Below are 97,944 nucleotides of genomic sequence, written 5' to 3'. Positions count from 1 at the left end.
CGTCAGCCTTCAGGCTATCGCCAGCTGACCAGCCCGGCTCTCGCCGGAGAACGCGGTAACCCGCCGCCAGCTACACCACGCCAGGGGACACGATCGTTTCTACAAATTCCGTCGTAGTAGCCGCCGGCGCCAGAGCAATGCTCGGGAGGTGGCACGGCAAAGCTTGCCAGGCCTGACGATGCATCCCCGGCGAAGCGCCTTTCACCGATGCGACGTCGATCTACCGATTCAGCCAGTCACGCTCGACCGGACGACAAGGTTCTGACCTCTTCGTCCGCACGCGTAGGGAGCTGTTGGAAACGGCTTTGCTGCACCGAGCTTTACGCCATCACCGAAGACGTGGCCTCCATGAGCCCATCTCCAGTAGGCCGCCGCCGAACGCAACTCTATTGCTGAGCACGTAAAGGCCAGGGAATGCGCGCCGATCACTCGGCTGGTCTTCGAAAAGCAAACCTGTCCGTGGACTGCGCCCATCGATCGCCAACGATGAACTCCGAGCCAGGGCCTGAGCCATTGCCCTGGTCCATCGAGAACCTCTTGCTTGTCATTTTACGAGCCAGCCTGTCCTTGGGACCGACCAACTTCGCCGCGATAAAGGCCGCTTCCGTCCGATTACGCGCACAGAGCGCGCGCAGGAGTGCCGCTGTGTGGATCTTGCTGGTGCCTTCCGCGATGCTCAGCTCGCGCGCGATCTCTTTGTTCGACATTCCCTGAGCCAGCAGCGGAAGAATTTCGCGTTGCCGGCGCGTCAATCGCAGAGCTTCCAAATCGAAGTTGACGGTCTGAGGGGGCTCTGGTCGGCTCACATCATCATCCGCCAACCATCGCGGAACATAAATGCGCCCAGACAGCAGATCACCGACTGCCGACAGCAATTCCTCATCCGCCTGAAGCTTGGGCAGGAATCCGTGAAAGCCGGCCGAAAGACATTTCAACACATCCGTGCGGCTGCTCGAAGCCGACATCACCGCGATACGCGTTGCGGGTCTCAAGTCGACGATTTCCGAGAGGACCGCGAGCGAACGTTGGTTGAGACTACCTAGATCGATCAGGATCAAATCGATGCTTGTCTCAAGCTCGCAATTCTCGAGCTGTGACGCGTCTACGACACGGGACTTCTTAAAACGGGCCTCGATCACGTCTCGGAGGCCACTGCGATAAACACTATGCTGATCAACAATCAGAATAACAGCCACTGCGCAATCTCCGAACAATCCCGTACTCTTACCCGGGACTCTCACATCGTTGGCAGTCTGAACCAATGAAACGGCAATATGACTTCGATACTCTGCTCGGTGTTCCTTCCCTTCTGCATTGCGGAAAATATTATGATTTGTTGGAAAAGAGTCAACTGATTATAAATATCGTTTACGGACGCTGCCGCGCCGATGGCCCCACATGGTTCCATCGGCATCGGCAAATGAGTGAACCTTTTCGGCGCAGAGGACACTAAGTGCGCGCAATCGCCGGAAGGAATTCGGGAATTGGCGTCCAGCGCAAGTGAGGATCCAACTGCTCGGTATGCTGCAGGTGGCGAAGCTCCGACAGGCGCGTAAACGGCGCGGCATTGAAGGTGGCTTCGTCCAATTGGATGCGCTCAAATACCCCCCTTAACTGTCGTGCACCACGTTGCGCATTCCACTGACAACGGAAACTCGGCATGTGGGCCTTGATCTTCGCAAAGGAGACCCGATAGCTGCGATTGTCTGGGCCACTCGGGCCGAAGGAAAGTTCGCAGCCGGTGAAAGTGTCGTTCACGATCTCCGCGATCTCTCGCACCGTATAGTTCTGACTTTCATCGCCGACATTGAACGCTTCGGCGCAAACCGCTTCGCGCGGCGCGTTCAGAGCGCACAGGATCGCCTGGCAGATGTCCTCGATGTGGACCAAGGGTCGACAGGGCGTGCCGTCGCTCATGACGCGAATCTTCCCCGTTGTGAACGCCCACCCTGCCAGGTTGTTCAGGACGAGATCGAAGCGCTGCCGGGGAGACGCTCCGAACGCGGTCGCGTTACGTAGAAACACGGGCGTGAACCGGGAGTCGGTCAGTTCGACGAGATCGCGCTCGACGAGCACTTTGCATCGCGCATAGGCCGTCTGAGGTTCGCAAGAGGACGTCTCTGATTTCACCTCGCTGCCGGCCGCTCCATAGATGCTGCATGAGGACGCATAGATGAATCGCCCGATGCCCGCCTGCTTGCATTTGCGGGCAAACTCGACGGAGCCACGATGGTTGATCTCCATCGTGATCGCAGGATCATTCTCCCCCAGCGGATCATTGGAGAGCTCCGCCAGGTGAACCACGGCGTCAAAGCCCTCCAAATCAGACGGCGACAGCTGCCGCGTGTCGCGCGACATGACCATTGGACGAGTCCTGCCGTCATCGAACAGCCAGCCGCGGCGGTAGAGACCCGTGTCGATCCCGACCGCATCGTAACCCTGATCAAGCAGTCTCGGGCCGAGCACCGCCCCGATATATCCGTCAGCTCCAGTGAAGAGAACGCGCATTTGATTCATCTCCTCAAAGGATCGCCCGATCCGGGATGGCGGGGTGTTGTACATTGGTGCTTCCGCTGGCGACGGCATCCTTATTCCAGACGCACCAGGGTGGATCTCCGCTATCCCAGAGATCCTGCAGAATGGCCTTGTCGCGCAGGGTATCCATATTCTGCCAGTAGCCGCGGTGCCTGTAGACAGCGAGTTGGTCCTGCTCGGTCAGACGGGCAAGAGGCTCGTTCTCCCAGCTCGTGCTATCGTCGTCGATGAGATCGAGGGCCTGAGGTTCGACGACGAAAAACCCGCCGTTGATGACCTGACCGTCGCTCGCAGACTTCTCGCGGAAGCCGGCCGCGCGGGGGCGGTCAGACGAGAGATTGATCGCGCCAAAGCGGCCGGGCAACTGGACCGCGGTGACCGTCGCCAGGGCCCCCTGTTGATGGTGGAATTTGATTAGCGCACGGATATCGACGTCGCCGACGCCATCGCCGTATGTCATGCAGAAGGTCGAATTCCCGAGATGCTCGCGCACTCGCTTGATGCGTCCCCCGGTCATCGTCTTCTCTCCGGTATCGACCAGCGTAACCTGCCAGGGCTCCGATCCGTTTCGATGCATTTCGACGCGGTTCCGCTGAAGGTCGATCGTGAAGTCTCCCTGATGGGACAAATAGCTCATGAAATAGTCTTTGATCACCGTACCCTTGTAGCCACAGCAAATGACGAACTCGTTCAGGCCGTGGTGGGAATACAGCTTCATGATATGCCACAGGATCGGACGACCACCGATTTCAACCAGCGGCTTCGGGACTACCGAAGTGTGCTCGCTCAATCTCGTACCGTAGCCACCGGCGAGAATAACAACCTTCATAGGGATCTCCTATCCTGGGTTCCCCACCGAACGTGCGCGAATGCATTTTCGGATGGCGCAGCCCGGACCGTAGTTGGCTGCGGCACGACCGAGTTGATGACCGTCAACTCGGCAAAGCAGCGCCGGTCGATACGGTCCCCCTTGTCATCACAAGCGTTCGCGCACAGGACGATCTGGCGTTCGTCAACTTGCCGATCCGAGCTGCCAATGTTCGAAGTTCGAGGCGAACGCTACTACCCTGGCGGGCACGCGACGACATCGATTGGTGACAAGTAGGAAGCCGGCGAAGGGACGACCCGCAGGATTCGAACTCCCTGCGCGTCTCATAGGCGGTCGCCGTCATCCTCTGTCACTCAGCGACAGTCAGTTGCTGTCCGCCCGCCGAACAATTGTTCTATGATGGCGTACCGAAGCCCGTTGTCCGGCTTGCCGTCCCCGCTTCCCTCAGCGGACTCCGTATGCTGGTTCTCGCCTTCCTGTGCGGAGTGGCGCTGTTGCCCAATCGAACCCGGATCGCTTTTTCGCACCGGCTGCTTCTGCTCAGCTTTGTCGGCTTCGTTGCTTCCGTGCTCGCCTCGAACCGCAACAGAGAGGATCTGGCCGCACTCTTCGTCAGCTATCTCACGGTGGATCTCGGACTGCTCAATTTCAATGTCGGACTTGTCGCTCGGCGGCCGATTGCGCATGGCATCTACCTTACGCATTTACCGTTCAGAGAGGGAGGCCATTCTTCTCACTTGGCTCCAACGTTTCCGATCGAGTTGACGATGCTCAATAGTGCGCGGCGCAATGGTAGCGGACGCGACAATCTCTCGTCGCACCGATTCTGGCCACCGCACTCCGATGCCCGAAGTCTCAAATGTCAGATGCGGCATGCGCCTCGCCGAGGCGGGACAATTAGACGCAACGCGCTCAATGTGCGACCCCCGCACAGTGCGCGAAAGACAAGAACGGCCGATATTTCCACGCGATAGCAGAGCTTGCGGTCCATCGGCTCCCGCTGCCTCGAGAGGTAAAGGCGGCCATATGACGGCAATGATAGGAGCGCGCCTCACTGACACCCCATTCGGCAACAAATCAATCACATTGACGACAGATTCTGTTGCAAGCGTGAAATCGCGAAATGCGCTGGAATACATTTGCAGGTCGTCTCTCTGAACGACCGGTTGCTCGAAATGAGTGCAGTCACAGAAGCTGCGAAGAGTTCGCCGCGACACAGTCGGTTGAACTTTTTCTGGCTTGGTTCATGCTTACGGGGAAGGCTCAGAGTGATTCGGTAAGTCCGATTCGGTGGTGCAAGAGATGGCCGCAGGGCGTCCGGCCCCAGCTCTTGCAATTCTCGAGTATCAGCAGAAGCAGCAGGCGAGCGGCGTGAGGTCGAGCATGCGTTCTGGCTGTCCGCCTTCGCGGTCGGCGTCGAACGTATGCCGTACAACACAGTCATCTCACATCACAAATTTGAACGACTAGGAAAGGTGAAATGGGGATTTCGTTATCAGAGCTGATCAAACAAAACACGCTTGGACAGAGCGAGGGATATCCAGCCGGTGTTCCGCACAGCTGGAATTGGTACAAGGGTTGGAATCCTGATGGACTTCTAACCCCGCCTGCCGACTTCACCGCGGTCGAAGGTTGGGGGCAAGTCTATACGGAGGAAGGGGCTCCCGCGTCCCCAAATTCGGACGTCGAAATCGCGAACGCAAAAACCTACGTCCACATCAAGGAGACCGGCCAGTGGTTGCTGGTTCAGGACCAGTCAAAGGTCGGGATCGGAGGCGGACATTTCGTCACGGATTTCAACGGTAACTCAGGTTACCCGATGAAAGTGACAACCCTGGCGAGCGGAGCGGTGAGCTTTGATGCGCCTCCGACCGGATACAACGATCATTTCTGGTATGGATCGCGTGGGACTTATGCGGCAGGTACGGTCGACGGCGTTTACGTCCAGATGGACATGAGGCAGACCGACCCCAACGCGAATCTGGTGGGAATGGTTGGCGTGGACTGGTGGCGCAACGCGTCAGCTCCGTATCTTCACGACCACAGCAACAATCCAGGTGTTGGTAGCAGCAACTGGGTTGAGCTATCGACGCAATGGAAGACGATCGGCTACTATTCCATGAGCACGGCGGCGTTCCAGGCAAACTTGCCTCCGCCTCTGCTTGGATCTACCCAACCGCCTCCAGTCGATTCTCCCGACACGCTAGCACCGGCATCGCCCAAGATAGTCGCAATCACGCCGGATGCGGGTACCGTCGGAGACCAGGTCACCAATGCCAAACAATTGACGTTGAGCGGAACGGCAGAAGCGGGCAGCACCATCAAGGTATTTGAGGGCTCGACCGTAGTTGGTACGGCCAAGGCCAATGCGAGCGGCACCTGGAGCCTGACCACCGCCCAGTTGCCAGATGGGAACCATGCCTTCACCGCGACCGCCACGGACGCTGCAGGCAACGTCAGTCCAAAATCGACTTCTCTTGCCATGCGGGTGGACACGCTCGCGCCGGTGGCACCCAGGATCACGGCATTCACACCGGATACCGGTACCGTCGGGGACAAGGTGACCAACGTCAGCCAATTGACGCTGACGGGCACAGCGGAAGCAGGCAGCACGGTCAAGGTCCTTGAGGGAACATCCGTCTTGGGCACAACTCAAGCTAACGCAGCCGGCGCCTGGAGCCTGACGACAGCCCAGTTGGCCGTCGGGAACCACGCGTTTACTGCGATGGCCACCGATGCTGCGGGCAACGTCAGCACGAAGTCTGGTGCCCTGAATGTGACGGTGAGCGAGCCCCTCATCTCACCGCCGGCAAACGGAAAGAACCTGCTGGTCAACGGGTCGTTCGAGACGACGGACTCGTCGCCCCTCGGTGAGGGCCGCTGGGGAGCTTACCAGTCGATTTCGGGCTGGACCGCGATCTCCGGCGGCACCATAGAGCTCTGGAACAATCTCAATGGAGTCAGGGCGAGCGATGGCGGCAATTTTGGCGAGCTCGACTATCTCGGTGCTCGAGATGGATTCTATCAGGACGTAAAGACCGTCGCGGGACAGGTTTATCAACTGTCCTTCGATGCACGCTCGCGCCCCGGTTTCACCGGTGCAACCTGCTCGATCGAGGTGTTGTGGAATAACGCGGTCATCGCGACCGTTCCACCCGGCAGCGACTGGACCAACTATGACTTCAAGGTCGTGGGCACTGGCAGCAACGATCGCCTGACCTTCCGCGAAGCAGCCAGCCAAGGTAGCGATGGCTTAGGTGCCCTCTATGACAATATCGAGCTCACCGCCGCCACAGCGGCGCCAACCACTCCGCTGCCGGAGATCGGGGATAAGAATCTCCTGACGAACGGGTCTTTCGAGTCATCTTCGCTGGCGCCCGGCGGCTGGGCGGGCTTCGATGCCATTCCCGGTTGGCAAGCCATTAGTGGCGGAACCATCGAGCTCTGGAATAATCTGAACGGCGTGACAGCAAGTGACGGCGGAAATTTCGGCGAACTGGACTATCTCGGAGCCCGTGATGGACTTTACCAGGATGTGAAAACGGTCGCCGGTCAGCAATATGCTCTTTCCTTCGACGCGCGCTCACGGCCGGGGTTCTCAGACTCGACATGTTCGATCGAAGTCCTCTGGAATGGCTCGGTCGTTGGGGTCGTTCCGCCAGACGCCGACTGGAAAAACTATGATTTCACGGTGACCGGGACAGGCGGACAAGACCGCGTGACATTCCGCGAGGTTGCGAACCAGGGTGGTGACGGGCTCGGTGCGCTCTATGACAATGTGTCCCTGGTTGCCAAGCCGGCAAACCCGGCCTCGGCGTCCCTGCTGAGCAGTGCAAGTCAGGCAGTCGCGCTGATGAACCAGTATACCGCAACCGATGCGATCACGACGGGTGCAGTGACGAGTGGGCCCCTTGCAACCGATACGACCAATTTACTCTCGCAGACGCTCTCGTTGCCGGCACAACACTAGTTTCCGGGCAACAGGCCAACCAGATCGCGGGGCGCCGTTTACGGCCCCCGCGTGTGGCGATGCGACCAAGAGGAAACGTCATCGCGCTTTAGGTGCTTGTTTAAGCGTGATCTTTTCGGAAAACCGCTGCGGACCGGATCATGCTTTGGCGGAATTGATAGCCGTCAACTCCGACATGCCTGTATCAGCCTAGATGATGCTGGGCGCGCTCAGAATATTGCCGTTCGCCGTCCATACGATATCGCACATGGAAGGAGCCGGCCATGCATTGCAGCAAGTCCACCTCCGATCGGAAGCCAAGAAACGCCGGGTCGAGCCGCTCGTGGCGGTTGCCGCGACGACAGTCCTGACAACCGAAATCCATGACACACTCGGGAAATATCATGGAGTGTTCTCCCGCGAGCTCTGCCAGTAGAGCCGTGAACAGTGCACTTTCGGCAAAGACCGACCAACCTTACGTAACGATTGCAATTCCGACATACAACAGGGCCGCGCTGTTGAGAGGATGCATCGCATCTGCCTTGGCGCAGACCTACCCTCATTTCGAGGTTCTCGTCTCGAACAACGCTTCGCCGGACGATACGGCACAGATCTTGGGCGAGTTTATCGACCCGCGATTGCGCGTCATCACCCAGGATACGAATATCGGCCTGCTCCCGAATTGGAATGCGTGTCTCGCGAATGCCCGAGGCGACTACATCATCTTCGTATCCGATGACGACAGGATCATGCCGGAGCTGCTCGAGCGATGCGTAACGCTCATTCGCCAACACCCGCAACTTCCGATCGTCATTACCCTGAGCAATCTTCACGCGGCCTCACTCGGTCAAACGCGCTCCCCGCGGGTCAGCCGGACTCTCGATACCGGCATTCGGGACGGCACTGCGATTCTGAATGCGTTCCTTACTGACCAGATCACCGTTAATATGTGCGGCGTGGTGATGCGCACCGCCCTTCTGCGCGAACGTGGCGGGATCCCGCTCGATCTGCCGCACACTGCCGACGTCGCTGCATGGGCGCCGCTGTTGCTTCTTGGCAAGGCCGGTCTCGTCAACGAGGCCTGCGCAACCTACACCTATCACGACGATTCCGAGACGGCTCGATTGGGGGTGGAACGGCTTCTGCACGACGGACGCAAGGTAGCCGACTTGATCGCGCACACTGCGGAGACCTGTGTTCAGGACACACAGCTGCGCAAGACCATCCAGCTCCAGGCTTGGCGTTGCTTCTCACGTCGCGGGTTGATCGCGCTGACAGACGTTCGCAAGAACGGAGCAAGCATGCTCGATATGTTGAGCATGGCCTGGCACTTCCGCCGCGATCTCCACGGTGTAAGCCTGCAAGCAGTCCTTCGCTTCGCTGTTGTCGCCCTTTGTCCGCCGCTTCTCGCCGCTCGCCTGCGCCGTCTGAGGCGCGGCACCCCGGAACAACTCGCTTAACGGCAATGGCACGAGTTATGATCCGTCTCCCCGCACACGATTCCGTTACCAAGTGCAAAACGGTCGGCCACAACTTATCGGATTGAACCGTTATTGATAGCCCTCAAATTCGTCCGGCTCTCGCACCCATAGGCTGACCCAGGATTCACTGGTTTTCCGATCAAGCGAACCGAACGCGAGATCAAGGCGATGGTGACGTTATGTCCAATTCACAGCCTGCATCATGAGCACACCAGCCCTGCCCAATTCACGCAGCCGCCTCCTCGTCGATCTCATGGTCATGGCCATGCGGGCGAGCGTCATGGGCTGCAAATTCGGCCTCGCCCTGTTCATTGCACGCTATCTCGACCTGTCGTCGCTGGGTTTCTACGGCCTCGCCGCCGGCGCGATCGTAGCTGTTCCGATCGTGGTCAACCTTGGCATGAACCACCTGCTGATGCGCGACGCCGTAACGGCCTCCACCGGCGAAATGATCGACAGCATGCGCCACTATTGGACCTTCGTGGCCTTTGCCTACGCGGTCCTTCTGACGATCACGACACTCTTCACCGTCCTCGTCGCCACCTCGCCTCTCTGGATCCTCATCGTAGCCGTGATCATGCTCGAGCACGTTGGCAATGATATTTTCTACCTCCTTTCCAGCTTGCAGCACCACGTCTGGGCAAACGCCATCGGCTTTATCCGCGGCGCGGCCTGGATCCTGATCTATATTCCGCTCGCTATTTGGGACCCCAGCTTCAGATCGCTTCCGTATCTGTTCGGCTTCTGGTTGGTGGGAGGTGTCGCCTCGGTGGGACTGTTCGCCTTCCTGAGCCGGTCATGGCCATGGCTGGCATCCTTCTCTCAGCCGTTCAGGCTTGGGGTGATCACCGACGCGATCCAGAAGTCCTTCCTCATGCTGCTGAGCGACCTCGGCTTTATTACGAGCCAGTATATCGACCGCTACCTGATCACATTGTTTCTCGGTTTGAAGGTCGCCGGCATTTACTTCCTCTTCTGGACGGTCGGCAATTCTGCAACCACATTCCTGGCTCTCGTCCTGCAACAAAAGCAACGACCATCGCTGATCAGCGCATATCGGACTGGCGGCTCCGCTGCGCATCGCCTGCTGGCCTGGCGCTTCCTGCAGACGACCGCGCTCGCGACTGCTGCACTTAGCACAGCGATCGGATTCACTTTCCAGGTGCTCCTGCCATGGGTCGCCCAACCCGGGCTTGTCGCCCAGTGGTCGGCATTCTGGTTGATCGTGGCTGGGCTGGCGGTGCGCTATATGGCCGATTTCGGAGCCTTGGGCCTGTTTACGGCGCATCTTGACCGTCTGACGACGGTCACGAACCTGGCCTCAGTAGGCATTTTGGTGTTAGCGCAATTGGTGCTTTTGCCGTTCGCCGGGCTCCATGGCGCCGGAGCAGCAGTCCTGTTGACATCGCTTATCATCGCACTATGGCGCTACTGGCTGCTGTTCGGCTTCCCGAGCTCGAACGCCTATTCTCGTCAAGTGGGCGCCTAATTGCAGATTCAGAGCGATCTCAGAAATGTCCAGAAACTGGTCGTAGCTAGAACCATCAGCGTGGTCAGTGCGCTTAGACAGGCACCGCGATGCGGGATGCCGGGCCGTGTTCTTGTTCACATTGATCGCGATGCCGCCATTGACATCTCCCCAATGCGATACTTCTTCTGCAACCCCGCCGTCTGATCGGTCTCGTACCTCTTGTCGAGCCTCTTGCACACAGCAAATAACAGGCTCGAAGGGAGACGATCCTCCCTGTATCTCCGGCGATCCGAGATCGTGGGCGAATTGGCTCCTGTTCGCGCCACATCCAAAGCAAACTCACGGAACGAGTTTGGAGGAACTCCGCCAGATTCGGATGATGACGATGATTTCCGGGCCCGTTGACTTCACCAACGGTTCCAGCCGGTCTTCACGATCATATCTCCGCTCCTCCTCTCAATCTCCAGTCCAGCTCGGCCAGGGCCGTTCGCCCTGCGCGCCGGTGGGCCAAATGGCTCACCGCTAGCCGAACTGACTTCGACGCCATCTCACGAGCGTTGACAGCATTGCTCTCCCCACCTCGGTCCGCCGCAGGCCGACCTTCACCAGGTCCAAGGCCGGAGATGGAAGTGGAGGCATCAGGTCATCGCGCGTGAGGAACATTCCATCGCCCCGATCAACGTCACATTCGACAGCCTCCCTCACGCGATCGCGCCAGGAGGCCAGCTCATGCACGGGCATCGGGTCCTTATCTATCCAGTCAGCCCGCCCACCTTTCGCGAGCGCTCGGTTCGCCTCGTGCTTGAACAGTCCCGGCTGCTGTTGGCGTATCGCCAGTCGCCTGGATATCTGCGCCGGCGAGCGATATGGGAAATGCTTCAAACGTATCCGCGATGGCAGTGTCCGCCCGCGGTTGTGCGGCCAGATCAGTCCACCCCAACGCAGATCACTCCGATGGCGAACGAAACGCGGCTCGCTCCAATTGTTTTGATAGTATCTGAGCCGTTCTTGCACGGGACGGGCGAGCCACGCCGCCGGATTCTCCTCGTAGTTCTTCAAATCGGCATCCGTGAAATAGAAGTTCATTGTTGCCGAAAAGACGAAGCCATAGCTTTGGGGCACGTTCCCAAGAAACTGTGCCGGGTCATCGATGAAGAACTCGTCAGCATCGAGCCTGCACCACCAGTCCCCCGGCGACGCTACGTGCCTTCGGGCCTCGAATATTTCTCCGCGGAGTTCATCGGTGAACGTGCGATCGTCGTGGCCAACGAGCTCGATCTTGGGATAGCGCTTCGCGAGGTCCTGAAGCGTCTCCCAGGTTCCATCGGTGCTTCCATTGTCGAAAACGAAGATCCGATCGCTCCATGCGAGAGCCGCTTTCAGCGTCTCGCCGACAATGTCGTTCTCGTCTCGAACACAACAAATGCTGAATATCTTCATGTCGGGATTGCCCTTGGTACCGGCGGTGGCTACCGACGTCTCACGCGGCGCACGCATGACATCACTGTTTTCAGCCCCGTAACGGAGGCATTCTGGATGATCGTGCATCACTCCCGACACCGCCTTCCTCGTAGTCGGCCCGCCCGGCAGCATGTAGCGACCTCACGCCATCTCCTCTTTGAGCAGCCATCAACAAGCTCTTGATAGGATCGTGATCTTCGGCGCCGGTGACCGAGTTCGACGCCGGATGCATGGTGGTCTTGGCAAGCGCGGGACCGAAGATGGCACCCAAGCCGAGCAGCACTCCGCCAGCGGCCGCCAACGCGATCAGATGTGAGACTTGCGGAAACACAGGCGCTGTTGGCGTTATGGCCTTCTGCACCACTCTAAGGCTGGAGAGTTGGCTCTTCTTGGCGACCTCGGAGCTTATCTGCTCCTCGAGAATACGAGCTGCATATTGTGCGGCGGCAGACGATGCGGTTGTGAGAACTCGTTTCAATCTTCCGTACTCCGCTTCCTTCGCGGAAAGCGAGGCCAGCTCCGCGTTCACCTTCTCGAGCTCCATGCCGAGTTGGTTCAGGAGCTCCGTCTGCCCATTGAGTTCGGCATTCAGCTTCATCAGCGTTGCCATGTTGTCCTGGTAAACCTTGATCAGGAGCAACGGCGGCTGCTCCTCGAAATGCTCAGGCGGCTTGGCGACCGGGTCAAGACTTTTACGGTTATCTTGCCCTCCGAGCGTGGTCACCATCCGACTTACGGCCTTGTTCTGGGCAACAGGCCGCAATATGGCCAACTGATCGGCGACCGACAGTTTCTGTCCCTTCTTGTCCTCGATCGCTCCTCGCGTCGTGGCAATCAGCGCAGACAGATCACTGGCGCGCTTGAGCAGCAGCTGCCGCTGGTCGTCGACGGCGTAGATTGAGGCTTCGACGGAGAAGCGCTTCAGATCCGCGGCAGCGATCTCGGCCTCCTCCTCCAACCGCTTCGTTTGTTGCTGGAAGAATTCCTGTGCACCCGGCATTTGCACGTCCAGACTTTGCACCGTGACCAACGCGCTCGCGAGCTCGTTAAGATAGCTCGCGGCGACCACCGGATTCTTGTGACGGAACGTAATCCTCAACAGATCGGAGCGCCCCTCTTGCTTCGCATTCACGCGGTCTCGCAAGCTGAGAATCCCTGCCTGGTTCCGCTCGATATCTTCTGCGGTCTCGTCAACGGGCTCCGACCGCGCCTTCGGCTCTGTAGATTCCTTGGAAAACACGTCCCGAAGATCGATCTCCTTACCCCAGGCCATAAACCTGGCCAGAAGCGTTGGATTTGCGTCGGACGACAGCCTCTCGTAGCCGACGTTCTTCGCCGCCTCCAAGATGACCAGATCGATCTTGGCGATGCGTGACAGGGATTCCATTCGACTTTGGAGGTCAACGCCTTCCCCGAATGGCGAGGCCGCGTTGCTCGAAGATCGTTCCTTGATCCCCTGCCCGGCACGAAGCAAGACGTAGGCCTCGTAACGGTCTCCAACCGCTGCGTAGTAGAGAAAGGCCGCGCCGGACGTCAGCAATAGGCACAGATATATGACCCATTGCCGCCGCCATAGCAGACCGAACGCTCTGGCGAATGCACTGCTCGTGTTACGTTCCACCGCCGGCTCCACTTCTTTTGACGGCTTAGGGTCTACCGAAGCGTTCGGGCAGGTATTGACGACCGTCAACTCAGACTTGGCAATTCCCGACAACTTGGGCCGACCGGTCGGTCCCTGGCAGGACGCTCCCGCTTGGAGTGGCGCCGCGGAACCGAACTCTTCAGAAGCGCGGAGTACGCCTGCCGTGAACGATCTGGCTCTGGGAAGAGAGGGTACACCGCACCTCGCTTCCGGTTCGATGACCATGCACGGTCGCTTCTTCATGGTGACCTGCTTCGGCCTTGTGTTCCTGAACTTCCTGACCTTTCTCTATCACTTCACGGGATCGACCATATTCAACGTCCTGAGCAATTCGACAAGCCTGCTTCTGATCCTGTGGTCCGCGCGCCACGTGTTGATCGCGAACGAGAGGAGCTACTTCTACAATCTTCTCTTGGCGCTCGCCTGCATCTTCACAGGCGCCAGCTACCTGGTGAACTTTGGCTCCTTTGAGCTGTCCGATGGGTTGAAGCTCATCTCTATCTATTCATTCTACGTCGCCGGGCGCGGCATGGCCGAGCCGATACAGCCAGCCGAAAAGCGTTGCATTTACGTGCTTGCGGCGCTGCCGCTCCTGTTCAAGGCGATCGGCCAGACTCAAGTCTACACCGGCATCGAATATCCCGACGTGTTCTCCTACTTTCCGAATACAAACACGGCAGCATTGTACTTCTCGGCCTTGCTGTTTGCCCTTTCTCCCTGGTTCGGAAACAGGGTCCTGATTGCCCAGTTCGTAAACGCCGCGATCATGAACCGTGTCGGGCCCGCCCTGGCGACCATCATCTCGATTGGCCTCTGGTCCTTTTTTCCCTTGCGACCACAGGTCTTCGTCGCGATCATCCTGTTGGCGTGCGCCAGCGTCGCCGCCTACGCCGTGGGCGCGCTCGATCGACTGATGACAGGTTTGAACGCAATCGCCGTCATCTGGAGCCTCGACCCCAGCACGGTCGCCAGAATGACGACGAAGCAATTGATCGATTTGACCGGAACGACGGACATGTCCGCGTTCTTCCGTATCAGCCATTGGACGAACATCTGGCAGATATACTCGTCGCTGGGGCTCGGCGGAATATTGTTTGGATATGGTGCGAGTCAGACCGGCATCCTTACCGTCTTGCCGCTACCGCCGCACAATGACTATCTGCGCGTCTTGGCAGAGTATGGACTTCTGAATTGCATTGTTTTCGTCATCTTCGTCTTCAGCATTGTGTTCTCACTGAAGGATCGGGCTGCCAAGACGATGTACACAGTGCTTCTCATCTACTTTCTCTCCGAAAACCTCATCGACAATTTCACGTCGATGGCGCTGTTCTTCTCTTACGCAGGCCGGTTTACGTCTCCGAAATGGCTGGAACGCGGCCCGTCCGGCGCGTGAGCAAGAGAGTAGAGTTGATGGACTTCTCACTTTCTGAACTCATCAAACAGAATACTCCCGGAAACAGCGAAGGCTTTCCGGTGGGCGTGCCGCCAAGCTACAATTGGTATCAAGGATGGAATGACGGCGGACTGTGGTCACCCCCCGAAGATTTCACCGCGGTTGAGGGCTGGGGACAAGTCTATGCGAAGGTGGGAGCACCGTCGTATTCAAGTCCGGGCGCCGCGGTCGAGGTCGCCAACGCCAAGACCTACGTTCGCATCAAGCAAGTCGGCGAATGGACGTTGGTCCAAGACCAATCGGGAACGCAGTTGACCGGGGGACATTTCGTCCCGGATTTTGTTGGCAATGTTGCCATTCCCATGAGAGCTACCCCTCTGGCCGGCGCGACGATCGCCTTTGATGTGCCTCCGGCTGGCTACAATAACCATTTTTGGTACAAGGCGCGCGGAACTTACGCGGCCGGCACTGTGGACGGCGTCTACGTTCAAATGGAAATGAGGGTTACAGATCCGAACCTCAGTCTCGTCGCCATGGTCGGCGCCGACTGGTGGCGCGACGCGCGAGCGCCCTACCTCGAAGATCACAGCAATAATCCGGGCGTGGGCAGCAGTAACTGGATCGAACTTTCGACCCAGTGGAAGACGATCGGATTCTATTCGATGAGCGCCGAGGACTTTCGCGCGAACCCGGCCCCGCCGCTGCGTGACTTGGTGAGGGAGATGCCGCCCAAACGCCCTCCCACACCAACGCGGAGCGGCGAGAATTTCATCCCGAATGAACCGGGTGGACCTGCCTCCACCTCAAGCGAGCAGAAACACACCACCGCAAACGGAACCGCGGAATTTCCACTCGCGGAAGAGATCTGGCCTCAGTCGATCAACTCCGGTTCACGCTCCATGCTTGCCTATCCCATCACAACAGTTCAAGCCTTGTCGACCGACTGCCTTTTGGCTTTCGCCCTGACCATGGGAGCACTGGCCAGGGTCCGCTGGAGCACCGTGCAGAGACGCAAACGTATGGACCGGGCGTGACGAGCATTGCGGCCCCGGCGCGCACCGATCTATCGGCACCCCAAATCGCATACCCATTCTTGACGTTCGTCAACTCTGCAGCGCCTCCAATGCCTACGATATGAAAAGACGATTAACTGGTTATGGGTCGGTCTATGTCTGGTACCTCCCATCTAATCCCGTCCGCTGCCATTGCGCGTATGATTCACGTCCTCGAGCGAACCGTTTCGGGTTGGCTCCTGCCGCTCGGTCTCATTGGAATTCTGGCCATCTCTCCGAAGATTGCCGATGCAGCCAGCGGGAGACCCGACGCCGTCACCCCCGTGGGTCACGCCTCGAGTGTCATCGAGCAAAACAGCATTGGTTACAGCCAGGCATATCCAGCAGGCGTCCCCAAGACTTCTTCCTGGTGTAACGGCGCCTCAAAGCCAGAGAACGGCGAACCTCCTGCGGACTTCACTGCCGTCACAGGAATGGCATCAATATTTCCAAAGTTCGGCGCGTCCCCTTCGAACAAGGACGGCAAGCTCCTCGTCGCCAACGGAAAGACCTATGTGCGCCTTCGCAGCACGAAGGAATGGATCCTGGTGCAGGATCAGGCCGAGAACGAGATCGTCGGAGCCCATTTTGACGCAATGATTCCCAAGAACGTCGCTGTCGAGATGAAGGCCGAGATTCAGACGGATGGAAGCACCCTTGTTGACGGTCCGCCTCCTGGGCGCAACGACTTGATGTGGCTCGTCAGACGCGGCAGCTTCGCTGCCGGAACCGTCGATTCTGTCTACGTGCAGATGGACATAAAAACGACGAACCCCGAAATGAAAGTGGTTGCCAACGTTGGGGCCGACTGGTGGCGTTCTGCGGACTCGCCGCCCAGCGGCGCCAATAATCGAGGGGCCGGCAACAGCAACTGGGTCGAGCTCTCCCCAGATTGGTCAACACTCTACTTCTTTTCGGGCAGCACAGCGCAGTTTGTCGCAGACCCACCCCCGCCCCTGGCCGAGTCTCCGCTTCCTGTTACAGCCACCAGCACGCGGCGCACTGCAGCCGGACCCTCGCCGTGTCTGCGGACCTTGGCGCCGCGGTAAGTACACTAGGCACAGTTGATTTTTGCAATCGCCGTCTTCGAAATGTCGCGAGGAGCTACACCGATATCATCGGACCTGTAACCTCTCGATCCAGGCTTTTTGAACGCACCCCTTGCTTGCTTCGGCCAATGCATTGCCACGTGACGTCTTTTTGGAATGAGGCATTTCATGTCATTAACCACATACGGTTCGAAGTCCTCATCCTCGATGTCGGTAAGACGCGGCGCCTCACTACAGAGACCGCTTCAATTTGCCATTATGGCAGGCGACTTCCTGCTCATTTTGCTCAGCTATGCCGCCGCCAACCTAGTTCACCGCAAGTTCATGACGACACTGGCCGAGCGAGAACTTTCCGTCGGCGTCGCGTTGCTTGTGGCGACCGCATTCGTGGCGATCGCCTTTTTCAGGGGATGCTACGATAACCACAACCTGGCCAATACGAACCGGCAGTTGCGGAAGGCCTCATCCGTCTGGCTTCTCTCGCTTGCGATTCTTGTATTCTCTGCTTTCCTACTGAGATCGACCGCCGAGCTGTCCCGTATCACCATCGTTCTGTTCGCGGTGATCGGCCTTGCTGGTCTCGGCGCGCATCGCGTGATCTGGCGATTCGCTCTGGCCTCATCTTTCGCGCGAAGACACTCCGTCAAACGAAGGGTCGTGTTGATCAGCGGAGAGCCGCTCGACTTTACCTCAGTCCGTTTCAAGGATTTGCGTAGGAACGGCTTTCAGGTGGTACGCCACTTCGTTCTGGACGCTACGTTGAAGTCCGACGACGCAGCAATGGAGCGCGAGTTGGCCACGATCATTCGAAATTCGCGCGGAGCAGGCGTCGACGAATTCCTTCTGGCGTTCAATTGGCGCGATCTGGCGCTGTTTCAGCGCCTCAGCCAATCTCTGCGCCAGGTACCAAATCCGGTCCGCCTCCTGCCAGATCTTGAGATCGCCGACCTTGTGTCGCGGCCGTTCACGCCCGTAGGCGACTCTGTGGTGATCGAAGTCCAGAGAGCGCCTCTCTCGGTCAGCGAACGAGCCTTGAAGCGCAGCGTCGATATCTGTCTTGCCTCGCTCGGCCTTCTATGCCTCGCACCTCTACTTGCCATGACGGCGCTCCTGGTCAGGCTCGATTCGCCAGGCAGCATCATTTTCCGTCAGACACGCCGAGGCTTCAACGGCGAGTTATTTGATATCTGGAAGTTCCGCAGCATGACGGTGTCGGAGAATGGCTCCGAGATCAAGCAGGCCAGCAAACAGGATGCGCGGGTTACCCGGGTCGGGCGGATCCTGCGCAAGACCAGCATCGACGAATTGCCTCAGCTGTGGAACGTGCTGCGCGGAGAAATGTCGCTGGTGGGTCCGCGGCCGCACGCTCTCGCGCATGATAACTACTACGATCAGCTGATTGGCAACTATGCCTGTCGTCGCCACGTCAAACCCGGCCTTACGGGCTGGGCTCAGGTGAACGGTCTCCGCGGCGAGACACCGACCATCGAGCTGATGAAGAAACGCGTCGAGTACGATGTCTGGTATGTCACCAATTGGAGCATTTGGTTGGACATTCGCATCATGATCCGGACCGTAGTAACGCTCTCGGGTCAGGACGTTTATTGAGCCACTGGTGACCGTAGGTTCGCCTACGCCAGCTCGATGTTTACCCTGCTCGAATGCTGGAGCCCAGTCGCACCGCATACGCTAGTCAGCGCCGGCTACCCGTTCTCGCCTTTGTTTTTCAACTTCAGAGCGGTCACGGCGTCGTTCGTTCTCATCGAGATGACCAGGCGCAGGTCCTTCCCGCCATTTTGGCGTAGGTTTACCAACGTACTGTCACGCGACAGGGGTTGGTTCGCGACGCGTGCGCTCGGCAGTCCCGTCGCGGATCTGCATCACGGTCATCGGCGGATGCGATTGTTCAGGTCGGCTGCGACAGGATTTTTTGCGGCGCGAGCGCCTGCTGCACCGCGAAACGACTTGCGCCGCAACATTCAAAAATGAGACTGCCGGTCAAACCGAACGAGACACCGATGCGTGCACCGCATTCGACTTCGGCTAGCCTCCCTCCAAAGCCGCGGCCTTCGAGAGCCACGAGCATCGCGCAGGTCGGCGCGGCAACAAAACGACGACACAGGGGAGGAGCACATGTCGAAATGCAGCATGGGACTGCTCGCGTTGAGCAGCCTGTTTCTTTCGGGCGCGGCAATCGCCCAGGAAAAGATCAAGGTGGGCGTGACCGCAACCCTCGAAGGCACTTACACCGTGCTTGGCGAAGACGGGATGCGCGGCCATCAGACGGCACTCAATGTGCTGGGCAAGAAGATCGGCGATAAGGAACTCGAATTCATCGTCGCCTCGACCGACGCAACGCCGGACTCAGCCGTGCGCGCTGTGCGCAAGCTGATCGAGCAGGACAAGGTCCAGATCCTGCTGTCGCCGCTCTCTGGCGACGAGGGCATCGCGGTGAAGAACTTTGCAAAGACCCATCCCGAGCTGACCTTCATCAATGCGGCCTCCGGCGCGCAGGAAACGACCTATGTCGACCCTGCCCCGAACTTCTTCCGCTACAACATGGACGGCGCCCAGTGGCAGGTCGGCCTCGGCAAATACGCCTATGAGGACAAGAAGTACCGCAAGATCGCAACCGTCGGCGAAGACTATTCCTTCATCTACACCCAGGTGTTCGGACTGGTGCTCGAGTTCTGCGGAATGGGCGGGCAAGTCACCAACCGACAATGGGTACCGCTGGGAACGAAGGACTTCGCCTCCGTCATCGCCGCCCTGCCTGACGACGTCGACGCCATCTATCTCGGGCTCGGCGGCGCGGACGCCGTCAACTTCCTCAACCAGTATCAGCAGGCCGGCGGCAAGGCGCATCTGATGGGCGGTTCCATCATGATCGACCAGACCATCCTGTCGTCAAAAGGGAATGCGAAGAACGCCCTCATCGGCACCATTGCGGCGAGCGGCCAGGCCGACACCTGGGACGATCCGGGCTGGCAGAAATTCGTGAAGGCCTATCAGGACGCCTTCCCGCCCAACAAGCGCTTCCCGAGCCCCTCGCTGCTGGCGACCAACTATTATGATTCAACCATGGCGCTGATCCTCGCGCTGCGTCAGGTCAACGGTGATCTCTCCAACAACCAGGCGAAATTCAAGGAAGCGCTGGCGAAGATCGAGCTCGATGCGCCGAACGGCAAGATCAAGCTCGACTCCAACCGCCAGGCGATTGGCACCAACTTTGTTACCGAGGTCGTCGACGACGGCAAGGGCGCGCTGTTCAGCAAGGTCGTGAAGGTGATTCCGAACGTGAACCAGACGCTCGGCTACGATCCGGCCGTGTTCGCCAAGATCGGGCTGCCGAGCCGCACCGTTCCGGAATGTAAGAAGTACTGACGCATTACCTCAGGAGTACGCAGACGGGGAGCGACTTGCTGACGCGGTCGCTCTCCGCTCTTGCAATCTCGCTAGTGTTGTTGAAGGCTAGCCGAAAAGATAAAAATATCCGGGAGGGGAAGGCATGAGCCGCGCGCTGGCCGTCTTCCATGGCCGCTTTGGCCGGGCGACGGTTTATCAGTTGAACCGCCCTTTCAATATCCACGCCCATCGCGAAGGTCATCTGATCTTCCATGTCGGCGGCATGCCGGCATGCATCGACGTGTCCGACGGACATTACGAGCTCACCGAGACCTCCGTCGTCGCCGTCAATCCTTGGGAGCCGCACAACTTCCTGCCGGCCGATCTCGACGGCGGCGCCATCTTCTTCGTGCTCTACGTCAATGCCGAATGGTTCGCACCGGATGCATCGGGCAGCGACCGACTGCGTTTCGGCCGCACCCAGTTCAAGCGCACGCCCGCGCTCGACAAGCACATCAGGCGGACCGCGGCGCTCGTGTGCGGCGCACCGTCACTCTCCAGCCTCGATTCCGAGCTGCGGCGGCTGATCGACATCTGCTACGACGAAAGCTGGCAGCAGGCCGAGATCGCGCGCGATCCGCGCGCATGCGGCGCAGTCACCGACTTTCGCGTGCGCAAATGCATCAAGATGATGTCGGAAAGCCCCGGCGCCGAAATCGAGCTCGACACCATCGCGCGCGAATCCGGCCTGTCGCGGCCGCATTTCTACCGGCTGTTCCGCGTGCAGACCGGCGTCACGCCGAACCTCTATCTCAATACGCTGATCATGGAACACGCGCTCGAAGCGTTGGTGGCGAGCGAGGCACCGATCGCCGATATCGGCTTCGACCTCGGCTTCTCCTCGCAAAGCGGTTTCACCCGTTTCTTCGCCGCCAATGTCGGGATGGCCCCGACCGATTATCGTCGCGCAGCCAAGGTTTTGCGCGCCTGACCGCGGGCCACGAAAAGATACTCACGATCAAACGTCGCCCTCATCCGCTGGCTAGGATGCCGGCAACGCGATCCCGCGAAGAGGATCGCGACGACGGGAGCGCACGTTCATGGCGAGGCGAGCAGCCGGTCCGCCTTCCCCCTCGCCCCGCTTGCGGGGAGAGGGTCGGGGTGAGGGGGAGTCTCCGCAAACGCGGTGGCAGTTCGACTCGCGGAGGCTCCCCCTCACCCGCAGGGCTATCGCATATGAACTAGACGGGGACTGTCTGCGGGCTTGCTCCGCCTCTCCCGCTTGCGGGAGAGGCGGACGCGCTCGCAGAGCGCGGCGGGTGAGGGCTCTCGCCGCACTGGGACGTCCTCAGTTAATTTCGACAATCCCAGCGCGGAGACACCCTCTCCCCAACCCTCCCCCGCAAGCGGGGGAGGGAGCCCACTGCCGATGCTGCCGCATCGTGCACACCATATGCGATAGCCCTGCCCTCACCCGCGCCTTCGGCGCGACCTCTCCCCGCAAGCGGGGCGAGGTGAAAACAGGGCGGCGCCCATGAGCCGCTTCGTCGAACGCCATCCGGCCTGGGCGCTGATCTCGATCATCGCCGTTGCGATCCTGCTCTGGCTGATCTTCGCGGTTTGGCCGCCGGGCCTGGAACAGGCGATCGGCCGCAAGCGCGTCTTCCTCAACGCCCTCTTCAACGGCATCACGCTTGGCGGCCTCTACTTCCTCGTCGCCAGCGGCTTCACGCTGATCTTCGGCCTGATGCGCAACGTCAACCTCGCCCATGGCTCGCTCTATCTCTTCGGCGGCTATGTCGGCTACGCCATCAGCGCCTCGACGGGGTCGTGGATCCTCAGCTTCATCGTCGCCTTCATCCTGACCGCCCTCGTCGGCGTGCTGCTCCAGGTTCTCGTCTTCCGCCGCATGGAAGGCCAGGATCTCAGGCAGACCATGGTGACGATCGGGCTGTCGATTGTGTTCGCCGACCTCATGCTCTGGGCCTGCGGCGGCGATTTCTACCAGATCCAGACCCCGAACTGGCTGATCGGCCCCGTCGAGCTGCCGCTGGTGACGGCGATCAAATCCTCGGGCGAGCCGGTCTATCTCAGATATCCCTCGGTGAGGCTCGTGATCTTCGCCGCGTCCGTGGTCATCGGCGTCGCGATGTGGCTCGCGCTCAATCGTACCCGGGTCGGCATGATCGTCCGCGCCGGCGTCGACGATCGCGATATGCTCGCCGCGACCGGCGTGCGCATCCAGCTCGTCTTCGTCGCCGTCTTCGCCTTCGGCGCGGGACTTGCGGGCATGGCCGGCGTCGTGGGCGGCACCTTCCAGTCGCTGTCGCCCGGCGAGGACATCCGCTTCCTGCTGGCTTCTCTCGTCGTCGTGATCGTCGGCGGCATGGGCTCGATCCCCGGCGCCGCACTCGGCGCGCTGATCATCGGGCTCGCCGAACAGCTCGGCTCGGTCTACATCCCCACCTACGCCATCGTCGTGACCTTCCTGATCATGGTGCTGGTGCTGGCGATCCGGCCGCAAGGCCTGTTGGCGAGGCGCTGAGATGTCGCTCGCCCACGATGCCCGCCTCGCCGTTCGCCCCGCCACATTGGCGCAGCGGACGGCACGGGCGTGGCCGGAGCTCAATCATCCCGCCGCCTGGATCGTCGCGATCATCCTGCTGATCATGCCGCTGATCGCCAGCGGCTTCTTCCTGATCGAGATCTTCGCCTCCACCCTGATCCTCGGCACCATCGCGCTGAGCCTGATGTTCCTCGCCGGGTACGGCGGCATGGTCAGTCTGATGCAGCTCACCATCGCGGGCTTCTCGGCCTACATGGTCGCGGTGTTCGGCGTCAGCGGCAACGCCAATATCAGCCTGGGCTGGCCCTGGTGGCTCGCGGTGCCCATGGCGCTGGCGTTGGCGACCGCCTTCGGCACCCTCGGCGGCGCGCTCGCGGTGCGCACCGAGGGCATCTACACCATCATGATCACGCTCGCGATCGGCGCGGCCTTCTATTACTTCACCAACCAGAACTGGGCGATCTTCAACGGCCATACCGGCATCAACACCGTGGCCACACCGCACTTCTGGGGCGTGAACTGGCGCGCCGACATTCCCTTCTATTACATCGTGCTCGCGGTCGCCGCGCTCTGCTATTTCGCCGTCGAATACCTCTCGCGCGCGCCGTTCGGCTTGGCCCTGCAGGGCGTTCGCGACAATCCCAGGCGCATGGCGGCGCTCGGCTTCAACGTCAATGCGCACCGCGTCGCGGCTTACGCTTTCGCCTCCTTCGTGGCCGCGCTGGCCGGCGTGCTCCAGGTCTGGAACTACCGCCAGATCTCGCCGGGCTCGGTCAGCGTCGGCGCCTGCATCGACGTGCTGATCATCGCCGTCGTTGGCGGCATCACGCGCCCGATCGGTCCCTTCATCGGCGCGCTGATCTTCGTGCTGCTGCGGACCTTCGCGCTCGACTTCTTGGTCCGGCTCGGTCTCGACGGCAACCGCTTCCGTCTCTTGATAGGGCTCGGCTTCCTCGCCATCGTGTTCTGGTCCTCGGACGGCGTGATCGGGCTGTGGCAGCGCTGGCGCCAGCGGCAGCGCCGCGACGCCGACTCAACCGGTGGAGGGCGCGGCCATGGATAGCGTCGCCCGCCGCCTTTCCGCCGTCGGCGCCGGCGCTGCGCTGGAACTGCGCGGCGTGACGCGCATGTTCGGCGCGCTGGCGGCGCTGACCGACGTCACCATCACCGTACGGCCCGGCGAGCGGCGCGCCGTGCTCGGCTCCAACGGTGCCGGCAAGACCACGCTGTTCAACTGCATCACCGGCGACTTCCCGCCCTCCTCCGGTACCATCCGCTTCTTCGGCGAGGACGTCACGCATTTCCCACCCTATGAGCGCATCCGGAGGGGGCTGCGCCGCACCTACCAGATCTCCGCGCTGTTCCCCGGCCTCACCGTGCAGGACAACGTCTATCTCGCCTGCCGCGGCGTCTCGCGCGGGCGCTTCTCGTTCCTGCGTCCGGGACAGAACGATGCCTTGATGCATGCGGCCGACAATCTGGTCCAGGCGGTGCATCTCTCCGCCGTCAGGGATCAGCGCGTCGCCGAGCTCGCGCACGGCCAGCAGCGCCAGCTCGAGATCGCGCTCGCGCTCGCCGGCGCGCCGCGCTTCGTCCTGTTCGACGAGCCGGCGGCGGGCCTGTCGCCGACCGAGCGCGCCGAGCTGATCGAGATCCTGACCTCGCTGCCGGCGCATATCGGCTACATCATCATCGAGCACGACATGGACGTGGCGCTGCGCGTCGTCGAGAGTGTCACGATGATGCACAACGGCCGCGTCTTCAAGGAAGGCCTGCCGCAGGAGATCCAGTCCGATCCTGAAGTGCAGGAGCTCTATCTCGGAGGCGGCCATGAATGAGGCCCGCCGCTCCAGCGCCGCGCTCGAGGTCCGCGGCCTCGACATCTACTATGGCCACTCGCACGCGCTACAGGGCGTCGACCTCACGCTGGAGAGCGGCGTGTTCTCCGTCGTCGGGCGCAACGGCATGGGCAAGACCACGCTGTGCAAGGCGATCATGGGACTGGTTGGCGTGAGCGGCGGCTCGATCCGGGTCCGCGGCGAGGACATCACCCGGCGGCCGCCGGCGCAGATCGCGCGGCTCGGCGTCGGCTACGTGCCACAGGGCCGCCGGCTCTGGCGCTCGCTCAGCGTCGACGAGCATTTGCGGCTCGCCGGCGGGCTGCGGCCGGGCGTCTGGACCGTCGAGCGCATCTACGACACGTTCCCGCGCCTCGCCGAGCGCAAGGGCCACGGTGGCGGCCAGCTCTCCGGCGGCGAGCAGCAGATGCTGGCGATCTCACGCGCGCTGCTCACCAATCCGCATCTGCTCATCATGGACGAGCCGACCGAAGGCCTCGCGCCCGTCATCGTGGCGCAGGTCGAGGACATGCTGCTGCGGCTCGGCGAGGACGGCGACATGGCCGTGCTCGTGATTGAGCAGAACATCGGCGTCGCCACCGCGATCTCGCGCAACGTCGCGATCATGGTCAACGGCCGCATCAACCGCATCATCGACTCCGCGCGCCTTGCCGCCGACCGCGAGCTCCAGCAGCGGCTGCTTGGTGTCGGGCTTCACGCCGAGCTCGAGCCCGATATCGACATCCCCGCGTCCGGCCCCGAGGCGAAGCCCGCGCCGGCACCCCGCCGCGACGGGCCGGTCCGCATCTACGTCTCCAACCCGACGCTGCCGACGCGATGGTCGCAGCCGGTGCCGATCGCCCGCATCGAGGCCGCGGCGCGGACGCTGTCGACGCAAGTCGCGCGGCTCGACGAGACGGCGCGGCGCAAGCGCGAGCCGGCGGCGGCACAGGCCTCCGGCCCGCCAGTGGTGCTGGTCGTCGGCACGCTCGACACCAAGGGCCAGGAGCTGCGCTACATCCGCAACATCATCGCCGAAAGCGGCCTGCGCACGCGGCTGGTCGACGTCTCGACCAGCGGCAGGCATTCGTCCTGCGACGTGTCCGCGCAGGAGATCGCCCTGAACCACGGCCGCGGCGGCTCCGCCGTGTTCGGCACCGATCGCGGAGTCGCCGTCACCGCAATGGCAGATGCGTTTGCCAATTGGCTGCGGCGCCAGGGCAATGTCGCCGGCGTGATCTCGGCCGGCGGCTCCGGCGCGGCCTCGCTGGTGGCCCCGGGCATGCGCGGGCTTCCCATCGGGGTGCCCAAGCTGATCATCTCCTCCGTCGCCTCCGGCGACGTCGGCCCCTATGTCGGTCCCGCCGACATCACCATGATGTACTCGGTCACCGACGTGCAGGGGCTGAACTCGATCTCGCGCGCGGTGCTGGCCAACGGCGCCAATGCGCTTACAGGCATGGTCAAGGCGCGACTCGAAGGGCATGAGGCAAAAGAGCGTGCCGCCGGCGCCGGGCTGCCTTCGGTCGGCATCACCATGTTCGGCGTCACCACGCCGGCGGTGCAGAGGATCGCGGCCGAGCTGCGCGATGATTTCGAGTGCCTGGTGTTCCACGCCACCGGCGTCGGCGGGCGCTCGATGGAGAAGCTCGTCGAATCCGGCCAGCTCGCCGGCGTGATCGACCTCACCACGACCGAGATCTGCGACCTCCTGATGGGCGGCGTGTTTCCCGCGACCGAAGACCGCCTCGGCGCGATCATCCGCAGCCGCCTGCCCTATGTCGGCTCGGTTGGCGCCCTCGACATGGTCAATTTCGGTGCGCCGGATACCATTCCCGAACGCTATCGTGGCCGCAAGTTCCACGTCCACAATCCGCAAGTGACGCTGATGCGGACGACGGTGGAAGAGAACGAGCGAATGGGCCGCTGGATCGCCGATCGGCTCAACCAGATGGACGGCCCCGTGCGCTTCTTCCTGCCGGAGGGCGGCGTCTCCGCGCTCGATGCGCGAGGCCAGCCGTTCTGGGACCCGGAGGCCGACGCTGCCCTGTTCCGTGCGCTAGAGCGCAACGTGCGGCAGACCGGCAACCGTCAGATCATTCGCGTGCCCAAGAACATCAACGATCCCGACTTCGCCGCCGCCATCGTCGGCGCGTTCCGAACCCTGTTCGGCCGCACCGGCGCGCGGCGGAGACTAGCGAGGTGACCGATGGCCAGATTTGAACGCGCAGCCCTCCTGAAGAAGTTTCGCGACATGGCGAGGCGAGGCGTACCGATCGTTGGTGGAGGTGCTGGCACCGGGCTGTCGGCCAAATGCGAGGAAGCTGGCGGCGTCGATCTCATCGTCATCTACAATTCCGGCCGTTATCGCATGGCTGGCCGTGGCTCGCTCGCCGGCCTGATGGCCTACGGCGACGCCAATGCCATCGTGCTGGAGATGGCCTGCGAGGTGCTCCCCGTGGTCGGCCAGACCCCGGTGCTTGCGGGCGTCAACGGCACCGATCCGTTCCGCGACATGGATGTATTCCTCGACCAGCTGAAGGCGCTCGGATTCGCGGGCGTGCAGAATTTTCCGACCGTCGGCCTGATCGACGGCACCTTCCGCGCCAATCTCGAAGAGACCGGCATGTCCTATGCGCTCGAGATCGACATGATCGCCAAGGCGCACGACAAGGACATGCTGACGACGCCCTACGTGTTCAGCGAGAAGGAAGCCGCCGCGATGGCGATCGCCGGCGCCGACATCATCGTCTGCCACATGGGCCTGACGACCGGCGGCACGATCGGTGCGCACACCGCGCCAAAGCTCGGGGACTGCCCCGCGCGTATCGACACCTGGGCTTCCGCAGCGCTCAGCGTCAATCCGGACATCCTGGTGCTCGCGCATGGCGGTCCGATCGCGGATCCCGCCGACGCCGATTTCATCATGAAGAACACCCGTCATTGCCACGGCTTCTACGGCGCATCCTCGATGGAGCGGCTGCCGGTGGAGCGGGCGCTGACGGAGCAGGTACGTCAGTTCAAGGCGATCGGCGCGCGATAACGCCGAAGGGACGAAGGAGGGAAAGATGTCGGGCAATCTGGTCGGTGAATTGATCCTCTGGCTGATCGTCGCGATCATCGTGATCGTGGTCGGCGTCTACATCGTGAACTGGCTCTATCATCGCTCCTCCAAGGAGACCTCGTTCGTCCGGACGGGCTTCCTCGGCGAACGCGTGGTGATCAACGGCGGCGCCTTCGTGCTGCCATTCATCCACGACTACACGCCGGTCAACATGAACGTGCTGCCCATGGGCATCGTGCGTTCGAAGCAGGACGCCGTGATCACCCGCGACCGCATGCGCGTCGACATCGAGGCCGACTTCTACGTCCGGGTGCAGCCGACCCGCGAAGCGGTCTCGATCGCCGCGGCGACGCTCGGACGCCGCACCATGGCGCCGGAGCAACTTCATGCGCTGCTCGCCGGCAAGTTCATCTCCGCGATCCGCTCGGTCGCCTCCGAAATGACCATGGAGGAGATGCACGAGCGGCGCGGCGACTATGTCGCGCGCGTCAAGACCGAAGCGGCGGAAGCCCTCGCCCAGAACGGCCTCGAACTGGAATCGGTCGCCATCACCGATCTCGACCAGACCGACCTGGAATTCTTCAACCCCTCGAACCGCTTCGATGCCGAAGGCCTGACCCAGCTGATGCAGGACATCGAGGCCAAGCGGAAGCTGCGCAACGACATCGAGCAGGACTCGATGATCAAGATCCGCGCCCGCAATCTGGAGGCCGAGCGGCAGGCGCTGGAGATCGAGCGCGAGAGCGAGACCGCGCGCCTGGAGCAGGAACGCGACATCGAGATGCGCCGCGCGCTCCAGCGCACCGAAGTCGCCCGCGAACGGGCGTTGCGCGAGACCGAGGCCGAGCAAGCGCAGATCTCGGCTCGCGAAGCCATCGAGCGCGCCCGCATCGCCAACGACCAGGCGATCGCGGAGGCCCGCATCGCCTCCGAGCGCGAAACCCGCCAGAGGGAGATCGAGCGGACCCGCACCATCGAGGAGAAGGAACTGCTGGCGCGCGAGGAGATCGAGAAGACGAGGATCGCAAACCAGCGCTCGATCGACACCACCCGCATCGCCTCGGAACGCGAGGTCCGCCAGCGCGAGATCGAGCGGATGCGCACCGTCGAGGAAGCCGAGATCGCCGCGCGGGAGGCCATCGAGAAGGCCCGGATCCAGCAGGACCGCGTGGTCACCGACGCCCGCCTCGCGAACGAGGAGGAAACGAGGCGCCGCGAGATCGAGCGCACGCGCGCCGTGGACGAGGCCGAGATTGCCGCGCGCGAGGCCACCGAAAAGGCCCGCATCGCGCAGACGCTGATCGTCAATGTCGAGCGCATCTCCTCCGACGAGCGCACGCGCGCGCTGGAGATCCAGCAGGTGCGGACCATCCAGGAGGCCGAGATCGAGGCACAGCGCGCGGTGGAAGCGGCCCGCATCGCCCGCGAGCGAACGCTCGCCGCCGAACGTATCGCCGCCGAGCAGAGCACGCGGCAGCTAGAGATCGAGCGCAACCAGACCCTTGATGTCGCCGGCATCGCCGCGCGCGAGACCACGGAAGCCTCGCGCATCGCGCAGGAGGAACGCGTGCGTTCGCTGGAGATCGCCCGCAACCGCGCCGTCGAGGAAGCCGACATCGCCTCGCGCGAGGCGATCGAGGCCGCCCGCATCGCCCAGGAGAAAGCGGTTGCGGCCGAGCGCATCCAGGCCGAACGCGAGACGCGCGCGCTCGAGATCGAGCGCACCGGCGTATTGGAGGCCGCCGAGCTGAAGCGGCGCGACGCCATCGAGCGGCAGCGCATCACGGTCGATCTGGCGCTGGAGGCCGAGCGCATCAATTCGTCCAAGAAGCGCGAAGTGCTCAACATCGAGCAGAAGAAGGCGATCGAGATTGCCGACGAAGACCGCGTCATCGCCCTCTCGACCAAGCGTTCCGAACGGATCGACGCCGACCGGCAGGTCAAGCAGGCCGAGATCGTCGCCCGCAAGGAGGTCGAGACCACCGACGTCTCGCGCGAGCAGGCGCTGGAAGCCGCCCGCATCGAGCGGCGCCGCGCCATCGAGCAGCTCGAGGTCGCCCGCGTGCAGTCGCTCCAGGAGGCCGAGATCGCCTCCCGCGAGGAGGTCGAGCGTGCCCGCATCGCTTCCGACCGCGGCCTCGACGAGGCCCGCATCGGCCGCGAGCGCGAGCTGCGCAAGCTCGAGGTCAATCGCGAGAAGGAAGTCGAGACCGTCCTGATGGAGAAGGCCATCGCGATCCACACGAAGTCCCTGGAAGAGTCAGCAGCCAAGGCCTCCGCCGAGGAAGCCCGGATGCGCGCGACGGAAGCCACCGAGCGCGTCGTCACCGCGCGGGAGAGCGAGATCGCCAAGCGGCGCAAGACCGTCGAAATCCTGCTCGCCGAGAAGCAGGCGGAGGAGACGCGCATCGCCGCCGAAGCCGAGCGTGTGCGCGCCGCCGTCGAGGCCGAGGCGCAGCGTATGCTCAACGAGGCGGAGAACGTGCTGACCGACCAGGCGCGCTACTCGCTGTTCCGCAGAAAGCTGCTCGACCGCATCGAGGGCATCGTGCGCGAGAGCGTCAAGCCGATGGAGAAGATCGAGGGCATCCGCATCCTCCAGGTCGACGGACTCAATGGCAACGGCCATGGCAACGGTAATGGCGGTCGCAGCGCCACCGACGAAGTGATCGACTCAGCCCTGCGCTACCGCGTCCAGGCGCCGCTGATCGACTCCATTCTCTCGGACATCGGGGTCGAGGGCGGCAGTCTCGCCAAGATGCCGGGCCTCATCCGCGAAGCCCGCGATATGCAGGGTATCAAGGAGGCCGCAAGAAAGAGCGGCGGAGGTGCCGGCAGCGGCGGTGGCGGCGGCGACAAGCAAGCAACCTCCCCGCCTGCGACCGAGGGCGGCGAGCCGCCGGCCGAGCGCGGGCCGCGGAAGAAGAGCTGAGGTCTGAACCATGGCCCGCGTCTACGTCTCCACCGTCGTCAATGCCCGCAACGACCGCGTCTGGGCGCGGGTGCGCGATTTCAACGGCCTGCCGAACTGGCATCCGGCCATCGCCGAAAGCCGGATCGAGGGCGGCGAACCTGCCGACAAGATCGGTTGTGTCAGGGATTTCCGCCTGCGCAACGGCGACCGCATCCGCGAGAAGCTGCTCGGCCTCTCCGACTACGACATGTTCTGCACCTACTCGATCCTGGAATCGCCGATGGGCGTCGAGAACTACGTCGCCACCCTGCGCCTGACGCCCGTCACCGACGGCGACCAGACCTTCGTGGAATGGACCGCGGAATTCGACTGCGCGCCGGAACGGGAGATCGAGCTCATCAGCAACATCGGCGGCGGCGTGTTCCAGGGCGGCTTCGATGCCCTGAAGCGCGTGTTCGGAGGCTGACCGTGCCGCATATCGTCAAGAGCACGATCCTGGACGCACCGACCGACTCCGTGTGGGACGTGCTGCGCGATTTCAACGGGCATGATCGCTGGCATCCTGCGGTCGCGACCTCCGCCATCGAACGCGCGCAATCCGCCGACAAGATCGGCTGCGTCAGGCGGTTCAAGCTCAAGGACGGCTCGGAACTGCGCGAGCAGCTGCTGGCCTTGTCCGATCTCGAACAGGCCTTCAGCTATTGCCTGCTCGATACGCCGGTGCCGATGTTCAACTACGTCGCTCACGTCCGCCTGCTCCCGGTCACCGATGGCGACCGCACTTTTTGGCACTGGGAATCGCGCTTCACCACCAAGCCCGAGGACAGGGACCGCATCACCCATATGGTCGCCGAAGACATCTATCAGGCAGGCTTCGAGGCGATCCGCCGACATCTGAAGGAGGCCGCATAGCATGGCCGTGACGGTGAAGACCTTTGCGAACGCGAGCGAGGCAGCCGGAGCGCTGTCCTCGGACCGGAGCGCGCGCTATCTCGGCGGCGGCACGCTGGTGATGCGCGCGCTGAACGAGGGCGACGTCTCGATCTCGACGATCGTCCGTGCGCAGGACCAGGCGCTCACCCGGATCGATGCGTCCGGTCCGCGCATCACACTGGGCGCCGGCGTCACCTTCGCGCGCGTTCTCGCCGAGCGCGACCTCGCCTTCCTGCATGCCCCGGCCCGCTCGATCGGCGGTCCCGCCGTCCGCAACATGGGTACGGTCGGCGGCAATCTGTTCGCGCCGAACCCTTACGGCGATTTCACCGTGGCGCTGCTGGCGCTCGACGCCACGATTGCTGTTCAAGGCGGCTTCGGCTCGCGCGATATTCCGATCGAGGAGTTCCTGCAGGGACGCGAGCGCCAGGCGGGAACTTTGGTGCTGTCGGTGTCCTGTACGCGGCCGGCCAGCAGCGAGGCGTTCCGTTATCGCAAGATCGCGCGCATCAAGCCGAAGGGCGGCTCGGTGATCACGCTCGCCGCGCATCTGCCGGTCAGCGGTGGGCGGATCGCGGGTGCGCGGATCGCGCTGGGCTCGATGGCCCCGACGCAAATCCGCGCCAGAGCGGCCGAACGCGCGCTGGAGGGACGCTCGCTGGATGCGGCGACGATTGCTGCCGCCGCCTCCGCGGCAAGCGAAGGAACATCACCGTCCGACAACGCGCTCGGCAGCGCCTGGTATCGCCGCGAGATCGTCGGCGTGCATCTGCGCCGCCTGCTCTCGGGACAGGAATAGACGCCATGTCCAAGATACCCCTGCAATTTCGTCACAACGGTCGCGAGGTCGCGATCTTCGTCGACGGCGGCACCAATCTGCTGGTCGCCTTGCGCGAGTTGATCGGCGACATGACGCCGAAATTCGGCTGCGGCCAGGGGGGCTGCGGCACCTGCAGCGTTCTTGTCGACGGCGAGCTCCACCTCTCCTGCCTGACGCTGGCCGAAACCGTGGCCGGCCGCTCGGTCGAGACGCTCGACGGAATGAAGCAAGGCCCGAACCTGCATCCGCTGCAGCGCGCCTTCGCCGACAATTTTGCCGCCCAATGCGGCTATTGCACGCCGGGCATGCTGATGGCTGCAAAGGCGCTGCTCGATCGCAACCCCGCCCCGAGCCGCGAGGAGGTGGTCGAAGCCATCTCGGGCAACATCTGCCGCTGCACCGGCTACGAGCCGATCATCAACGCCATCCTCGCCGCCGCCGGCGGCCGGGTCAGCGCCTAGAGGGACGCGACCATGCTGGAACTGCGCAAGGACATCTTCGCCGACGAGCGAGACGATAACCTGAAGGAGATCGGCAAGGGCACGCAGCGGCAGGACATGCTCGGCCACATCACGGGCACGTCCAGCTATTTCAACGACCACAAGCTCCAGGGCATGCTGCACCTGAAGGTGGTCCGCTCGACGCAGGCGCATGCAAGGCTGCGCCGCATCGACACCACAGAGGCCGAGCGCTCCGCCGGCGTGCGCCGGATCATTCGCGGCGCGGACGTGCCACGCAACCTCAATACGCTGCTCAGCCTGATCAACTTCGGCAAGGACGACGAGCCGTCGCTGGCCGTCGACAAGGTCCGCTATAAGGGCGAGCCGATCCTCGCCATCGTCGCCGACAGCGAGCGCGAAGCGTTCGAGGCGATCGCGAAGGTCAAGATCGACTACGAGCCGCTGCCCACCGTGTTCGACGTCGAGGACGCGCTCAAGCCCGGCGCGCCCGTGGTCAACGAGACCTATCCGAAGAACGCCTTCATCTATCACGACGTCTACGATCACCAGCGCCTGCGCTTTGGCGATGCTGATGCCGCGCTCGCGACCGCCGACCACGTGCTCGAACAACGCTACCAGATGTCGCCGATCGAGCACGCGCCGACCGAGACCAACGGCGCCATTGCCGCGCCCGACACCAACGGCCGCTACGTCGTCTACACCTCGACCCAGGCGCTGTTCTTCTCGGTCGACACCTGCGCCAAGATTCTGGACGTGCCCTCCAACATCTTCCACTTCATCGGCGGCACCGTCGGCGGCGGCTTCGGCGGCAAGGTGGATACGCTGACCGAGCCGCTTGCGATCCTCGGCGCGATGCTGACAGGGCGTCCCGTCCGCTACGTGTTCGGGCGCGAGGAGGAGATGCAATACGGCCCGCCGCGCGGCGCCGAACGCATCTACATCAAGGACGGCGTGATGCGCGACGGCCGCATCGTCGCGCGCAAGATCCGCGCTTTTTTCGACAGCGGCGCCTATACGCGGCTGTCCAGCTACGCGGCGGTGAAATGCGCGGCGCACCTGCCGGGCCCCTACACCATCCCGAACGTCTATGGCGACGTCTATTGCGTCTTCACCAACCGCACGCCTGCAACCGCGATGCGCGGCTTCGGCGTCACCGCGATGGATTTTGCCATCGAATGCCAGATGGACAAGCTCGCTCATCTTGTCGGCATGGATCCCATGGAGTTCCGGATCCTGAACGCCTATCGCGACGGCGACATGAAGGCGCACCGGCGCGAGGCCAAGAACACCGCTCTGATCGAATGCGTCCAGGTTGCCGCCGAGAAGGCCAAATGGCCCATTCGCGACGAGTTCAGGCGCGCTTCCTCCCGCAAGGACGGCGGTGGCAGCCGCGCGGCCATCCCGCCGACGCCGACGGATTCGCGCAGCCGGCCGGCTGCGCCGGCGCAGCAGCGCACGAGCTACGACCGCGCGCCGGTGACGGCGACAAGAGAGCCGCCGCGCGAACCACCGCCGCCGGCGCCGCCACCTCCCCCGCCTCGCCCGGCTGCGCCATCGCACGGCGCGACCCGCTTTTCCTCAGTGTTCGGCACCAGGAGGCGCTGAGATGACCCGGCATCGCGGACGCGGCATGGCGTCGATCAACTACCCCATCGGCATGAATCTCGGCGGTGATCCGAGCCAGGCGCTGGTGCATTCCAACCCGAGCGGGAAATTTACCGTGGCTTTGTCGTCGATCGACCTCGGCCAGGGCATGAAATCGGTGACGCGGCAGATCTGCGCCGAGACGCTCGGCGTGCCTGTCGAGGACGTCTATGTCGACACCGCGGATTCCGACACCGGGCCGCATTGCATGGGCTCGTTCGCCTCGCGCGGTACCCATCGCGTCGGCAATGCCGTGATGGCCGCGGCGCGCGAGGCGCGCGGCGTGATGATGGAGGCCGCCGCCGAGGAGCTCGAGGTCAACGCCGCCGATCTCGAAACCGACGGCCGCGGCAACATCCACGTCAAGGGCGCGCCGCACCGCTCGATCTCGACCAAGGACGTCGCGATCGCCGCGCAGTTCAAGCAGGGCAAGACCATCTCCGGACGCGGCATCTTCCTGGTGCCGCTGTCGAACGTCGACCCTGAAACGGGCGAGATGTCCCCTGCGACCTGCTATGCCCATGCCTGCCTCGTCGCCGAGGTCGAGGTCGATGACGAGACCGGCGAGGTCGCGATGGTCCGGATGGACTCAGCCTACGAGCTCGGCCGCGCTCTCAACCCGCGCCTAGTCGAGCAACAGCTGGTCGGCGGCGCCTGGATGGGCATCAGCCACGCGCTCTACGAGACGCCGGAGCCGTATTATCCCGATCCCGTTCACGGCCCGCGCGATTTCGTCGAGTATCTGATGCCGGGCCCCGGCGACATCTGCCCGCACGACATCGCGGTGCTGGAACGACCTGCGCCTGATGGTCCGTTCGGAGGAAAAGGCCCCGGCGAGATGTGCGCCAATCCGGTACTGCCGGCCGTGGCCAATGCGATCTTCAACGCGGTGGGCGTGCGCATCGACGACCTTCCAATCACTCCGGAAAAGGTGCTGCGGGCGATCAAGGCCCAAGGCGGCGCGCGGCCGCAGGCGCGGCGCTGAGGCGGGCTCATGGCGGTTCGCAGCAACATCGTCGGCATCGACAGCCCGGAGGCGCTGGAGAAGGCGTTGCGGGCGGCCTATTACCTCGCCGACGAGGGACTGGCGACCGCTGCCTATCTCGGCCTCGCGCTGGGCAAGCCCTTGCTGCTGGAGGGCGCGCCAGGGGTCGGCAAGACGGAGGCGGCGAAGGCCATCGCCGCCGTGCTCGGCCGCCGTCTCATCCGCCTGCAATGCTACGAGGGCATCGACGCGGCCGCCGCGCTCTATGAGTGGAACTATCCGCGCCAGATGCTCGCGATCCGCCAGGCCGGTGACGAGAGCATCGACATCTATGGCGAGACCTTCCTGATCGAGCGTCCCATGCTGGCCGCGCTTCGCGCGCCGGATTCCACGGTGCTGCTGATCGACGAGATCGACCGCGCCGACCAGGAGTTCGAGGCCTTCCTGCTCGAATTCCTGTCCGACTTCCAGATCTCCATTCCCGAGCGCGGCACGGTGCGCGCCGCCGAGCGCCCCGTGGTGGTGCTGACGTCGAACCGGACGCGCGATTTGCACGAAGCCCTGCGCCGCCGCTGCGTCTACCACTGGATCGATTACCCAACTGCGGAGCGCGAGGCCCGCATCATCATGATGCGCGCCTCCAGCGTCGCCGAAACCACGGCCCGCGCCGTCGTCGCGGCGGTCGAGCGGCTGCGCCGCGAGCCGCTGAGCAAGGCGCCCGGCATCGCCGAGGCAGTCGACTGGGCGGAGGCGGCGACACTTCTCAACAAGGGCGGCGCGCGCTGGCCGGACGCCTTCAAGCGCTCGATCGGCGTGGCGCTGAAGGACGAAGAGGATCTGCACTTCATCGCGCCCCGGCTCGATGCCATGCTCGCGGAGGCCACCGCATGAGCCCCGAGCTGCAGCTCCCGCGCGCTGCCCGCATCTTCGTCTCCTTCGTGACGCTGTTGCGCGCCAACGGCTTCGCCGTGGCGCCGGAACAGACCACCGCATTCCTCACTGCCATCACGCTGCTCGGCCCGCGCGACCTCGGCGACATCAGGCAGTCCGCGCTCGCCACCCTCGCCCCGCCGCCGGAGCGCCGCACCACCTTCGACCGGCTGTTCGACCTGCATTTCCGCGGCAGCGAGGCCATCGAGCATGCCGCAGAGGGCGAGGACGACGAGACCGTCCGGCTGCAGGAGGAAGGTCGCGGCGACGAGGAGCCCCTGCTCTCCGACGACGCCAACGAGTCCGGCTTGACTGCATCGCGCAGCGAAGCGCTGGTCGAGCGCCGCTTCGCGCAGCTCTCCACCACCGACGCGCTCCGGCGCCTGGAGCGCGAGGCGCCGCGACGGCTGCCGCGGCGGCGCGGGCATCGCCGCATGCGGGCGCGCCGTGGGCCGTTCGCCGATCTCCGCCGCACCTTGCGCGACAGCGTCCGCAGCGACGGCGAGATCCTCCGGCTCGGCCACATGAAGCGGCGGAAGCGCCCGCGCAAGATCCTGCTGCTGATCGACGTCTCCGGCTCGATGAAGAGCCGCACCGAGGAGAACATGAAGCTTGCGCATGCGCTGGTGCAAGCCGCTCCGAATGTCGAGGTCTTCACCTTCGGCACGCGGCTGACCCGTGTCACACGCGCGCTTCGCCTGAGACGGCGCGAGCAGGCGCTGAGTGCCGCGGCACACCTGGTCAGCGACTGGGACGGCGGCACCCGCATCGGCGATGCGCTGCAGGCGTTCCTCGCGGTGCCCCGGTTCGGCGGCTACGCCCGCGGCGCCGCCGTCGTCATCGTGTCGGACGGACTCGAGCGCGGCGAGCCCCACGCGCTTCGCGATGCCGTCGCGAAACTGTCGCGGCGGGCCTGGCGCCTGAGCTGGCTGACGCCGCTGGCAACGAGCCCTGCGTTCCGCCCGCAAACCGAAGCGCTCGTCGCGATCGAGCGCTTCGTCGACGATCTCGTGGACGGCGGATCGAGCGCCTCGATCGTCGCCCACATCCTGGCACTGGGAAGGAGAGCTGCGTGAACGACATTGTCGACGGCCATCATCACATCTGGCGGCAGGCCGATCTGCCCTGGCTGACCGGCCCGATGCAGCCGCGCATCTTCGGTCCCTACGAGCCTATCCGGCGCGACTATCCGATCCAGGAATATCTCGACGATCTCAGGGACAGCGGCGTCACCCGCTCCGTCTATGTGCAGACCAATTGGGCGCCCGAGCATTTCGAGGAGGAGGCAGGCTGGGTGCAGCGCACAGCCGACGAACACGGCTGGCCGCACGCCATCGTCGCCTATGCCAATTTCGCGGCCGACGATGTCCGCCCGCAGCTCGACCGCCTCAAGCGCTATCCGCTACTGCGCGGGGTGCGCATGCAGCTGCATTGGCACGAGAACCCGCTGTATCGCTTCGCGGCGCGCCCGGATCTCTGCGCCGATCCCGTGATCCGTCGCAACGTCGCGAGTCTTTCCGAGTACGGTTGGAGCTTCGACCTGCAGGTCTTTACGCCGCAGATGCCAAATGCGGCGCAGCTCGCCGAATCCTGTCCCGGCGTGACCTTCATCCTTCAGCACGCCGGCATGCTCGAGGATCTCTCCCCGGCGGGACGGGCGGCTTGGCGCGCCGGGATGGCTCGGCTCGCGACCTGCCCGAATGTGGTCTCCAAACTGTCCGGGCTCGGCACCTTCATCCATCGCAACGATCCCGCGCATATCGCCGCCGTGCTCACGGATACCGTCGCGATCTTCGGCGCCGAGCGCTGCCTGTTCGGCTCTAATTTTCCGATCGAGAAATTGTGGACCAGTTATCGCGAGCTCGTCGCAGCCTTTCGCGCAGCCGCCGCCCCGTTCAGCGCGGCGCAGCAGGATGCGATCTTCAGGGCGACGGCGAGCCGCGTCTATCGGCTTTGACGGACAAGAAACGAGACGGGAGGGACACGAATGGCGCTGGAGATCAAGATCCTGGACTACGGCGATATCGAGCTGGAATCGAGCTTCCTGGTACTCGGCCGCGACTGCGGCCGCACCCGGCGCGTCCTCACGCTCGGCTTTTTGATCCTCGGCGGGAAATATCCGGTCGTGGTCGACACCGGTTATCGCTCCAACCAGATCATGGAGACCCTGGGCATGCGGGGTCTCCAGTATCATGAGAACATGATCGAAAACCAGCTCGCGCGCCACGGCGTGCGCATGGGCGACGTCCGCTTCGTCTGCCACACGCATCTGCACATCGACCATGCCGGCAAGGACGACCTGTTCCCGATGAACACGACCGTCGTGCTCAACCGCAAGGAGCTCGAATATTCCGTCTCCGGGCTGATGCATCCGCAATATCCCGCGCCGGACATCAAGCACCTGATCGACCGCCTCCATACCAAGAGCGCGCTGCGCTTCCTCGACCTCGAGATCACGGGCCCGATCGAGCTGATGCCCGGCGTCTACTGCGACGCCGCCAACGCCCACACCGAGGGCTCGATGAACATCATCGTCGAGACGGCCGACGGCATCGCCACCATCTGCGGCGACGTGATCTACGACTTCAACGATCAGATCGTCACGCCTTTCCATGAGATCCACGATTGGGAGCCGCGCACCACCGGCAACCACGGCACCAGCAAGCGCGCGGAAAAAGCCGCGATCAAGAAGCTGCTGAGCAGCTCGCGCTATTTGCTCCCGGTCCACGACCGTCCCGCCAAGATCGAAGGCGGCAATGTCGTGGGACGTCTGCACGATCAGGTCCCCGGACCGATCGTCCAGTCGCTGCCCGAGCGCAACTGGTTCCCGGCTTGATGTGTCGAGGTTTGGCCAATGACGCATGTGACGTTGCGAAGCGAGTTCGAGACCCTGATCGACCCCTATGCGCCGGTCGCACAGATCGGCACCGGCTTCGACTTCACGGAAGGGCCGATCTGGCATCCGGTCGATCATTATCTGCTGTTCTCGGACATGCCGGCCGACGTGCGCAGGCGCTGGGATTCGCGGCGCGGCGTCGTCGAGGTCAAACGCCCATCGAACAAATGCAACGGGATGACCTACGACGCCGAGCTCAACCTGATCGTCTGCGAGCACGCGACCTCGTCGCTGGTGCGCGAACGCACCGACGGACGGCGCGAGGTGCTGGCTTCGCATGTCGGCGGCCAGGAGCTCAACAGCCCGAACGACGTCTGCGTGCACTCATCGGGCGCGATCTATTTCTCCGATCCCTGGTATGGCCGCATGCCGGTCTATGGCGTCGAGCGGCCGCGCCAGCTCGGCTTCCAGGGCGTCTATAGGGTCGAGCCCGGCAGCGAACCGAAGCTCGTGGTCGATCGCAATCTGTTCGACCAGCCGAACGGGCTGTGTTTCTCGCCGGACGAGAAGCTGCTCTACGTCAACGACACCGTGCAAGCCCTGATCCGCTTGTTCGACGTCAACAGCGACGGCTCGCTGTCCAATGCACGCGTGTTTGCGAGTGGAATCAAGTCCGAGCTCGAACCCGGTCTGCCCGATGGCATGAAGTGCGACCAGCACGGCAATGTCTGGGTCACCGCACCCGGCGGCGTCTGGGTCTATTCGCCGCGCGGCGAACTGCTCGGCAAGGTCCGCGTGCCGGAGCTCGTCGCCAACCTCACCTGGGGTGGGCCGGACTTCCGCACGCTCTATCTCACCTCGACCTATTCGGTATACGCGATTCCAACCAAGGTCGGCCCGCGGCATGAGCCCTATATGAGCGGCAGGCGCGCTGGTGGCGGAACAAGCCCGAGCTCATCGCCAGCCTCACCTGTTCTGACCGAGGGCGAGATGCGGCTCGATCCGCAGCGCTGCGCCATGATCATCCAGGACCTCCAGAACGACGTCATCATGGACGGCGGGGCTTTCGCCGAGTCCGGCGCGCCCGGTCACGCCAAGCAGCAGCATGTCGTGGAGAATGTGCGACGTCTGGCGGAAGCCGCACGCGGGCGCGGTGTCGCCATCATCCATGTCTGGTTCGTCGTCGAGCCCGGCGCCCCCGGCGTCACGCTGAATGCACCATTGTTCGAGGGCCTCGTCGATAGCAAGGCGATGGTGCGCGGAAGCTGGGGCGCCGCGCCCGTGTCCGGCCTCGAGCCGCGGCCCGGCGATTTCGTGGTCGAGAAGATGCGCATGAGCGCCTGGGAAGGTACGCGGCTGGAGACGATTCTCAAGGCCACCGGCCGCGACATGATCATCAATACCGGCGCGTGGACCAACATGTCGGTCGAGCACACCGCTCGCACCGGTGCTGACAAGGGCTATTTCATGATCGTGCCCGAGGACTGCTGCTCGACGATGAATTCCGACTGGCACAATGCCTCGATCAATTTTGCCATGCAGAACGTCGCGGTCGTGACCAGGGCCGATACCGTCATCAGAGCGCTGGGATGAACAGTGGCGAAGTTGCTGCACCTGACCTGCTCGCCGCGCGCCGAGTCCGAATCGACGGCCGGCGCGCGCGTCTTTCTCGACGGCTTCCGTCAGGCTCGGCCGGATTGGGACATCGATGTCGTGGACATCTGGCGTGATCGGATGCCCGAGTTCGCCGGTCCGATCGTCGAGGCCAAATACGCGCGCATGAAGGCTCAGGGCTTCACCGATGCGCAGCGCGACAGCTTTGCCGAGGCGGAGCGAATGGCGCTGCGCTTCTCACTTGCCGATCGCGTGCTGATCTCGACCCCGATGTGGAACTTCGGTATTCCCTACAAGCTCAAGCAGTGGTTCGACATCATCGTCCAGCCCGGGCTCACCTTTCGGTTCGATCCGACGCAAGGATATCTCCCGCTGCTGCAGGATCGGCCGACGCTGGTGATCCTCGCCAGCGGCAGCGATTTTGCCACAGGCATGAACCGTGGTCGCACCGATATGGCAACGCCCTACCTGCGGGAAATCCTTCGCTTCATCGGAATCAGCAATGTTCGTTTCGTGCTGATCGGCCCAACCACTGGACCGCAGCAGCCAATCGATGCCGCCCGTGAAAGGGCCCATCGGCGCCTCGCTGCAATGGCTACGGCCTTCTAGAACTTCGCCTTGACGGCGCATCGAGCTGGATCAGATCAGGCTCGACTTGCCCCGGCTCAGCACATTGCCTGCCCCCTTGGCGCCGACGATCCGACCCTGGTGATAGACCACTTGGCCGCGGGCGATTGTCGTCACCGGCCATCCCGTGACCTCGAAGCCTTCCCATGGCGTGTAATCTGAGCCGTGATGCAGATCGGCCTGCCGGATGGGCTTCTTCAATTTGGGATCCCAGAGAACGATGTCCGCATCAAAGCCGACGCCGATCGAGCCCTTGCGCGGATAGAGACCATAGATCCGCGCGTGGTTGGTGGCGGTCAGCTCAACGAACTTTTGCAGGGTGATGCGTCCCTTCGAGACGCCTTCGGAGAACAGGATCGGAAGCCGCGTCTCTACCCCGGGGATGCCGTTCGGCACCCAGCGGAACGAGGTGCGCGCATTCGGCGTCAGCTTGCCTTTGGGATCGTCGTAACGGAACGGGCAATGATCGGACGAGAAGGTCTGGAACACGCCAGTCGTGATGCCTTCCCATATCGCATGCTGGCTCTCGACATCGCGCGGCGGCGGCGAGCAGACATATTTCGCGCCTGATATGTCCATGTTCAGGCCCTTCATGTCGTCGGCCGTCAGCGTGATGTATTGCGGGCAGGTTTCCGCATGCACCGGCAAGCCGCGCTGCTGGGCCCAGCGCACCTGCTCCATCGCCTCTCGGCCCGAGACGTGCACGATCATGATGGGAACGCCGATCACCTCGGCATGGCTGATGGCACGATGCGTCGCCTCGCGCTCGACGGCCTGGGGCCGCGAGGTGCCGTGATAATAGGGCGCGATATGGCCTTCACGTTCGAGCTTGCTGGTAAGGAAGCGGATGGCGTCGTAGCCCTCGCAATGGACCATGACCAGCGCCTCCTCACGGCGCGCCACCTCGAACACCTCGAGCAGCTGCTTGTCGCTGAGCACGAGGTCGTCATAGGTCATGAACACCTTGAACGAGGTGTAGCCGTCCTTGACGAGAGCCGGCAGCTCCTGGCCGAGCACGACCGCGGTCGGATCGGAAATGATGAGATGGAACGCCGTGTCGATATAGCACTCGCCCTCGGCAAGCTTACGGTAGTTCTCGACGCAGGTCCGCAGGGAGGTGCCCTTCTCCTGGAGCGCGAAGGGCAGCACCATGGTGTTGCCGCCGGCAGCGGCCGCGCGCGTCGCCGAGGCAAAGTCGTCGGCCATCACCACATCGGGGCCCGACGGCTGGGAGATGTGGACGTGGCTGTCGATGCCGCCCGGCAGCGCGAGCAATCCCGTCGCATCGATCTCGCGTGCCGCGCCCTCGATGCTGTCTGCAATGCTGACGATACGGCCGTCGCGAATGCCGATATCGGCGCGAAACTCGTCGCTGGCCGTCACGATGGTGCCGCCGCGAATGGCGAGATCGAGCTGCGTCACTGAGGCCTCCGTCACTTGATGGCTGGCATTGTCTGGAAGATCCGGCCCCATTGCGCAAGGGTCCTGACGTCGCCGCCGGCGAGGCCGAGGGATCGCCAAAGCGTCACCGCAACTGAGTCGAGCACGGCGATGTCCAGCTCCCGCTCCAGCGTGGCCGCCAGCGCGGCGCCGTCGAGATTGGTGCAGAGGATGACGATCGCGTCGGCACCCTCCGCCGCCACGGCCCGGATCATCTCGGCGATCGTCGCAGGCGCGACCTCGCCAAAGGAGAAATTGTCACGCAGCCCGAGATGCCGCTCGGCATGCGGAGCGACTCCCTCCCCGGCCCAGACCTCCGCGATACGTTGCTGCACGTCATCGGTATAGGGCGAGACCAATCCGACATGTCTGGCGCCGAGCGCGCGAGCGGCGTCAATGCAGGCCAGCGTGGACGTTGTCGCCGGGATACCCGTGCGCGCCGCGATCGCTTCGCACAGGCTTCTGTCGCGGCCGATCCCGAGCCAGCTTGCGGACGTACCGTTCCAAGCGATGGCGTCAACCTTGGCATCCGCCAGCAGGTCCGCGGCCGGAAGCATCGCGGAGGCATCGAACTGGTTCAGCGCGGCGGCGTCGAGCGCAATCTCGGTGACGCGGAAGCGCGAGAAATGCGCAGTGACGCCGGGAGCGTCGGCCAGCATGGCGCTGGTGACGGGCTCGAGCACAGAGTTGGAGGACGGCGTGATCATGCCAAGACGCTTGCGCATGTCGAAACTTTACGACGCCTGCGCCAGGCGCGTCGACTCCTCGCGGATCAGGGACAGGATGCGGCGCTTTGCGTCGTTGAACTCGGGGCCGGTGATGTCGCGCGGGCGCGGCAGGTCGAAATTGACCGCCTCCCGGATCCTGCCCGGCCGCCTGGTCATCACCACGATCTTGTTGCCGAGCACCAGCGCCTCGTCGACGCTGTGGGTGACGAATACGATGGTGCAGCGGCGCTTCTGCCAGATCGCGACCAGCTCCTCCTGCATTTCGAGCTTGGTCTGGGCATCCAGCGCCGCGAACGGCTCGTCCATCAGGATGACGCTCGGGTTCATCAACAGTGCGCGGGCGATGCCCACGCGCTGATTCATGCCGCCCGACATTTCGGAGGGATGATGATGCTCGAAACCGCGCAGGCCGACGAGGTCGATGAACTCCATGGCGCGCTGGTGCCGCTCGGCCTTGGCAACGCCCTTGAGCTTGAGATGGAAGGCGATGTTGTCGATCGCTGTCAGCCACGGCATCAGGGTCGGCTGCTGGAACACCACGCCGCGGTCCGAGCCCGGATGCTCCACCTGCTTGCCATCCACCAGCGTGCGGCCGGACGTCGCTTGCTCGAAACCGGCGATGATGTTGAGCAAGGTCGACTTGCCGCAGCCGGAAGGGCCGAGCAGGCAGACGAAATCATTCGCCTCGATGTCGAGATTGATGTTGTCCAGCGTCAAGAGGTCACGGCCGCGCCGCTTGTCGGAGAACACCTTGACGATGTTGCGAAGCTCGATTGCCGCCATCAGCCCGCCCTGCCTTGCACGGTGGTTGTCTGCTGCCAGCGCAGCGTGCGCGCCATGATCGCCTTGAGGCCGAGGTCGGAGAGATAGCCGAGCAGCCCGATCGATATCATCGCCGCGAGCACGATGTCGTAGCGCAGGAAGTAGTAGGAATCCCAGAGCACGTAGCCGAGGCCGCTCTTCACCGCGACCATCTCGGCCGTGACCGTCAGCATCCAGGCCGAACCGACCGCAATGCGCAGGCCGGCGAAGATCGATGGCAGCGCCGCCGGCAGCACGATGTCGGTCAGCATCTGCCGACCGTTGGCGCCCATCATCGCGCCGGCACGCACGAGATTGTGGTCCACGGTCTTGACGCCATGGATGCTGTTCATCAGCACCGGAAAGAATGCGCCGAGGAAGACCAGGAAGATCGCCGGCTTGTCGGCGATCCCGAACCAGATGATCGCGAGCGGAATCCAGGACACCGGCGGGATCGGGCGCAACATCTGCAGCGTCGGCTCCAGCGTCTTCTCGAACAGCCGGGACCAGCCGATCGCGACCCCGGCGAGGATGCCGAGCAGGCTGGCCAATGCAAAGCCGCCAAAGACGCGAAGGGCGCTGGCGAGCGCATCACGCAGCCAGTGCCCGGAATAGGTCTGCGTGGTCTCGTCGAAGCCGAACACCCAGTCGCCGAGCGCATGCAGTACCGCACTCGGCGCCGGCAGCAGCGCGGGCGGCAGCATGCCACTGCGGGCAAACGCCTCCCAGCCCGCAATCAGCAGCGCGGGGACGGCGAGGCGTTCGAGCCCCTGGAACGCCCGCGTCAACCGGAACGTCGGCCGCGCGGGCGAGACGTCAGTAACCGAGGTCATTCTTGGCCTTTCCCGTGGCCTTTTCCAGGAACGAATAGTCCATGTTCTTCTCCGCTTCCGCGGAGACGTCCTTGGAGATGTATTTGAGGTCGCGCATCATCGCCGCGATCGCCAGCGTCTGCGACCGATGGATCGCAGGATCGGGCGAGGCATTTTTCAGCGCCTCCGTCGCGACCGTCTTGTCGAGACCGGTGAGCTTGTTGATGACCTCGATCCACGGCCCCTTGTCGGCGATCAGCTTGTTGTCGAGTTCGACCACGGCGGCGACCACGCCCTGGACGCCGGCGCGCTGACCGGCGATCACATCGGAGCGGGTGACGATCAAGTTGGTCAAATTGCCTGCGGCCTGTTCATACGGCAGCACGAAGTGCTTGCCGGCACCGGCGAGCCGGATCTGCGATGCAAACGGCTCGACCGAACAGATCATGTCGACCTCGCCGCGCTGGAGTGCAGCGAGATGGTCGGACGGATTGGGAATGTTGATGAACTGGATGTCCTTGTTGGGGTCGACACCCTGCTTGAGGAACGCGCCGCGCATGTGGATGTCCTGCGCGTTACCGCGGGACGCCGCGACCTTGAGCGGCTGACCGTCGCTCTTTGCCTTCGCCACGGTTGCGTTGAACGCGGCCCAGTCCTCGGCCGGCAGGTTCAGCTTCGCGGAGGAGAGACATTCCGAGCCGCCGTTGATCTGGCCCGATACGGCGACGACGTCGAATCCTTTGTCGAGCGCGGTGATGTAGTGGAGATAGGTGACCTGCGCGACGTCGATGCTCTTCGATATCAAGGCGGTGAGAACGTCGTTCCCCGAGTTGAAGCCGGTGGCATCGACCTCGACGCCCTTGGCCATGCCTGGGATCAGCGACATCGGCAGGCAGTGCGCGCATTTGGCGTAGCCGAGCTTGATCTTCGCCGTCTGCGCCGAGGCGAGATCGCCTCCGCCAAGCATTGCCGCCATTGCCACTAGACCCAGTCGCAAACTCATCCGCATCGCTTACTCCGCTCCGAAGGCGCGATATCCGCGCATTGCGCAGGATCATCCGTCGCCCTTCGTCGCAACGCAATCCACTTTCTGCATGCTGCATACAATTTGCGCGCTATGCCATTGTTTTCAGCGAGATACGTCGATATTTTGAGCAAGCTAAGGAGCTGGAAACGGCTAAGATCAACGTGAGAAGCGAGGCACGCGTGCAGCCAAAACCGGAAGCGCCAAAGGGACGAAAGTCGCCCAAACTCAAGCGGATGGGCCTGCATGAGCGTGCCGCGGCGCGGATGCGGACGATGATCATTCGCGGCGAACTGCCACCGGGTTCGCAGACCCAGGAGACCTGGCTATCGAAGGAGCTCGGCGTCTCGCGCACCCCCTTGCGCGAGGCGATGAAAGTGCTTGCCGCGGAGGGGTTGATCGAGCTTCGTCCCAACCGCAGCCCGCGCATTGCCGGTATCGCGGCGGACGGCATCTCGGAATTATTCGAGGCGCTCGCCGGTATCGAGCGGCTCGCCGCCGAACTCGCCGCGGAGCGCGCGACCGAGCGCGACCTCGCCCGCCTGCGCACGCTTCAGGCCCGCATGGAGGGTCATCACCGCAGCGGCAAGCTGGACGACTATTTCGCCATCAACGGCGAGATCCACAGCGCCATCGTCCGCATGGCCCGCAACACGCCGCTGCGGGAAGCCCACGAAACGCTGATCTCCCGGGCCGAGCGCGCGCGATATCTCGCCCTCGGCGCCGACCGCCGCTGGAGCAATTCGGTCGACGAGCACGCCGATATCCTGGCCGCGCTCGAAGCGCGCGACGGCGAGGCGGCCGGCCGCCTGCTCGGCGCGCATGTCGCGCGTACCGGCACGGCCCTGCTCGAAGTCCTCGCCGCCTCTCAGGCTAAGCAGACGGCGGCCTGAACCATGAAGCTGCTGTTGCTCAACCCGAACACCAGCGCCGAGGTCACGCACCTGATGATGGGTGTCGGGCAGCGGGCGGTCTCGCCCGGGACGGAGCTGATCCCCTGCACCGCGACCCGCGGCGTACCCTATATCGCGACACGTACCGAGGCGCAGATCGGCGGCGCCATTGCTCTGGAGATGCTGGCCGAGCAGCACAGGAGGGTCGACGCCGCGATCATCGCGGCCTTCGGCGATCCCGGCCTGTTCGCCGCGCGCGAGACCTTCGACATTCCCGTGATCGGCATGGCGGAAGCGGCGATGCTGACCGCCTGCATGGCCGGGCGCCGCTTCGCTATCGTCACCTTCGCCCAGGCGCTCGGGCCCTGGTACGAGGAATGCGTTCGCGCGCATGGATTGTGGGAGCGTTGCGCCGGCATCCGGATGCTCGATACGCCTTTTCAGGCCATCTCCGAGGTCGGCACCGAGAAGGAGGACGTGCTGGTCGAACTCGCCCACCGCGCCATCGTCGAGGACAAGGCCGATGTGCTGATCTTTGCCGGGGCACCGCTCTCCGGCCTCGCCGAGCGCGTCGCCGACCGGATTCCCGTTCCCGTGGTCGATCAGGTCATCGCCTCAGTGAAGCAGGCCGAAGCGCTGGTTGCCTTGCATCTGCGCAAGGCAGCGGCGGGAACGTTCCGCCGGCCCGCCGCCAAACCGACCCTCGATCTCGCCGCTGCGCTCGCCGCGCGGATCGAGCATCGCGACAGCTGATCAGAAAGGCGGCCGGCGATGCGAAAAGCCCAATTCGTTCTCGAGAACACGGCCAAAGGCAAACAAGCGGGATTCGCCGCCCGGCGGCGCGATGATCTGAATGCCGAAGGGCAGTTCGCTCGCGTCTCGTCGTACCGGCATGGTCAGGACCGGAAAGCCGACCAGCGACACGATGAAGGTGACCGCGAGATAGTCGATCGGCGTCTCCAATGCCGCCCCGTCAATTGCGGTGACATCGCTGATCTCGTTCGGCCAGGGCAAGACGGCCGCGGCCGGCGCAATCAGGAAATCGGTACCGATGAACAGCTCGCGAAAGCTGCGGTAGATGGCCGTGCGACGCCGTTCGGCGTCGAGGTAGTCCTGCGCGGACAGTTTCGCGCCGGCCTCGATGTTCCAGATCACCGTCGGAGTGAGCTCCGCACGCCGGATCCGCAGCAACTCGCCATAGCTGTCGGCGATGTGCGCAGCGCGCAGCACGCGGAAGGTTTCGACCGCGCCGCTACAATCGGGCGAGGACGGCACGATTTCGGCGACCCGGGCCAGCGCCGCACACGCGGTGGCGAAGCGGGCACGAACGTCGCGTGCGACCAGTGCAACGCCGAAATCGGGCGTGACGGCGATCCTCGGACGTTCCACGTTCGTCCAATCGTCGCTGCCGAGGCCGATCGACACGGGGTCGCGCCCATCGCCTCCCTCGCACAGCGACAGTGCAAGCGCGAGGTCATCGACACCGCGGGCCAGGAAACCGTGGGTGGCGAGCATGTCCCAGCCGAGCGGCCGGCGCGGCGACGGAATGCGGCCGGGCGTCGGCCGGATCGAGGCGACGTCGCAGAAGCTTGCGGGCGTACGCACCGAGCCGCCGAAATCGGTGCCATGCGCCAGCGGCACCATGCCCGCGGCGACCGCGACGGCAGAGCCGCCGGACGATCCGCCGGAGGTCAGCGCGGGATCGTAGGGATTGCGCGTCGGCCCGCACAATCGGTTGGTGCAGACCGCGCCGAAACCGAACTCCGGCGTGTTGGTCTTGCCCAGAATGATCGCACCGGCGCGGCGCAGCCGCGCGACCACCAGATCGTCCTCGGCCGGAACGTGATCGCGAAACAACATCGATCCATAGGTCGTCTTAAGCCCGCCGGTGTCGGTGAGGTCCTTGATCCCGGTAGGCACACCGTGCAGCGGACCGATCGGCTCCGATGCCGCATCGCAAATCTGCGCGGCGCGGCGAGCACCGTCCGCATCGACAGTCACGAACGCCGCCAACTGACCGTCGAGACTCGCAATCCGCGCAAGATGCGCTTCAACGGCATCACGCGAGGACAGTTCGCGCCTCGCAATCGCGCGGGCAAGCTCCGTGGTTGTCAGGTCGCAAACCGATCGATCCGATGTCATCGGGCCACCATGCCTGAGCGCGCGCCGAAAAGCGACAGGCGCGGGCATGAGACTTGCTTTCTCCTCTGGGATAACGGGAGGCAACACCATGGCTGAAACGCAAGGCGGCCGATCGCTCGTCGTCGATGCAGTCACCCACCGATACCCGAGTGGCGCGCTTGCAGTCGAGAACATCAATCTCGACATCAAGGGTGGCGAGATCATCGCCCTGCTCGGCCCGTCCGGCTGCGGCAAGACAACGCTCTTGCGTATCATCGCCGGCTTCATCGCGCAGACGCAAGGACGGATCATCATCGGCGACGACATCGTCGACACGCTGCCGCCGAACCGCCGCGCCGTCGGCATCGTCTTCCAGAACTACGCACTGTTTCCGCACTTGTCGATCAGCGAGAATGTCGCCTACGGCCTCGCCGCCCGCGGCATCGACAAGGCGACTCGCCAGCGCGAGGCGCAGCGCCTGCTGGAGCTGGTGCAGCTGCCGACAATGTCCGAGCGGCTGCCGCGGCAGCTCTCGGGCGGCCAGCAGCAGCGCGTGGCGCTGGCCCGGGCGCTCGCGATCAAGCCGTCGATCCTGCTGCTCGACGAGCCCTTTGCCGCGCTCGACAAGAATCTGCGGCTCGACATGCAGATCGAGGTCAAGCGGCTGCAACGCGTCTCCGGCATCACCACGCTCATCGTCACTCACGACCAGGAAGAGGCGCTGTCGATGGCGGACCGCGTCGCCGTGCTGAGCCACGGCAAGCTCGAGCAGTTCGGCACACCGTCCGACGTCTACGACCGGCCGCAGACATTATTCGTCAACACTTTCGTCGGTTCGACCAACCGCATGCCCGGCGTGGTGGTTTCGGCGGACCGTACCGCCGCCAAGGTGCGGCTCGACGCCGGCGCGGAGATCATCGCACGGCCCGCCGGAGGAGCGCTCAGTGAGGGTGGTCGCGTCACCGTCTGTATCCGTCCCGAGCATCTGCAATTCGTCGGCGACGAGACCGGCTTTGCCGGTGTGGTCGGCATGTCGCTGCCGCTGGGAGCCACCGTCGTGCACGAAGTCGCAACTGCCGACGGCTCCGGCGTCAAGGTCTCCCAGGCGCGCATCGGCGAGACGCGCGCGCTGCAGAACGGTGCTGCGGTGCGCCTCGCGCCGCTCGCCCCATCGCTCGCCAACGCCTTTCCCGCAACGCTTTAATTCCAGTCTTTGTCCAGAGGGGAGTTTGATATGATCATGAACCGCAGAAGCCTGCTGACCACGGCGCTCACGCTCGGGGCCATGAAGGCGTTTCCAGGCTTGAGCTACGCCCAGGCGCGCCCGCTGGTGTTTGCGACCTTCACCGGAAGCTGGGAGGAAGCTCACAAGGCCGTGCTGGTACCGGCATTTCGGAAGGCCAACGCGAACGCCGCGATTGTGCTCGATCCCATGCTCTCGGTCGACCAGATCGCCAAGGTCAACGCTGCGAAAGCCAATCCGCCGATCGACGTCATGCTGCATGATCCCGGCCCCGCACTCGTCGCCATCGGCCAGGACCTGGTCGAGCCCTATCCGGTCGAGAAAAGCGCGCATTACAAGGACCTGATCGCCGAGGCGCAGGAGCCGATGGGCCCCGCCCCGTTCTTTCAGGTCGTCGGCCTCACCTACAATCCGGAAGCCGTCAAGACGCCGCCGACGTCATGGGCGGATCTCTGGAAGCCCGAGTTCAAGGGCCGCGTCGGCATCACCAACCTCAACTCGACGCTCGGCACCGGATGGCTGGTCGAGATCGCGAAGATGCGCGGCGGCTCGGAAGCCAATGTCGATCCGGCCTTCAAGGCGCTGGAGGAGCTGAAGCCCAATCTCGCCGCGGTCGCCGCCAATCCCGGCGCACTCGCGACCCTGTTCCAGCAGGGCCAGATCGACATCTCGCCCGGCAACTTCAACGCCATCCAGATCCTGAAAGCGCGCGGCGTGCCTGTCGAGTTCGTGGCGCCCAAGGAAGGCGCCATCGCCTTCAAGACCACGATCCACATCGTCAAGAACTCGCCGAACCGCGAGCTCGCCTTCAAGCTGATCGAGGCGGCGCTGACGCCGGAGGTGCAGACCACGCTGATGAACCCGCCCTATCTGATCGTACCGACCAATTCCAAGGTCACGATGGGCGGTGAGATCGCGCGCGTGCTGGCCAAGGACACGGCCGAGCTGAAGAAGAAGTTCGTGTTCCAGGACTGGAAGAAGATCAACGAGCAGCGCTCGGCCTGGATCGAACGCTTCAACCGCGAAATCAAGATCTAAGACCTTGAAGGTTTGAATCATGGGTGCAGCACCGGCATCACGCGATGTGACGTCCTACGGGATGGGATTGGCAGCGCCGCTGGCGCTGTTCTTCCTCCTCTTCTTCGTCGCGCCGCTGCTGCAATTGTTCTGGCTCTCGCTACACAACGACACGGCCGGGCTCCACTGGGGGCTCGGCCAGTACCTGCACTTTCTCACCGATCCATTCAGCCTGGGCGTGCTCGGCTCGACACTGCTGCTGGGCGCCGAGGTAACCGCCGTCTGTCTCGTGCTCGGCTTTCCCATCGCCTGGCTCTATCAACGAGTCGGACCAAAGCTTCAGACCATCATCATCCTGATCGTGTTGCTGCCGCTTCTGACCAGCGTAGTCGTCCGCACCTTCGCCTGGATCGTCATCCTGGGCCGCCAGGGCATCATCAATGCGACACTGCAATCGCTCGGGATCATCGATACCCCATTGAAACTGCTCTATACACAGTTCGGCGTGGTGATCGCGCTGGCGCAGGTGCAGATGCCGCTGATGACGCTGCCGCTGATCACCGCGCTCGGCCGCATCGACCCCAATCTCGACGATGCCTCCTGCTCGCTCGGCGCCGGAAGCTGGCGAACCTTCTTCCGCATCGTGCTGCCGCTGTCGCTCCCCGGCGTGATCGCCGGCTGCACGCTGACCTATGCCGCCGCGATCACCGCCTTCATCACCCAGTCGCTGGTCGGCGGCGGTCAGATGCTGTTCATGCCGATGTATCTCTATCAGCAAGCCTCCACGCTCCAGAACTGGCCGTTTGCGGCGGCGATCTCCATCATCTTCCTGCTCGCCGTGCTCGCGGTCGTCTCGGTCTTCACCACGCTCGGCCGCCTGTCGCGCGGCTATGGAGGCACGTGATGAGCGGCCGCAGGCGCACCCTGGAAGCCCTGAGCTTCGAGCTGGTCATGACCGTGACCGCGGTGATCGCGCTGATCATCATCATCGCGCCGTCGCTTGTCGTTCTGATCGTCTCCTTCACCAGCGGCTTCTCGCTGCGCTTCCCGCCGCCGGGCTATTCGCTGCGTTGGTACGCCGAATTGTGGAATGCCTGGCAGCTGCATTTCGCGGCGAAAAACAGCCTGATCGTGGCGTTGTGGGCGACGGGCCTCTCCGTCGTGCTCGGCGTCGCGGCGGCGCTCGCAATCTCGCGGTCGCGGACGCTGTCCGCGCGGCTGCTCGATTCCCTCTTCATGTCGCCTCTGGTCTTGCCGGCGCTCGCCTTCGGCCTTGCCGCCCTGATGCTGTTCTCGCTGGTCGGCCTGCCGGTGTCGCCGCTGACGCTGGTGATCGGGCACACCGTGGTCTGCGTTCCCTATGTCGTGCGCAACACGATTGCCGCGCTCGCCCAGCTCGAGCCGACCCTGCTCGAAAGCTCGGCCGTCCTGGGGGCAAGCCGTCTCTACACGTTCCGCCGCATCGTGCTGCCGCTGATCCGGCCCGGCATCATCGCGGGCGCCTTCATCGCCTTCATGTCGTCCTTCGACAACGTGCCGGTGTCGCTGTTCCTGCGCGATGCCGCGACCGACATGCTGCCGATCCGGATGTGGCAGGATCTCGAAGGCAAGCTCGACGTTACCATCGCCGCGCTCTCCGGCGTGCTGATCATCGCCACCGTCGCGCTGGTCGCGGTCATGGAGCGTGTCACCGGCCTGTCGCGGCGGCTGACCAACTGATCAGGCACCGCGAAACAGCGAGTAGCCCCAGCGCGTGAATTTCAGCGGCAGATGAAAATGCTCGTCAACGTTCTTGATGCGGAACCGGAACGGCGTCACGGTCAGGAAGCCGTCGCTGTCGCCAAAGAACTCGCCGAGATGAAACAGCACCTCGTACTCACCGGCCATCACGCCAGCGCCTTGCGCGACGGGATGATCGAGCACGCCGTTGGCGCCGAGCCGCCCGTCGGCGATGCGCGAGGAGTCCGGATCGATCCGCCAGATCTCGACGCGCAGCCCCTGTGCCGGGCGCCCGCTCGCCACATCGACTGCGTGAATGGAAATGCCGCCTGCCACGTTGTTCCTCCCATGAGCAAGCCGCCATGGTAGACGGAAACGCGGCAGTTCGGCCAGCACCCGCATTGCTGCCGGCCCTTGGCGCGATGACCTTGCTGCAGGCCCTCGTTGCGTTTGCCTTGTTCGCGCCTGGCGTGGTCGCGCCGCGCGCCCATATCGAGGTCTGGCAGCTCTCGATGTTCTCCTGCGCTGTGTTCGCCGTCGGCATCCCGGCCTCGTTCTGGGGCGGCGGCTTCATCGCGCGGGTCGGCTCGCTGCGGATCGCGAGCCTGTGCGCGGCGGCCATCGTCGTCGCCATGGCGCTGGCCGCGCTCGGATCGACCGCCGCCCTGCTGGCCGCGGGCATCTGCCTTGGCCTTGCGATGGGACCCGAGACACCGGCGAGCGCGGCGCTGCTGGCGCGGCTCGTAACCGCCGAGCGGCGCACCTTCGTGTTCTCGGTGCGCCAGACCGGCAACCAGATTGGCGCCGTCTGCGGCTCGCTGGCCCTGCCCGCGATCGCCATCGCGTTCGGGCCGGCCTGGTGCTATGCGGTGGTGGGCCTCTGCGCGCTGCTGGCGATCGTTCTGTTTGAATCGTTGCGACCGGCTTACGCCGTCAAGCTCGTCCCGCCTCCAAAGCTCGATCTCCGCGCGCGGCTGGCGCTGATGACAGCAGACCGGCGCATCGCGATGCTGGCGTTGGCCTCGATGCCGTTCAGCGCGATGCAGGTGTCACTCAACACTGTGTTCGTCATGCTCGGCACCCGCGAACTCGGCCTCAGCCATATCGAGGCCGGCATGGCGCTCGCCTGCGCGCAAGCCGGCGGCCTCGTCGGCCGGCTCGGTTGGGGATTTGTGGCGATGCGGCTCGATGCTCCGCGCATGGTGCTCATCGTCATCGGTCTCGGCATGGCCTTCTGCGCCGCGCTGCTCGGCCTCGACGGCGGATCGCTCAGTCGCAGCTGGCAGTTCGCAATTGCTGCGCTGTTCGGCTTGACGGCCTCGGGCTGGAATGGCGTCTTCATCGCCGAGATCGCCCGCCTCGCCCCGCAAGATCGGATCGGCGAAACCACCGGCGCGGTGCTGACCGCATCCTATGCCGGCCTGCTGGTGGCGCCCGCGCTGGTATCAATCCTTGATGGTGTGGCCGGCCTCGGCGCGGCATTCTTTGCCTTGGCGTGCCTGGCCCTCTGCGGCACGGTGGCGCTGATCTGGGGAGGCCGTGACAATGCCAGCGCATAGTGCCCGCGAGATCGCGGCCGATGTCGCAGCCGGGCGGACGAGCGCCGTCGAAACCGCAAAGGCCGCGCTCGCGCGGATCGAGGCCGCCAAGGCGTTGAACGCGGTCGTCGCGATCGATCCCGCACGCACGCTGGCCGACGCTGCGGCGGTCGACGATCGGCTGCGTGCCGGCGAGGCGATGCTGCTCGCCGGCGTCCCCGTCATCGTCAAGGACAACATCTGGGTCGGCGGCTGGCGTGTGACGCAGGGCTCGCGCCTGTTTCGCGATTTCATCGCACCGTGCGATGCCATCGCGATCGAGCGCCTGCGCAAGGCCGGAGCGATCGTCGTCGGCATCGGCGCAACATCCGAGTTCGCCTGCAAGGGCGTCACCACCTCGCCGCTGTATGGGCCGACGCGGCACCCCCTCGATCCCGCGCTGACGCCCGGCGGCTCATCGGGAGGCCCGGCCGCGGCCGTCGCCGCCGGCCTCGTGCCGCTCGCGATCGGCACCGATGCGGGTGGCTCGAGCCGCAGGCCGCCAGCCCATGTCGGGGTCGCCGGCTTCAAGCCGTCCTATGGCGCGATCCCCTATGGGCCGGGCTTCGCCGAGCCCTTTTTCGGCCTCTCCGTCATCGCGCCGATCGCAGCCGATGCGACCGATATTGCGCTGGCGTTCGAAGCCATGGTCGGCGCTGATCCGCGCGATCCGGATTCTGCCGTCGTTGGAGGGCGGACCGAAGACGTTGGCGGTCAGCGCATCGCGTTCTCGCCGCGCCTTGGCCTCGATGTCGCGATTGATGACGTCGTCGCGAAGGGGCTCGCTTCCGCCATCGACCGCCTTTCCGCGGCAGGCTTGTACATCACGCAACGCGATCCCGTCTGGCCGGCAGGCGCCACGGAAGACGCCATCATGCCGCTTCAGCATGCGGGTCTCGCGGCACTCTATGGTGATGCCTTCCGCAAGGATCCGACCGTCTTCGATCCCGACATCGCCAGGCAGATCGAGCGAGGTCTCTCCTGGTCGGGTGCTGAGGTTGCCGGAGCGCTACTCGCGAGCGCCGCAATCGCCAATGCCTTCGCGGCTTTCTTTACCGAAGTTGACCTGCTTCTGACGCCGACGGTGCCATGCGTCGCGTGGCCGCTGACGCAGCTCGGCCCGGACATGATCGGCGGAAAAGCCGTGAGCCCGCGAGCCCACGCGGTGTTCACGCCCTTTGTCAATCATGCCCGCCTGCCGGCCATTTCGATTCCGTGCGGAACGGATCGGTGCGGCCTTCCATTCGGCCTTCAGATCATCGGAGCCCGTGGGCAGGACCGCTCGCTGCTTAGAGCAGCGCAAAAGATCGAGGCCGTCCTGCGAGTGTAAATCCTGCCGTGACTGAGTGGCACATCGACCTCGAACACCTGCTCGCCTGCGTATCTCAGATCGCTCGGCCATGATGGCCTGTCCAGCCGACTGCGAAACCGCTCGTATCGGTCCAATGCCTTCTGTTTCAAGCCTGCGGGACCAACTCCTCGATCGACCGGTCCATCAATGCATCGTGTGCGATGCCTCCGACAATAGTCCTGAAGAAGTTCAGAGTGAAGCGACCGTAAAGAGCGCCTAACCCGGATCCCGAGGTTGCAAAGCGATAGGAGGCACCGAGAACACGCGCGATCTCGAACAATCCCATGAGCTCGTGGTACACCAGCGCCGACTGAATGCCGAGCAGGGGCAACAACAGGGACTGCAAACCGACGCTGGTCATGACGCCCTCGCTTCGGGGCGCGGCAACGGCAGGAATTGCGCAAGGTGAGCACTCCTCCACTGATATGGCGTATTGCCGGCGAAGCGCTTGAAGACTGTCGTGAAATGAGCCTGGGTCTGGAACCCGACGGTCAAGGCGATGTCTACGAGCGAGATGTCCGACCGCTGCAGCAATTCCTGAGCACGCTCGATCCGCCGCTTCAGCAAATATTCGTGCGGCCGCATGCCGACGGCCGCACGGAACTGCGCGGCGAAGTGCATACGGCTGAGGCCAGCAACCGCGGCCAGATGCTGCAAGGTGACCTTCGCGTCCAGATTGTCGTCGATGTACTGCATGACGCGCTTGAGGCGCCACTTTTGCAACGACCGCACCGCCCGGCAGGCGTGCCCTCCGCGGTCGCTCTCGGCCGGCTCGGACTGGCCTCGTCCGGCCGTTGTCCCACCGCTGGCCTTGCGGGTCAGAATGGCCAGGCGCAATGCGTCGACGAGAATGGCGGAATGGGGATTGTGCATGGCTTTGGTGGCCGCGAGGGCATCCGAGAGGCGGCGCATCACCGGGTCCGCGGCCCCCTCCGCACCCGTCTCCCGATCGGACTCCGCGGACGCGTGCGCAAGACGTTTCGCGGACACCCTGAAGCTCGGCCTGCCGCTGGCAGATCCCTGCACGCCCGGTGCTGGTGGCTCGATGGCCAGCGCAACATCCAGATGCACGAGAGAGAGCATCACCGCCTCGTCGCCGGAGCGCGACGAATGTTTCGATGACCGCAGCTGCGCGCCGTCGATGGGAGAGACGTCCATCGTGGCGGCGACATGATCCTTGGCATTTTGCGGGTATGATATCTGCAGCGACATCGTCGAACCTCCTTGTCCCAATTCGCACCAACAATGCCTGGCCGGCTTGTCCGAATGCTATGCGAGCAGAGTAGTTCGGCGATCCGCGCGCTCCATTCTACGCGCGGGTGCATGGATAAGGTCTGGGGTTAACCGAGTCATACGTAGGTATGACCCGGAGCGAGAGGGCGAACGGAACACTCCGCCCCACGCTCGAGCCCTGAAGCTCCCCCTGCCTGCGGTAAGTTGACGCGTCTGCGATCGGCAAAATCACCGATAAGCCTTGTTCCACTGGGGAATTTCCGTGTCGCCGCCGTCGCTGAACTGGGCTATCCACGGGGTCTTCCAAGAGGGCACGAAAATCAGCTTGCGGGATATTGTGGACGCCATCAAATCGCGGCATCAACGCGGCTGCAATGCGAAGAAACCCCACCTGAGACGATGACGAACTTTGATCGGCCCACGGGCTCGTCCATGAGCCGCGCCGGCCTGCGGTTCTGGTCCGCCGTCCTCGCCTTCGCGGTGTTCATGGTCGACGTGCTGACGCCGCTCGAAGGCGCGGTCGCGGTTCTCTACGTCGTTGCGATTCTGCTCGCGGCGAGGACGAACCGGCGCAACGACATCATCGTCGCCGCGATCGGCTGTGCCGCCCTGACGATCACAGCGTATCTGTTATCGCATGACCACGAGCCCATCGGCTCACCGGCCCTTCGTGCCCTGGTGAGCCTCGCGGCCATCGCAATCACAACACTGCTCGCGCTCCAGAATCATGCCGCAACCAATCGCCTGGCGGCGCAGGCGCGCCTGCTCAACCTGTCGCATGACATGATCTTCGTCCGCGATCGCGCCGGCGTGATCAATTTCTGGAACAAGGCCGCCGAACAGACTTACGGCTGGACCACCGACGAGGCGCTCGGGCAGATCGCCGACAAGCTTCTGCGAACCAGCTATCCCGACCGGAGGGAGGTCATCGAGGCCACCCTGCTTGATACCGGGCGATGGGAAGGCAGGGTTGAGCAGCGCACGAAGGCCGGTGCCATACTCGCGGTCGATGCGCGCTGGGCCCTGCAACACGACCATCTCGGCAAGCCCGTCGGGGTGCTCGAAACGCACACCGACGTCACGGACCACGTGGCGGCGCACAGTGCGCTCGTGCAGAGCGAGCAACGATACCGCCGAATGTTCGACGCAAGCCGGATCGGCGTCGTAGAGGAAGACTGGAGCGGACTACGGACCGCGCTGCATTCGTTACCGTCCCGAGGGGCGGACCTGCGCGACTATCTGGCACGACATCCCGATTTCGTCCGCCATGCCCGCGGACTTGCCAGAATTACCGACGTCAATCCTGCCCTGCAGAAGATGGCAGGGGCGAGCAGCTCTGCGGCCTTCATCGAGAACGTGGACAAGCTGCTGGGCGAGAACGATCGCAGTTTCCTCGACGCGCTGGTGGCATTCGCGGAAGGAGAGCAGTTCCACGAAGGGGAGAGCGAGCTCGTGCGCCTCGACGGGCACAAGGTCCCCGTGCTGTTCACGATCACCTTTCCGCCTCAATCCGACGAAGATCACAATGTGCTCATCTTCGTCGTCGACATTACCGAGCGTCGGCAGGCGCAGGATGCGCTGCTCGCGGCGCAAGCCGAGCTCGCTCATGCTGCGCGCGTTGCAACCCTCGGCGAGCTCAGCGCGTCGATTGCGCATGAGGTGAACCAGCCGCTCGCGGCGATCGTCACCAGCGGCGAGGCCGGCTTGCGGTGGCTGCGGCGCGACGTCCCCGACCTCAAGGAGGTCACGACGTCGATCGGCCACGTCGTCGCTCAGGGGCGCCGCGCCAGCGAGATCGTGACCCGCATCCGCACCTTCCTGAAGAAGGCCCCGCCCCAGCGGGATATGCTGCAAATCGGCGAGATCATCGAGGAGGCGACCGCGCTGGTCGCGCGCGAACTCGCCAAGGACCAGGTCACCCTCACCGTCGAGTCGCAGCACGATCTGCCACCGATTCGCGGCGACCGGGTCCAGCTGCAACAGGTCCTGGTCAACCTTCTGATCAATGCGGGCCAGGCGATGTCAGGCCAGCCCGGTTCCCGCACCATCACGCTGCGGGCCGGCAACGAGGACAGCGAAACCCTCGCCATCATGGTACAGGATAGCGGCCCGGGCATCCAAGCTGAGGACCTGCCGCGCCTGTTCGATCCGTTCTTCACGACGAAGGATGGCGGAATGGGCATGGGACTTGCGATCTGCCGAACCACGGTGGAAGCTCACGGCGGCCGGTTGTCGGTGGCGAGCACTCCGGGCTCGGGAACGACCTTCCACCTGACATTACCATTTAGCCAAGAACACGCCTTGCCATGACCCGACCCAACCAGGCGCAGCCGCCCGCCCAACCATCCAGTGCATTGGTGATCGTCGTCGATGACGACGAAGGTATCCGCGCCTCGCTCGACAGCCTGTTCCGATCCGTCGGCCTGCAAACGCGCCTGTACGGCTCGCCCGCCGAATTGCTTGCCGGTTCGCTGCCCGACGGTCCCGGCTGCATCGTGCTGGACGTCCGCCTCCCGGGCGTGAGCGGGCTCGATCTGCAGAGCCAGTTCGTCCGGCAGGGCATCAGCTATCCGATCATCTTCATGACCGGCCACGGGGACATTCCGATGTCGGTACGTGCCATGAAGGCCGGTGCCGTCGACTTCCTTTCAAAGCCGTTTCGCGACCAGGACATGCTGGATGCCGTGACCGCAGCGCTCGAGCGCGACGCGCAGCACCGTGCCGAAGCCGCAGCCAAGGAGGACATCCGCGCCCAGTACGAGACCCTGACGGCGCGCGAACGCGAGGTGATGGGCCATGTCACCGCCGGCCTGATGAACAAGCAGGTGGCGGCCCTGATCGGCCTCAGCGAGATCACGGTTAAAATCCACCGCGGGAACGTCATGCGCAAGATGGGGGTTAGGTCATTGGCCGACCTCGTTCGCAAGGCCGAGGCGCTCGGAGTTTCCCAGACCCGCAGGACTACGGACCAAACCTGAGTATAATTTCGGCGGTCCGGGCCCCGGGTGCATAAGGCGTTATCGGCCGCGCAACGGGAGATATCCTCCTTGCCTTGCGGAACACCGCGGTCAGGATTGTGCGCAAATGGCCAAGACCCCTGTGATTGCGATTGTGGACGACGATGAAGGCGTTCGCACTTCGCTTGCGAGCCTGGTGCGTTCGCTCGGCTACGAGGCCGATGCCTACGAGTCCGGCCTGGACTTCCTGCGGCATGCGCCGGGAGACGATCCGGCATGCATGATCGCCGACGTGCAGATGCCGGTCATCACGGGCGATGAGCTGCAGGCCCAATTGATCGCCGCCGGCCGCCGCTTCCCGATCATCTTCATGACGGCATTTCCAAGCGAATCCGTGCGCCAGCGCGTCATGGCCGCAGGCGCGCATTGCTTTCTCGGCAAACCCTCCAGCGGCGATGAGATCATCCGCTGCCTCGAAGAGGCTCTGGCAGGCCACGCGCCGTAGCCCGCTTATTCGTCCCTCGCGCAACGGCCCTCCTCCCCAACCAGACGTGCATTCCGGCAACCGGGTTGGCGGACCGGAAATACCGGCGGGAGCTGCAAACCTCATAATCGTCGTCGACTTTTTCGACTTCGGCCGGGCGGCACGCTCTGCCGAAAAACGGATGAGGCACGATGCCCGTGAACGCCACCAGTGCTGCCGCGCCGTCCCCGTTGGTCTTCGCCGGCTTCCCGGCAAGCTCCTGGACCTTCGCACTGCGGGTATGGCTGGCGATGATGCTCGCACTCTATGCGAGCTTCTGGCTCGAACTCGAATCCCCCTCGTCGGCGGCCTTGACCGTGGCGATCCTGGCTTTGCCGACACGCGGTCAGGGCATGGAAAAAGCCGGTTACCGGCTGCTCGCGACGGCGATTGGGGTCATGGCATCGATTGCGATCGCCGGCGTGTTTTCTCAAACCGACGGCCTCCTGCTCGCCGTGCTCGGCATCTGGGTCGGGCTCTGCGTCTATGTCGCCGCCATGCTGGACGGCAATCGTGCCTATGCGGCGGCGCTCGGCTGCATCACCGTTGCCCTGATCGCCATCCAGCAGATCGACACGCCGCTCCAGGTGTTTCCGACCGGCATTGCGCGCGGTGCCGCCATCGGCATCGGGGTGCTTGCGGTGGCGCTGGTCAACGAGGTGCTGGCCGCGCCGGACTATCATCCGGTACTGGCAGGCCGCATCGAGGCGCTGTACGACCGGGTCAAGGCCCACACGCACGGTACCGACCGTGACTCCGCGGTGGCTGCAGCGAGCCTGTTGCACGACATCGCTGCGATACGTCCGGAGATCGCTAGCCTTACCACGGAATCGAGCATCGGCACGGCTCGGACCGCAGCCGCGCGTTCCGCGCTGGTCGACCTCGTCAGCCTCCTCTCCCTTGGGCGCATGCTCGCGGCGCTCCCGGTCACGTCCGCCTCAGCGCAGAGTGCGAACGGCCCGGACCAGAAGGCGGCCAGGCTGACGGCCATTTCCCGATCCTGGCTCCGCAGCGAGATCAGCCATAAGCTTGCCCAGGTCCGCAGCAGCCTCGATGCGCTGCACCAAGGGGTACGTCCGTATCATGCATGGCGCGCGCCGCTCTACCGCTCGCGCCGCATTGCGGCGGAAACCGGCGCAAGGGCCGCGATCTCGTTCGCACTGATCGGGCTCTTCTTCGTGTTGACGGGATGGCCGACCACCGAACTCTGCCTCTCGCTCGTCGCGGTGATCCTCGGCCTCGGCTCGACGGCGCCCGCGCCACGCACCTTCACGAAGGTCACGGTGATGGCGATGCCGATCGCCTGCGCGCTGGCCGGCATCCTGAAATATTTCGTCTTCAACGGCGTGTCCGACTTTCAACTGCTGGCGATCGGTCTCGCGCCTGTCGTCATCGGCTTCGCGCTGCTGATCTCGTCGCCGAACCCGCTGCCGTCTTCCCTCGGCCGGCTCACCCTGGTGTTCACGATCGCCGTACTCGCACCGACCAACCCGCAGAACTACGACCCCGAGGTGTTTCTCGTGACGAGCTTCTTTGCCTGCCTGTCGTCCCTGCTCGTGCTCGCAGCGCAGACGCTGCTTCCTCCATTGTCGGGCGACCAGCGAGTTCGCCTGCTGTTGCGAGAGGCTACGAGCGAGCTGGGCCAGCTCGACCGCTGGCGAGTTCGAGACCTCGCGCCAGAGGAAGCCGCGTTTCGCGACGCGGGGCGAGTCGAACAGATTTTGAGCGCAAACGGCGCCTCGGCTCTCAATGGTCAGATCGCGGCGAAGGCGATGCGCTGTTTCGACCAGGCTGAGAGCTTGCGACGCTGCCGCGCCGAACTGGAGCGGCTGACCCAAGGTCCGCTCGCCCGAGTGGTGCAGGACGCTCGAGACGCCCTTGCCCAGCGCAACGGTGCCGCGATCCTTGCCGCTGCCGAGGCGCTGAGCAAGGCGGCATCGCAAAACAACCTGTCCGCCAATTCGGCCATCGCCGCGCTGATTCCGGCAAGTACCATACTTGCACCATCGCAGTCTCCAACAGACCCCAGCCAAGGCAAGCAGCCATGACAACTACATATCGGGAGCTCGTCATCGGTGGCGTGCTCATTGCGCCCATCGTCTCCTATGCCGCAATCGCGCTGCTTGCGTTCCTGATGCTTCGCCCGCTGCTGCGCATCGTCGGTTTCGCGAGAGTCTTCAGCAACCCGTCGCTGGCCGAGCTTTGCCTCTACGTGGCGATGTTCGGCACGCTCGCGCTGTTCTTCTAGGGAGAAGTGCCATGGAAGCCACCCTGCCTCGGGACGTCACGCCGCTTCATCGCGAGCCCTCAGCCGAAGCACCAGTCGATGCCGCAGACGCCGTGGACGGTTCAAACGCGCCGCAGACCGTGGCGCGCGACACCAGCGATCGGGCACCGGACAGCATCAGACCCTCCGCATGGGCAACGCCCGCCACGAGGCCACTGCGCCAAGCGGTCGGCCGCTTCATGCGCGGTGCCGGCAGGCACCTTGCGACTGTCGGCATCGCACTGGTCGCAATTCTCATAGCGGCTTCAACCTGGCAGCACTACGTCACCGCGCCCTGGACGCGGAACGGCACCGTCCGCGTCCAGGTCGCGAACGTGGCGCCGCAAGTGGCGGGCAAGATCGTGGAGCTTCGGGTGGCCGATAACCAGTTCGTCCACAAGGGCGACGTCCTCTACGTGATTGATCCGTTCGACTTCGAGGTTGCCGTTCGGGTCGGCAAGGCTCTGGTCGACCAGCGGGCGGCGGACCTCGTGGTGAAGCAGGCCGAGTTCGACCGCCGGCAGCACCTGTCAGATCTTGCGACAACGCCCGAAGAACAGCAAATCTATGCGGGCAACGCGGCGCAGGCGAAGGCTGCCTACGAGGCTGCGGCGCACCAGCTCGCACAGGCGGAGCTGAACCTGAAGCGCACGAGCGTGGTCAGTCCCGTCGATGGTTACGTCACCAACCTCCTGTTGCGCGCGGGAGACTATGCCGTCACCGGCGTCAGCAACGTCTCCGTGATCGATTCCAACAGTTTCTGGATCGACGGCTATTTCGAGGAAACCAAGATGGCGCGGGTCTGCATCGGCGATCGCGCCGAAGCCCAACTGATCGGCTATCCCAAGCCGATATTGGGACATGTGAAGACCGTGACGCGCGGCGTCAGCGTGTCGAACGCCGCCGCGGGCACACAGGGCCTGCCCAACGTGGACCCGATCTACACCTGGGTGCGGCTCGCGCAGCGCGTACCGGTTCGCCTCGCCATCGACACCGTGCCACCCGATGTGCCGCTCGTCTCCGGCATGACAGCGACGGTAACGATCCGGCAGCCCTCCGCGAGCGAGGGCCAAACCTGGCTCGACCGGTTCCGCGCGAACTTCGTCGATCCCGTCTCCGATCTGTTCGGCGCAGGCCGCCCGCCTCGTCCGGACTGCCTGCAGGCGACATCGCAGCAACGCCCCGAGGTGGACGTCCTTCCCTATACGCGCGAGCCCGCGGCGGTTCCCCCGGCAGAGAAGATCGCACCCGGCCTGACGCCCGGCATCGACGCCTCGCCACGCCTGCCCTGAAACAGGCCAGGACGCCTGACCTGGACGAGACGCACCATGTGTCTCGTCCCCTCCCGCACGCACCAGCGCAGCAGCCAGCACGCTAGTTCCGTGCGGCGGCCTGACCTCGACACCACAAAGGCCCGGTCTCACGTGCTGCGTACGGGCCTCGCGTGGATCATGCGAAATGAGAAACGGCGGGGGTTCATGAAATACTCTGGCTACGGGATCGGCGATGGTGTGCGTGTTAAGTGACTGAGACCCCCAAGTCACGGCTCGAGCCTCCCTCCTCCCTAGGCATCCGAGCACTTTTAGGGGCCGTCCTCCCCAAGGGACGGCCCCTTTTTTGACGGCACAATGCGCGATCGAGGCCATCGTCCCGTTCGGGATTTTCCGGCGCTAGAGGTCGACGTGACGCGTGAGCCAGGTGCGGACGCCCTGAAGGCTCCTGAAATCATCCAGCGCGTGCGCCGGAACTCCGTGTGCGGCTTCCGCCGCCATGCCGCTCAGCGCGTGTCCCGGCCCGAGCTCGAGAAACCCTGTCGCACCCGCTTCGACACAGGCTTGCAGGCAATCGGCCCATTGCACGGTCCGCGAGATCTGCGCGGCGAGTTTGTCGAGACCCGTCTCGGGGGAGACGACCGGAGCGGCATCGATTCCGCTCAGAATGCGCGCACCGGTCCGCGGCGGGAATATCACCGATGCCTCGTGCAAGGTCTGACGAAAGACGGCGGACGCCGCGGCGAGGCGTTCGGTGTGGGAGGCGACCTCGACCGGCAACGCAACGATCCTAGCGTGCATCGCCCGCGCGTCTCGGGCAAACTCGCTTAGCGCCTCACGACCGCCGCCGACGACAAAAGCATCACCCGGATTGACGATGGCGACCGCCGTGCCGTGTCGCTCGCAAAGGCGATCGACCTCGTCCCGGGAAGGACCGCGGACGAAGATCAGTCCGTCACCGGCGCGCGTGGCCGCATCCATCGCCTCCGCGCGACGCGCCACCAGATCGAGCGTTGCGGTCGCGTCAAACAGCCCGCCGACACCCCAGGCCGCGACCTCGCCGACACTGTAGCCGGCAATGATGGCGTCAGGCGGAATGGCATCTCCGAGCGCGGCCGCGGCGGCGAGGGCTTGCAAGGTGCACAGAACCTGGCCAGCACGATTGCGATGCAGGGCATCGTCGGATTCGGCGTGCACAAAATCGCGCGGATCTCTGCCGCCCAGCAATGTCGCCGCATGCGCGAACAGGGGCGCGGCCTCCGGCGCATCGCCCGTGAGGGCGAACATGTCGCGATGCTGCCCGCCCTGCCCCGAACAAAGGATTGCCAATGTCATGGTCGCGCCCTAATGCGGAAAGAGCAGCGCAATCACAGTCGCCAGCGTCGGGACGCTGAATGCGGTGCTGGCGATAACCATGGACCCCACCCTTGCGGAATCCAGCCGGTAGTTGACCGCGAACAAAATCCCGAAGAAACCCGAGGGAACGGCGGCGAGCAGAATGGCCGTCTTCGCTGTATCCTGCGCGATCGGAAGGACGAGAATGACCGCGACAGCCAACAACGGGCGGACGATGTCCGAGGCCACCGTTGCAGCGCTGATCTTCCAATCCAGCCGGAACGATTGCGCCGACAGAATGGCTCCGGTGAGGAACAGGGCGACGCCGGCAGCCGAGCTTCCGATCAGGGCGAGGCTCGCGTGAGCCACCGCGCCGAGGCTCACGTCCGACAACGAGAACACGATGCCGAGCGCGGGCGCCAGCACCACCGGCTTGGTGATCGCACGGCGGACCGCCGTCAAGATCTGCCGCGCCGCCATTTCTTCGCCACGAGCCTTGGCGACACCCATTTCCGCTACGATCAGGGTCAATGGGCTGATGAGGATCGAGCCCGCCGCCAATGCGACGGCAACCGGAACGGCGCCGGTTGGACCCACGACTGAGGTCATGATCGGAAGACCCACCCCGGCGAGATTCGGGAAGCCGATCGTCAACGCCTGCAGGGACGCCTCGGACCGGGAGAGCTTGGAGAGCCGGCGTGCGGCAAGATACCAGGCAAGATAGAGCAGCAGCATCGTGATGCCGAGCACAAGGAAGAGCGGGACCTGGTCGATCATCTCACGGCGCGACGCCGAGGCGGTCGCGGCGAACAGTGAAGCGGGCAACGCAAAATCCATCACGAGCGCGTTGAGAGCGTCGACATGGAGATTGTCGACGACATGAAGTTTGCCGGCGGCGTATCCCAACAAGAGAACGAAGAAGATCGGCACGAGCGCCATCAGGATTGCATTTGACATCATCGGCATGGGCTCTCATGGGCATCGACAAAGAGCGTCATCGCGAGCAGATCGGCCGATCCACCCGGGCTGAGACGACGGGCGACGAAGCTGTCATGGATCGATTGCGCACGCGCACGCCAACCGGGCACGCTGACGCCGCCGGCATCGATGAAGCAGCGCGCCGCATCATGCGCAAAACGAAGGCCGTCGAACCCACCGCGATGCAGGAGGTTGGTGTCTTCGACCGAGGCGATCAGGGCAAAGCATGCCTCGACCCGGGCGGCTTCGGTATCTTCCGACACGGTATGCGCCACCCTGCGCAGCGCCGGCAATCCGATCCGATAGACGCAGGGAAATCCGTTCGCGGCCTCGGTACGCGCACCGCCGGCGCGAAAACGGCGTCGGGCCGCGCTGCCGTGGCTATGCAACAGCACCGGACCGTCGAGAATGCCGTCGCCCCACAGGCGCCTCACGACCTCGCCAAGCGAAAGCTCGGGATCGACCAACCCGCCGGCCCTCGCACCGGCCGCCGCGCACAACAGGCCGAGCCCGAAGATCGCGCCGCGATGCGTGTTGACGCCAGAGGTCGCTGCAAACATCGCCCGCTCGGCCTCGAGGCCGATGATCCGCAGCCGCCCCATGCCGCAGCCGCGCGCGCCTGCATCGGCCAGGTGCTGAAGATGGGGCTCGATCGCCGCGGCACTGCGACGGAACGTGCCGGCATCCATATCATTGTGACTGCCATTGTCGATATGACTCACGAGCCCCGGCTTCGGCCAGGTTTCCAGCTCCTCGACGAGGCAGCGGGTGGCGATGGCGCCGATGGCGGAAACGTCGGGCGAGATGCGCGGCCGACGCTGAACCGACCTTTCCAAACCTCGCATGGCCGCGGTGATCATGATCCCCTCGCTCCGGAAATGAATCGATTCCTGCCGAGCAGGATCACGCTCTCGATGCTCTTCACCAGGAGCTCGCTCCCGCCGCCATGGAGCTCGCGCCAGTTCGCGGCAGCACCATCTGCGCGCATCAGTTCGCCATCGATCCGCATCGGAGCTTCATTCTCGATCGCAGCCACATCGGCAACGAAACGATCGACGTCAGTTTCACCGCGAAACTCGAACAGCACATCGAGGTCCGATCGGTCCGTCACGTAGTCGAGCCCGGTGAGCGATTGCCAGGCCAGGCTGCCGAAGACGCGCGCGTCCACCGAGTGACGAAGCTCCAACCGGTCGAGCCGGTCGAGCGTCGGCCACCAGTTGCGCGGCGCGTAAGCCCGCACCTGCCGCAGTGACGGCGGCCTCGCTACCGAGACGACGTGGTCGATATCAACCAGGAGGGAGATCCGCTTCTTGCCGGCCGAGGGCGGTAATGGCAGGCCCAGTGCAAGACCGGCTTCCTCGTATGGCAGAGCACGCCGCCTGATCGCCGGCCAGCCCATTTTGGACCAACGTGCGACCAACGCATCGGCAGCGAGATCGCCGCGCGCTTCCAGCATCGCGCGCCATCCTGCCGGGCTGACGAAGACGAGGTCATGACGACCCGGTGAACGTTCACCTTGCTTGCAGGGCCAGGTCACGAACCCGCTCCGCAATATCAGCGGCCTTCAGCCGGCCTCCACGCGCCTTACCAAGCGCATCCCGCTGGTCTCGCGCGGCCGGCATGTCGGCCAGCAGCGCCTCCAATTGATCGGCGAGCGAGACGTCGTTGCCCCATGTCATGTGAACCGCGCCCATCTGCACGAGATTGGACAGCCCCGGCGCGAACACCGGCGTCGACTTCGCCTTCTCCTCGAGCGCTTCCATCGATAGCTTGGTGACCTTCGCCATCGACGGCAGGTCCATCACTGCAGGGTGTGCGCCGGGCAATCCGATCAGCACGCGGGTTGCAAGTCCCGTCGCGAGCAGAGCGCCCGCCGCCGAGTGACCGTAGAGAAGGCCGATGGTCGGGCGGCCGTTCATGTCCGCGTGGATCAACACTTTCGCCAGATGCGCAAGGAATTCGTTCAGCCCGAGCAACTCGTCGCGCTTGCTCATGCGCTGGCTGTCGCTATCGACGAGCACCAGGATCGGGCCAGAGTCCCGGCCGATCGACGCCAGGATATGGCCGGACAATCTGATCGCCTCGTCGACGCCCAGTGCGGTTCGATCCGCGACACCGAGGACGAGCATTTTGTCGCCGCGTCGCAGCGTCGCCGAGCCGAGAAGGACGCCTTTGTCGTTCCTGATTTCATGGCCCTTTGGGAACAGCGAGGCGAGAATGTCATCGAGCGTCACGGCTGGTCCTCCCGATCCTGTCGGCGAGCGTAATGAACTGATCGGCCGGCAGCTCCGGAACCGTTTCAGCATGCGCGATGCCCTGCGCCGTCCAGATATCGACCGCATCCAGGCAGGCGCCGTAGCGGCTTAGCCGGTCGGCAAGCCGCTCCTGCTCTGCCTTCAAGCTGTCGAGGCCGAAAGGTCCGATCTGGTCCAGCAGTTCGAGCGCGGCTTCGCGGAAATCCTGCACGTTATCATCGGCAAAGACATCCGCGGCGCCGAGCAGCCGGCGATGCTTGCCGCCCATGGTTCGCCAGACCAGCGCGCGGTCGCGGGAGTCGAACTCCTCGACGCCGCGATTGGTCTCGATGACCTCGGGGCCCGACACCGCGATGCGCCCGGGCTCCGAGACGGCGAGAGCCGAGCAGCAGCCTGCGATCAACCCACCGCCGCCATAGCATCCGGACCGGCCGCCGATCAGGCCGACCACCTTCACGCCGGCGCTGCGCGCCTCCATCACCGCCCGCATGATCTCGGCGATGGCGAGCTCGCCCGCATTGGCTTCCTGCAACCGGACGCCGCCGGTGTCGAACAGGATCAGGACGGGGATCGATGCGATCTGGCGCGCCGCGCGGAGTAACCCGATCAGCTTGGCGCCATGCACCTCGCCGAAGGCGCCGCCCATGAAACGGCCCTCCTGTGCGGCAACGAACACCGGCGCGTCATCGAGGCGGCCATGGCCGACGACGATGCCGTCGTCGAACTGCTCGGGCAGATCAAAAATCTTCAGATGTGGACTGACCTCGCGCTGCTCGGGACCGATGAACTCGACGAAGCTGCCGACGTCAAGCAGCAGCTCCAGCCGCGTGCGGGCCGACGCTTCGTAGAAGCTGGTGCTGCGGGCGCGCTCGGCCGGTGTGACGTCCCTGAGTGGTGTGGTCATTGGCCGTTCTCCGTGATCAATCGCACTGCCTGCGCCAACCGAAGCGAGACCGTATCGGGGCGCGCGCCGCCGTCATTGATCGAGAATCTCAGCCCGCCGGGCGAATAGCGTTCGACGAAATCGCCGATTACGGCGGTCCAGACCTCGCCGAAGCCAACCGCCGCGGTCCTGATCTCGATGGTGCATTCCGCATCCGGGAGGACGCGTTCCACCAGCACCTCCAGATTGCCCGAGGCGACAACGCCGACGATCGCGCTCTGCCTGGCGCCGCCGGCTCTGGTGCGAACGCTGTGCTGAAACCTAAGATCTTCCATGGCCCGTCCTCACCAGTTCCTGAACTTCGACGGCGGCGCGTAGAGTCCGCCGGACCAGCGCACGAGGTCCTTGATCGAGCGCGCCGCGAGCAGGCTACGATCCGCATCGAGCGGATTGATGCCGAGGTCCTCCGGGCGGCGGATCACCCCGCGTTCGCGCAAGTGCGCGACCATGCCGTGATCCCGCCGACGGCCGACATCGGTGTAGCCGGCAACGCCGCGGATGGCCTGCTCACGCTCCTGCGCGCTATGGCACAGCAGCAGATTGGCGACGCCCTCCTCGGTGACGATGTGCGTGACGTCGTCGCCATAGATCATGATCGGCGCGAGCTCGAGCTCCAGCTTCTCCGCGAGTTCGATGGCATCGAGCTTCTCGACGAACAGCGGCACGTTCTTGTCGCCGAACGTCTCGCCGATCTGCACCACCAGCTTGCGGCCGCGGCGCATCAGGGGAGAGCCGTCGGGGTCGGACTCCGCCCCGGCCTTCAGCCAGGGCTCGCTCGGATGACGCCGGCCGCGCGCATCCGCTCCCATGTTCGGCGCGCCGCCGAACCCGGCGATGCGGGAGGTGGTGACGGTCGACGAATTTCCCTGCAGATCGATCTGCAACGTCGAGCCGATGAACATGTCGCAGGCATAGAGCCCGGCGGTCTGGCAAAAGGCGCGGTTCGAGCGCAGCGAGCCGTCGGGGCCGGTGAAGTAGACGTCGGATCGGGCGCGGATGTAGTCGTCCATGCCGACTTCCGAACCGAACGAGTGGATTTGCCGGACCCAGCCGGATTCGATCGCGGGAATGAGTGCGGGATGCGGGTTCAGAGCAAAATGGGTTGCGATCTTGCCCTTGAGGCCGAGCCGCTCGCCGAAGGTCGGCAGCAGGAGCTCGATCGCGGCCGTGCTGAAGCCGATGCCGTGATTGAGCCGCTGCACGCCATAGGGAGCATAGATGCCCTTGATCGCGAGCATCGCGGTCAGGATCTGTCCCTCGGTGATCGCGGCCGGATCGCGCGTGAACAGCGGCTCGACGAAGAACGGCTTGTCGGACTTGACCACGAAGTGGACGCGATCCGCCGGGATGTCGACCCGCGGAACCTGCTCGACGATCTCGTTGACCTGGGCGATCACGATGCCGTCCTTGAAGGCCGTTGCCTCCACCACGGTCGGCGTGTCCTCGGTGTTCGGACCGGTGTAGAGATTTCCGTCATGGTCGGCGCTGACGGCAGCAATCAGCGCAACGTGCGGCGTCAAGTCGATGAAGTAGCGTGCGAACAGTTCGAGATAGGTGTGGACCGCGCCCAGCTCGATCTTGCCGCCGAACAGCATGCGCGCGATGCGGGCCGACTGCGGCCCGGAATAGGCATAGTCCAATCGCTTCGCGACGCCGCGGTCGAACAGATCAAGATGCTCGGGAAGAACGACGCCCGACTGCACCATGTGCAAGTCGTTGACCCTGGAGAGGTCGACCGCGAGCAGCGCGCGACTGAGCAGATCGGCCTGCTTCTGGTTGTCGCCTTCCAGGCAGATCCGATCGCCCGGCCGGATCACGGCTTCGAGCAGGCGCGTGGCATTGCCCGCTTCCACGACTTTGCCGCGGGCAAGTCCGCCGCCTGCGGCGATGCGGGCATCACGCGTGGCGCGGTTGTTCTGCCAGCTCGTCATGGCCTTTGCTCCTTGACGCGCGTCAGGTCACGAACCGGTCCTCGACTTGCGCTGGTCTTCTCGATCACGCTCATGGAATTCTCCGGGGGTGGGCAGTCAGGCCGGCGGGAGTGCTGCCTCTCCCGCCGGCCCTCCGTTCACCGGCCGTGCGTCAGGACCGGCAAAAAAGCGGCGTCAGCGAGTGACCGGTTGATCGATGCTGCGCGCTGCGCGCGTGATGACGGCCGCCACTTCCTTGGGATGTGACTCGTAGACCGAGTGGCTCGCGCCCGGGATCACTGTGGTGTGGCTCTTGGCACGCTCGTAGTACCAGCGCTCCAGATCGGGATTGATGATCTGGTCGCCGCCGGCAACGATGCCCCAGCTCGGCTTGGTCTTCCACGCAGCCGCCGTCAGTGGGGTGCTGAACACCTGTGCCGCGGCCAGGACCTGGGAGCGTGCCACGAACTCGGCGCGCTCACGCGGCAGATCGGGCGCGAACAGTTTCGGGAATTGCACCGGATCGAGATAGGTGAACTTGTCCGGCGTGACCTTGATGACGCCCTCGGTCTTTCCAAGCACGCTCGGTGTCTTCTTGCCGAGCGCCGACTCATCCTCGCCGACGTCGGGGGCGTGCGCGGCGACGTAGACGAGGCCGGCGACTTTGGGATGGACGCCGGCCTCGGTGATGATCGAGCCGCCATAGCTGTGGCCGACGAGGAGTGTCGGACCATCCTGGAGATCGAGAATCCGCTTCGCTGCCGTGACGTCGTCGGCGAACGACGTTTCCGGCTCCTGCACCATGGTCACGCGGAAGCCTTCCTTGCTCAGGATTTCGTAGACCGGCTTCCAGCCGGACGCATCCACCCAGGCGCCGTGCACCAGGACGATATTCTTAACGGGTTCCGCACGCGCCGGGGCGACGCTCGCGAACAGGGAAAGGGCTGCAGCAAAGGCGAGACCTGCGTTGAGATGCTTCATGTCGGGATCACTCCGGGTTGGAACGATGCGACACTACGTTGGCCGCTTGCCCGCGTATTTCGGCAAACAACGGCCCTTGCCACTTCGCACGCCGGGAATTATCGGCCGCAGCTCTGATCCAGCTCACGCTCCGGTTTCTCTGATGGCACGATCTCGTGCGCATGCAAAGCAGCCGACGTTCGCAAGCGAAAGACGGCGCGTATCGGTGCTGTCATTCGAGACAGACGTTCGCTAGCGACACGAGAGGATCGACAATGACATCGAATTCACTCATCCGGATTGCAGCTGCCACTATAATGCTGCTGCAGGCGGCATCCCCGGCCCGCGCTGCGTCCTGCGAAAATTCGATCGGGCGTGTCCAGGCACAGCTGGACGCCGCGATCGAGAAGAATGCCGGCGCACATGGCTGGAGCCCGGAAAGCCTCGATGCACTGCGCAGTCATCAGCCCACGCCACGATCGCTGGCGCAAGCGGAAGGCGCGAGCGGATTGTACCTTCGACACGCGCTCGATGCCCTCGACCGCGCACGCGCCGCGGACAGCTCCAGCGACATCGCCACGTGCCGCCGGGAGCTGTCCGAGGCAAAGCGACTGCTTCGGAAGGGGCCCCAATGATCCCGGGGGTGGATGGCTTTCGATCGTGCGGCCAGACAGCGGGACGTGCATTCAGGGAATACCGGCACGCCGGCCGCTCCCTATCGTTCCGTACACATGAAAGAATCCGGAGCAGCCCATGCGAGAACAGCTCTCATTGAACAGGTTCGGATGCCGCCGATCTGCATCGATGCATCTCGGCGTGGCGCTCGCAACCAGCCTGATTTGGCTGATCCCGGCCGCGGCGAATGCGCAGATGACGCTGCCGACGACGCTGCCCCCTGTCGGCATGTCTGCAACCTCGCCGCTCAACCTGGGCTCCACGCGGCCAGAAGGCATTCCGCTGGGCTCGACCGAAATCGCCACTCCTGGCGTATCCCCGATCAATCCTTCGCAAGCAATGACGAACTGCCCCCCATCAGGGAATACCGGATCGTCGGGGGCCTTGTTTGACGGCGGCGGCCTCTCCGGAAGCCCGCCACTCGGCTGCCCCGACGGCACGACGACCCAGGCGGCCTTGCCACCCTCGACATCGACGGTCGGACGCGTCGGGATTCCGCTCGGATCCACCGAGCTCGGCGGCGCCGGAATCAGTCCGTCCCTGCCGGTGCCCGGCCCTGCCCCGATGGGCAGCACGAGCTCAATCGAGGGTTCCGGCAATCCCTGAGATCAAGAAGGACCATCACCGTGAAACGGAAGCTCACCCTTGCACTGGTTGCTCTGGCCGCGATCCTGATCGGCGCAAGCCTCTGGTTCTACGGCAGCGACCACAGGCCGGCCGTGGCGGCCGCGCCGGTGCCAGCTGCCGTGCCGGTCGTCGCAGCCACCGTCACCGGCAAGAACGTCCCGATCTACCTGCGCGGCATCGGCACCGTGATCGCCTACAACACCGACGTCGTGCGCAGCCAGATTCAGGGGCAGATCGTCAAGATCGCCTTCACCGAGGGACAGACCGTCAAGGCCGGCGACCTGCTCGCCCAGATTGATCCGCGTCCCTACGAGGCGCAGATCGAGCAACTGACGGCCAACCGCGACAGGGACCAGGCGCAACTCGTGAACGCCGAGGCCAATCTCGCACGCTACAATCAGCTCGGCGACAAGGGCTACGCGACTCCGCAACTGATCGAGACGCAGACGGCGCAAGTGGCGCAGCTCAAGGCCGCCGTGAAGGCCGACCAGGCGTTGATCGATCAGGCCAACGTCCAGCTGAGCTACACGCGCCTGACCTCGGCCATTCCCGGCATCACGGGCGTTCGCCAGATCGATGTCGGCAACGTGATCCATCCGACCGATCCCAATGGTCTCGTCGTCGTCACCCAGATCGAACCGATCTCGCTGCTGTTCACCCTGCCGCAGACCGACCTGCCCTTGATCCAGGAGTACGCTGCGAAGGGATCGCTGAAGGTCATTGCCTACAGCCAGGACAACAAGATGAAGCTCGACGAGGGCACGCTGCTGCTGGTCAACAACGAAATCGCAGGGACGACCGGCACCGTCCAGCTCAAGGCAGTGTTCCCGAATCGTGAGCACCGGCTGTGGCCGGGCCAGTTGGTGAATGCGCGCCTATTGCTCGAGGTCCAGAAGGATGCACTCACTGTCGCGGGCTCGGCCGTGCAGCAGGGACCGAACGGCAGCTATGTCTACGTCGTGACCAAGGACCAGACGGCCGCCTTGCGCCCCGTTCACGTCGCACAGATCAGTGATGGCCAGGCACTGATCGACCAGGGGCTGAAGTCAGGTGACGTGGTCGTGGTCGACGGCCAGTATCGGCTGACGGAAGGCAGCCGCGTCCGGGAACTGCATGGCAAAGCTGCGCAGGAAGCCGACCTGCAAAGTGCCGTGCAGGACGCGATCCCATGAACCTCTCGGCGCCCTTCATCCTGCGGCCGATTGCAACCGCGCTACTGATGGCCGGCTTGCTGCTGTGCGGCCTTGCGGCCTATCCACTGCTGCCGGTCGGTGCGCTGCCGAACGTCAATTACCCGACGATCCAGATCTCGGCGCAGTTGCCCGGCGCCGATCCGGGCACCATTGCCTCGTCGCTCGCCACGCCGCTCGAGCAGCAGCTCAGCCAGATCCCCGGCATCACCCAGCTCACCTCGTCCAGTGCACTCGGCGTGGTCCAGCTCACGGTGCAATTCGAGCTGTCGCGGACGGTGGATAGCGCGGCGGTGGACGTGCTGGCCGCGATCAATGCCGCCAGCCCCTTCCTGCCGCCGAACATCCCCTATCCGCCGACGATCAGAAAGGTGAATCCGGCGGAGACGCCGATCATGCTGATCGCGCTGACGTCGGACTCGCTGCCGCTGACCACGGTCGATGCCTATGCGGAAAATATCCTGTTGCCGAAGATTTCGCAGGTACCGGGCGTGGGCCTGGTCGGCATCGGCGGCCAGCAGAAGCCGGCGATCCGTGTTCGCGTCAATCCGCAAGCGCTTGCCGCCCGGGGGATCGGCCTCGAAGACGTCCGCAACGTCATCGCCGGTGCCAATGTCGATCTGCCGAAGGGCACGCTCAACAGCCCGCGCGTCACCTACACGCTGAATACCAACGACCAGCTGCTGAAGCCCTCCGCCTATGAAGACCTCATCATCGCGTATCGCAACGGCTCGCCGGTGCGAATCCGCGATATCGGCACGGCGATCGAGGCGCCGGAAAACGATCTCCTGGCCGGCTGGTACGGCAAAGAGCGCGCTATTATTCTGGCGGTCCAGCGCGTGCCCGGCGCCAATGTGATCGAAACGGTCGACCGGATCAAGAAGCTGCTGCCGCAGCTTCAGGCTTCCGTTCCGCCGGCGATCAAGGTGACGATCGCCGCCGATCGCACCGCCACCATTCGCGCAGCGGTTTCCGACGTCCAATTCACATTGCTCCTGACCGTCGCCCTGGTGGTGATGGTCATATTCCTATTCCTGCGGAATTTCTGGGCCACCGTCATTCCGGCGATCACCGTTCCCCTGGCGCTGATCGGGACGTTCGCGGTGCTCTATGTGCTCGGCTACAGCCTGGACAACCTCTCGCTGATGGCACTGTCGATCGCGGTCGGCTTCGTGGTGGACGATGCGGTCGTGGTCATCGAGAACATCGTGCGCCATCTCGAACAGGGCATGACGCCGCTGGAGGCCGCACTCAAGGGCTCCGCCGAGATCGGCTTCACGATCGTCTCCATCACGCTGTCGCTGATCGCAGTGTTCATCCCGCTCTTCCTGATGGGCGGCTACGTCGGCAAGCTGTTCCAGGAATTCGCCGTCACCATCACCGCCTCGCTGCTGCTGTCGCTGGTCATCTCGCTCACCCTGACGCCCATGATGTGCGCGCGCCTTCTGAAGGACGATTCGCGAAGGAAGCACGGCCGGGTCTATCTCCTGTTCGAGCGCGGCTTCGATGCCCTGCTTGCGCTTTACGCGCGGGGCTTGCGCGTGGTGCTGCGGCATCGCTTCGCGACGCTGCTCGTCATGCTCTCGACTGTCGCGTTGACCGGCTACCTCTACGTGATCATCCCGAAGGGATTCTTCCCGCAACAGGACACCGGGCAGATTGTCGGTATCACCGAGGCCGCCCAGGACATCTCCTTCCCCGCCATGTCCGAACGCCAGCAGGCGATCGTGAGCATCCTCTCAAAGGATCCGGCGATCCAGTCGGTGGCGAGCTATATTGGTCCGGGCGGCCCGACCGCGACGCTCAACCAGGGGCGCATCTTCATCGTGCTGAAGCCGAAGCCGGAGCGCAAGGCGAGCGCCGACCAGATCATCGATCGGCTGCGCCCGCGGCTTGCCCATATCCAGGGCATCACGCTCTATATGCAGGCGGCGCAAGACATCACGATCGGCGCGCGCCTGTCGAAGACACAGTATCAGTACACCCTGACGGACGCCGATTCCAACGAGCTCACCCACTGGTCGGCGATCTTCCTGGAGAAGCTCCGCGCGCTCGACGTCATCAGCGACGTCGCAAGCGACCAGGCCAACGCCGGCCCACGGCTGGAGGTCACCGTCAATCGCGAGGTCGCCTCCAGCTTCGGCATCCTGCCGACGACGATCGACAATGCGCTCGACGACGCCTTCGGCCAGCGCATCGTCTCCACCATGTTCACCTCGCTGAACCAGTACCACGTCGTGATGGAGGTCGATCCCAAGTTCCAGTACGGGCCCGAAGCGCTCAAGGACATCTACCTGAACTCGGCCAGCGGCCAGCAGGTCCCGCTCAGCACGCTGGTCCATGCCGTCATCAAGCCTGCGCCCATCCTGATCAACCACCAGAGCCTGTTTCCCTCGGTGACGATCTCATTCAACCTGCGTCCGGGCGTCGCGCTGGGCGATGCGGTGACGGCAATCCAGAAGATCGAGAAGGAGACCGGCAAGCCCGCCTCGCTGTCGACCTCGTTCCAGGGCAACGCCCAGGCGTTTCAGTCCTCCCTGTCCGGCACGCCGCTGCTGATCGGAGCCGCGTTGATCGTGATCTACATCATTCTCGGCGTTCTCTATGAGAGCCTGATCCATCCGATCACGATCCTGTCGACGCTGCCTTCGGCGGGTATCGGCGCGCTGCTGCTGCTGCTGGCTGTCCACATGGACCTCAGCGTCATCGCCATCATCGGCATCATCCTGTTGATCGGCATCGTCAAGAAGAACGGCATCATGCTGGTCGACTTCGCGCTCGAAGTGGAGCGCCGGCACGGGCTCAGCCCTGAAGAGGCGATCTACCAGGCCTGCACGCTGCGCTTCCGCCCGATCCTGATGACGACGATGGCCGCACTGCTTGGCGGCGTGCCGCTGATGATCGGCTCCGGCACCGGCGCGGAGCTGCGCCAGCCGCTCGGCTACACGATCGTCGGTGGCCTGATGCTGTCGCAGATCCTGACGCTCTACACCACGCCCGTCGTCTATCTCTATCTCGATCGGCTCGGCAACTGGCTCACCGCGCGCAAGCCGCAGGCCGCCAAGACATCCACCCCATCCACGACCGAGGCACAGACGGAATTGAGCCATGAATCCGCTTGAGAAAGTGACGACCGGCATGACCGCCGAAAAACTGGTGACCGTCACGCCCGAGATGACAGTCGGCCATGTGGTGCCGGGCATGCCTGAAGTCTACGGCACGCCGATGATGATCCTGCACATGGAAATGGCTGCCGGATCGGCGGTTCAGCCGTTCCTTCCCGCAGGTCATGTCAGCGTCGGGATGATGGTCAATATCCGCCATCTGGCCGCGACGCCGGTCGGCCGCACGGTGCGGGCGACGGCACGAATCGTCGCGATCGACGCCAGAAGCGTCCTGTTCGAGGTCGAGGCCTGGGAGGGCGACCGCAAGATCGGCGACGGCACCCACCGCCGTGGCGTCGTCAATGTCGCCGAGTTCGAGCAGCGATTCGGCGTCACGAGGCCAACCGCCGAGATGGCCCAGGATCGCATCCAGCAAGCCCGATCGCAGTTTCGTGCGTTTTGACAAGACGCCTGCGAAAACGCAAAAGACCTCCCGTCGGCGGCGCGCTAGACCTTCCGCATGATGCTCGAACGCCTGGATGGCTCACCCCCCGTAAAGCCCCAGCGATGGTGGCGGCGTCTGCTGCCGATCCGGACGATACAGGATCGGATTCTGCTGTGGGCTTGGGGTAGCCTTGTTCTGACCCTGCTGTCCTTCGCCTGTTCACTGCTTGGAGACAATTTTACGGCGATCGCTTTCGCTGCTTTTCTAGCCGCTTCGCTGACGCTCGTCGGCGCGATCATGGATATCACGGCCTTGAAGAAGACCAATGCCGAGCTGGAGCGGAGCGAGCAGCGATACCGCCAGCTGTTCAGCCGCATGCCTATCGCGTTCCGGCAGCTCGACGCCAGCAGGCTCGTCGCACTGTTCCGAAAATTGCGCGCCGAGGGCGTCAAGGATCTCGGCGCCTATTTCGACAGCCATCCCGAATTCCTTCGCACCTGCATGGATGCGCTCACGTTTCAGGAGGCCAACGAGCGAGCCATCCAGATGTTCGGGGGAGGCGTCGAAGGCTTCGTCGGACGTTCCATGGCGGACACCTGGAGGGAACGGCCCGATACGTTCCGCCGGGCGATGGAGTCCCGCTATCGCGGCGAGACGAATTTCGAGGAAGAGACCAAGATGGTCACGTGGGACGGTCGCATCGTCGACGTTCTCTTCACGACCGCGCGCGTCGGCCCTATCAATGATCTCGAAATAAGCCTGGTCGGCACGATCGACATCTCACAGCGTCTTCGCGCCCAGCAGAAGCTCCAGCAGGTACAGGCCGAGTTCGCGCATGCCGCCCGGGTCTCGATGCTCGGCGAGCTCACCGCATCGATCGCCCACGAAGTCAATCAGCCCCTCGCAGCCATCGCCACCAATGGCGCCGCCGGGCTGCGATGGCTGAACAGGCCCACTCCCGATATCGTCGAGATCCGCAAGACCATCGAAAACATCGTCGTAGATGCGCAGCGGGCGGCGAACATCGTGGCGCGCGTTCACGGAATGGCTTCGCGGAGGCCCCCCGAACAAGCATCCCTTTCGTTTGACGAAGTCATTCGCGAAGCGCTTCTCTTCCTCCGGCATGAGCTCGAATCGCGCGCGGTGACGATCGTGCACCGGCCCGACCCGAGTGCGCCGCAGGTGCACGGTGACCGCACCCAGCTCCAGCAAGTGATCGTCAATCTGGCCATCAACGCGATGCAGGCGATGACCCATGCCGGATATGACGATCGCCGGATCGTCATCAGCACGGTCACGTCCGACGCGTCGACGTTGTGCTGCTCCGTTGAGGACAACGGTCCCGGCATCGCCGCCGAACATGTCGATCGACTCTTCGACAGCTTCTTCACGACCAAGGAGACCGGGATGGGCATGGGACTGTCCATCTGCCGGTCGATCGTCGAAGCGCATGGAGGCCGGATCGGCGCGGAAGGCAATGGCGCGCATGGCGGAGCCCGTTTCTGGTTCACGCTGCCGGTCTCCGTCCGGGCGGATGCGCCGTGCTGCGATGCGTGACCGCAACGCGCCTGTCGCTGGCTCTATTCCCGGGCCGCAGCCGAGCGCACAAGGCGAATCGGAACACCCTTGTATGACGGCGTGAAGCTGAGGGGATCCCGGGCATAGAGCGGGACCAGCGGATTGGTTTCCGGATAGTACGCGGCGCAGCAGCCGGTCGGGAACGAATAGGCCACGACGCGGAAGTTGCGCACGATCCGCTCGGCGCCATCGGTCGATGCGGTTATCAGGTCGACGCGGTCGCCGTCGACCAATCCCCGCTTCTTCAGCTCATACTCGTTGAGGAAGACCACGTCGCGCTGGCCGAACACACCGCGGTAGCGGTCGGACATCGAGTAGAGCGTGGTGTTGTACTGGTCGTGGCTGCGTATGGTGGTGAGCCAGAGGAAATCGGCATCGCTCTGCGGGTCTTCGCCACACCCCGGAAACACCAGGAAGTTCGCCTTGCCCGACGGCGTCGCCCATATCCGCTCGCGCGCCGTCGAGGTGAGGTGGAAGCCGCCGGGAATGCGAATACGGGCATTGTAGCCCTGGAAGATCGGGAACACCGCCTCGATCGCATCGCGGATTCGGTCGTAGTCGGCAACGAAGCCGTCCCAATCGACCACCGTGCGTTCGCCCAGTGTCGCCTTGGCGACGCCGGCAATGATCGCAACCTCGCTACGGAGATGCTCCGATGCAGGCTTGTTGCGGCCGCCGGACGCATGCACCATCGACATGGAGTCCTCCACCGTGATCGATTGCGGCCCTGACGCCTGGATATCGATCTCGGTGCGTCCGAGGCATGGCAGGATCAGGGCGGCGCGGCCATGGATCAGGTGGCTGCGGTTGAGCTTGGTCGAGACGTGGACGGTGAGATCGAGCTTGCCGAGTGCCGCCTGCGTCGCCTGCCAGTCCGGAATGGCTGCGGCGAAATTGCCGCCCATCGCGAAGAAGGCTTTCACCTCGCCCCGGATCATGGCCTCCAGCGCGGTCACGACGTTGTGTCCCGGCGCGGCCGGCGGCTTGAAGCCGAAGCGCTGCTCGAGGCGCTCGAGGAAGTCCGCCTTGGGAACCTCTGTGATCCCCACGGTGCGATCGCCCTGCACGTTGGAATGGCCTCGAACCGGGCAGACGCCGGCGCCCTCGCGTCCGACATTGCCGCGCAACAGCGCGAGATTGGCGATCTGCTGCACGTTGTGCGCGCCGCGCCAGTGCTGGGTGATGCCCATGCCGTAGACGATGATGGCACGCTCGGCCTTCCTGTACGCGCCCGCGGCATATTCCATGTCCTCGCGCGTCAGGCCGGACTGACGTTCGATGTCGGGCCATTGCGTGCGCTTGAGATCGTCGATCAACGCCTCAACACCGACGGTGTGGCCGCGAATAAAGTCCCAGTCCAGGATCTCCGGCTGCTCGGCGGCGCGGGCGGCCTCGTCCGCCTCGACCAGGATCTTCATGATCCCTTTGAGGACAGCGACGTCGCCGCCGACCCGCACCTGGAAGAGCTTCGAGCTGATCGTCGTCGAGCTCAGCGTGATCATCTCGATCGGGCTCTGCGGCGCCTGAAAGCGCTCCAGCGCACGTTCGCGAAACGGGTTGAACGAGATGATCGATGCGCCGCGGCGCGCCGCATTGCGCAGGCTGGTCATCATCCGCGGGCTGTTGGTGCCCGGATTCTGACCGAAGATGAAGATGCAATCGGCCTTGTCGAAGTCCTCCAGCAGCACGGTGCCCTTGCCGACCCCGAGCGAGTACGGCAGGCCGACGCTGGTCGCCTCATGGCACATGTTCGAGCAGTCGGGGAAATTGTTGGTACCATATTCGCGCACGAAGAGCTGGTAGAGGAAAGCTGCTTCGTTCGAGGTCCGTCCGGAGGTGTAGAACTCCGCCATGTTCGGATCCGGCAGTGCCCTGAGCTCCCGTCCGATCATGTCGAACGCATCGCTCCATTCCACCGGGACATAGCGGTCGGATGCGGCATCATAGGCCATCGGATGCGTGAGCCGCCCGACCATTTCGAGATCATAATCATTCCAGCTGGCGAGCTCGGTGACGGTGTGCTCGGCGAAGAACTCTGGCGTGCAGCGCTTTGACGTTGCCTCCCAGGCGATCGCCTTGCCGCCGTTCTCGCAGAATTCGAACGACGACGTGTGCTTCGGATCGGGCCATGCGCAGCCGGGACAATCAAAGCCCTGCGGCTGATTCATCCGGCTCAGCGTCGCCGCGCCCTTCAGCGGCACCCGCTGCACCAGAAGCGCCTCGCTGAGCGCCTTGAGTGCGCCCCAGCCGCCGGCAGGCTCACGGTAGGGACGAACCGATTTCTTGGTCATCTCGATGTCTCTCGATCTTGCGCTTCTCCGGGTCAGTTAACGATCACGCGGGCAGAGCCGTCTTTTCAAAACGAAGCCGAATTTCTCAATTGCACACGGCCGAGCCCGGCCGGCTTGCCGCAACAGCCCGTGCATTCCGGCAAGAAGAGCGCCGTTCGCGGAAGCTGAAGCGGCAAGTGGAAACTAAACTGGACGGTTGGAGCCCCGTCGAAACAGAGGGCTTTGGACAATCCTCAGGAGCGACCCAACATGTTCTCACGACGTGATTTGCTGGCCATGTCCGCGGCAGGCGCCGCCATGGTCGGCACAAGTGCGCAGGCCGCAAGCTTCGGAAATCCGGACGAGCCACCGCAAGGGGCCGTGAACGCCAGGAGTCCGGGAAGCCTGACCGATCCCGGTCCGCAGAATCCCGCGTTGGCCAGGCAATTCCCATCGGTGCAGAGCCCACCCGCGACCGATGTCGGCGGCCTGCCGATGGATTGGGCCTCCTTCAATAATGCGCCGAAGCGCATCCAGAATGGCGGCTGGGCCCGTCAGGTCACCGTTGCGGATTTCGCCATCTCCAAGGAGATATCCGGCGTCAACATGCGGCTGTCCGCCGGCGGCATCCGCGAGCTGCATTGGCATCAGGCCGCCGAATGGGCGATCATGACCTACGGCACCTGCCGCATCACGGTGCTCGACACCCAGGGACGCCCCTATGTCGCCGACGTCAAAGCCGGCGACCTCTGGTATTTCCCGTCGGGCGCGCCTCATTCGCTGCAGGGATTGGGGCCCGACGGCTGCGAGTTCGTGATCTGCTTTGACGACGGCCACGCCAATGAGTTCAACACGCTGCTGGTGACGGATTGGCTCGCCCATACCCCGCCCGAGGTCCTGGCGAAGAATTTCGGCGTCCCGGCCGAGGCCTTCGCGAAGATCCCGCTGCACAATCTCTGGATCTTCCAGGGGACGGTGCCCGGCGATCTCGCCGCCGATCGCGCCGCAGTCGCCAGACACGCCGAAGCGCCGCCCTACCCCTTCGTCCACACGCTCGGCAGCTCGACCCCGGTCAAGGAGAGCTCTGCCGGAAGCATCCGCGTTGCCGACAGCAGCAACTTCAAGGTTTCCACGACCGTCGCCGCGGCACTGGTGACGATGCCGCCGGGAGCGGTCCGGGAAATGCACTGGCACCCGAACGCCGACGAGTGGCAGTACTACATCAAGGGCAAGGCGCGGATGACGGTGTTCGACACCGGTCCGAACGCGCTGACGACGGATTTCGCGGCCGGCGACATCGGCTATGTCCGGCGCAACCTGGGCCACTATGTCGAAAATGTCGGCGACACCGAGCTGCAGTTCGTCGGCGTGTTCCGTGCGCCGCGCTACGAGGAGGTCTCACTCACCAACTGGCTGACGCACACACCGCCCAAGCTCGTCGCCCAGCACTTCAACATTGACGAGAAGCTGATCGCGAAATGGCCGGACAACAGTCCCGGCGTCATGCCCAAGTCCTGAAGGAAGCCGTTCAACGAGAGCTCCTCAACGCGAAAGGCGCCGGCAACGGCGCCTTTCTTCTTGTCCGCTGTAGTTCCGCGGCAAGTTCGAGCCGTCTGGCCCTCAGTAGTGGTCGACGGCCTGGACAGACTTGCCGCGGAAGACGCGGTAGCCGACCGCGGCATAGAGCAGCATCAGCGGAAAGACGAACAGGCCGGCACCCCAGAACATGAACGCGAGACTTGCATGAGGCGCCGCAGCCTCGTCGATCGTCAGGACGAACGGGATCATATAGGGCCAGAAAGACAGGGCGAGCGTGCCGAACGCCGCCGCGAAGATCAGCGCGACCATGTGAAATGGCCAGTAATCGTCGTGGCGCAGGACACTCGTGGCGAGTACGGCAGCGGCACCGACCCCGATGAGCGGAAACAGGAACAGATAGGGCCGGTCGGTCCAACGCTGCAAAATCGGCAGATGTTCGGCAAGCGCATAGGCGAATACGACGATCAGGAACATCAGGACCCCGATCGCCAGCGGCGGGATCTGGCGCCGCGCGGCGTCCCGAACGAGACCATCGCACTTCCGCACCAGCCAGCAGGCGCCGAGCAGCGAATATCCGAAGCAGAGTCCAATCCCGCACAGGGCGGAAAAGGCGGTGAGCCAGCCGAACGTACCCCCGACGTAGTCGCCGTTGGAGAATTGAAGTCCTTCGACGAGGGCGCCCACCATCGCGCCCTGCATGAAGCTGGCAGCGAACGAGCCCGCGACGAAGCTGACGTCCCAAATCCAGCGCGAACGGAGCGCCTTGCTGCGAAACTCGAACGCAACGCCGCGGAGGATCAATCCGAGCAGCATCACGATGACAGGGATATAGAAGGCTGACATCACCGTGGCATATGCCAGCGGAAACGCGCCCCACATGATCACGCCGGCGACGACCAGCCAGGTCTCGTTGCCATCCCAGACCGGAGCAACCGTGTGCAGCATCGTCTCCCGCTTCGCCTCGCTACGTGCGAGGCCGCACAGCATCCCAACCCCGAGGTCGAAGCCATCCAGGAGGAGATAGATCAGGATGCTGGTGGCAAGAAGCGCAACCCAGAACGTAACCATGGCTATTCTCCCGCCTCGACGATTGTCGGCATTTTGTCGGCGAGCGACATCGGCCGGTTTGGCACGGGAACGTCCAGCGGTTTGCCACCGAGTCCCGCCGGTCCGGCGCGCAAGAGCCGATAGATGTAATAGGTTCCGAACGAGAAGATGAAGGCATAGACCGCGACGAAGAGGATCAGCGAAGCCGTGGCAGCCGACGCGGTCAGGAACGGCGTCCCGGCATCTGCCGTACGTAGCACGCCATAGACCGTCCATGGCTGGCGGCCGACCTCCGCTGTGTACCAGCCCGTGAGGATGGCGATCCAGGGCAATGGAAAGCTGAGGAAGATGCCCCACAGCAGCAAGCGGCTGCGCTCGAGCCGATGCTTGAGCCCGAGCCAGGTCCCGAGCCAGGCAAGCCCCAGCATCACGAAGCCACAGCCGACCATGATGCGAAAGGCAAAGAACGGGATTGCCACCGGCGGGCGGTCCTGCGGCGCGAAGCTGCTCAGGCCGATCTCCTTCGAGCTCAGGCTCATGCTCGCGATGATGCTGCCGAGCACCGGGATCGAGATCGCATATCTGTTCGATTCGGTGCTGGAGTCCGGGATCGCGATCAGCACCTCCGAAGCCGGTTGCTCGTCATGCCAGCGCGCTTCGATCGCGGCGAACTTGGCCGGCTGGTAATCGTGAACGTAGTCGCCGACGAGATGCCCGATGAACAGCTGGACTGGAAGCAACACGGCCGCGAGCGCGAGGCCCATGCGCAACATGACATGTGCCTCGGGCCGATAGGTCCGCCGCAGCACGTACCACGCGCCGGTCGCCGCCACGCAGAACGCGCCCGTCAGATAGGAGGCGAGCAACATGTGGGGAAACCTGACCCAGACCACCCGGTTGAAGATGATCTGCGCCCAATCATCTGGCACGAACTGGCCGTTCTGCAGGACATAGCCGGTCGGCACCTGCATCCAGCTGTTGTTGACCATGATCCAGAACGCCGACAGCGTGGTTCCGAGGGCGACCATCGCGGTCGAGAACAGATAGAACCAGGGCGGCACCCGAGGCCGTCCGAAGATGAGGATACCGAAGAAACCCGCCTCCAGCATGAAGGCGGTGAACGTCTCGTAGGCCAGCAGCGGGCCCTGGATCGGCCCCGACATCTTGGACAGCACGCTCCAGTTCGTTCCGAACTGGAACGCCATCACGACGCCGGACACGACGCCCATGCCGAAGGCGACGCCGAATATCTTGAGCCAGAACTCGAACAACGTCCGGTACACTGGCCTGCCGCTGTACTGGTGCATCGCTTCGAGCACGGTCAGCCAGGCGGCAAGCCCGATCGTGAACGCCGGGAAGATAATGTGGAACGAGATGGTGAAGGCAAACTGCAGCCTGGACAGGAGAAGCGCCGTCGGATCCATTGGGAAGCCTCCTCTCCAATCATGCCCGTGCCGGGGGCGCCGCCGCCTGCGCGGCCGGCAGCGGGATGTTGTCGACCTTGAGCACCTCCGCCGTCGCGGCACGAATCTGGCGACAGAAATCCGCGTCATCGATCAGCGATACGCCATAGGACGGGATGATCTGCTTCAGCTTCGGCAGCCAGGCGCTTGCCGTCAGCTCGCCGGCGAAGCATTTCTCCAGCACGCTGATGGCGATGAAGGCCGCGGTGGAGGCGCCCGGCGAGGCGCCGAGAAGGGCGACCAGCGAATGATCGTCCGCGCCGACGAGCTCAGTGCCGAATTCGAGCAGTCCGCCGCGCGTGACATCGGGCTTGATGATCTGGACGCGCTGGCCCGCCACCTGCAACCTCCAGTCCTTCGGGTCTGCCTTCGGGAAATACTCGTCGAGCGCCGCCAGACGGTGGCTCTCGGACTGCAGCACCTGTCCGACCAGGTACTCGGTCAGATCGAAATTGTCGCGCGCCACCGAAAGCAGCGGCTTGACGTTCGCGGGACGGATGGACTCGAAGAGGTCGAGCAGCGAGCCATGTTTGAGGAACTTGCTCGAGAAGCCGGCATAGGGGCCGAACAACAACGAGCGCTGGCCACCGATCACGCGCGTGTCGAGATGCGGCACCGACATCGGCGGCGAGCCGACCGCGGCCTTGCCGTAGACCTTGGCATGATGACGCCGGTTGATCTCCGGATCATCGCAGCGCAGCCAGATCCCGCTGACCGGGAAACCGCCATAACCGCGTCCTTCCGGAATCCCGGACTTCTCGAGCAGCGGCAGCGCACCGCCACCGGCACCGATGAAGACGAACTTCGCGCGGACGGACCGCGTCTCGCCGCTGTCGGCGTCGCGCACCTCGATGCGCCAGCGACCGTCCTGCTCGCGAGCGAGATCGGTGACACAGCTCTTGTAGTGCACGGCGCAGCCCGGCTGTCCGACGAGATGACGGACCAGAAGATGCGTCAGTGAGCCGTAGTCGACGTCGGTCCCCGTGATGATACGCGTTGCCGCCACGGGATCACCGCCGGTGCGGCCACCCATTACCAACGGCGCCCACTCGGCGATTTTCGTCGGATCCTCGCTGTATTCCATGCCCTCATAGCAATGATGGGCGGCCATCGCCTTGAATCTCTTCCTGAGGAAGGCGACGTTGTCGGCACCGTGCACGAAGCTCATATGCGGCACGGGATGAATGAAGGATCGCGGATCGGCGATCGCGCCACGCCCAACGAGATAGGACCAGAACTGTCGCGACAGGTCGAACTCGACATTGACTTGGAGCGCCTTCGAGATATCGACGCTGCCGTCGGGCCTCTCCGGCGTGTAGTTCATCTCGCAATTGGCCGCATGCCCGGTGCCCGCGTTGTTCCACGCGTCCGAGCTTTCGAGCGCACAATCCTCGAGGGCCTCGAGCATTTGGATCGTGAGGGAGGGCTCCAACTCCTTGAGAAGAACCCCAAGGGTCGCGCTCATGATGCCTGCGCCGATGAGGACGACGTCGCATTCGTGGTCGGAAGTTGCCTGCATGGCGCCTCTCTTCGTTCAGTTGGTGTTCGATGTTGTGCTCTGGATGGCCGATCAGGCCCGCTCGGGCTGCGGCGCCTTGGCACGGAACGGCACTTCTGCTCCCGGCCGCAGCACCACGTAGGCGCGGCGCCAGGACGAATCGTCCGTCAACTTCCAGCTGTGGCCCGATCCTGCGGTGTCTTCGGCCAGCAGGACATTGCCGGGATGAATGAGGAAGTGATGGCCATCACGCGTCTGGAAATCGAGCGTTCCACTCAACGTGATCACGAGTTGGCGGATCGGCGCGGTGTGCCAGGAGAAGGCGCCGCCCGACTCGGTCTCCTGGAAGGAGACGCTGACGGCATCGATCTTTCCGCTCAGGAAGTCGCCGCGCTGGCCGGGCTCCAGCTCGATGAAACCCTCCTCGAAATGCGAATTGGCGTCCTGTCCAGTCCACAGACGTACACAGCGGATCATTACTTCTCTCCCTTCAACCAGCCTTCGTACCAATCTTGATCTCGGCGACATAGGGTCTGACCATCTTCACGGGATCCACGATACGGTCAAATTCCGCCTCGGTGACGAAGCCGAGTTTCAGCGCTGCCGATTTCAGCGTGAGATCGTTCTCCATTGCGTAGTGCGCGATCTGTGACGCCCTGTCGTAACCGATGACTGGCGCCAGTGCAGTCACCAGCATCAAGGATCTCTCGACATATTCCTGGATCTTCTTGCGATTGGGCTGGGTGCCTTCGACCAGGAACGTGCGGAAGTTCGTGCAACCGTCGGCCAGGATAGTGATGGACTGCGCGATGTTGTGGATGATCAGTGGCTTGTAGACGTTCATTTCGAGATAGCCGCCGGCGCCGCCGAACCCGACGGCGACGTCGTTCGCCATCACCTGCACGGCGATCATCGTCAGCGCTTCCGCCTGTGTCGGATTGACCTTGCCCGGCATGATAGAGGAGCCGGGTTCGTTCTCGGGGATCAGCAATTCGGCAAACCCCGCACGCGGACCGCATGACATCAGGCGGATGTCGTTCGCGATCTTGTAGAGCGAGCCGGCCAGCGTCCGCAGCGTGCCGGACAGCTGCACCAGCGCGTCGTGCGCGCCCTGCACCGCGAACTTGTTCGGCGCGCTGACGAACGGCAGGCCCGTCAACTGTGCGATCTCGGCCGCAACGGCCTCCGCGAAGCCGGGCGCCGCGTTGATCCCGGTACCAACGGCCGTGCCACCGAGCGCAAGCCGGAAGACGCCCTTGAGCGCGTCGCCGATGCGCGTCAGATCGTCTGCGAGCATGCCGGCGTAACCGGACCACTCCTGCCCGAGCGTCAGCGGGGTGGCATCCTGCATGTGGGTGCGGCCAATCTTGACGATGCCGTCCCACTGGCTCGACTTTGCCGCGATCGCGTCATGCAGCGCTTCGACAGCAGGAACCAGGCGTTCCGTCACGTTCGTCGCCGCCGCGATGTACATGGCCGACGGGAAGCTGTCATTCGACGACTGCGACATGTTGACGTGATCGTTCGGATGAACCGGCAGCTTGCTGCCGAGCGGCGTGCCCGCGATCTGGCAGCACCGGTTCGAGATCACCTCGTTCACGTTCATGTTGAATTGCGTTCCGCTACCGGTCATCCAGACATGAAGCGGAAACATGTCGTGGTGCTGACCCGCGAGAATCTCGTCGCAGACGTGGATGATCAGCTCGTGAAGCTTGCCATCGAGACGACCGCCAGCGTAGTTGGCGTTCGCGGCCGCCTTCTTCAGGATCGCATAGGACTGGATCATCTCGCGCGGCATGAGGTCTCTGCCGATGCTGAAATGTTCGAGCGAACGTTGCGTCTGCGCGCCCCAGAGCTTGTCCGCGGGAACGGATACTTCGCCGAGGCTGTCTGTCTCTTTGCGGAGGTCGTTCATCCCTGGCCTCGTGGCGGTTGATCTCGTGAAGCGCCAGCCGGCGCGCTTAAATGATACGTTCCGCCCGGCAAGCCTGCTTTCGCGAACGAACGCCCCTTTGCCGATTGGCATGGCATAACGGAACACTCGCTCAACCGGAATCGCGGCGGATCCGGCTCTGCAAGCAGAGCAGCAAAGCGCATGCCGACAATGCGATCGGCACCGCAATACTGGCCGCTCCGAGCCGCGTCGTCGCATAGCCGCCGAGGGCTGCGCCACAAAGGAACGTCAGGCAGAGCACGAACATGGCCGCGCCACCACGCAAGGTGTCGCGATCCGAGGTCGAGACGAACTGATCGATAGCCCGCAACATGTTGCCGGTCACGGTGACGGAGAGATAGCTCCAGCGATCGACGCGCCTAAAGCTAGCAGACTGCAGCGCGATGCCAAAGGAGATAATGAGGATGGCGATCGGATCTGGGACCCGGTGCAACAGCAACATCGCTGCCGCGAGGCAGACGATATGCGCAGCGAGACAACGCAGCGGCGCCTGCATGCGGATCGCCACCCAGGCACCGAGAAGAAAGCCGACGATCGGCAGCAGATGGTGCGCCGCTTGCTGCCATCGCCCGGACAGGGCATCGATGCCAAGGAAGACGACATTGCCGGTCTGCGAGCTCGCGAACACACCGCCGAGCGAGAGCCAGGTGAAAGCGTCGAGGAATCCGCCGGACATGGTCAGCATGGATGCAACCAGGAGCGATCGCTCCGGCGCATGGGCTGTGACGCGTGGCTCCGCCCCCGGCGCCGCAGATGCGGCCTGCGTCGTCATATTGGTCGGCCCGCGAGGTCAACACCCGAGGCGCGGCGCGGCCTCGTCAGGCAGCAAAACGCGTCGCGGGTGTGTGAACACGCCGTATCCGTCATCGCGGGCAATCGCCACGAGCGTGATGCCCGCTTCCTTCGCAGTCTGGATGGCGAGCGCGGTCGGAGCGGATACGGCCACGACGACCGGCACGCCCATCATCGCCGCCTTCTGCACCATCTCGACCGAGACGCGGCTCGTCAGGAGCACGGCGCCCTCGCCGGCCGAATCGCCGTCGCGGAGGACCGCACCCGCGAGCTTGTCGAGGGCATTGTGCCGCCCAACGTCCTCCCTGACGGGACCGACGCCGGTGCGCGGCGTCCAGAAGGCCGCCGCATGAACGGATCGCGTGTGCTGATTCAATGTCTGGAGCGGAGACAGGGCCTGCATCGCGTACAGCAGATCCCGCGCGCGAAAGACCATGTTCTGCTCTTTCACCCGTGAGGGCGCACGTCGCGCCTGTTCAAGGCTTTCGATACCGCATAGCCCACACCCAACCGGACCGCTGATGGCACGGCGGCGCGCAGCCAGGGACGCCGAGCAGTCGCCATCGAGCCACATCCGCACCTCGACGCCCAGCTCGTTCGGAATCAGATCGATGCTCCTGATTTCGCCTCTTCGTCTCACGATGCCTTCGGTGAGGCTGAAGCCGATGCCGAAGTCCTCGAGATCGGCGGGCGTTCCCATCATCACGGCATGGGTCGAGCCGTTATAGGTGAGCGCGATGGCCGTCTCCTCGGCGATCAGCCGAGAGGTCGACTGCGTCTGGCCGCCCCGCCAGGCAATTTCCGAGTGCCGCGTGAAAGTCGATCCCGTCATCATGGCTCACACCGTCGCCGGCTGGGCCGAGTGGCGGGACGCCCGGCTCCTGAGCGCCAGCCCGAATGCAATGAAACCCCAGCCCTGGAAGATCAGGTCGACCACCAGCATCGCACCGAGCAGCCACAGGCCGATCGCGGGCCAAGCCGCCACCAGCATGACGCCGACACAGAACGTCAGAACACCGGCGGCGACGATCCAGCGCCAACCCGCAGCCGGTCGCATATGAAAACCTGCCCAGATCCGCATCACACCGGCGACGACGAGGAAGGCACACACCGCGAGAGACAGCGTGAACGAGGCTAGGGCCGGATCATAGAGGATGATGATCCCGGCCGCGCCGTAAACAATGCCCGCGAGCAGCCAGAACAGGAATCCCCGCATAGCGCGCACAGAGAAAGCATGCACAATCTGGAAGACGCCGGCGACAGTCATGGTGGCGCCAATGACCAGCACGGAGGCGAGACTGGCGGCCATCAGGTTTGCGGACGCAATGCCACCGAGGACCAATTCGCCTGCGCCCAGAGCAACGAACCAGCCCCATTTTCCGCTGATCGCGTGGATGGCTCTTCCAAGCGACGCCTTCGAGTTCGAGATATCTGCCATGGCTTGACCCTTGCACGCATGACCGCTCAATCGGTCATGAATGGGAGAAAGCGTACAAGCAGGCCCGCGCTCCATCTTTCGCAAAAACGGCGATATTGTTGATCTGCACGACGCGGAGCGTTGGCGCGGTGAGCTTGCGGAGCACGAACGGGAAGCTTCCCGTCGCCGCGCGTCGAGACCGCGCTAGGCCCGACGCGGGATCTCGACGACGGCTCTGGCCCCGTCGGGTCCGAAGCGGATATCCATCGTTCCATTCAGACGCGCAACGAGCATATCGACGATGGAACGGTCGAGCCCGGGACGGCCTTCGGCGGTTGTCCCATTGTCGATGATACAGCACATGACCGAATTTGCCGTTCCCCAGACTTCGAGCCGGATGGCGCCGGCTCCATCGAGGGAGAGGTGACGCGCCGAGGCGGTGATCAGTTCGAAGACGATCATGCCCAGCAGCCAGCAACGCTCGGAGCTTACCTTGAGCGGCTGGAGCAGGAGCGAAAGCGCGATGCCCTCATACTCGAGCCGTGAGCGGCTGATCGACCTGCACAGTTGCTGGAGATAGGAGGCCAGATCGATGGTCGTGGCGAACTGGGGCATCTGCAATGCGTGGTGGAGGCACACATGGCTTTCCAGTCGATCCTGCACGGAAGCGAGTATCGCTCTCGCCTCCGTGCCTTCGCAGCGACCGGCAGCCTCCGACAGCAACTCGATCACGGACACGAGCTCGCCCTCGATCTGATGGGCCAGCTCGCGCAGCAACATGCGCTCCGCGTTGGTGCCGCGATCCGGCGATAGCTCCGAGAGACTGCTCATCCTTCACACGCCTCCCGGCCGAACGGCTTGCCTTCTTACGAATTCGCACCGCTCCGCCCGGTCTCGTACAGGAACCAGATCCGCCGTTCCGTCTCGTCGATCCAGTTCTCCAGCAGGCTCGCGGTGGCGACATCCCCATATTCGTCGCAGAGCTCGTGGACCCGGCGCATTTCCCGTGTCAGCTGCTGATTGTCGCTGCGCAGCTCGGCCAGCATATCCTGCGGATCGACATAATCCGCGTCGTTGTCGAGAATGCGCTGCTCGCGGGCGATGTGACCGATCGATCGCAGCGTGGTGCCGCCGATCTTGCGCGCGCGCTCGGCGATATCGTCGGTCATGGCGAAGATCTGCTCGGCCTGCTCATCGAGCATGAGATGGTAGTCGCGAAAATGACTGCCGGATACGTGCCAATGGAAGTTCTTCGTCTTCATGTACAGCGCGAAAACGTCGGCCAGCAGCGCTCTCAGCGCGGCGGGAACGTCACGGTTCGCATTGGCTCCCAGATCCGTTGGGCTTTGCAGGTCTGCTTTGGTCATGGTTGGCTCCTTGTTGGAAAGTGGACAGTTTCTAGCCGGAGAACCGGCATCCGGTCTTTCCGTGCCGAAGCATCGTTCCCGGATTGCACGCCCACAGGCGCGCGGTGACTCATTCGGTCGGCTTCATCCGCTGCCGCTGCGGCAGAGGCGAGATCGTCGCGAACACGCCATCGCGACGGATCAGGGCGTGGAACAGCGCCGCTGCCAGATGCAGCAGTACGAGGGCGAAGAACGCGATACCGAGATAGACGTGGGCATTCCAAAGCAGCGTGTGCGCGTGGTCGCTCTGCGGCAGCAACGCCGGGATCCGAATCCCGCCATACAGGACAACCGGATAGGCCGCAGCCCAGAGCATGCCGAGACCTAGCAAGGGCATGACGATCATGAAGCCATAGAGCAAAAGATGCGACAATCGCGCTCCCAGCTTCATCGCCGGCGGAAGGTCGGCCGGCAATGGCGGTGCGCCGTAGTGAAGCCGCAACGCCAGCCTGACCAGGACGAGCACGAGCAGCGCAACGCCGAGCGTCTTGTGGATCAGGATGAGCGGCAGGTATTTCTGGGCCACCGTGGACACCATGCCGACACCGATGAAGAGCATGGCGATGATGCAGATCGCCATCAGCCAGTGCAGCAGCCGCTGGATCGGGGCGAAGCGTTGCGGGACATTGGTCATGGCTTGGCAACCTCGGTTCTCGGATAGTCGCCGGCTTCGGCTGCGCGAAGATCGTAGGATTTGCGGTAGACGGACGAGCGCGCCGCCGGGAACGGATCGTCCGACACCCGGACTCCCTGCGGCAGCACGGTCGGATCGAAGTTGATGTCGCGGCAGGGCCCATCCCGCTCGGGTTCAATTCGCTGCACGACCAGCGTTCCGACCTGGACCTTGCGCCGATTGTCCGGCCAGGCTTTGCTCGGATCAGCGGTCGGATCGCCCGGCTCGGCCACAGTGGTGACCATGGTCCACCGTTGCGGCGCGGACTTCACCCGAGTCGTGATCTCCTGCTCGAGAAAATCCGGGCCGCGCTTCTCAAGCTCCGCCTGCGCGATGGAAGCAGGCTCTGCCGTGGGCACCAGCGACCACCGCACGGTGTGCTCATCGCCCTTCGCGTTCATGAAGACGAAGCTGTTGAGACTGTTATACGAATCCTCCGCGTAGCTTCCGGTCCAGGGCGCCGCCTTGGCCCAGGCTGCGAAAGCGGCGAACTCCGGATTTGCGCTGATGAACGTCTTCATCGCCTCCGGATCCTTCTTGCCGGCCGCAACCAGCAGGTCGTGAAACGCGTCAGGCGTGGACACCGCAAAGAATGGCGGGTTGATCATGGCCATTCGCCACTCCTCTCCGTCCGCCGCCGATATCTGGAGCCCCATGCCGCGCACGCGCACGGTCGCATCCACCGCGTTCGGATCGGCCGTACCGAGATTGAAACGGCCCAGAACCGGATAGCGACCCTGCACGAACACCTTGGCGCGGGACAGCTCGACACCATTTCCGTTCGCTTCGAACGTGCCGGTGAAGCAGATTCCCTTGGCATGATTCCGCCGGTGCCCCAGCGGCGGGCCGCTCGGAGGCGTCAACGCTGCAATCATGCGATCCGGCGTAAGACGTCCCGGCGTGAGCCACCCCGCGGTATACGCAAAGGCGGCGGCGCTACCGCCGACCACTGCGGCAATCAGAACGAGCCATCCAAGGCTCGAACGCTCTACTCTACCTGGCTGATTCATCAAGTCCTCTCGCAACGCGGCGGCCGCCCGGCGCTCGAAAGCGCGCAGCCCTCCGCTTGATGACATGAGCGGAACTTAGCGGACCGCCGCAAGACCGATCTTCCCAAACGCACCGTCATTTTCGTGAAGGCACGTACTTTCTGGATGCCGTGAGGCTCTGCCCCGCCCAATCACGTGGGCTGCGCTGCCGCGTGCAATCCCGATACAAGCGCGCGGAATGGCAAGATCGCCACAATTCGTCATGGCATCCTGATCCGGCAACGAGGCGTCGAAACCGTCCGCGCACTCCTCCGTGACGGAGTCCTGAGCGGCGAGCGCGTTGCGGAACATTCCGGAGCACGGGGGATGCGGTGCTTGCTGAGGCCGCAATGTATCCGATCGGTGGATCGGATGACGCCCCCGGGGCATCCACCGCCGCTTGAACAGAGCCCACCACGCTCTGACGATGGAAGCGCCGTACCGGGTGAATTCTTTCCGGATGCGGTCCCGGAGAGCCCAATCCAGGCAACGACTCAGAAACGAGATGAACCTCATGGCTCGCAGTCCCGGCTGCTGCGTCTAGAACCGGGCACCGCGCGCGATTTGACCATCGCACGATGACGCGATCGATTCTGACATCGCTGACGGAATTCTGTTCGACGACGTACGGGGTATTCGTCGAAAGCCTGGGCTCCATGTCGTGCACTCGGCCATCTTCTCGCAACAGTGATGCACAATCACGGGCCTTGCGGACGAGGCTGCCTATATATCTCGACATAGAATACAATTCTGGAAACGCCGTCAGCCGAGCAGCGATCCCCACAAAGCGACTCTCCGCACGAGAAAGCAATGGAGACTCGCTATGAATGCATTCAAGATCCTGATCGCCTCGGTGCTGATCTCAGCTGCGACAGTGTCGTCGGCCTCCGCCGCCTGGTCCTTCGCCGACCAGGAGCCCGCAACCTTTGCCTCGATGTATCCCGACCGCGATGTGCTGAATGGTGGTGCGTTGACCCCGGCAGGACGAATGGGACTCGAGCGCCCCGGTGGCGCGGCTCCCGTGTTTGGCGCGGTTCAGGTTCGCAGCCACCACTGGCGCCGATGACAAGCCGAACGAGCAATCAAGTACAGCTACCAGATTCAGATGACCATCGTTCACGCCTCGAACGGAGTAGGACCGCGCGATGCGGCGTACCCGTGGCGTAGATGTACATGCATCTCTTCGTGCAACGACGAAAATGATCGTTCAATTGATACTGCCGATCCGGCGCAAGCATGCACATGTCTGATGCGCGAGCCGAGGCGTTCCCGGCGTCGCTTTGTCAAGGAGATGTACGATGACTACACTGAAGCTGTTCTCGGCCGGGTTGATCGCTGCGGCCATGGTTGCTTCCCCGGCGATGGCGCGTGAAGGCAAAACGAACACGCGACGGACGAATGTCGATGCCTACGCGTCGGCTCAACGTGTTCCGGTTATCTCCAAGCGCGGTTGCACGCGGGCGCCGGACGTCGGCGCCTATGCATCAGCCCCGTGGCGACGCCCGCCCTGCGAGCCCAAGTCCGGCTTTTGAGCGCACCAGCCGGACAACGCTGCCTCGGCAGAACGCAATTGCGCGTGCTGAACTGAAGCGTGTCGTTGCGCGTCTCGGGCCTTTTTGGTTTACGCGGAAAAGAGGAATGGCAGCTCCTCATGCTGTCATTCCTCCAATTCGATCGACAACTCTCGAGTCGTCCGCTCTGTCACCGCCGCTGCACGGGCGATGGAGGTGCCGACATCAGGAATGATTGCCGCCGCCCGGCAGAGCAGCGATGACGTTTCGGGTGACCATCCCTCTGTCGCGATGGCTGCGACATGGCGATAAGGCGATTGCCGCTGCACGGCTGCCCCTTCAGCACCCCGGCGGCAAGATCGGCGAAACTCCCGGCGTTGACGCCGCGCCTGACGCGTTGGCCGGCAGCACTGTTGCAGGAGATGCCAGATTCATCGTCATGCTTTCCGCACAGGTCGAGGTGTTGGGGCTGGGCGCGACGGCAGCACTAGGATCAATGCCCGTTCCGACATCGCCGCTGATAACGACCGGGATCGTACCCGGGGGCGGCCCGGCCTGTACTTGCGGGATCGAGAGCGGCAAACTCGCCGCGCTCGCCACCGTCCCACCCGGCGTTGAGCTGCACGCCACTGTCACCCCCGTCCCTGACGGCGCGGCCGCGGAAATTGTCCCGATCGAGCTCCCGTTTTGTCCCATGAGCGGTACGATTGGAGCCACATCCCCCACCGTCGGCGATCCCGTGCTCGATGCGGTTGGCATTGTTGGCACCGACGTCGGAGATATCGGAGACGTCGATGGTGGAGCACAGACGACGACCGTACCCGGCGTCGTCGGATCCGAGGCGAGCGGAACGGGTGCCAGCGTGGTATCGGGCGCGCCTTGCACGGTCGTTGCGGAGAACGGACCCGGGCTATTGAGCGGTGAGGTGACG

90 protein-coding genes (1 of these 90 cut by a window edge) are annotated in these 97,944 nt (G+C 63.9%); 51 read left to right on the top strand and 39 right to left on the bottom strand.

Annotated features, from left to right (window positions below; all coding sequences use genetic code 11):
* Window positions 1-425: 425 nt before the first annotated feature.
* The 4 genes from EDE08_RS18765 to EDE08_RS18750 form a co-directional block, all read right to left on the bottom strand.
* Complete coding sequence (locus tag EDE08_RS18765; protein ID WP_131869896.1) at window positions 426-1,196, bottom strand: LuxR C-terminal-related transcriptional regulator; 771 nt, start codon at window positions 1,194-1,196, stop codon at window positions 426-428.
* Between the two features lie 253 nt (window positions 1,197-1,449).
* Window positions 1,450-2,562: an NAD-dependent epimerase/dehydratase family protein gene (locus EDE08_RS18760; RefSeq protein WP_245524822.1), complete on the bottom strand. Its 1,113-nt coding sequence runs from the start codon at window positions 2,560-2,562 to the stop codon at window positions 1,450-1,452.
* Complete coding sequence (gene rfbF, locus EDE08_RS18755) at window positions 2,522-3,364, bottom strand: glucose-1-phosphate cytidylyltransferase (protein WP_131869898.1); 843 nt, start codon at window positions 3,362-3,364, stop codon at window positions 2,522-2,524. The genes EDE08_RS18760 and rfbF overlap by 41 nt, the downstream gene beginning before the upstream one ends.
* A 353-nt stretch (window positions 3,365-3,717) precedes the next feature.
* Window positions 3,718-4,068, bottom strand: a complete 351-nt coding sequence (locus tag EDE08_RS18750; protein WP_131869899.1) for a hypothetical protein — start codon at window positions 4,066-4,068, stop codon at window positions 3,718-3,720.
* Window positions 4,069-4,844: 776 nt separating this feature from the next.
* On the opposite strand from EDE08_RS18750, the gene EDE08_RS18745 reads away from it, so the two are divergent.
* Window positions 4,845-7,334, top strand: a complete 2,490-nt coding sequence (locus EDE08_RS18745; RefSeq protein WP_131869900.1) for an Ig-like domain-containing protein — start codon at window positions 4,845-4,847, stop codon at window positions 7,332-7,334.
* Window positions 7,335-7,518: 184 nt separating this feature from the next.
* On the opposite strand, the gene EDE08_RS18740 is transcribed toward EDE08_RS18745, so the two are convergent.
* Window positions 7,519-7,719, bottom strand: coding sequence for a hypothetical protein (locus tag EDE08_RS18740; protein ID WP_131869901.1), 201 nt, complete (start codon window positions 7,717-7,719; stop codon window positions 7,519-7,521).
* 34 nt (window positions 7,720-7,753) lie between these two features.
* On the opposite strand from EDE08_RS18740, the gene EDE08_RS18735 reads away from it, so the two are divergent.
* Together EDE08_RS18735 and EDE08_RS18730 are read left to right on the top strand one after the other, a co-directional pair.
* Window positions 7,754-8,773 carry a glycosyltransferase family 2 protein gene (locus tag EDE08_RS18735; protein ID WP_502700620.1) on the top strand — a complete coding sequence of 340 codons (1,020 nt, stop codon included), beginning with the start codon at window positions 7,754-7,756 and terminating at the stop codon, window positions 8,771-8,773.
* 223 nt (window positions 8,774-8,996) lie between these two features.
* Window positions 8,997-10,283, top strand: coding sequence for a lipopolysaccharide biosynthesis protein (locus EDE08_RS18730; RefSeq protein WP_131869903.1), 1,287 nt, complete (start codon window positions 8,997-8,999; stop codon window positions 10,281-10,283).
* Window positions 10,284-10,787: 504 nt separating this feature from the next.
* On the opposite strand, the gene EDE08_RS18725 is transcribed toward EDE08_RS18730, so the two are convergent.
* Together EDE08_RS18725 and EDE08_RS18720 are read right to left on the bottom strand one after the other, a co-directional pair.
* A complete protein-coding gene (locus tag EDE08_RS18725) occupies window positions 10,788-11,813 on the bottom strand; it encodes a glycosyltransferase family 2 protein (RefSeq protein WP_165936021.1) in 1,026 nt (341 codons plus the stop codon).
* Window positions 11,776-13,416: a GumC domain-containing protein gene (locus EDE08_RS18720; protein WP_165936020.1), complete on the bottom strand. Its 1,641-nt coding sequence runs from the start codon at window positions 13,414-13,416 to the stop codon at window positions 11,776-11,778. The genes EDE08_RS18725 and EDE08_RS18720 overlap by 38 nt, the downstream gene beginning before the upstream one ends.
* A 115-nt stretch (window positions 13,417-13,531) precedes the next feature.
* Between EDE08_RS18720 and EDE08_RS18715 the strand changes: the two genes are divergently transcribed.
* The 4 genes from EDE08_RS18715 (at window position 13,532) to EDE08_RS18700 (ending at window position 18,470) form a co-directional block, all read left to right on the top strand.
* Window positions 13,532-14,761: an O-antigen ligase family protein gene (locus EDE08_RS18715; protein ID WP_165936019.1), complete on the top strand. Its 1,230-nt coding sequence runs from the start codon at window positions 13,532-13,534 to the stop codon at window positions 14,759-14,761.
* A gap of 14 nt (window positions 14,762-14,775) precedes the next feature.
* The gene (locus EDE08_RS18710) at window positions 14,776-15,795 is read left to right on the top strand and encodes a hypothetical protein (RefSeq protein WP_131869907.1); all 1,020 of its coding nucleotides are present in this window, start codon (window positions 14,776-14,778) and stop codon (window positions 15,793-15,795) included.
* A gap of 179 nt (window positions 15,796-15,974) precedes the next feature.
* Complete coding sequence (locus EDE08_RS18705; protein ID WP_131869908.1) at window positions 15,975-16,862, top strand: hypothetical protein; 888 nt, start codon at window positions 15,975-15,977, stop codon at window positions 16,860-16,862.
* Between the two features lie 168 nt (window positions 16,863-17,030).
* A complete protein-coding gene (locus EDE08_RS18700; RefSeq protein ID WP_131869909.1) occupies window positions 17,031-18,470 on the top strand; it encodes an undecaprenyl-phosphate glucose phosphotransferase in 1,440 nt (479 codons plus the stop codon).
* A gap of 298 nt (window positions 18,471-18,768) precedes the next feature.
* On the opposite strand, the gene EDE08_RS18695 is transcribed toward EDE08_RS18700, so the two are convergent.
* Window positions 18,769-18,948, bottom strand: coding sequence for a hypothetical protein (locus EDE08_RS18695; protein WP_131869910.1), 180 nt, complete (start codon window positions 18,946-18,948; stop codon window positions 18,769-18,771).
* 47 nt (window positions 18,949-18,995) lie between these two features.
* On the opposite strand from EDE08_RS18695, the gene EDE08_RS18690 reads away from it, so the two are divergent.
* From EDE08_RS18690 to EDE08_RS18595, 20 genes are all read left to right on the top strand, one after another.
* A complete protein-coding gene (locus tag EDE08_RS18690; protein WP_131869911.1) occupies window positions 18,996-20,246 on the top strand; it encodes an ABC transporter substrate-binding protein in 1,251 nt (416 codons plus the stop codon).
* A gap of 124 nt (window positions 20,247-20,370) precedes the next feature.
* Window positions 20,371-21,198, top strand: coding sequence for a helix-turn-helix domain-containing protein (locus EDE08_RS18685; protein ID WP_131869912.1), 828 nt, complete (start codon window positions 20,371-20,373; stop codon window positions 21,196-21,198).
* Window positions 21,199-21,741: 543 nt separating this feature from the next.
* The gene (locus tag EDE08_RS18680) at window positions 21,742-22,752 is read left to right on the top strand and encodes a branched-chain amino acid ABC transporter permease (RefSeq protein WP_131869913.1); all 1,011 of its coding nucleotides are present in this window, start codon (window positions 21,742-21,744) and stop codon (window positions 22,750-22,752) included.
* A 1-nt stretch (window position 22,753) separates the two neighbouring features.
* On the top strand, window positions 22,754-23,836 hold the full coding sequence (locus EDE08_RS18675; protein WP_131869914.1) for a branched-chain amino acid ABC transporter permease: 1,083 nt from the start codon (window positions 22,754-22,756) through the stop codon (window positions 23,834-23,836).
* Entirely contained in the window at window positions 23,829-24,611 is a 783-nt protein-coding gene (locus tag EDE08_RS18670) for an ABC transporter ATP-binding protein (RefSeq protein WP_131869915.1), read from the top strand. Before EDE08_RS18675 ends, EDE08_RS18670 begins: the two co-directional genes overlap by 8 nt.
* Window positions 24,604-26,817, top strand: a complete 2,214-nt coding sequence (locus EDE08_RS18665) for an ABC transporter permease (RefSeq protein WP_131869916.1) — start codon at window positions 24,604-24,606, stop codon at window positions 26,815-26,817. Before EDE08_RS18670 ends, EDE08_RS18665 begins: the two co-directional genes overlap by 8 nt.
* A 3-nt stretch (window positions 26,818-26,820) precedes the next feature.
* On the top strand, window positions 26,821-27,654 hold the full coding sequence (locus tag EDE08_RS18660) for a phosphoenolpyruvate hydrolase family protein (protein ID WP_131869917.1): 834 nt from the start codon (window positions 26,821-26,823) through the stop codon (window positions 27,652-27,654).
* 25 nt (window positions 27,655-27,679) lie between these two features.
* Entirely contained in the window at window positions 27,680-30,607 is a 2,928-nt protein-coding gene (locus tag EDE08_RS18655; protein WP_131869918.1) for a flotillin family protein, read from the top strand.
* A 10-nt stretch (window positions 30,608-30,617) separates the two neighbouring features.
* On the top strand, window positions 30,618-31,055 hold the full coding sequence (locus tag EDE08_RS18650) for an SRPBCC family protein (RefSeq protein ID WP_131869919.1): 438 nt from the start codon (window positions 30,618-30,620) through the stop codon (window positions 31,053-31,055).
* Between the two features lie 2 nt (window positions 31,056-31,057).
* Window positions 31,058-31,501: an SRPBCC family protein gene (locus EDE08_RS18645; protein WP_131869920.1), complete on the top strand. Its 444-nt coding sequence runs from the start codon at window positions 31,058-31,060 to the stop codon at window positions 31,499-31,501.
* A 1-nt stretch (window position 31,502) separates the two neighbouring features.
* Window positions 31,503-32,321, top strand: a complete 819-nt coding sequence (locus EDE08_RS18640; RefSeq protein ID WP_131869921.1) for an FAD binding domain-containing protein — start codon at window positions 31,503-31,505, stop codon at window positions 32,319-32,321.
* A gap of 5 nt (window positions 32,322-32,326) precedes the next feature.
* Complete coding sequence (locus EDE08_RS18635) at window positions 32,327-32,803, top strand: (2Fe-2S)-binding protein (RefSeq protein ID WP_131869922.1); 477 nt, start codon at window positions 32,327-32,329, stop codon at window positions 32,801-32,803.
* A 12-nt stretch (window positions 32,804-32,815) separates the two neighbouring features.
* Window positions 32,816-34,408: a xanthine dehydrogenase family protein molybdopterin-binding subunit gene (locus EDE08_RS18630; protein ID WP_131869923.1), complete on the top strand. Its 1,593-nt coding sequence runs from the start codon at window positions 32,816-32,818 to the stop codon at window positions 34,406-34,408.
* A 1-nt stretch (window position 34,409) separates the two neighbouring features.
* On the top strand, window positions 34,410-35,432 hold the full coding sequence (locus EDE08_RS18625) for a xanthine dehydrogenase family protein molybdopterin-binding subunit (protein ID WP_109144208.1): 1,023 nt from the start codon (window positions 34,410-34,412) through the stop codon (window positions 35,430-35,432).
* 9 nt (window positions 35,433-35,441) lie between these two features.
* On the top strand, window positions 35,442-36,323 hold the full coding sequence (locus EDE08_RS18620) for an AAA family ATPase (protein ID WP_131869924.1): 882 nt from the start codon (window positions 35,442-35,444) through the stop codon (window positions 36,321-36,323).
* Entirely contained in the window at window positions 36,320-37,438 is a 1,119-nt protein-coding gene (locus tag EDE08_RS18615) for a vWA domain-containing protein (protein ID WP_131869925.1), read from the top strand. Before EDE08_RS18620 ends, EDE08_RS18615 begins: the two co-directional genes overlap by 4 nt.
* Window positions 37,435-38,319 (top strand): amidohydrolase family protein, encoded by an 885-nt coding sequence (locus tag EDE08_RS18610; RefSeq protein ID WP_131869926.1) that lies wholly within the window; start codon window positions 37,435-37,437, stop codon window positions 38,317-38,319. The genes EDE08_RS18615 and EDE08_RS18610 overlap by 4 nt, the downstream gene beginning before the upstream one ends.
* A gap of 30 nt (window positions 38,320-38,349) precedes the next feature.
* Window positions 38,350-39,198, top strand: a complete 849-nt coding sequence (locus EDE08_RS18605) for an MBL fold metallo-hydrolase (protein ID WP_061882122.1) — start codon at window positions 38,350-38,352, stop codon at window positions 39,196-39,198.
* 18 nt (window positions 39,199-39,216) lie between these two features.
* Window positions 39,217-40,791: an isochorismatase family protein gene (locus EDE08_RS18600; RefSeq protein WP_131869927.1), complete on the top strand. Its 1,575-nt coding sequence runs from the start codon at window positions 39,217-39,219 to the stop codon at window positions 40,789-40,791.
* A gap of 3 nt (window positions 40,792-40,794) precedes the next feature.
* Window positions 40,795-41,421, top strand: coding sequence for an FMN-dependent NADH-azoreductase (locus tag EDE08_RS18595; protein WP_131869928.1), 627 nt, complete (start codon window positions 40,795-40,797; stop codon window positions 41,419-41,421).
* Between the two features lie 30 nt (window positions 41,422-41,451).
* Here the strand turns inward: EDE08_RS18595 and hydA are convergent, their stop codons facing one another.
* From hydA to EDE08_RS18570, 5 genes are read right to left on the bottom strand one after another with little or no spacing between them, the layout of a single operon-like run.
* On the bottom strand, window positions 41,452-42,912 hold the full coding sequence (hydA, locus tag EDE08_RS18590) for a dihydropyrimidinase (protein ID WP_131869929.1): 1,461 nt from the start codon (window positions 42,910-42,912) through the stop codon (window positions 41,452-41,454).
* Entirely contained in the window at window positions 42,873-43,604 is a 732-nt protein-coding gene (locus EDE08_RS18585) for a maleate cis-trans isomerase family protein (RefSeq protein ID WP_131869930.1), read from the bottom strand. The genes hydA and EDE08_RS18585 overlap by 40 nt, the downstream gene beginning before the upstream one ends.
* 9 nt (window positions 43,605-43,613) lie before the next feature.
* Window positions 43,614-44,390 (bottom strand): ABC transporter ATP-binding protein, encoded by a 777-nt coding sequence (locus tag EDE08_RS18580; protein WP_131869931.1) that lies wholly within the window; start codon window positions 44,388-44,390, stop codon window positions 43,614-43,616.
* Window positions 44,390-45,241: an ABC transporter permease gene (locus tag EDE08_RS18575; protein ID WP_131869932.1), complete on the bottom strand. Its 852-nt coding sequence runs from the start codon at window positions 45,239-45,241 to the stop codon at window positions 44,390-44,392. Before EDE08_RS18575 ends, EDE08_RS18580 begins: the two co-directional genes overlap by 1 nt.
* Window positions 45,225-46,229, bottom strand: coding sequence for an ABC transporter substrate-binding protein (locus EDE08_RS18570; RefSeq protein ID WP_131869933.1), 1,005 nt, complete (start codon window positions 46,227-46,229; stop codon window positions 45,225-45,227). Before EDE08_RS18570 ends, EDE08_RS18575 begins: the two co-directional genes overlap by 17 nt.
* 128 nt (window positions 46,230-46,357) lie before the next feature.
* On the opposite strand from EDE08_RS18570, the gene EDE08_RS18565 reads away from it, so the two are divergent.
* Window positions 46,358-47,137: a GntR family transcriptional regulator gene (locus EDE08_RS18565; protein WP_131870237.1), complete on the top strand. Its 780-nt coding sequence runs from the start codon at window positions 46,358-46,360 to the stop codon at window positions 47,135-47,137.
* Between the two features lie 3 nt (window positions 47,138-47,140).
* Window positions 47,141-47,890, top strand: coding sequence for an aspartate/glutamate racemase family protein (locus EDE08_RS18560; RefSeq protein WP_131869934.1), 750 nt, complete (start codon window positions 47,141-47,143; stop codon window positions 47,888-47,890).
* Here the strand turns inward: EDE08_RS18560 and EDE08_RS18555 are convergent, their stop codons facing one another.
* Window positions 47,891-49,279 (bottom strand): amidase, encoded by a 1,389-nt coding sequence (locus EDE08_RS18555; protein WP_131869935.1) that lies wholly within the window; start codon window positions 49,277-49,279, stop codon window positions 47,891-47,893.
* An 88-nt stretch (window positions 49,280-49,367) separates the two neighbouring features.
* On the opposite strand from EDE08_RS18555, the gene EDE08_RS18550 reads away from it, so the two are divergent.
* The 4 genes from EDE08_RS18550 to EDE08_RS18535 are packed head-to-tail and all read left to right on the top strand — an operon-like array spanning window position 49,368 to window position 53,237.
* The gene (locus EDE08_RS18550; RefSeq protein ID WP_131869936.1) at window positions 49,368-50,462 is read left to right on the top strand and encodes an ABC transporter ATP-binding protein; all 1,095 of its coding nucleotides are present in this window, start codon (window positions 49,368-49,370) and stop codon (window positions 50,460-50,462) included.
* A 30-nt stretch (window positions 50,463-50,492) separates the two neighbouring features.
* On the top strand, window positions 50,493-51,539 hold the full coding sequence (locus EDE08_RS18545) for an ABC transporter substrate-binding protein (protein WP_131869937.1): 1,047 nt from the start codon (window positions 50,493-50,495) through the stop codon (window positions 51,537-51,539).
* 19 nt (window positions 51,540-51,558) lie between these two features.
* Window positions 51,559-52,422, top strand: coding sequence for an ABC transporter permease (locus EDE08_RS18540; protein ID WP_131869938.1), 864 nt, complete (start codon window positions 51,559-51,561; stop codon window positions 52,420-52,422).
* Window positions 52,422-53,237 carry an ABC transporter permease gene (locus EDE08_RS18535; RefSeq protein WP_165936017.1) on the top strand — a complete coding sequence of 272 codons (816 nt, stop codon included), beginning with the start codon at window positions 52,422-52,424 and terminating at the stop codon, window positions 53,235-53,237. The genes EDE08_RS18540 and EDE08_RS18535 overlap by 1 nt, the downstream gene beginning before the upstream one ends.
* Here EDE08_RS18535 and EDE08_RS18530 read toward each other — a convergent pair whose 3' ends face one another.
* Entirely contained in the window at window positions 53,238-53,573 is a 336-nt protein-coding gene (locus EDE08_RS18530) for a hydroxyisourate hydrolase (RefSeq protein WP_165936016.1), read from the bottom strand.
* A 26-nt stretch (window positions 53,574-53,599) separates the two neighbouring features.
* Between EDE08_RS18530 and EDE08_RS18525 the strand changes: the two genes are divergently transcribed.
* On the top strand, window positions 53,600-54,796 hold the full coding sequence (locus tag EDE08_RS18525) for an MFS transporter (protein WP_131869940.1): 1,197 nt from the start codon (window positions 53,600-53,602) through the stop codon (window positions 54,794-54,796).
* Entirely contained in the window at window positions 54,783-56,144 is a 1,362-nt protein-coding gene (locus EDE08_RS18520) for an amidase (protein WP_165936015.1), read from the top strand. Before EDE08_RS18525 ends, EDE08_RS18520 begins: the two co-directional genes overlap by 14 nt.
* Before the next feature lie 127 nt (window positions 56,145-56,271).
* On the opposite strand, the gene EDE08_RS18515 is transcribed toward EDE08_RS18520, so the two are convergent.
* Window positions 56,272-56,526, bottom strand: a complete 255-nt coding sequence (locus tag EDE08_RS18515; protein WP_131869942.1) for a hypothetical protein — start codon at window positions 56,524-56,526, stop codon at window positions 56,272-56,274.
* Window positions 56,523-57,377 carry a helix-turn-helix domain-containing protein gene (locus EDE08_RS18510; protein ID WP_165936014.1) on the bottom strand — a complete coding sequence of 285 codons (855 nt, stop codon included), beginning with the start codon at window positions 57,375-57,377 and terminating at the stop codon, window positions 56,523-56,525. Before EDE08_RS18510 ends, EDE08_RS18515 begins: the two co-directional genes overlap by 4 nt.
* 507 nt (window positions 57,378-57,884) lie before the next feature.
* On the opposite strand from EDE08_RS18510, the gene EDE08_RS18505 reads away from it, so the two are divergent.
* The 6 genes from EDE08_RS18505 to EDE08_RS18480 all read left to right on the top strand — a co-directional run bounded on the left by EDE08_RS18505 (window position 57,885) and on the right by EDE08_RS18480 (window position 64,436).
* A complete protein-coding gene (locus EDE08_RS18505; protein ID WP_245524820.1) occupies window positions 57,885-59,708 on the top strand; it encodes a PAS domain-containing sensor histidine kinase in 1,824 nt (607 codons plus the stop codon).
* Window positions 59,705-60,376 (top strand): response regulator transcription factor, encoded by a 672-nt coding sequence (locus tag EDE08_RS18500; RefSeq protein WP_028179426.1) that lies wholly within the window; start codon window positions 59,705-59,707, stop codon window positions 60,374-60,376. The genes EDE08_RS18505 and EDE08_RS18500 overlap by 4 nt, the downstream gene beginning before the upstream one ends.
* 106 nt (window positions 60,377-60,482) lie before the next feature.
* Entirely contained in the window at window positions 60,483-60,860 is a 378-nt protein-coding gene (locus EDE08_RS18495) for a response regulator transcription factor (protein ID WP_131869943.1), read from the top strand.
* Between the two features lie 170 nt (window positions 60,861-61,030).
* Window positions 61,031-62,926 carry an FUSC family protein gene (locus EDE08_RS18490; RefSeq protein ID WP_131869944.1) on the top strand — a complete coding sequence of 632 codons (1,896 nt, stop codon included), beginning with the start codon at window positions 61,031-61,033 and terminating at the stop codon, window positions 62,924-62,926.
* Window positions 62,923-63,126 (top strand): DUF1656 domain-containing protein, encoded by a 204-nt coding sequence (locus EDE08_RS18485; protein ID WP_131869945.1) that lies wholly within the window; start codon window positions 62,923-62,925, stop codon window positions 63,124-63,126. The genes EDE08_RS18490 and EDE08_RS18485 overlap by 4 nt, the downstream gene beginning before the upstream one ends.
* An 11-nt stretch (window positions 63,127-63,137) precedes the next feature.
* Window positions 63,138-64,436 (top strand): HlyD family secretion protein, encoded by a 1,299-nt coding sequence (locus EDE08_RS18480; RefSeq protein ID WP_131869946.1) that lies wholly within the window; start codon window positions 63,138-63,140, stop codon window positions 64,434-64,436.
* A gap of 378 nt (window positions 64,437-64,814) precedes the next feature.
* On the opposite strand, the gene EDE08_RS18475 is transcribed toward EDE08_RS18480, so the two are convergent.
* The 9 genes from EDE08_RS18475 to EDE08_RS18435 form a co-directional block, all read right to left on the bottom strand.
* Window positions 64,815-65,750 carry an acyltransferase domain-containing protein gene (locus EDE08_RS18475; RefSeq protein ID WP_131869947.1) on the bottom strand — a complete coding sequence of 312 codons (936 nt, stop codon included), beginning with the start codon at window positions 65,748-65,750 and terminating at the stop codon, window positions 64,815-64,817.
* Window positions 65,751-65,759: 9 nt separating this feature from the next.
* Window positions 65,760-66,710 (bottom strand): AEC family transporter, encoded by a 951-nt coding sequence (locus EDE08_RS18470; RefSeq protein ID WP_131870240.1) that lies wholly within the window; start codon window positions 66,708-66,710, stop codon window positions 65,760-65,762.
* A complete protein-coding gene (gene mdcB, locus EDE08_RS18465; protein ID WP_131869948.1) occupies window positions 66,707-67,588 on the bottom strand; it encodes a triphosphoribosyl-dephospho-CoA synthase MdcB in 882 nt (293 codons plus the stop codon). The genes EDE08_RS18470 and mdcB overlap by 4 nt, the downstream gene beginning before the upstream one ends.
* Window positions 67,585-68,265, bottom strand: coding sequence for a malonate decarboxylase holo-[acyl-carrier-protein] synthase (gene mdcG, locus EDE08_RS18460; protein WP_131869949.1), 681 nt, complete (start codon window positions 68,263-68,265; stop codon window positions 67,585-67,587). The genes mdcB and mdcG overlap by 4 nt, the downstream gene beginning before the upstream one ends.
* Window positions 68,240-68,962, bottom strand: coding sequence for a biotin-independent malonate decarboxylase subunit gamma (mdcE, locus tag EDE08_RS18455; RefSeq protein WP_131869950.1), 723 nt, complete (start codon window positions 68,960-68,962; stop codon window positions 68,240-68,242). Before mdcE ends, mdcG begins: the two co-directional genes overlap by 26 nt.
* Window positions 68,949-69,887, bottom strand: a complete 939-nt coding sequence (locus EDE08_RS18450) for a biotin-independent malonate decarboxylase subunit beta (protein ID WP_131869951.1) — start codon at window positions 69,885-69,887, stop codon at window positions 68,949-68,951. Before EDE08_RS18450 ends, mdcE begins: the two co-directional genes overlap by 14 nt.
* Complete coding sequence (mdcC, locus tag EDE08_RS18445) at window positions 69,884-70,201, bottom strand: malonate decarboxylase acyl carrier protein (protein WP_131869952.1); 318 nt, start codon at window positions 70,199-70,201, stop codon at window positions 69,884-69,886. The genes EDE08_RS18450 and mdcC overlap by 4 nt, the downstream gene beginning before the upstream one ends.
* A 9-nt stretch (window positions 70,202-70,210) precedes the next feature.
* Window positions 70,211-71,857, bottom strand: a complete 1,647-nt coding sequence (gene mdcA, locus EDE08_RS18440; protein ID WP_131869953.1) for a malonate decarboxylase subunit alpha — start codon at window positions 71,855-71,857, stop codon at window positions 70,211-70,213.
* Between the two features lie 174 nt (window positions 71,858-72,031).
* Window positions 72,032-72,817 (bottom strand): alpha/beta hydrolase, encoded by a 786-nt coding sequence (locus EDE08_RS18435; RefSeq protein WP_131869954.1) that lies wholly within the window; start codon window positions 72,815-72,817, stop codon window positions 72,032-72,034.
* Between the two features lie 296 nt (window positions 72,818-73,113).
* Here EDE08_RS18435 and EDE08_RS18430 point away from each other — a divergent pair, with 296 nt between their 5' ends.
* From EDE08_RS18430 to EDE08_RS18405, 6 genes are all read left to right on the top strand, one after another.
* Window positions 73,114-73,431 carry a hypothetical protein gene (locus EDE08_RS18430; RefSeq protein ID WP_245524819.1) on the top strand — a complete coding sequence of 106 codons (318 nt, stop codon included), beginning with the start codon at window positions 73,114-73,116 and terminating at the stop codon, window positions 73,429-73,431.
* A 169-nt stretch (window positions 73,432-73,600) separates the two neighbouring features.
* A complete protein-coding gene (locus EDE08_RS38490; protein ID WP_165936013.1) occupies window positions 73,601-74,077 on the top strand; it encodes a hypothetical protein in 477 nt (158 codons plus the stop codon).
* Between the two features lie 20 nt (window positions 74,078-74,097).
* On the top strand, window positions 74,098-75,270 hold the full coding sequence (locus tag EDE08_RS18420) for an efflux RND transporter periplasmic adaptor subunit (protein WP_131869956.1): 1,173 nt from the start codon (window positions 74,098-74,100) through the stop codon (window positions 75,268-75,270).
* Window positions 75,267-78,410 (top strand): efflux RND transporter permease subunit, encoded by a 3,144-nt coding sequence (locus EDE08_RS18415; RefSeq protein WP_131869957.1) that lies wholly within the window; start codon window positions 75,267-75,269, stop codon window positions 78,408-78,410. The genes EDE08_RS18420 and EDE08_RS18415 overlap by 4 nt, the downstream gene beginning before the upstream one ends.
* Entirely contained in the window at window positions 78,397-78,855 is a 459-nt protein-coding gene (locus EDE08_RS18410) for a thioesterase family protein (protein WP_131869958.1), read from the top strand. The genes EDE08_RS18415 and EDE08_RS18410 overlap by 14 nt, the downstream gene beginning before the upstream one ends.
* Before the next feature lie 57 nt (window positions 78,856-78,912).
* The gene (locus EDE08_RS18405) at window positions 78,913-80,394 is read left to right on the top strand and encodes a sensor histidine kinase (RefSeq protein WP_131869959.1); all 1,482 of its coding nucleotides are present in this window, start codon (window positions 78,913-78,915) and stop codon (window positions 80,392-80,394) included.
* 23 nt (window positions 80,395-80,417) lie between these two features.
* On the opposite strand, the gene EDE08_RS18400 is transcribed toward EDE08_RS18405, so the two are convergent.
* Window positions 80,418-82,706 (bottom strand): FdhF/YdeP family oxidoreductase, encoded by a 2,289-nt coding sequence (locus tag EDE08_RS18400; RefSeq protein ID WP_131869960.1) that lies wholly within the window; start codon window positions 82,704-82,706, stop codon window positions 80,418-80,420.
* Window positions 82,707-82,955: 249 nt separating this feature from the next.
* Between EDE08_RS18400 and EDE08_RS18395 the strand changes: the two genes are divergently transcribed.
* Entirely contained in the window at window positions 82,956-84,203 is a 1,248-nt protein-coding gene (locus tag EDE08_RS18395; RefSeq protein ID WP_131869961.1) for an oxalate decarboxylase family bicupin, read from the top strand.
* A 102-nt stretch (window positions 84,204-84,305) separates the two neighbouring features.
* Here EDE08_RS18395 and cydB read toward each other — a convergent pair whose 3' ends face one another.
* The 12 genes from cydB to EDE08_RS18335 all read right to left on the bottom strand — a co-directional run bounded on the left by cydB (window position 84,306) and on the right by EDE08_RS18335 (window position 95,484).
* Complete coding sequence (cydB, locus tag EDE08_RS18390; protein WP_131869962.1) at window positions 84,306-85,292, bottom strand: cytochrome d ubiquinol oxidase subunit II; 987 nt, start codon at window positions 85,290-85,292, stop codon at window positions 84,306-84,308.
* A gap of 2 nt (window positions 85,293-85,294) precedes the next feature.
* A complete protein-coding gene (locus tag EDE08_RS18385; protein ID WP_131869963.1) occupies window positions 85,295-86,695 on the bottom strand; it encodes a cytochrome ubiquinol oxidase subunit I in 1,401 nt (466 codons plus the stop codon).
* Window positions 86,696-86,714: 19 nt separating this feature from the next.
* The gene (gene mqo / locus EDE08_RS18380; protein ID WP_131869964.1) at window positions 86,715-88,253 is read right to left on the bottom strand and encodes a malate dehydrogenase (quinone); all 1,539 of its coding nucleotides are present in this window, start codon (window positions 88,251-88,253) and stop codon (window positions 86,715-86,717) included.
* A gap of 51 nt (window positions 88,254-88,304) precedes the next feature.
* Entirely contained in the window at window positions 88,305-88,709 is a 405-nt protein-coding gene (locus tag EDE08_RS18375; RefSeq protein WP_131869965.1) for a cupin domain-containing protein, read from the bottom strand.
* A 13-nt stretch (window positions 88,710-88,722) separates the two neighbouring features.
* Window positions 88,723-90,147, bottom strand: coding sequence for a class II fumarate hydratase (gene fumC / locus EDE08_RS18370; RefSeq protein WP_131869966.1), 1,425 nt, complete (start codon window positions 90,145-90,147; stop codon window positions 88,723-88,725).
* A 130-nt stretch (window positions 90,148-90,277) separates the two neighbouring features.
* Entirely contained in the window at window positions 90,278-90,871 is a 594-nt protein-coding gene (locus tag EDE08_RS18365; RefSeq protein ID WP_245524818.1) for a YoaK family protein, read from the bottom strand.
* Window positions 90,872-90,976: 105 nt separating this feature from the next.
* On the bottom strand, window positions 90,977-91,813 hold the full coding sequence (fdhD, locus tag EDE08_RS18360; RefSeq protein ID WP_131869968.1) for a formate dehydrogenase accessory sulfurtransferase FdhD: 837 nt from the start codon (window positions 91,811-91,813) through the stop codon (window positions 90,977-90,979).
* 3 nt (window positions 91,814-91,816) lie between these two features.
* Window positions 91,817-92,416, bottom strand: coding sequence for an HdeD family acid-resistance protein (locus EDE08_RS18355; RefSeq protein WP_131870241.1), 600 nt, complete (start codon window positions 92,414-92,416; stop codon window positions 91,817-91,819).
* Window positions 92,417-92,599: 183 nt separating this feature from the next.
* Complete coding sequence (locus EDE08_RS18350; RefSeq protein ID WP_165936012.1) at window positions 92,600-93,175, bottom strand: histidine kinase dimerization/phosphoacceptor domain -containing protein; 576 nt, start codon at window positions 93,173-93,175, stop codon at window positions 92,600-92,602.
* A gap of 86 nt (window positions 93,176-93,261) precedes the next feature.
* Window positions 93,262-93,762 (bottom strand): Dps family protein, encoded by a 501-nt coding sequence (locus EDE08_RS18345; protein WP_028180084.1) that lies wholly within the window; start codon window positions 93,760-93,762, stop codon window positions 93,262-93,264.
* 109 nt (window positions 93,763-93,871) lie between these two features.
* On the bottom strand, window positions 93,872-94,435 hold the full coding sequence (locus tag EDE08_RS18340) for a cytochrome b (RefSeq protein WP_131869970.1): 564 nt from the start codon (window positions 94,433-94,435) through the stop codon (window positions 93,872-93,874).
* Window positions 94,432-95,484: a catalase family peroxidase gene (locus tag EDE08_RS18335; protein ID WP_131869971.1), complete on the bottom strand. Its 1,053-nt coding sequence runs from the start codon at window positions 95,482-95,484 to the stop codon at window positions 94,432-94,434. The genes EDE08_RS18340 and EDE08_RS18335 overlap by 4 nt, the downstream gene beginning before the upstream one ends.
* Window positions 95,485-96,325: 841 nt before the next feature.
* Here EDE08_RS18335 and EDE08_RS18330 point away from each other — a divergent pair.
* The 3 genes from EDE08_RS18330 to EDE08_RS18320 form a co-directional block, all read left to right on the top strand.
* Window positions 96,326-96,568, top strand: a complete 243-nt coding sequence (locus EDE08_RS18330) for a hypothetical protein (protein ID WP_131869972.1) — start codon at window positions 96,326-96,328, stop codon at window positions 96,566-96,568.
* Between the two features lie 232 nt (window positions 96,569-96,800).
* A complete protein-coding gene (locus tag EDE08_RS18325; protein WP_131869973.1) occupies window positions 96,801-97,034 on the top strand; it encodes a hypothetical protein in 234 nt (77 codons plus the stop codon).
* A 238-nt stretch (window positions 97,035-97,272) separates the two neighbouring features.
* Window positions 97,273-97,944: the 5' portion of a hypothetical protein gene (locus tag EDE08_RS18320; RefSeq protein WP_245524817.1), read on the top strand. It continues 159 nt past the right edge of the window; only the first 672 of its 831 coding nucleotides appear in the window; it begins with the start codon at window positions 97,273-97,275; its stop codon lies beyond the right edge, outside the window.

The organism is Bradyrhizobium sp. R2.2-H (genome assembly GCF_004346455.1).
GTDB classification, from domain to species: Bacteria; Pseudomonadota; Alphaproteobacteria; order Rhizobiales; family Xanthobacteraceae; genus Bradyrhizobium; species Bradyrhizobium diversitatis.
This window is presented reverse-complemented; position numbering and strand designations above follow the sequence as displayed.

Bases quoted from the DNA above. Each gene is read 5' to 3' on its own strand.
- EDE08_RS18760 (WP_245524822.1), bottom strand. From the start codon at position 2,562: ATGTACAACACCCCGCCATCCCGGATCGGGCGATCCTTTGAGGAGATG.
- rfbF (WP_131869898.1), bottom strand. From the start codon at position 3,364: ATGAAGGTTGTTATTCTCGCCGGTGGCTACGGTACGAGATTGAGCGAG.
- EDE08_RS18750 (WP_131869899.1), bottom strand. From the start codon at position 4,068: ATGCGTAAGGTAGATGCCATGCGCAATCGGCCGCCGAGCGACAAGTCC.
- EDE08_RS18745 (WP_131869900.1), top strand. From the start codon at position 4,845: ATGGGGATTTCGTTATCAGAGCTGATCAAACAAAACACGCTTGGACAG.
- EDE08_RS18740 (WP_131869901.1), bottom strand. From the start codon at position 7,719: ATGATATTTCCCGAGTGTGTCATGGATTTCGGTTGTCAGGACTGTCGT.
- EDE08_RS18730 (WP_131869903.1), top strand. From the start codon at position 8,997: ATGAGCACACCAGCCCTGCCCAATTCACGCAGCCGCCTCCTCGTCGAT.
- EDE08_RS18725 (WP_165936021.1), bottom strand. From the start codon at position 11,813: ATGCACGATCATCCAGAATGCCTCCGTTACGGGGCTGAAAACAGTGAT.
- EDE08_RS18705 (WP_131869908.1), top strand. From the start codon at position 15,975: ATGATTCACGTCCTCGAGCGAACCGTTTCGGGTTGGCTCCTGCCGCTC.
- EDE08_RS18700 (WP_131869909.1), top strand. From the start codon at position 17,031: ATGTCATTAACCACATACGGTTCGAAGTCCTCATCCTCGATGTCGGTA.
- EDE08_RS18695 (WP_131869910.1), bottom strand. From the start codon at position 18,948: ATGCTCGTGGCTCTCGAAGGCCGCGGCTTTGGAGGGAGGCTAGCCGAA.
- EDE08_RS18690 (WP_131869911.1), top strand. From the start codon at position 18,996: ATGTCGAAATGCAGCATGGGACTGCTCGCGTTGAGCAGCCTGTTTCTT.
- EDE08_RS18685 (WP_131869912.1), top strand. From the start codon at position 20,371: ATGAGCCGCGCGCTGGCCGTCTTCCATGGCCGCTTTGGCCGGGCGACG.
- EDE08_RS18680 (WP_131869913.1), top strand. From the start codon at position 21,742: ATGAGCCGCTTCGTCGAACGCCATCCGGCCTGGGCGCTGATCTCGATC.
- EDE08_RS18675 (WP_131869914.1), top strand. From the start codon at position 22,754: ATGTCGCTCGCCCACGATGCCCGCCTCGCCGTTCGCCCCGCCACATTG.
- EDE08_RS18670 (WP_131869915.1), top strand. From the start codon at position 23,829: ATGGATAGCGTCGCCCGCCGCCTTTCCGCCGTCGGCGCCGGCGCTGCG.
- EDE08_RS18665 (WP_131869916.1), top strand. From the start codon at position 24,604: ATGAATGAGGCCCGCCGCTCCAGCGCCGCGCTCGAGGTCCGCGGCCTC.
- EDE08_RS18660 (WP_131869917.1), top strand. From the start codon at position 26,821: ATGGCCAGATTTGAACGCGCAGCCCTCCTGAAGAAGTTTCGCGACATG.
- EDE08_RS18655 (WP_131869918.1), top strand. From the start codon at position 27,680: ATGTCGGGCAATCTGGTCGGTGAATTGATCCTCTGGCTGATCGTCGCG.
- EDE08_RS18650 (WP_131869919.1), top strand. From the start codon at position 30,618: ATGGCCCGCGTCTACGTCTCCACCGTCGTCAATGCCCGCAACGACCGC.
- EDE08_RS18640 (WP_131869921.1), top strand. From the start codon at position 31,503: ATGGCCGTGACGGTGAAGACCTTTGCGAACGCGAGCGAGGCAGCCGGA.
- EDE08_RS18635 (WP_131869922.1), top strand. From the start codon at position 32,327: ATGTCCAAGATACCCCTGCAATTTCGTCACAACGGTCGCGAGGTCGCG.
- EDE08_RS18630 (WP_131869923.1), top strand. From the start codon at position 32,816: ATGCTGGAACTGCGCAAGGACATCTTCGCCGACGAGCGAGACGATAAC.
- EDE08_RS18625 (WP_109144208.1), top strand. From the start codon at position 34,410: ATGACCCGGCATCGCGGACGCGGCATGGCGTCGATCAACTACCCCATC.
- EDE08_RS18620 (WP_131869924.1), top strand. From the start codon at position 35,442: ATGGCGGTTCGCAGCAACATCGTCGGCATCGACAGCCCGGAGGCGCTG.
- EDE08_RS18615 (WP_131869925.1), top strand. From the start codon at position 36,320: ATGAGCCCCGAGCTGCAGCTCCCGCGCGCTGCCCGCATCTTCGTCTCC.
- EDE08_RS18605 (WP_061882122.1), top strand. From the start codon at position 38,350: ATGGCGCTGGAGATCAAGATCCTGGACTACGGCGATATCGAGCTGGAA.
- EDE08_RS18600 (WP_131869927.1), top strand. From the start codon at position 39,217: ATGACGCATGTGACGTTGCGAAGCGAGTTCGAGACCCTGATCGACCCC.
- hydA (WP_131869929.1), bottom strand. From the start codon at position 42,912: ATGGGGCCGGATCTTCCAGACAATGCCAGCCATCAAGTGACGGAGGCC.
- EDE08_RS18585 (WP_131869930.1), bottom strand. From the start codon at position 43,604: ATGCGCAAGCGTCTTGGCATGATCACGCCGTCCTCCAACTCTGTGCTC.
- EDE08_RS18580 (WP_131869931.1), bottom strand. From the start codon at position 44,390: ATGGCGGCAATCGAGCTTCGCAACATCGTCAAGGTGTTCTCCGACAAG.
- EDE08_RS18575 (WP_131869932.1), bottom strand. From the start codon at position 45,241: ATGACCTCGGTTACTGACGTCTCGCCCGCGCGGCCGACGTTCCGGTTG.
- EDE08_RS18570 (WP_131869933.1), bottom strand. From the start codon at position 46,229: ATGCGGATGAGTTTGCGACTGGGTCTAGTGGCAATGGCGGCAATGCTT.
- EDE08_RS18560 (WP_131869934.1), top strand. From the start codon at position 47,141: ATGAAGCTGCTGTTGCTCAACCCGAACACCAGCGCCGAGGTCACGCAC.
- EDE08_RS18555 (WP_131869935.1), bottom strand. From the start codon at position 49,279: ATGACATCGGATCGATCGGTTTGCGACCTGACAACCACGGAGCTTGCC.
- EDE08_RS18550 (WP_131869936.1), top strand. From the start codon at position 49,368: ATGGCTGAAACGCAAGGCGGCCGATCGCTCGTCGTCGATGCAGTCACC.
- EDE08_RS18545 (WP_131869937.1), top strand. From the start codon at position 50,493: ATGATCATGAACCGCAGAAGCCTGCTGACCACGGCGCTCACGCTCGGG.
- EDE08_RS18540 (WP_131869938.1), top strand. From the start codon at position 51,559: ATGGGTGCAGCACCGGCATCACGCGATGTGACGTCCTACGGGATGGGA.
- EDE08_RS18535 (WP_165936017.1), top strand. From the start codon at position 52,422: ATGAGCGGCCGCAGGCGCACCCTGGAAGCCCTGAGCTTCGAGCTGGTC.
- EDE08_RS18525 (WP_131869940.1), top strand. From the start codon at position 53,600: ATGGTAGACGGAAACGCGGCAGTTCGGCCAGCACCCGCATTGCTGCCG.
- EDE08_RS18520 (WP_165936015.1), top strand. From the start codon at position 54,783: ATGCCAGCGCATAGTGCCCGCGAGATCGCGGCCGATGTCGCAGCCGGG.
- EDE08_RS18515 (WP_131869942.1), bottom strand. From the start codon at position 56,526: ATGACCAGCGTCGGTTTGCAGTCCCTGTTGTTGCCCCTGCTCGGCATT.
- EDE08_RS18510 (WP_165936014.1), bottom strand. From the start codon at position 57,377: ATGTCGCTGCAGATATCATACCCGCAAAATGCCAAGGATCATGTCGCC.
- EDE08_RS18505 (WP_245524820.1), top strand. From the start codon at position 57,885: ATGGTCGACGTGCTGACGCCGCTCGAAGGCGCGGTCGCGGTTCTCTAC.
- EDE08_RS18500 (WP_028179426.1), top strand. From the start codon at position 59,705: ATGACCCGACCCAACCAGGCGCAGCCGCCCGCCCAACCATCCAGTGCA.
- EDE08_RS18495 (WP_131869943.1), top strand. From the start codon at position 60,483: ATGGCCAAGACCCCTGTGATTGCGATTGTGGACGACGATGAAGGCGTT.
- EDE08_RS18490 (WP_131869944.1), top strand. From the start codon at position 61,031: ATGCCCGTGAACGCCACCAGTGCTGCCGCGCCGTCCCCGTTGGTCTTC.
- EDE08_RS18485 (WP_131869945.1), top strand. From the start codon at position 62,923: ATGACAACTACATATCGGGAGCTCGTCATCGGTGGCGTGCTCATTGCG.
- EDE08_RS18480 (WP_131869946.1), top strand. From the start codon at position 63,138: ATGGAAGCCACCCTGCCTCGGGACGTCACGCCGCTTCATCGCGAGCCC.
- EDE08_RS18475 (WP_131869947.1), bottom strand. From the start codon at position 65,750: ATGACATTGGCAATCCTTTGTTCGGGGCAGGGCGGGCAGCATCGCGAC.
- EDE08_RS18470 (WP_131870240.1), bottom strand. From the start codon at position 66,710: ATGATGTCAAATGCAATCCTGATGGCGCTCGTGCCGATCTTCTTCGTT.
- mdcB (WP_131869948.1), bottom strand. From the start codon at position 67,588: ATGATCACCGCGGCCATGCGAGGTTTGGAAAGGTCGGTTCAGCGTCGG.
- EDE08_RS18450 (WP_131869951.1), bottom strand. From the start codon at position 69,887: ATGACCACACCACTCAGGGACGTCACACCGGCCGAGCGCGCCCGCAGC.
- mdcC (WP_131869952.1), bottom strand. From the start codon at position 70,201: ATGGAAGATCTTAGGTTTCAGCACAGCGTTCGCACCAGAGCCGGCGGC.
- mdcA (WP_131869953.1), bottom strand. From the start codon at position 71,857: ATGACGAGCTGGCAGAACAACCGCGCCACGCGTGATGCCCGCATCGCC.
- EDE08_RS18435 (WP_131869954.1), bottom strand. From the start codon at position 72,817: ATGAAGCATCTCAACGCAGGTCTCGCCTTTGCTGCAGCCCTTTCCCTG.
- EDE08_RS18430 (WP_245524819.1), top strand. From the start codon at position 73,114: ATGCTGCTGCAGGCGGCATCCCCGGCCCGCGCTGCGTCCTGCGAAAAT.
- EDE08_RS38490 (WP_165936013.1), top strand. From the start codon at position 73,601: ATGCATCTCGGCGTGGCGCTCGCAACCAGCCTGATTTGGCTGATCCCG.
- EDE08_RS18415 (WP_131869957.1), top strand. From the start codon at position 75,267: ATGAACCTCTCGGCGCCCTTCATCCTGCGGCCGATTGCAACCGCGCTA.
- EDE08_RS18410 (WP_131869958.1), top strand. From the start codon at position 78,397: ATGAATCCGCTTGAGAAAGTGACGACCGGCATGACCGCCGAAAAACTG.
- EDE08_RS18405 (WP_131869959.1), top strand. From the start codon at position 78,913: ATGATGCTCGAACGCCTGGATGGCTCACCCCCCGTAAAGCCCCAGCGA.
- EDE08_RS18400 (WP_131869960.1), bottom strand. From the start codon at position 82,706: ATGACCAAGAAATCGGTTCGTCCCTACCGTGAGCCTGCCGGCGGCTGG.
- EDE08_RS18395 (WP_131869961.1), top strand. From the start codon at position 82,956: ATGTTCTCACGACGTGATTTGCTGGCCATGTCCGCGGCAGGCGCCGCC.
- cydB (WP_131869962.1), bottom strand. From the start codon at position 85,292: ATGGTTACGTTCTGGGTTGCGCTTCTTGCCACCAGCATCCTGATCTAT.
- EDE08_RS18385 (WP_131869963.1), bottom strand. From the start codon at position 86,695: ATGGATCCGACGGCGCTTCTCCTGTCCAGGCTGCAGTTTGCCTTCACC.
- mqo (WP_131869964.1), bottom strand. From the start codon at position 88,253: ATGCAGGCAACTTCCGACCACGAATGCGACGTCGTCCTCATCGGCGCA.
- EDE08_RS18375 (WP_131869965.1), bottom strand. From the start codon at position 88,709: ATGATCCGCTGTGTACGTCTGTGGACTGGACAGGACGCCAATTCGCAT.
- fumC (WP_131869966.1), bottom strand. From the start codon at position 90,147: ATGAACGACCTCCGCAAAGAGACAGACAGCCTCGGCGAAGTATCCGTT.
- EDE08_RS18365 (WP_245524818.1), bottom strand. From the start codon at position 90,871: ATGCTGACCATGTCCGGCGGATTCCTCGACGCTTTCACCTGGCTCTCG.
- fdhD (WP_131869968.1), bottom strand. From the start codon at position 91,813: ATGATGACGGGATCGACTTTCACGCGGCACTCGGAAATTGCCTGGCGG.
- EDE08_RS18355 (WP_131870241.1), bottom strand. From the start codon at position 92,416: ATGGCAGATATCTCGAACTCGAAGGCGTCGCTTGGAAGAGCCATCCAC.
- EDE08_RS18350 (WP_165936012.1), bottom strand. From the start codon at position 93,175: ATGTTGCTGCGCGAGCTGGCCCATCAGATCGAGGGCGAGCTCGTGTCC.
- EDE08_RS18345 (WP_028180084.1), bottom strand. From the start codon at position 93,762: ATGACCAAAGCAGACCTGCAAAGCCCAACGGATCTGGGAGCCAATGCG.
- EDE08_RS18340 (WP_131869970.1), bottom strand. From the start codon at position 94,435: ATGACCAATGTCCCGCAACGCTTCGCCCCGATCCAGCGGCTGCTGCAC.
- EDE08_RS18335 (WP_131869971.1), bottom strand. From the start codon at position 95,484: ATGAATCAGCCAGGTAGAGTAGAGCGTTCGAGCCTTGGATGGCTCGTT.
- EDE08_RS18330 (WP_131869972.1), top strand. From the start codon at position 96,326: ATGAATGCATTCAAGATCCTGATCGCCTCGGTGCTGATCTCAGCTGCG.
- EDE08_RS18325 (WP_131869973.1), top strand. From the start codon at position 96,801: ATGACTACACTGAAGCTGTTCTCGGCCGGGTTGATCGCTGCGGCCATG.